Source organism: Enterobacter sp. MEB024, assembly GCF_030209635.1.
GTDB classification, from domain to species: Bacteria; Pseudomonadota; Gammaproteobacteria; order Enterobacterales; family Enterobacteriaceae; genus Enterobacter; species Enterobacter ludwigii.
The window spans coordinates 114,380-229,722 of sequence record NZ_JARVRQ010000003.1; the positions used below are offsets into that span (position 1 = coordinate 114,380).

The window sequence follows — 115,343 nt, forward strand, 5'->3', positions numbered from 1 at the left end:
TTGACTTCTTCGGCTGGGACGGCGGCTTTATGGTGATGATTGGCGGTAGCGTGCTGGCGGTGCTGCTGTTGATTGTGGTGATGATTGGTGAAAAACGTCATCACGCCGAAATGCAGGCGCGTCGTCAATAAGGAGAAGGCTGATGAAATTAACTTACGTAGCAACGGGCCTACTGCTGGCGGGCCTGATGACAGGCTCAGCGCTGGCTAACGAGAAAATGGTTATCGCCCATCGCGGCGCAAGCGGCTATCTGCCAGAGCACACGCTCCCGGCAAAAGCGATGGCCTATGCGCAGGGGGCTGATTATCTCGAGCAGGATCTGGTGATGACCCGTGACGACCAGCTGGTCGTCCTTCATGACCACTATCTTGACCGCGTGACGGACGTGGCTGAGCGTTTCCCGGCCCGCGCCCGCAAAGATGGTCGCTACTACGCCATTGACTTTACGCTGGATGAGATTCGTTCGCTGAAGTTTACCGAGGGTTTCGAGGTTGAAAACGGCAAGAAGGTGCAGGTCTATCCGGGACGTTTCCCGATGGGTAAATCTGATTTTCGCATCCATACCTTCGAAGAAGAGATTGAGTTTGTTCAGGGACTGAACCACTCAACCGGGAAAAACATCGGCATCTACCCGGAGATAAAAGCGCCGTGGTTCCACCATCAGGAAGGGAAGGACATTGCCGCGAAGACGCTGGACGTGCTGAAAAAGTACGGCTACACCAGCAAGCGCGACAAAGTCTATCTGCAGTGTTTTGACGCCGCTGAGCTGAAGCGCATCAAAACCGAGCTGGCGCCAAAGAGAGGGATGGATCTCAATCTGGTACAGCTGATTGCCTACACCGCCTGGAATGAAACTCAGGAGAAACAGCCCGACGGCACGTGGGTGAATTACAACTACGACTGGATGTTTAAGTCGGGCGCAATGAAACAGATCGCGCAGTACGCCGACGGTATCGGACCGGATTACCATATGCTGGTGGCGGAAGGCTCAACGCCAGGCCACGTCAAGCTGACGGCAATGGTGAAAGAGGCGCACGCCAGTCATATGCAGGTTCATCCGTATACGGTGCGTGCGGACCAGCTACCGGCTTATGCGACGGACGTAAACCAGCTGTACGACGTGCTGTATAACCAGGCCGGGGTGGACGGGCTGTTCACCGATTTCCCCGATAAAGCCGTGCAGTTTTTGAAGTAAAAGAAAAAGGGCCGTAAGGCCCTTTTTTATTTCGCCCGGAGGGGCGGTTTACATCTCAATCTCTATATCGCCTTTTGCCCGGCAGCAGCAGGGCAAAATTTCACCTTCGTTGATGAAGGCCAGCGGTTCGGTCAGCCAGTCCACTTGTCCGGCGACTAAACGGCAGCGACATGATCCGCAATAGCCTGAGCGGCATTGATACTCCACTTCAACCTGATGCGCCTCAAGCGCAATCAACAGGGAAGGGTGTTCTTCCCGGCACAGCACTTCGGTACCGGAAAGGCTAAGCGTTACGCGGCTCATCAGAGCTGGAAGTCGCTCAGGTCGTCGGTATTAACTTCAGAGTCAATCTGCCCGACCAGATAAGAACTGACTTCCACTTCCTGTGGCGCAACCTGCACGTTATCGGATACCAGCCAGGTGTTGATCCACGGAATTGGGTTAGAGCGGGTTTTGAACGGCAGCTCAAGCCCGACCGCCTGCATACGGATGTTGGTGATGTACTCAACATACTGGCACAGGATGTCTTTGTTCAGGCCAATCATGGAGCCGTCGCGGAACAGGTAGTCTGCCCACTCTTTCTCCTGCTGAGCGGCCAGCACGAACAGGTCATAGCACTCCTGTTTGCACTCTTCGGCAATCTCAGCCATCTCCGGATCGTCTGTACCGCTGCGCAGCAGGTTCAGCATATGCTGGGTGCCGGTCAGGTGCAGGGCTTCGTCACGGGCGATCAGACGGATGATTTTGGCATTACCTTCCATCAGCTTGCGTTCCGCAAAAGCGAAGGAGCAGGCGAAGCTCACGTAGAAGCGGATGGCTTCCAGTGCGTTAACGCTCATCAGGCACAGGTAAAGCTGTTTCTTCAGCGCGCGCAGGCTCACGGTGACGGTTTTGCCGTTCACGGTGTGGGTGCCTTCGCCCAGCAGATGCCAGTAGCTGGTCATCTCGATCAGTTCGTCGTAGTAGTGCGCAATACCTTCAGCACGTTTCTGGATCTGCTCGTTAGTGACGATATCGTCAAACACCACCGCCGGATCGTTAACGATGTTGCGGATAATGTGGGTGTAAGAGCGGGAGTGGATGGTCTCAGAAAACGCCCAGGTTTCCACCCAGGTTTCCAGCTCCGGAATGGAGATCAGCGGCAGCAGCGCCACGTTCGGGCTACGGCCCTGAATGGAGTCCAGCAGCGTCTGGTACTTCAGGTTGCTGATGAAGATATGCTTTTCGTGCTCCGGCAACGCCTGGAAATCGATACGATCGCGAGAGACGTCAACTTCTTCCGGGCGCCAGAAGAAGGAGAGTTGCTTTTCAATCAGCTTTTCGAAGATGTCATATTTTTGCTGATCGTAGCGTGCCACGTTGACCGGTTGCCCGAAGAACATCGGCTCTTTGAGCTGGTCGTTTTTCGTCTGTGAAAAGGTGGTGTATGCCATGAATTGGAGTCCTGTCTTACGAAATAAAGGCGGGGATATCCCCGCCCTTCATTAGATCTTACATGCGCCGCTTTCGCAGCCATCGTCCTGAATTGACGGTGCCATGTCATCCTGAGCGTCTTCCGCACCATCACGGGTGTTGTGATAGTACAGGGTTTTCACACCAAATTTGTAGGCGGTGAGCAGGTCTTTCAACAGTTGCTGCATCGGTACCTTGCCAGACGGGAAGCGCGTCGGGTCGTAGTTGGTGTTAGCAGAAATCGACTGGTCGATAAACTTCTGCATGATCCCCACCAGCTGCAGGTAACCGTCGTTGTTTGGCATTTCCCACAGCAGCTCGTAGTTGTCTTTCAGCAGCTCGTAGTCAGGCACAACCTGACGCAGGATACCGTCTTTCGACGCTTTAATGCTGACGTGGCCGCGCGGTGGTTCAATACCGTTGGTGGCGTTAGAGATCTGCGAGGAGGTCTCAGACGGCATCAGGGCAGACAGCGTGGAGTTACGCAGGCCGTGAGTCTTGATGGATTCACGCAGCGCTTCCCAGTCCAGATGCAGCGGTTCGTTAGAAATCGCATCCAGGTCTTTCTTGTAGGTATCGATCGGCAGAATGCCTTTCGCATAGGTGGTTTCGTTGAACCACGGGCACGCGCCTTGCTCTTTCGCCAGCTCGTTGGAGGCTTTCAGCAGGTAGTACTGAATCGCTTCGAACGTTTCGTGGGTCAGGTTGTTCGCGCTGCCGTCGGAGTAACGCTTACCGTGTTTCGCCAGCCAGTAGGCAAAGTTGATAACGCCGATACCGAGGGTACGACGGCCCATTGCTCCACGTTTTGCCGCCGGGATTGGGTAGTCCTGGTAATCCAGCAGGGCATCCAGCGCACGCACGGCCAGCACCGCCAGCTCTTCCAGCTCTTCCAGGCTCTTGATAGCGCCCAGGTTGAAAGCAGAGAGGGTGCAGAGCGCGATTTCGCCGTTTTCGTCGTTAACATCTTCCAGCGGTTTGGTCGGCAGGGCGATTTCCAGGCACAGGTTAGACTGGCGCACTGGCGCAACCACCGGGTCAAACGGGCTATGGGTGTTGCAGTGGTCAACGTTCTGAATGTAGATACGGCCGGTAGAGGCACGTTCCTGCATCATCAGGGAGAACAGGTCAACCGCCTTAACGCGCTGCTTACGGATGCTGTCGTCTTTTTCGTATTTGGTGTACAGACGCTCAAACTCATCCTGATCGGCGAAGAACGCGTCATACAGGCCCGGAACGTCGGACGGGCTGAACAGGGTGATGTCTTCACCTTTCAGCAGACGGGTGTACATCAGCTTGTTGATCTGTACGCCGTAGTCCATGTGACGAACGCGGTTGCCTTCAACGCCACGGTTGTTTTTCAGTACCAGCAGGCTTTCCACTTCCAGGTGCCACATTGGGTAGAACAGGGTAGCTGCACCACCGCGTACGCCGCCCTGAGAGCAGGATTTTACCGCGGTCTGGAAGTGTTTGTAGAACGGGATACAGCCGGTGTGGAACGCTTCACCGCCGCGAATCGGGCTACCCAGTGCACGGATGCGACCGGCGTTGATGCCGATACCGGCACGCTGGGAGACATATTTCACGATGGCGCTGGAGGTCGCGTTGATGGAATCCAGGCTGTCACCACACTCGATCAGGACGCATGAGCTGAACTGACGGGTTGGGGTTCGCACGCCAGACATGATTGGCGTAGGCAGAGAAATCTTGAACGTGGAAACCGCATCGTAGAAACGCTTCACGTATTCCAGACGGGTGTCACGCGGGTAGTTAGAGAACAGGCAGGCGGCCACCAGAATATAGAGGAACTGGGCGCTTTCGTAGATCTCACCGGTCACACGGTTCTGAACCAGGTATTTGCCTTCGAGCTGCTTCACCGCCGCGTAAGAGAAGTTCATGTCGCGCCAGTGATCGATAAACCCGTTCATCTGCTCGAACTCTTCTTCCGTATAGTCTTCCAGCAGATGCGTGTCGTATTTGCCCAGCTCAACCATTTTCACCACGTGATCGTAAAGCTTTGGCGGCTCAAACTGGCCGTACGCTTTTTTACGCAGGTGGAAAATCGCCAGACGTGCAGCGAGGTACTGATAATCCGGGGCTTCACGGGAGATGAGATCCGCCGCAGCCTTGATGATGGTTTCGTGGATATCAGACGTCTTGATGCCATCGTAGAACTGAATGTGAGAGCGCAGTTCAACCTGGGAGATAGATACGTTATTCAGTCCTTCTGCTGCCCAGTCGAGAACACGATGGATTTTGTCCAGATTGATACGCTCGGTGGTACCGTCGCGCTTAGTCACCAGCAGACTCTGATTCATGTGGGTTTTACCTGTCCGTGAAATAAAAAATATCCCCCGCTTATCCACAGATCCGTCTTGTGACTAACTCTGTGGATAAATACTACATATAGGGGGTTTGCGATAAGAAAAACGCTATATGGTGAGTATTCTAGTATCGAATCTTTTCAGCACAAGGGTTGATTTTGACGTTAAATTGAGGTTGTCAAAGGGTAAAAAAGGCTAAGTCCTCGTACCGTAAGGCCTGGAAGAGATGTCAATAATTAAGAAAAAAAATTCAAAATTTGATCGAGTGCTGATTTCTTCAACGGGAGGTCAGAATTGCGCAACATGATGTCGCGCAATCTTTATAAGAATAATGGATGACGTCAGTCGTTTTTGGCGGTTGTATGCAACATATAGTTAACATCTACACCCGGTGCGAGTTTGAATTTATCGGTCAATGGATTGTAATGCAGACCGGTGATGTGCTGCTCCTTGAGCCACGTCTGATCAACCCAGCTCAGTAATTCAGCAGGCTTGATGAATTTCTTCACGTCGTGCGTGCCTTTTGGCACCATACGCAGCACATACTCCGCCCCGACGACCGCCATCAGCCAGGCTTTTCCGTTTCGGTTGATCGTCGAGAAGAAGACCTGGCCGCCCGGTTTCACCAGTTTTGCACAGGCGTGAACCACGGACTGGGGGTCGGGAACGTGCTCCAGCATTTCCATACAGGTCACCACGTCGTACTGATGGGCATGCTTCGCCGCATGTTCTTCGACGGTTTCCTGCACATATTCCACCTGCACTCCAGATTCCAGCGCATGAAGACGGGCAACCTGCAGCGGTTCAAAGCCCATATCCAGACCGGTGACGGTGGCCCCTTCGCGCGCCATGCTTTCTGCCAGAATGCCGCCGCCGCAGCCGACGTCGAGCACTTTCTTACCGAACAGGCCGCCGGAACGCTCCGCGATATAGCCCAGACGCAGCGGGTTAATGCGGTGCAGAGGTTTAAACTCACCTTCGAGATCCCACCAGCGGGATGCCACCGCTTCGAATTTGGCAATCTCTTCATGGTCAACGTTGTGAGCCACCGGGGATTTTTCGGCATTCATGGGCGCTTTTACTCCTTATTTTGCAAGACTTCGGAGTATATCAGCCCGCGCGGTTGAATAAAGCTTATTGGTTTACCTCAATCACCGCGGCTGTGTTATAATTTGCGACCTTTGAATCCGGGATACAGTAGAGGGATAGCGGTTAGATGAGCGACCTTGCGAGAGAAATTACACCGGTTAACATCGAGGAAGAGCTGAAGAGCTCCTATCTGGACTATGCGATGTCGGTCATTGTTGGCCGTGCGCTGCCGGACGTCCGCGATGGCCTGAAGCCGGTACACCGTCGCGTACTATACGCCATGAACGTATTGGGCAATGACTGGAATAAAGCCTACAAAAAATCTGCCCGTGTCGTTGGTGACGTAATCGGTAAATACCATCCCCATGGTGATTCCGCGGTGTACGACACTATCGTCCGAATGGCGCAGCCATTCTCGCTGCGTTACATGCTGGTAGATGGTCAGGGTAACTTTGGTTCTATCGACGGCGACTCCGCCGCGGCAATGCGTTATACGGAAATCCGTCTGGCGAAAATTGCCCATGAGCTGATGGCTGACCTGGAAAAAGAGACGGTTGATTTCGTTGATAACTATGACGGCACGGAACGCATTCCGGACGTTATGCCAACGAAAATCCCTAACCTGCTGGTGAACGGTTCGTCCGGTATCGCCGTCGGTATGGCAACCAACATTCCACCGCATAACATCACGGAAGTGATCAACGGTTGCCTGGCCTATATTGAGGATGAAGACATCAGCATTGAAGGGCTGATGGAACACATCCCGGGTCCAGACTTCCCGACGGCGGCGATCATCAACGGTCGTCGTGGTATTGAAGAAGCGTACCGCACCGGACGTGGCAAGATTTATATCCGTGCCCGCGCCGAAGTGGAAGCGGACGCCAAAACCGGCCGTGAAACCATCATTGTTCACGAGATCCCGTATCAGGTGAACAAAGCGCGTCTGATTGAAAAAATCGCCGAGCTGGTAAAAGAAAAACGTGTTGAAGGCATCAGCGCGCTGCGTGACGAATCTGATAAAGACGGCATGCGCATCGTGATTGAAATCAAACGCGACGCGGTGGGCGAGGTTGTACTGAACAACCTGTATTCCCAGACTCAGCTCCAGGTCTCCTTCGGTATCAACATGGTTGCATTGCACCATGGTCAGCCGAAGATCATGAACCTGAAAGATATTCTGAGCGCGTTTGTGCGTCACCGCCGTGAAGTGGTGACTCGCCGTACTATTTTCGAACTGCGTAAAGCCCGCGATCGTGCGCATATCCTTGAAGCGCTGGCCGTTGCACTGGCAAACATCGACCCAATCATTGAGTTGATTCGCCGTGCACCAACCCCTGCGGAAGCGAAAGCGTCTCTGATTGCCCGTCCGTGGGATCTGGGCAACGTGGCCGCCATGCTGGAACGCGCTGGCGACGATGCTGCGCGTCCTGAGTGGCTGGAGCCTGAGTTCGGCGTGCGTGACGGTCAGTACTACCTGACTGAACAGCAGGCCCAGGCGATTCTGGATCTGCGTCTGCAGAAATTGACCGGCCTTGAGCACGAAAAACTGCTCGACGAATACAAAGAACTGCTGGAACAGATTGCCGAGCTGCTGCATATCCTGGGTAGCGCAGAGCGCCTGATGGAAGTGATCCGTGAAGAGCTGGAACTGGTCCGCGATCAGTTCGGCGATGAGCGTCGCACCGAAATCACGGCGAACAGCTCTGATATCAACATTGAAGATCTGATCAACCGCGAAGATGTGGTGGTCACCCTGTCTCACCAGGGCTATGTGAAGTATCAGCCGCTGACCGACTACGAAGCACAGCGTCGTGGCGGTAAAGGCAAATCGGCAGCACGTATTAAAGAAGAAGACTTTATTGACCGTCTGCTGGTGGCAAACACCCATGACACGATCCTCTGCTTCTCAAGCCGTGGTCGTCTGTACTGGATGAAGGTCTATCAGCTGCCAGAAGCGAGCCGTGGTGCACGTGGTCGTCCAATCGTGAACCTGCTGCCGCTGGAAGCGAACGAACGTATCACCGCGATTCTGCCGGTACGTGAGTACGAAGAAGGCGTGAACGTCTTTATGGCGACCGCCAGCGGTACCGTGAAGAAAACCGCGCTGACCGAATTCAGCCGTCCACGTTCTGCCGGTATCATCGCGGTGAACCTGAACGACGGTGACGAACTGATTGGCGTTGACCTCACCTCCGGTTCCGATGAAGTGATGCTGTTCTCCGCCGCCGGTAAAGTGGTGCGCTTCAAAGAGAACGCGGTTCGTGCAATGGGCCGTACTGCAACAGGTGTTCGTGGTATCAAACTGGCCGGTGAAGATACCGTCGTTTCCCTGATCGTTCCGCGCGGTGAAGGTGCTATCCTGACCGTCACGCAGAACGGTTACGGTAAACGTACTGCCGAAAGCGAATATCCGACCAAGTCTCGTGGCACGCAGGGCGTTATCTCTATCAAGGTTACCGAGCGCAACGGATCCGTTGTGGGCGCGGTACAGGTAGACGATGCCGACCAGATCATGATGATCACGGATGCCGGTACGCTGGTGCGTACACGCGTATCTGAGATCAGCGTGGTTGGCCGTAATACTCAGGGTGTGATCCTCATCCGTACCGCGGAAGATGAGAACGTCGTGGGTCTGCAGCGTGTAGCTGAGCCTGTGGATGACGAAGAACTCGACTCCATCGACGGTAGCGTCGCAGAAGGTGATGATGAAATCGCACCAGAAGCCGATACCGAAGATGATGCAGCGGATGACGCTGACGAGTAATGTCTCCTGATGCAAAAAGGGCCGGTTTCCGGCCCTTTTCTTTTGCACAAGCAGATAAGTGAACGTTGCGACAAGGCGCGTTTACCGCTACCTTAACCACATTCTTTTTGACCCCGACGGCGGAGCCTCGCCCCTTTGAAATACCTCGTCTCCTTTCGTACCACGCTGAAAGTCTCTCGCTATCTGTTTCGGGCGCTGGCGCTCTTGCTTTGGTTGCTGGTGGCATTATTGTCGGTGTTTTACATCGTTAACGCCCTTCATCAGAAAGAAGCGGAGATCCGCCAGGAGTTTAACTTAAGCTCCGATCAGGCCCAGCGCTATATTCAGCGAACGTCCGACGTGATGAAGGAGCTGAAGTACATTGCCGAGAATCGGCTGACCGCGGAAAACGGCATTCTTGCCATCCGTGGGCGTAATGACAAAACCGAAGTACCGAATTTCGAGCCGCTGTTTCCGGATTCCGATTGCTCTGCGATGGGCAGCACCTGGCGTGGTTCACTGGAGTCGCTCTCCTGGTTTATGCGCTACTGGCGTGACAACTTTTCCGCCGCCTATGATCTGAACCGCGTCTTCCTGATTGGCAGTGAAAATCTCTGCATGGCCGACTTTGGCCTGCGCGATGTGCCCGTTGAGCGCGATGATGCGCTGAAAAGCCTGCACGAACGTATTGTGAAATATCGCAATGCGCCGCAGGACGAGCGCGGGAATAACATCTTCTGGATAAGCCAGGGGCCACGCATGGGCGTGGGCTATTTCTACGCCCTCACGCCGGTCTATCTGGGCAATCGTCTGCAGGCGCTGCTGGGGATTGAACAGACCATTCGCATGGAAAACTTCTTCACGCCGGGCAGTCTGCCGATGGGCGTGACCATTCTGGATGAAAACGGACATACCCTGATCTCACTTGCCGGTCCGGATAATCGACTGAACGTCGATCCGCACTGGATGCAGGAGCGGTCGTGGTTTGGCTATACCTCAGGCTTCCGTGAGCTGGTGCTTAAAAAGAGCTTGCCGCCTTCGTCGCTGAGTATTGTCTATTCGCTGCCCGTGGATATGGTGCTTGAGCGGATCCGCATTCTTATCATGAACGCGATTTTGCTGAACCTGCTGGCCGGGGGGGCGCTGTTTACCCTGGCGCGAATGTATGAGCGCAAAATCTTTATACCCGCCGAAAGCGACGCCCAGCGGCTGGAAGAGCACGAGCAGTTTAACCGCAAGATTGTCGCCTCGGCGCCGGTGGGGATCTGCATCCTGCGCACGCAGGACGGGACCAATATCCTCAGTAACGAGCTGGCGCATAACTACCTGAACATGCTGACGCATGAGGACCGACAGAGGCTGACGCAGATTATCTGTGGCCAGCAGGTGAACTTCGTTGACGTGCTGACCAGCACGCACACGAACCTGCAAATCAGCTTTGTGCACTCCCGCTATCGTAATGAGAACGTGGCAATTTGCGTCCTGGTAGACGTCTCGGCGCGTGTGAAGATGGAAGAGTCCCTGCAGGAGATGGCGCAGGCCGCTGAGCAGGCCAGCCAGTCGAAATCCATGTTCCTTGCCACCGTCAGCCACGAGTTGCGTACCCCGCTGTACGGGATTATCGGTAACCTTGATCTTCTCCAGACCAAAGAGCTGCCGAAAGGGGTCGATCGCCTGGTGACGGCGATGAATAACTCCTCCAGCCTGCTGCTGAAAATCATCAGCGATATTCTCGATTTCTCCAAAATTGAGTCGGAGCAGCTGAAAATTGAGCCGCGGGAGTTTTCTCCGCGCGAGGTGATGAACCACATCAGCGCCAACTATCTGCCGCTGGTGGTGCGTAAACAGCTGGGCCTCTACTGCTTTATTGAGCCGGACGTGCCGCTGACGCTGCATGGCGATCCGATGCGTCTGCAGCAGGTCATTTCTAACCTGCTCAGTAACGCCATTAAATTTACCGATATCGGCTGCATTGTGTTGCATGTGTGCCGGGCAGGGGACTACCTGAGTATTCGCGTGCGTGATACCGGCGTGGGTATCCCGGCGAAGGAAGTGGTGCGTCTGTTTGACCCGTTCTTCCAGGTCGGTACCGGCGTACAGCGTAACTTCCAGGGGACCGGGCTGGGTCTGGCGATCTGTGAGAAGCTCGTGAGCATGATGGACGGCGATATCTCCGTTGATACCGAGCCAGGCATGGGAAGCCAGTTTACTATCCGCATTCCGCTCTATTCTGCCCAGTACCCGGCAAAAGCGGTGGTGGACGGCCTGAGCGATAAGCGCTGCTGGCTGGCAGTACACAATGCCTCACTGAATGATTACCTGACGGCGCTTCTTACCCACAGCGGCGTGCGCGTGTCCCGCTATGAAGGGCAAACGCCGGATGTCGACGATGTGCTGATCACCGACGAGGTGCTGGAACAACCCTGGCAGGGCAGAGGGGTGGTTCACTTCTGCCGTCGCCATATCGGTATTCCGGTCGAACGAGCTCCGGGTGAATGGGTGCACAGCGTGGCAACGCCGCATGAGCTCATGAGCCTGCTGGCACGTATCTACAGCGTGCAGCTGGAAGATAGCGACGGGGCGACGGAGTTGCCGTCACCGGATGCGCTGGCATCGCTGAATGACGATATGATGATTCTGGTGGTGGATGACCATCCGATTAACCGTCGCCTGCTGGCAGACCAGCTGGGTTCGCTTGGTTATCAGTGCAAAACCGCCAATGACGGCGTGGATGCGCTGAACGTGCTGAGTAAAAACCACATTGATATCGTTCTTAGCGACGTCAACATGCCGAATATGGATGGCTACCGTCTGACGCAGCGTATACGCCAGCTTGGCCTGACGTTGCCGGTCGTGGGCGTGACGGCGAATGCGCTGGCGGAAGAGAAACAGCGCTGTCTGGAGTCAGGGATGGACAGTTGTCTGTCGAAACCGGTGACGCTGGACGTCCTGAAACAGACGATTTCCGTGTATGCGGAACGGGTCAGAAAAGCGAGAGTATAAAAAAAGGCCCGTCAGGGCCTTTTTTGTTGTTTCCCTCACACGCCGGGAGGGGGGAGGTAAGGCCATCAGGCCGCACACCCGGTAAACATCAATCCTTATCCGACGCGCTCAGCGTAACGGAGGAGAGATAGTTTAGCAGCGCAATATCGTTATCCACACCCAGTTTCATCATTGCTGATTTCTTCTGGCTACTGATGGTTTTAATACTGCGGTTCAGCTTCTTGGCAATCTCGGTGACCAGGAAACCTTCGGCGAACAGGCGCAGAACTTCGCTCTCTTTCGGAGACAGGCGTTTGTCGCCATAGCCACCGGCGCTGATTTTTTCCAGCAAACGAGAGACGCTTTCAGGCGTGAACTTCTTGCCTTTCTGCAGAGCAGCGAGCGCTTTTGGCAGATCGGTCGGCGCACCCTGTTTCAGCACAATCCCTTCGATATCCAGATCCAGCACGGCGCTGAGAATGGCCGGGTTGTTGTTCATGGTCAGAACAATGATCGAAATGTCCGGGAAGTGACGTTTGATATATTTGATGAGTGTGATCCCATCACCGTATTTGTCCCCAGGCATAGAGAGATCGGTGATGAGCACATGCGCATCAAGCTTTGGGAGGTTATTGATCAGTGCTGTAGAGTCTTCAAATTCACCGACTACATTCACCCACTCGATCTGTTCAAGTGATTTGCGAATACCGAACAGTACAATCGGATGGTCATCGGCAATAATTACGTTCATATTGTTCATGTATAAGGCTACCTTGCTACAGCAAGCTTTTGACGTAGGCGTCAATGTCGCTGATGTATTTTTCAATGCCAGAGGCATCTTTCTCACGAATTAGATGTTCCAGCGTTTCACATAACTGCTTGCCGGGAACCAGATTAAGCATGGCAAACACCCCTTTAAGCCGGTGTGCTGTCTGTGCCAGCGCTGCAAAATCATTCGCAGCGGACTCAGTATACAACCGCTTAACATCATCTGGTACTGTATCAACAAAGAGTGAATAGTATCCGCTGGCGTGAAGCTCGGCATTTTCATTGCCGCCTAACGGTGATTCCGCTATCTCTTCCTGCGCCAGTTGCTCTTCTATTAGTTGTAGTACAGCTTCCTGCATCGCATTGCTTATATTAAAGTTGACGCGCAGCTGGCCTGGGCCGATTTTTCGCACGCCTGGCTCATCATCGCTTAAAAGCAAGCCGGAGGCAGTAAGATTAGACGGATTATCAGTTAAAAACAGATCAAATTCTTGACTTGAGAGTCTTTCATCTGGCGTTATGCAGGCCGCGCCCCAGTTTTCTAACTGACGAACCACAATATTGCGGATCTCATTCGAGGTCACATCCACCATCACGACCACATCATCCAGCAGGCGTTCTTCGTCTTCTTCCTGTGGATTCGCCGCCATTTTAACGTGCAGTGAGTAACGCGTGCCAAGTGATTCGCGGGCCTTGATATTCAGATGGCCACCGAGCTTACGTGCCAGCTGATCGCACAGCCAGAAGGTCAGGGCATTGGCCTTGCCGTAATGATCGCTCTGGGTGTCATTCAGGAACGGGAAATGCAGATTATCGATTTCACTTGTCGTTACGCCTTCCCCGGTATCCAGGATACGGAACGTCAGGCGATCTTCAGCCGACTCGTCGGTACTGACTTCCAGGGTGATCTTGCCGATCTGGGTGGTGGTGACGGCGTACTGAATAATCATCAGCAGAATGCGACGCAGCGCTTCGCGATCGCCGTGACGTTCATCATTCGCCGGTAAATGGTTATTGATCAGCAGCTGCAGCCCTTTGCGCTTAATCACGGGCAGGACCTCAGGCACCACTTCATCGATCAGATTCTGGATAGAGAAGAGGGTCGGCGTTCCTTTCCAGAAATCATTTTCGAGCATATTCGCCAGCTGGATCTCATCTACCATGCGCACCAGCGAGTCGGCCTGGCAGGCAAGCTGATGACTTTCAGATGTATTCAGCGCCGCCGCCTGGGTCGCCAGCATTTTTAACGGCTTCTTGAAGGCATCACCAATATTTTGCATAAAGGCAGCGCGCCCCTGCTGGTTTTTCTCATACAGACGTTGTGCCTGCTTGAGCTTTTTATTCACCAGCACTTCACGATCCTGATCGCGGATGATGAAGATCTGCGTGCGGGAGGCGATCTGGCTGCGGAACTGTCGGATCTCATACAGCTCGTTATTAATGGTGGCCTGAATCACGCCCTGATGTTGATCCGCCATGGCGGTGATGTTCTGCAGATTGAGATGAGGCAGCAGGTGGTCAGCAATTTTATTGCTCATCACCGTACGGTTGGCTTCCTGATCGTGAACCAGCACCCCAAGCGGCAGCACGGAAATAATCTCTTCATTCAGCGCGCGCAACACGCGCAGTTCGTTACTGGTTCCTGCCGGGACCGGGGCGGCATCGCTTTGACGCCCTGACTGGAAGCGGAACGTGCTGTAGCCAAACAGCGCCAGCGCCAGCAGGCCGATATTCAGCAGCAGGGGCAGCAGGATATTTTGCAGCGTATCAAGCAGCAGGGTGCCGAACGGCACTTGCCACACCAGACGCATACCGGTTGAGTTCAGCGAAGAGGCAATTTCGATTTTCGAGCCGTTAAAGGAGATCGATACGCTCTCTGCGGCCTCTTTATCCGATGCGGCACGCATATTCTGAGTGCTGCTGTCCGGCTCCAGACGGAAGCTGTCGAGCGGCATATCCGGTGGAATCAAGTCATTGATGGGCAAATCAAAGGCCACTACCGTCGCCAGATGGCCTGGCTGGTTAAAAGTGGTACGCAGCGTAAAGTAATGGCCATTCTGCCAGGCGAGGCGGCGCAGAGATGAGAAGCTCTCACGTTCATCAAGGGCGTTCGCCTGCTGCAGCATTTCTGCCCGGCGGGAATCGACAATGCTGCCCACAGTCGTCTCTTTGAAACCGGAAGAGAGATCTTTTAGCGGCAGGGTTGAGATCAGGATCATGCTGTTGTCCTGACCGTTCAGATAGTACATCGACCACGGCACCGTCTCGGCACCCCAAAGGGTATCAAGATAGGTTGAGATGCGCTGGGTCATCTCAAGCGTTGCGCTGTCATGAGAGCCGAAGATCAGCGCTTCGGTTTTGCGCTGTGGTTTTTCCAGATAATAGACGTCTTGCTTCAGGCGAGTCTCCTGAAGCCCGTCTCCGGAAGAGGTTGCCGGCGCGGCCGCGATGTTGTCGTAAATCTGCCAGGTTGCATAGCGCCAGGTATCAATGCGCTTGTGGACGGCGTGGGTGATATCAACAACCTGATAGCTCTTGTCCTTCAGCCAGGCGTTAACCGCGCTCTGAACCATAACCCCCATTGTGACTAGCAGCACAACGATCAAAAGAAGAAAGAAACGGGTGATGCTCCCGGGTAAGAGGGAGAATTTGCTCGGAGCGGTAGTTTCAGTCTGACTCATTGATATCTTTAACCCGTAATGGTCGTGCTCTATGGCGATAGGGCAGTATAAAGGGTAATACCTGAATTTCCAGCGTCACGCTCTTTGAACCCGCCACTTTTTCGACTGACAATATCGGAGAACGCCATTGCATGAAACATGTACAAAGCGAGTGAACGTGTACAAATAAAAACCGATACATACCGGTAAATAGCACGAATTAACAAGAAATTGAGATTTGCAGTAATGACGCGGTTCTCGAGGAGAGAGGAAACGAATTTAGTTAATAGTCGTTACAATTTCAGTGCGGTAGCACAAAAAAAACGCATGCTACGTAAAGAAAGGTAAAAAAAAACCGAATGCCAGGCATTCGGTAGAATTAGGGATAAACAGACATTCAAATCTGAATGACGGTAATAAATAAAGTTAATGATGATAGCGAGAGTTATTTTAGAGATAACGGCCGATCTTGTTTTGTCATTCAGTGCTGTAAATATTTTTAATGTAGTTTACTGAATTTAAATGTTTTTTCTTTTCGCTTGATGATAAGTGCTAAATTCTTAAGCTCTCTGTGCTTTGTAAAAGTTCCTTGATATTTACATTTTGAAACATGTTTATCGTGAAATGAAACATTTTCAAAGTTTTCGTATCATATTCCCGTTGGATTATTCTGTAATTTTGCGGAGAATGAAATTGCCGACTGGTTAATGAGGGTTAATCAGTAAGCAGTGGCAATTATAAGGCATATAACAGAGGGTTAATAAAATGAAAGTTAAAGTACTGTCCCTCCTGGTACCAGCTCTGCTGGTGGCAGGCGCAGCAAATGCGGCTGAAATTTATAACAAAGATGGCAACAAATTAGATCTGTACGGCAAAGTTGATGGTCTGCACTATTTCTCTGACGACAAGAGCAATGATGGCGACCAGACTTACATGCGTCTTGGCTTCAAAGGCGAAACCCAGGTTAACGATCAGCTGACCGGTTACGGCCAGTGGGAATACCAGATTCAGGGCAACACCTCTGAAAGCGACAACCAGTCCTGGACGCGTGTAGCGTTCGCGGGTCTGAAATTCGCTGACGCGGGTTCTTTCGATTATGGTCGTAACTACGGTGTGATCTACGACGTAACATCCTGGACTGACGTTTTGCCAGAATTTGGCGGCGACACCTACGGTGCAGACAACTTCCTGCAATCCCGTGCTAACGGCGTAGCAACCTACCGTAACCAGGACTTCTTCGGTCTGGTTGATGGCCTGAACTTTGCTCTGCAGTATCAGGGTAAAAACGGCAGCGTAAGCGGTGAAAACGATTCCGGTCGTAGCACCCTGAAACAGAACGGTGACGGTTACGGCGCGTCTGTGACCTACAACCTGGGCGAAGGCTTCAGCATCGGTGGTGCGATGTCTTCTTCTAAACGTACTGCTGACCAGAACGACACCACTAACCTGGCGCTGAAAGGCGAAGGCGATCGTGCTGAAGTTTACTCTGGTGGCCTGAAATACGACGCCAACAACATCTACCTGGCGGCGCAGTACTCTCAGACCTATAACGCAACCCGTTTCGGTAACTCTCAGAGCAGCAGCGACATTTACGGCTTTGCTAACAAAGCACAGAACTTCGAAGTGGTTGCTCAGTACCAGTTCGACTTCGGTCTGCGTCCATCCGTGGCTTACCTGCAGTCCAAAGGTAAAGACATCGAAGGTTACGGCGATCAGGATCTGCTGAAATATGTTGATGTTGGCGCGACTTACTACTTCAACAAAAACATGTCCACCTACGTTGATTACAAAATCAACCTGGTTGATGAAAATGAATTCACCCGTCAGGCGGGTATCGGTACTGATGATATCGTAGCGCTGGGTCTGGTTTACCAGTTCTAATCGCTTCATCGTGTGACAAAGGGGGCCTTATGGCCCCTTTTTCGTGCCTTTTCGGTTCTTACAATTCACCCTTTTGGTGTACTCTTGCCGCCCTGGCATGAGGATAATAATGAATGGACATGACTTTTTTACGCGCCAGCTTCCTGGCTATACTTTTTTTCCTGACAGCATGTGACTCTTCCACGCCTGTGGCCAAAACGGATGCTCCCGCGGCGACGGTGCTGGAAGGCAAAACGATGGGCACATTCTGGCGTGTCAGCGTGATGAATCTCGATAAGACACGCGCTGACGAACTTCGCAGCAAAATTCAGTCGCAGCTGGACGCCGACGATCAGCTTCTTTCGACCTACAAAAATGACTCTGCGCTGATGCGCTTTAACCTCTCTACCAGCACTTCCCTGTGGCCGGTGAGCGAAGCAATGGCCGATATCGTGACCGAATCAATGCGCGTGGGCTACAAGACCAACGGCGCGATGGACGTGACCGTGGGGCCGCTGGTTAACCTGTGGGGGTTTGGCCCGAACAAGCAGCCTGTCACCACGCCTGACCAGGCGGCGATAGATGACGCCCGCGCCCGGACAGGGTTGCAGCACCTGACGGTGATCAACCAGTACGGGCAACAGTACCTGCAAAAAGATATTCCCGATCTGTTTGTCGATCTGTCGACGGTAGGGGAAGGGTATGCGGCAGATCATCTGGCCGCGCTGATGGCCCAGGAAGGTATTTCGCGTTACCTGGTGTCCGTGGGCGGTGCGTTAGTCAGCCGCGGCATGAATGCCAGCGGTAATCCGTGGCGAGTGGCGATTCAAAAACCGACCGACCAGCAAAACGCCGTACAGGCGATTGTGGATATCAACGGTCACGGTATCAGCACCTCCGGGAGCTACCGTAACTATTATGAGCTCGACGGGAAGCGGATTTCGCATGTCATCGATCCGCAGACCGGCCGCCCAATCGCGCATAATCTGGTCTCGGTGACGGTCATTGCCCCCACCGCGCTGGAAGCCGATGCCTGGGATACCGGGTTAATGGTCCTCGGTCCGGAGAAAGCCAAAGAGGTGGTCCGCCAGGAAGGACTGGCTGTCTATATGATCACCAAAGAGGCTGATGGCTTCAAAACCTGGAGTTCGCCGCAGTTCGACAGCTTCCTGGTGAGTGATAAGAATTAAAAAGCAAGGTTGCGGGTTTTTAATCAGTGGCACTCGGGCACGCTGTATGTATGCTTGTAAGAGGAGCTGATGATGAAAAACCCGACCTTTACTACCGATGACGATCGCTGGCTGGCCGTGCTGGCTCGCGATCCGCGTGCTGACGATCAGTTTGTCTTTGCCGTGCAAACGACGGGGATCGTCTGTCGTCCGTCCTGCCGTGCCCGCCACGCATTACGTAAAAATGTCCGCTTCTACCCCGATGTAGATCGTGCCCTTCAGGCAGGGTTTCGCCCGTGTAAACGCTGTAAGCCGGACAAACGCGATCCGCAGGAACAGACGCTGGCAAAAGTTGAACATGCCTGCCGTCTGCTGGAGCGCGATCCCGCGTTAACGCTGGAAATGCTGGCGCAGCAGGTCGCCATGAGTCCTTTCCACTTCCACCGCTTGTTTAAGTCCGTTACCGGTATGACGCCTAAAGCCTGGCAACAGGCGGCGCGGGTACAACGCCTGCGTACCGCGCTTGCGCAGGGGGACAAAATTACCGATGCCGTGCTGGCCGCCGGGTTTCCTGACAGCAGCAGCTATTATCGTCAAGCCAACGCTGCGCTGGGCATGACGGCGAAGCAGTACCGGAAAGGGGATGTGGCGGTGCGTTATGCGATTGGTGAGTGTTCGTTAGGCCGTTGCCTGGTGGGTGAAAGCGAGCGCGGGATCTGCGCGATTCTGCTGGGTGACGACGATGCGACATTAACCGAGGAGCTTTTGACGCTGTTTCCAAAAGCAGAGCGAGAAACGCTGGAAGGAGAATTCGCCCGGCGTATTGAGCGGGTGATTAGCGCTATCGATGACCATACCGTGCCGCTGGCACTTCCGCTGGATATTCGGGGCACCGCTTTCCAGCAGCGTGTGTGGCAGGCGCTTCGTGACATTCCCCGCGGTGAAACGGCAAGTTATCGCCAGGTGGCGCAGACGATCGGTAGCCCAGGCGCTGTCCGTGCGGTGGCGGGAGCCTGTGCCGCAAATAAACTGGCCGTTATCATCCCCTGCCACCGTGTTGTTCGTCACGACGGTGCGCTTTCAGGCTACCGCTGGGGGACAGAACGAAAGGCGTTGTTACTGAAACGTGAGGCAAAGAACCCGGAGGGATAATGCTCGATCTTTTTGCGGATGCGGAACCCTGGCAGGAGCCCCTTGCGCCCGGCGCGGTGATCCTGCGCCGCTTTGCGCTTTCCCGCGCGGCGGCGCTGCTTGCCGGCATCGATGAGGTGGCGGCGGTCTCGCCGTTTCGACACATGGTGACACCCGGGGGGTACACCATGTCGGTGGCGATGACGAACTGCGGGGAACTGGGCTGGGCGACAAACGCGCAGGGCTATGTATATGCCCCGGGCGATCCTGTAACCGGCCAGCCATGGCCGCCGATGCCTGACGTTTTTCGGGCGCTCTGCCATGACGCCGCCGTTGAAGCGGGCTATGCCGACTTTCGCCCGGATGCCTGTCTGATTAACCGCTACGCCGTGGGGGCAAAGCTCTCGCTGCATCAGGACAAGGATGAACCCGATCTGCGCGCGCCGATCGTCTCGGTATCCTTAGGCCTGCCCGCGGTCTTCCAGTTTGGCGGATTACGCCGTAACGATCCGCTGAAACGGCTCATGCTTGAGCACGGTGATGTGGTGGTTTGGGGCAGGGAATCGCGGCTTTTTTATCACGGCATTCAGCCCCTCAAACCGGGAGTACATCCTCAGACCGGCGAGTTCCGTCTTAACCTGACGTTCCGGCAGGCATCCCGTGGCCAATAAAAATAAGAATTATTCTTGATGTAACCGTCCGGCAGTTTAAACTGCTGGCTGATTTTTATTGCCCGGATTGCCTGCATGCAACTACTTCTCCTCGTCTGGCGTCAGTATCGCTGGCCCTTCATTGCCGTCATGGCGTTAAGCCTCGCCAGCGCCGCGTTAGGTATCGGCCTGATCGCGTTTATTAACGTGCGCTTGATTGAAATGGTCGATACCTCACTCGCCGTCCTGCCGGAGTTTCTTGGCCTGCTACTGCTGTTGATGGCGGTGACGCTCGGCTCGCAGCTGGCGCTGACGGCGCTGGGACACCATTTCGTTTTCCGTCTGCGCAGTGAATTTATCAAGCGTATTCTGGACACGCAGGTAGAACGCGTTGAGCAGCTTGGAAGTGCCTCCCTGCTGGCAGGGCTGACCAGCGACGTGCGCGCCATTACCATTGCCTTCGTTCGTCTGCCGGAGCTGGTGCAGGGCATTATTTTGACCTTTGGTTCGGCGGCGTATCTCGCCTGGCTCTCCACAAAAATGCTGGCGGTCACTGCGCTGTGGATTGTTATCACCATCTGGGGCGGTTTTCTGCTGGTGTCGCGCGTCTATAAACACATGGCGGTGCTGCGTGAAACCGAGGATAAGCTCTATAACGATTACCAGACCGTGCTGGAAGGGCGTAAAGAGCTGACCCTGAATCGCGAGCGTGCCGAGCATATCTTTAACCATCTCTATATTCCCGATGCCCGCGAATACCGGCATCACATCATTCGCGCCGATACCTTCCACCTGAGCGCGGTGAACTGGTCGAACATTATGATGTTGGGCGCCATTGGTCTGGTCTTCTGGATGGCGAACAGTCTGGGATGGGCGGATACCAACGTCGCGGCGACCTATTCACTGACGCTGCTGTTTTTGCGTACACCGCTCCTCTCCGCCGTGGGCGCATTGCCAACGTTGCTGAGCGCTCAGGTGGCGTTTAACAAGCTCAATAAATTCGATCTCGCACCGTTTAAAGCCGAATTCCCACGCCCGCAGGCCTTCCCGAACTGGCAAACCCTGGAGCTGCGTAACGTCATGTTCCGCTATCAGGACAACGCTTTTTCCGTCGGACCGGTAAACCTGACGATTCATCGCGGCGAGCTGCTGTTCCTGATTGGCGGTAACGGTAGCGGGAAATCCACGCTGGCGATGCTGCTCACCGGCTTATATCAGCCGCAATCGGGCGAGATTTTGCTGGATGGTAAAGCGCTGAGCGCGGAGAAACCCGAGGATTATCGCAAGCTCTTCTCGGCGGTCTTCACCGATGTCTGGCTCTTTGATCACCTCCTGGGGCCGGAAGGGCAGCAGGCTAACCCTGCGCTGGTGGAGAAATGGCTTGGGCAACTGCAGATGTCCCATAAGCTTGAGCTTCAGGACGGTAAAATCCTGAACCTGAAACTCTCGAAGGGGCAGAAAAAGCGCGTGGCGCTGCTGCTGGCACTGGCTGAAGAGCGCGACATCATCCTGCTTGATGAATGGGCGGCAGACCAGGACCCGCATTTCCGCCGCGAGTTTTATCAGGTGTTACTGCCGTTGATGAAGGCGATGGGCAAAACTATTTTCGCCATCAGCCATGACGATCACTACTTCATTCATGCCGACCGTCTGCTGGAGATGCGCGACGGCAAGCTCAGCGAGTTGACCGGCGAGGAGCGCGATGCGGCGTCTCGTGATGCGGTAGCACGCACGGCCTGATGTCTCGTCTGACCCTCTCCGACCGGGAGAGGGGATAAAATCGCGGCCGATGTGCCGCTTTTTTATGCATCCCGTCCCGTTGTTTATTCTTATTTACATATCCCCGCGCTATGCTTAATGCCATCTCATTTCATGGATTTATGATTGATGTCGGTATTAAAGAAAAACAGCGCCCGGCAGCGTGACCAGGAACGTGCGCGTCTCATCTGGCTTCTCACGACCGATAAAGCGGTCACTTCTGCGTTACTGGGAAAACTGACCCTGGCTGAGCAATATGATGTCGGCACTTTAGCCGACGATATTGCTGAGGTAGGTGCACTGGTTGCCCATTTGCCTCCGCCCGACCTGGCGGATACCCTCGAAGCACTTCCCTCGGAAGAGCGTCACGCCCTGTGGCGTCTGGTGCAGGATCACGAGCGCGGGCAGGTGCTGCTGGAGGCGTCGGAAAACGTCTGGGATGATCTTATCGATGAGATGAGCGACCGGGATATTCTTGATGCCCTGCAAACGCTGGATATCGACGAGCAGATTTACCTTGTTCAACACCTGCCGCGTAACCTGACCGGCCGACTGCTCGCCTCGTTGCCTGCCGATGAGCGGGCGCGCGTGCGCCAGGTGATGCACTACGATAAACACAGCGTTGGCGCAATTATGGAGTTTGGCGTCATCACGGTGCGCCCGGACGTCACGCTCGGCACGGTGCAGCGCTATTTACGCCGCCTGGGCAGTATGCCCGACAACACCGATAAACTGTTCGTGACCTCGCGGGATAAAACCTTGCTTGGTGAGCTGGAGCTGAAAACGATCCTGCTCAACAGCACTCAGCGGCGGGTGAGCGAGGTCATGGAAAACGAGCCGATGGTCTTCTCGCCGGAGGATGACGCGGAAAAAGCCGCGCGTACCTTCGAACGTGACGACCTCGTGAGTGCGGCGGTCGTGGACTCGGTCGGCAAGCTGATGGGACGTCTGACAATCGATGAGATCGTTGACGTGGTCTACGAAGAGACCGATAACGATCTGCGTGCGCTTGGTGGGATCAGCGCCGAAGATGACGTCCATGCCTCCGTGGGCAAGGCGGTCAAAACCCGCTGGGCCTGGCTTGCCATTAACCTCTGTACCGCGTTTATCGCCTCCCGCGTGATTGATGGCTTCGAACACACCATTTCGCAGCTGGTCGCGTTAGCCTCGCTGATGCCGATTGTGGCCGGGATAGGCGGCAACACCGGCAACCAGACCATCACCATGATTGTTCGCGCGCTGGCGCTGGAGAACATTCAGCCGGGTAACTTTGCCTTCCTGATCTTCAGAGAGATGGGCGTGGCGCTGATTAATGGCCTGGTGTGGGGCGGAATTATGGGCGGCATTACCTGGTGGCTGTACGACGATATGGCATTAGGCGGCGTGATGATGCTGGCGATGGTGCTGAACCTGCTGGTTGCGTCGATGATGGGCGTCATCATCCCGTTGACGATGACAAAACTCGGGCGCGACCCCGCAGTGGGGTCGAGCGTCATGATCACTGCCATCACCGATACGGGCGGCTTCTTTATTTTTCTTGGGCTGGCAACGCTTTTTCTTCTTTAACCCGACGCTTAATTCGGGCGGGAAGGAGTGCCATCACGATAATCCCGCCCAGCACGCCAATGGCCAGGTTACCGGTTGATACCGTGGCTGCAACGGTCACCAGCATCACGACCGTTTCCGCAAGGGGGGCATTTTTCACCGTCGCGGGCTGCAGGCTATGCCAGCTGAAGGTTTTGACGGCGACAATCGCCATAATCCCGGCCAGCACGGCCATCGGGATGCGGGCCATCACTTCACTCAGCGCCGTCACCAGCACCAGAAGCACCAGACCGGCCGCAACAGTGGAAATGCGGCTGCGGCCTTTGCCCATCTCCACGTTGACGATGGTTTGACCAATCATGGCGCAGCCTGCGATACCGCCATACCAGCCGGCCAGAATGTTACCGATGCCCAGACCAATGCTTTCGCGGCGCTTGCCGGACGGGCTCGCCGTCAGCTCATCCACCAATTTTGCCGTCAGCAGCGACTCCAGCAGACCCACAAACGCAATGCTTAATGCGCATGGCCAGATAATGCTCAGCGTATCGGTGTTCAGCGGGACAAGCAGCTGCGTCAGCCCGGGCAGGCCACCGCTCATGGTGCCTTCGTCACCCACGGTCGGCAGGATTTGCCCGGTGGTCACGGTAAACAGGGTTAACACCACAATGGCAATAAGCGGCGCGGGGATACTTTTGATATAGCGGGGCACCCAGAGGACGATCAGCAGCGTCAGCACGAACAGGCCCACAATCAGCGGGCTTCGGCTCCAGAAATGGGGAACCTGGGCGAAGAAGATCAAAATACCGAGCGCGTTAACAAACCCGGTCATCACCGACTGCGGAATAAAGCGCATCAGTCGCGCCATGCCGAGCACGCCGAAGAGGATCTGGATCGCCCCGGCCAGCAGAACGGCCGGCAAAATGTACTGCACGCCATGCTGATGCACCATCGGGCCAATCACCAGCGCCACGGAACCCGCTGCCGCCGTGACCATTGCCGGGCGGCCTCCGAGCACGGACAGGGCAAGACACAGCACCACGGAAGCAATCAGGCTGACTTTAGGATCAACCCCTGCGACGACAGAAAACGAAATCACTTCAGGAATAAGCGCCAGGGCAGTAATCACGCCTGCCAGCGTTTCACGCATCAGCAGCCGGGGAGAGCGTAACACCGAGGCGACATGGCCTTCATGGGGTAAAGAAGAATCGGGTAATGACATAACACTTCGCAGGTTAGGGCAGGCTTCCGTGCGCGCGATCACAAAACGCAACATACTAGCCAGAAAAGCCGCCTTTTGCCAGCCGCATAGGTAATCCCTCACAAACAATCCATCATTAAATTTCACAATTACAATAATTTCTTAACCTTTAAACACCATTTAAAAGTTGTTACCGTTCCCGCGCAGCTTTTTTCACCTGCAATTTCCACGCATCACGCACTTTTACACTAAGGCATAAATTATGAAAAAAATGACTGCCATGCTCTTGTCTCTGGCCGTGGGGCTGAATACCGTCTCAATGGCGGCAAAAGCTGACACGCCAAAAGAGCAGGAAACGGACGTCCTTTTAATTGGTGGCGGTATTATGAGCGCCACGCTGGGAACCTATCTGCAAGAACTGCAGCCAGACTGGTCTATGACCATGGTCGAGCGCCTCGATGGCGTGGCGCAGGAGAGCTCGAACGGCTGGAACAACGCCGGTACGGGCCATTCGGCACTCATGGAACTGAACTACACACCGCAGAAAAAGGACGGTTCCATTAGTATCGAGAAGGCGGTTGAGATCAACGAAGCATTCCAGATTTCTCGCCAGTTCTGGTCTCACCAGGTGAACAGCGGCGTAATGCACGATCCGCACTCCTTCATCAACACCGTGCCGCACATGAGCTTTGTGTGGGGCGAGCAGAACGTTAACTTCCTGCGTGCGCGCTATGCGGCTCTGCAGCAGAGCACGCTGTTCCGCGGCATGAAATACTCCGAAGATCACGCGCAGATTAAAGAGTGGGCTCCGCTGGTCATGGAAGGTCGTGACCCGAACCAGAAAGTCGCCGCGACCCGTACTGAAATTGGTACTGACGTGAACTACGGCGAAATTACCCGCCAGCTGGTAGGTTCCCTGCAGAAAAAAGAGAACTTTAATCTGCAGCTCAGCACCGAAGTGCGTGGTTTCAAGCGCAATGCGGATAACAGCTGGAGCGTGACCGTTGCCGATCTGAAACACAATGAAGAAGAGCACGTCATCAAGGCGAAGTTTGTCTTTATTGGTGCGGGCGGCGCGGCGCTGAAACTGCTGCAGGAAACCGGTATTCCGGAAGCTGACGATTACGCAGGCTTCCCGGTGGGCGGTCAGTTCCTGGTGTCTGAAAACCCGGAAGTGGTGAATCGTCACCTGGCAAAAGTCTACGGTCAGGCTTCCGTTGGTGCGCCACCCATGTCCGTTCCGCACATCGACACCCGCGTGCTTGACGGTAAACGTGTGGTGCTATTCGGGCCATTCGCGACCTTCTCCACGAAGTTCCTGAAAAACGGTTCCCTCTGGGACCTGCTGAGTGCGACCACCACCTCTAACGTTAAGCCAATGATGGACGTCGGTCTGGATAACTTCGATCTGGTGAAATACCTGATTAGCCAGGTGATGCTCTCTGACGATGAACGCTTTGAGGCGCTGAAAGAGTACTATCCGCAGGCGAAGAAAGAAGACTGGCGTTTATGGCAGGCGGGTCAGCGTGTGCAGATCATCAAACGCGATCCGAAAGAGGGCGGTGTACTGCGTCTGGGTACCGAAGTGGTCAGTGACAAAGAAGGCACCGTTGCTGCGCTGCTGGGTGCGTCACCGGGGGCTTCTACCGCTGCGCCAATCATGCTGCATCTGATGGAAAAAGTGTTTAAAGACAAAGTTGCCAGCCCGGAATGGCAGGCAAAACTGAAAACCATTATTCCTTCTTACGGCACTAAGCTGAACGGTAACGTTGACGCGACGGAACAGGAACTGGAATACACCAGCCGCGTTCTGCAGCTGCAATATGTGAAGCCGCAAGCTGCTGCTGACGCAGCACCGAAGGCAGAGCTGAAGCCTCAGGCGGAAAACAAACCGGTCGCGGATATCGCACTCTGATGTGAAAAAGCCGGGTAGCGTTAGCGCTTACCCGGCTTATTAAACCGCACAGTATCATGGCCGGGTCAGGCGTAATCGCCACCCGGCTTATCCTTAACGGACTTCTGCGGTGCCCGTCTCTTCTTCCGCCTTCCACACGCGATATTTCACTTCCACGTTTGCAGGCGTATAAACGACGATTGGCAGCTTGCTGTTATAGCGCAGCAGACTGTTGTCACCCAGATACGCGGTAACAAATTTCTTCTCTTTCTTGCCATCCGGGCAGGCCATCATGGTCGAAACCGGAGACGTCACTTTATCAAAGACGTAATAGTCGTAGCCCCAACCTTCCAGGGTTTTGCTTTCCAGCTGACCGCCCAGACGGTGCTGGTTGCAGTCCACTTCCAGCGTCTGGCCAATTAACAGTTCCACTTTGAAATTCGCTTCATCCTGCTGAGCGGGTAACTGAATGACCTGACGCTTCATCCCTTTTTCCGCTTGCGGATAAGGCGCTACTTTTTCCAGAGGCTGCGCTTTAGGGGTGTCGCTGGCGAAAGCGCTGGTGCTAACGCATGCGGCGGCAATCAGGGCAATGGCAAATTGAGGTGCTTTTTTCACAGTCATTCCTTTATGTCAAACTATCAGGCACAGGTTAACATAATGTTCGTGAATGGTTAGTGTAATTTACTTACATTTTCAATATTGGCAGCGTATAAAACTCTATTCATGCGAAATGAGTGGTTGTTTGTACTGCATTGGAGTCTGGCGGCAGATCGTGTTATTTTAAGCGCCACATAATGTTATTCATCTGTGAAGGGAAGAGAGAGATGGTACGTGCAAAACTGAAAACACCTGAAGGCCGCAAGTTCCTGTTGGCGCTACTGGTTGTGTTTATGATTGCTGCCGCGTGCGTTGGGCGGGCAACCATTGTTGGCGTTATTGAACAGTACAACATTCCTCTCTCTGCCTGGACGACCAGCATGTATGTCCTGCAATCAGCGATGATCTTTGTTTATAGCCTGGTGTTCACCGTGCTGCTTGCCATTCCGCTGGGCATTTTCTTCCTGGGTGGGCGTGATAAACATTAAACGCCTTTCCAGCGATAAAAAAGCCAGCCTGAGCGCTGGCTTTTTTATTGGCTCGTTGTTCTTCCTCAGGTTTTTTAATCCGTCGTATCCTATTCTGTAAGCAGTCAGGCCACTGTTTTCAGAGCAGGAGTTACAGATGCTTTCCAGATTTAAGGTACTCAGCCGGATCCCTCGTGGGGTCTGGGTAGTGGGTGGCGTCAGTATGTTGATGGACATCTCGTCAGAGAGTATTCACAGCCTGCTTCCACTGTTTATGGTGACTACGCTGGGAACGAGCGTGTTGGTTATCGGCCTGATTGAAGGACTCGCGGAGGCTACCGCTCTCTTTATCAAAGTCTTTTCGGGGGCGATTAGCGACTATCTTGGCAAGCGTAAAGGGCTGGCGCTACTCGGGTATGGCCTCGGTGCGCTGAGCAAACCCTTTTTCGCCCTCGCATCCTCTTCGGGGATGGTTTTAGGCGCGCGCCTGATGGATCGTGCGGGGAAGGGGATCCGCGGTGCTCCACGGGATGCGCTGGTCGCAGATATCACCCCGCCGGAACTGCGTGGGGCGGCATATGGCCTGCGTCAGTCTATGGATACCACCGGCGCATTTCTGGGGCCACTACTGGCCGTGGGGTTAATGCTGCTGCTACACAATGATTTTCGCGCGGTTTTCTGGATAGCCCTGATCCCCGGCTTTCTTTCGGTTGCGCTGCTGTATTTCGGCCTGAAGGAGCCGAAAACCCCTGTCGAACATAAACGCACTAATCCCATCAAAAGAGAGAATTTAACGCGGCTGGGAAAATCGTGCTGGTGGGTCATTGGCCTGGGGGCGGTATTCACACTGGCACGTTTTAGCGAGGCTTTTCTTGTCCTCCGTGCGCAACAGTCTGGCGTTCCCCTGGCCTTAATCCCGCTGGTGATGGTGGTGATGAACGTGATCTATTCTTTCTCGGCCTATCCGTTTGGCAAACTCTCTGATGGTATGAGCCATACCCGGCTTCTGCAGTGGGGGCTAGTCGTATTGATTGCCGCTGATGTTGTTCTGGCCCTGAGTACCCACTGGACCGGTATTATTGTCGGCGTTGCGCTCTGGGGCATGCATATGGGGATGACTCAGGGGCTGCTGGCCGCGATGGTGGCCAAAACAGCACCTGCGGATTTGCGCGGTACGGCGTTTGGTCTTTTCAGTCTGGTCAGCGGGGTCGGGTTACTGATGGCCAGCGTGGGTGCCGGCGCTATCTGGGAACTGTGGGGCGCAGAATATACCTTTTATGCCGGCGCGGTGATTTGTTTGCTGACGCTGCTTTATCTGCGTAAAACGCCTGCCGAAGTGCGGTAAGAATACGGTTATTAAAATGCTTTTCTTTTTTTAGTCGTACGAATCTGGGCTGGACAGCATTTATGCTGTCCAGCCCTGTCATCAATTGCAATAAATTCCTGCCTCTGTAATTAGCCCCCCCCGCTATACCGCCACGTTGTTCAATTATCACACCTCTTATCGCGTGAAATCCGGGCATGTATTCCTCTCTGCATTGCTGACGGTGTCTGGCTTGGGGCCACACCAGCTATGCAGGGACAGGGCGCTTTATCCAGAGGAGGTATGCTTTCGTTACGTCAATGCACGTGCACTGAAACATTATTTCACTTTTTTATGCAGGATAATGAACCGGAAAAATTCACCATCTGAGTGTTATCCACTAAAAAAATGATTTGTTGCGATAACAATAGAGATGTTTTGAAGCGAATTAACAGGGAAATGTAGGGGCTGAGTTGATTGTTATTTCTACGATTTGAATTAGGGATATTGATAAATATCAAAAGTGTAATCGTTTACAGTCGTTATTATGCGCGGTTTGAAGTGCTTGTTTCGTTTGTTGAAAAAAGTCCCCGACATGTGCCGGGGTAGTTAATTGTTGTTTCTGTTTTCCCTTAACATAAATTAAAGGTAATTATTGTAATGAACCGCCATTCTATCATTTCTTTATCCGTAATAATTGCGCTTTCATGCGGAAGTGTGAACGCCTTCGCTTCTAATTTCATGACCATGGATGAAAAAGCCACGGCTATTCAGTCGATTCGCAATGAAGCCAATCAGGCCATGGAGGATAAGCAGGCTGCATTAAAGGCTTACAATGCCGACCGTTCACCTGAAAATATGGCCCGTTTAGGGGACATCGAAAACAGCTTACGCACTGCAGGCGATCGTATTAATGCAGTACAGGCAACTGAAACGGCTCCCGATGCGCCGCGACCTGTAACACAAAGAACGCCGCAACTCCTGCAGCAGAAAACGCCACACATTACGGGCACGACTTACCGGAACGCTGTGATTTCAATGCAGCAAGTCACAACAGGGCCAGCCTTACCTGCTGGAACTGCCGTTAACCCCCCTGACGCCACCAAAACGTCTACAGTGGCTGCGCCACAAATCACAGGCACAACTTACCGCGCCGCAGTGGTGTCTATGCAGCAAGCGACAACAGGACCAGCCTTACCCGCTGGCACGGCGGTTACTGCGCCCTCGCTTACTCATACTCCAGCCACCACGAAAGCACCTGATAACGTTACAAGTGTTGCCATAACAAAAGACACGGGCTCGATTAACGTTGCTGTGTCCAGTATGAAGCCGGGGACGCCTGTGAATATCACGGTTAACGGTGTCACCACTACCACCACCGCAGGGGAGATCGCCAAAGTCGATCCGAATGTGCAAATCGCAGTTCCGCATGTAGACGCGTTGATCGTCTCTCAGCGTCAGGGAAGCGATCATAGCCGTAATAACTCACGACATGAGCATGGAACGGGAAACGGCAGCAACAATGCAGCCAACAGCAACAGCGCCCACGGCTTAGGCGGTGGCAATCATATTGGTGGTGGTAGCGCGCAGTCTGGCTCCAGAAACGTGGGTCACTGGTGATAGTCAATCTCTTGATGGGGTGGTTTTTGGGGGTTGTCAGTGGCTGGTGTATGGCTGGAATAGTGGCAAACCTGAAAGAAATCAGGCGACAACATGTCGAATTTGGGAAGTATTTTAAGTGAAACCCTTAAAAAAAGCGTTACTGATGAAAAAGGCTCAGTGGATATTAATCATTCTGGCAGCGGTGACTACTACAGGATGTTGCATTGCTTCTCAACCCGAAACGGATGCATTAAGCACCCGGCCTTTCATGGGGGGGAATGGTAAACGTGTTGCGGCAATGTCAGATTTTCAAATCTGCGAGGCGTTGGGCTATGCACAGGCCCACCACGAAACGAAAGTTTACAACACGCTTTCCGCATTGTTGGAGCAACGCCAACAGGCGGGCACGCTCAGGATCGCTCAGGGTGATTGCACCGCAGCAGCGCTAAACGTCATCAATGAGGAAAAGGCCAAAGTGAAACAGTAACGCATCAGGGGTCCTAAACGGGCCCCTTTTTTTCCAGTGAGTTACATGACACGAAATTCCCTTTGCAGAAATACAAAAACAACCCGGAAGGGTTGGTTTTCAAGAATATGTAGGTCGGAAAAACGCTTCTTGGGGATGTCCTCATGTGGCTTATGAAGACATTACAAACATCGCGGTGTGTTAATCAATGGGGATCAGGGTAGGGTTAGATATGTAGTAGCTCAGACTCGTTTTGGCAGTTTCAATACGCCGAACTAAACCTAATAAGGCAGTAAACGCTCAATCGCGACGTAACAGATTTGGACTTACACTCGTATCCCATCCACACTTACTCGTGGCAGATCAATTACTGTCTTAATGCTTGTTTCGATGCAGTCAATGATGGACGCACGGGGCCCGCAGCGCCAGTCTGCGCTCGCGTAGAAAGAATTAAGCACTGTATTCATATTTTCAATACTTTCAAAGGCTCGAATGAGATAGTAGCAATCAAGATCGTGCAGAGAGTGACCAAACGACACCACATCGATGCCGTGGCGTTGATGAAGGGGAACGCTAATTTCTGCCATGACGTTATGAAAAACTGCTCCGGTGCCTTTGTGTAAATTGTATTGCAGTATCTCGACTGTTTTCATCATCACTGCTCCAGACGTTGGTTTATCGCACTAAGTCGATTGTCCAATGTTATTGTGTTACACAAAGGAAAATTATCAGCTAAAGTCCGCGCCAGTACATTCGATATGAGGGCTTCAAAGAAATTTATTCATTTGTAAGCCACATATCAGACTCTTCAAACATATCCTCCAGCATGCGGTTCAACTTTTCACGATCGCTTTTGCTGGCATCGCTATTGAGTCCGTTAGCCTGCATAGGCTTAACCTTCACTTCAGCATCAGGGAAGATGTTATGCACTCGCTTCGTAAGCTCGGCCAATATAATTTCTCTGGCTCCATCCAGGCCCTGAACATTTCGCTTATCGTAAACCAACTCAACAAACATAAAACCTCCGTAATAACTTCAAGTGGGGGAGGTATTTTTACTGTAAAAATATACAGCGTCAAGCGTGGCGGAGTGTTTTAAGGGGGAGGTGTCGACCGTAGGTGCTGAAACTACAGGTAATGATTCCCATCAGAAATTAAGCAATAAAAAAAACCAGCCATAGGTGGCTGGTTTTAAAGAGTATTTTTGGTCGGCACGAGAGGATTTGAACCTCCGACCCCCGACACCCCATGACGGTGCGCTACCAGGCTGCGCTACGTGCCGACGCATAAAAAGAATACTACTCGATTCCGTTTTGAATGCAAGGGAATCTGTTGCTAACTGGTTTATAATTAATCAGTTAGCGATAAAGCGCTTCTCATCCGTCAGAACCTTCAGCAGCAGGCTCAGCTGCGGTTTTTGGTCTTTCAACCGCTCACCCTGCAGATTATACGTCTGATACTTCCCATTATTGTTCAGCACCAGCGTCAGCGCTGGCGTTGTTACCACCAGCGTGCTCTCTCCGGCAGCCGTCACCCAGTTATGGCGGCGGGTGGCACTGAAGAGATCCTGTCCCTGTGAATACTCGTTTGCTGGCGTGCTGACGTGCAGCAGACGTTGCATCAGGGTCGTCATCACATCTTTATGTTCAGTCAGCATATTGATGCGCTGCGCCGGCGTTCCCGGCCAGTGGATCACCAGCGGAACATGCAGATTTGGACGCGACCACTCCATGCTCTTCGTTTCGTCACCCAACGGGATACCATGACCGGCCGTGACGATCACGACGGTGTTATCCAGCTTGCCAGACTCGCGCAACGCGTCGAGCACGCGGCCAATCTGTGCATCAACATCACCGGCAGCGCGGCTGTAGCGGCGCGCAAAGCCTTTCTGATTCGTGTCCTCAAGGTTGGTGCCGTTTAAGGCAACCCACGAGAACCAGCGGTTATCTTCCTGGGCGTAGCGTTGCAGCCAGCTTATCCACTGACTGGCGGTCTGTTCATCTGTCTGGCTCTGTGCTGCCGGCAGTGAGAAGTCTGACAGCAGCGCCTGGCGATAGAGCGCGCTGTTAAAGCCATCCGAAGAGAATAGCCCTAACTGATAACCCTGCTGATTAAGTCCGGTGATCAGTGCCGCAGGAATACGGGCGGACAGCACGCCGTCCATGTATCCGGCTGAAATGCCGTAGAACAGACCAAAGATACCCGCGTCGGTCGAGTTACCGGAACTCATATGCTGTGTAAACGTCACGTTCTTACTGGCGAAATCAGCCAGAGCAGGCATCTGCTTCTCGTAACGTGAATAATTCAGGCCATCGACGGTGATTAACAGGACGTTTTGCCCGCGGCCCATATCGCGATAGCGTAGTTCGCTCAGCGGATACTGAACGCTGACCGCTTCCGGATTACCCTGTTCGACCAGACGGCGCTGATACTCCTGCGCATCCAGCAGGCCGTGTTTTTCGAGGAAACGGCGAGCCGTCATCGGATAAGAGAGCGGCAGGTTAGCGCGCTGCATGGTAATAGGGCGATAGAAGTTCGCATCCGCCCAGATATACATGATGTGCGAGCTAATAAAGGAGACGAAAAAGAGCGTCGCAACGGGCTTCGCGTAATGGCGGCGCCGGGTCAGGCTGCGCAGTTTTTGCCAGCTCCAGGTGGCAAACAGCATCTCAATAAGCAGGATCACCGGAACGCTGATAAACATCAGCTGCCAGTCACGGGCCGTTTCGTTTTGATCCGGGTTGATCACCAGTTCCCATACGATGGGGTTGAGATGCAGGTGAAAACGGGTAAAGACTTCGCTGTCGATAAGCAGCAGCGTTATCCCCGCCGTCGCGAGGATAGCGGACAAGAAGCGCATGAGCCGCTGCGACATGACGATAAACGTCAGGGGGAACAGGATCAGCAGATAGGTGGCGAAAACCAAAAAGCTAAAGTGACCCACAACGCTCATCCAGGAGTAAATACGCCCGGTTAGCGTTGTCGGCCAGTCTGCGACAAACAGATAACGACAGCCAATGACCGACGCTAACAGAATGTTGAACAGGGCAAACCAGTGTCCCCAGCTGACCATCTGGGAGACTTTTTCACGGTAGCGCTGACGATTCGTCACCATAAACTGTTGTTCGTTTCCCTTAATGGGCCTGGTCGTCGCTGACGGAGGACTGTAACGCCTGGGCGAAAGATTTGGCGATCGCCTGACGCTGAGCCGGAGCAACGCTGGTATTGATAAGGTTGGTGACCATATTTCCCAAAACCATCAGGGAGAGATCGGTCGGCGTTTTATGTTTTTCCAGTACGTTGACCAGCTCACTGAGCAGTTGTTCAACGTGTTCATCACTGTAGCGGGAATGTTGTGGCATAAATCAAAATCAGTTTGTTGATGAAAGGGCAACATATTACCGTAGCGACAGCTTTTTTTCCCCTTTTTTATCTGTTGTTGCACACATGACCTGGTGGTGGTTGAATACCGCCCGGTCTAAAAGGAGAGTTTATCATGAGTCTGGAAATCAACCAGATTGCCTTGCACCAGCTTATCAAGCGTGATGAGCAAACCCTTGAAGTGGTGCTTCGCGATTCGTTACTGGAACCCACGGCGACCGTTGTGGAAATGATGGCGGAGTTGCACCGCGTCTACAGTGCTAAAAATAAAGCCTATGGTCTGTTCAGCGAAGAGAGCGAACTGGCTGATAGTCTTCGTCTGCAGCGTCAGGGCGAAGAGGATTTCCTGGCGTTTAGCCGTGCCGCCACCGGACGTCTGCGTGACGAACTGGCAAAATACCCGTTCGCAGACGGCGGTATCGTCCTGTTCTGTCACTATCGCTACCTGGCAGTAGAGTATCTGCTGGTCACCGTGCTGAACAATTTAAGCAGCATGCGCGTGAATGAGCAGCTGGATATCAGTTCTACCCATTATCTTGATATCAACCATGCGGATATCGTGGCGCGTATCGATTTAACCGAGTGGGAAACGAACCCGGAATCGACCCGCTACCTGACCTTCCTGAAAGGCCGCGTCGGCCGTAAAGTGGCTGATTTCTTTATGGACTTCCTCGGCGCCAGCGAAGGTCTTAACGCCAAAGCGCAGAACAAAGGGCTGCTGCAGGCGGTTGACGACTTTACCGCCGAAGCGCAGCTCGATAAATCTGAGCGTCAGACCGTGCGCCAGCAGGTGTACAGTTACTGCAACGAACAGCTGCAGGCGGGAGAAGAGATTGAGCTGGAGTCGCTGTCAAAAGAGCTGGCGGGCGTCAGTGAAGTCAGCTTCCAGGAATTTACTGCTGATAAAGGCTATGAGCTCGAAGAGAGCTTCCCGGCGGATCGCAGTACGCTGCGACAGCTCACTAAATTTGCCGGTAGCGGCGGTGGGTTGACCATCAACTTTGATGCCATGCTGTTGGGTGAACGCATCTTCTGGGATCCGGCCACCGATACGCTGACCATTAAAGGCACGCCGCCGAACCTGCGCGATCAGCTTCAGCGCCGCACCTCTGGCGGGAAATAACAGGCATAAAAAAAGCCCCGCAGAAGCGGGGCTTTTTTTTCGACGTGTTTGCGATTACGCGCGAACGAAGTCGATGTGAGTGACTTTTGGCTTGAACGCGTGACGCTGAACAGCCTGAACTTTCACTTTTTCTTCTTTACCGCCAACAACGATGGTCAGAACTTCGCTGTAGAATTCAGGTTTGTTCTGCAGGTTCCACACTTTGTCGTGATCCAGTTCGATTGCAACTGGAGCAGCTTCGCCACCGTAAACGATAGCCGGGAACTTGTTAGCGTTACGCAGGCGGCGGCTCGCACCCTTACCCTGCACGTTACGTACTTCTGCTTCGATAGTAAACATTGATTTCTCTCTGTATTTTAAACCCTACTACAGGCGACCCAGCAGCAGGTGAGTGTTCTGCTTCACGGATATGAAGCGGGCGGCATTTTATACTCAAATGCCCCTCACATCAATGAAAAGTCCCCTTAACCGCGCAATTCGTTGGCGCGACGAAAACGGCCTTCGTAATCAAACACCTTTTCCCGAACCTGCCAGAACTGTCCTTTCATACGAGCCACAACAAAATCCGGGTGGCGCAGTAACACCTGCTGGCGCACGATATCGGCCACGGTTATCCAACGCAGCGGTACACCGGGCGTACGGGTGTGCGGGCGAATAAAGAGTTGTTCGAAGGCCATACGCTGGGCAGGCGTATGTACCCTGAAGCGCTCGCTGACGTCTGCGCCGTCTTCATCGTAATAGGTGATTTTCAGCCACTCGCCTTTGTCATCCGCGCCGGGTTGCAGTGCCATACCGGAACAGCGCAGCACCAGCGCATCTTTTAACTTCAGCGCTGCTTTTAGCATGTCATCAGGATCGACCAGAACCGTATCGCATTCGCGACAGCGACGAGCGGCAATATCGTTTTCCGCATTGCACTGCGGGCAGTTTTTAAAGCGGAAACGGAAATCGCACTGTTCCCGATGTCCTTCGTCATCTTCAAACCAGCCCTGACAGCGGCGGCCAAAATGTTCAATCAGCGTGCCGTCTGCGGTGGTTTTACCCCAGAAGGTGTTGGCAAAACCACAGGCAGGGCAAAAGACCTGAACGGGGACGTTGTCGCTTTTGCCTTTTGGCGTGCCGACTTCCGGAGAGTAGAGATCGTGCGGGTTACCGGCGTAATCCAGAATAAGACAGTCGGTTTTCCCGGGCGCCAGGCGCAGGCCGCGCCCCACAATCTGCTGATAAAGACTGACCGATTCGGTCGGACGTAAAATGGCAATCAGATCGACATGCGGGGCATCAAACCCGGTGGTTAACACCGACACGTTCACCAGATAGCGGAATTGTTGCGCTTTGAAGGCGTCGATCAGGCGGTCGCGCTCCGGCCCGGGCGTCTCGCCGGTGATTAAGGCCGCGTCCTCGGCGGGCAGCAGCCCGGTAATTTCTCGCGCATGCTCCACGGTGGCGGCAAAGATCATGACCCCTTTGCGCGTCGTGGCGAACTCTTCTATCTGGCTAATGATATGCGGGGTAATGCGCTTTTGCTTTTTCAGCTCCTGGTTCAACTCCGCTTCGCTGAATAACCCGTTGCTCTGCGCCTGTAACCGGCTGAAATCGTACTGCACCACCGGCATGTCCAGCCGCTCGGGCGGCGTCAGGTAGCCATGCTTGATCATGTAGCGCAAAGGAAGTTCATAGATACAGTCGCTGAACAGCGCTTTCTCATCGCCGCGCACCATACCGTGGTAATGGTAGCGATAGATCCAGCCTTTACCCAGGCGAAACGGGGTCGCCGTCAGGCCAAGCAGGCGAAGATGCGGGTTCACCTCTTTCAGGTGAGTGAGGATTTGCTGATACTGGCTGTCGTCGTCATCGCTGATGCGGTGACACTCGTCGACAATCAGCAGCGAAAATTCACTGCGAAACAGATCAAGGTTGCGGGCCACCGACTGTACGCTGCCAAAGACCACTTTGCCGTGGCTCTCTTTACGCTTTAGCCCGGCAGCGAAAATGTCAGCTTCCAGCCCGAGCGCGCAATACTTGGCATGGTTTTGCGCCACCAGCTCTTTGACGTGGGCCAGCACCAGCACGCGTCCGCGTGCCAGACGCGCCAGTTCGGCGATCACCAGGCTTTTGCCAGCACCGGTCGGAAGCACAATGGCCGCCGGTGCCTGGTGTTTACGAAACCAGGCGAGAGTGGCGTCAACGGCTTCCTGCTGATAAGGACGAAGTGTAAAAGTCATGGGGTCTCGGTTTAGTTATTTCGCATATAGTATGCCACGAAACTTTTTCCCTTGAGTGGCGCAACCAGACCATTATACTGAGCCATTCCAGACTGCTTCTTTTTCGGACCTGTTGTCCGACTTCCAGCACCATTAAGGCTAAAAAGATTTCATGCGACTTGATAAGTTTATCGCTCAGCAACTCGGCGTAAGCCGCGCTATTGCCGGGCGTGAAATTCGCGCCAGCCGCGTTACCGTGGATGGCGACATTGTGAAAGACACTGCGTTCAAACTCCAGCCTGACCATCAGGTTGAATATGACGGCAACCCGCTGACCCAACAGCACGGGCCGCGCTATTTCATGCTCAATAAGCCGGAAGGCTATGTCTGTTCTACGGACGATCCGGATCATCCAACGGTGCTTTATTTCCTCGACGAACCGGTCGCGCACAAGCTGCATGCCGCTGGCCGTCTTGATATCGACACCACCGGGCTGGTGCTGATGACCGACGACGGGCAGTGGTCACACCGTATCACGTCTCCGCGCCATCACTGTGAGAAGACGTATCGGGTGACGCTGGAGTCTCCGGTCGCGGATGACACGGCAGAACAATTTGCCAACGGCGTTCAGTTGCATAATGAAAAAGATCTGACCCGGCCTGCCGTGCTTGAAGTGATCGCGCCTACCGAGGTTCGTCTGACCATCAGTGAAGGGCGCTACCATCAGGTGAAGCGTATGTTTGCCGCGGTGGGTAACCACGTTGTCGGTCTGCATCGTGAACGTATTGGCGCAATTGAACTCGATCCTGAGCTGGCGCCCGGCGAATATCGCCCGTTAACGGAAGAAGAGATCGCCAGCGTTGGTCTGCCTTCGCATTAATTTCAGGAGAACTCTGTGACCACCAGGCCACACTCGTCGTTCAAAATCGTCTTCATTCTTGGCCTGCTGGCCATGCTGATGCCGCTGTCTATTGATATGTATCTGCCTGCGCTGCCGGTTATTTCCGCGCAGTTTGGCGTACCGGCAGGCAGCGCGCAGATGACGCTCAGCACCTATATTCTCGGTTTTGCCCTCGGTCAGCTGTTTTATGGTCCGATGGCGGACAGCTTTGGCCGCAAGCCCGTTATTCTTGGCGGGACCCTGATTTTTGCAGGGGCAGCGGTGGCCTGTGCGCAGGCGCAAACCATCGATCAACTGATTGTCATGCGCTTTTTCCACGGTCTGGCGGCGGCAGCGGCAAGCGTGGTGATCAATGCCCTGATGCGCGATATCTACCCGAAAGAAGAGTTCTCCCGGATGATGTCGTTTGTGATGCTGGTGACGACGATTGCACCGCTGGTGGCCCCTATGGCCGGTGGTGCGGTACTGGTATGGTTCAGCTGGCATGTGATTTTCTGGATCCTGGCGCTTGCCGCGCTGCTGGCCTCGGCAATGATCTTCTTCTTTATTGATGAAACGCTACCCGCGGAGCGCCGACAGAAGTTCCACATCCGAACCACAATGGGGAATTTCGCCTCACTGTTTCGCCATAAGCGCGTGCTGAGCTATATGCTGGCGAGCGGTTTCAGCTTCGCCGGGATGTTCTCATTCCTGAGCGCCGGGCCGTTTGTCTATATCGAACTGAACCATGTTTCTCCGCAGCACTTCGGTTATTACTTTGCGCTCAACATCGTCTTCCTGTTCATTATGACCATCATTAACAGCCGCTTTGTCCGCCGAGTCGGGGCGTTGAACATGTTCCGCGCCGGGCTTTGGATCCAGTTTGTGATGGCTATCTGGCTGGTGCTGAGTGCTTTTACAGGCGTGGGCTTCTGGGCGCTGGTGGTGGGGGTTGCGGCCTTCGTCGGCTGCGTGTCGATGGTTTCCTCCAATGCGATGGCGGTGATCCTCGACGAATTCCCGCATATGGCAGGCACCGCCTCGTCGCTGGCCGGAACATTCCGCTTTGGCATCGGCGCCATCGTCGGGGCGTTATTGTCGATGGCCACGTTTAATACGGCCTGGCCGATGCTGTGGGCGATGGCGTTTTGTGCAACCAGCTCCATTCTTTTCTACCTCTACGCCAGTCGGCCGCGAAAGGTGGCCAGCTAACGCGCAAATAAGGCCCAGTCAGGGCCTTTTTTGTTGACACACATCAACCAAAGCTGCGTTCGTTTACCCTGTGTTTGTTTCTTTTATGTAAAATCTATTTGTGTAAAAAGTCACATCATTGTATTTAAAAAGGTTGAGTTAGATCGCAGAAACGGGTACATATAGCGCCGACGCGAGCCTGAACACCTATAAAAAAGCGCCGAATAGTGCAGGCTGGCGATGATGTGTTACTATAAATGTAAATAAATTGTGAAGTAAATTTTGCTTCCGGGGAACGAACGTGAATACATTACAACTCTCCATAGTCCATCGCTTGCCCCAGAGCTATCGCTGGTCGGCGGGTTTTGCAGGTTCGAAAGTTGAACCGATTCCGCAAAGCGTCGCGGGTTGCGAGAATTGTCTGGTTGCACTTAAGCTGCTGAGCCCGAGCGACGAAAATGCATGGCGAGTCATGGAGCGTCTCAGCGAGGCCCTGACGGATATTGAAGTGGACAGCTCCGTACTGGAGTGTGAAGGTGAACCCTGCCTGTTCGTGAAAAGCCAGGATGAATTTGCCGCGACCTGCCGTCTGAAAAACTTTGGTGTTGCTATTGCTGAGCCTTTCTCGGGGCAGTATCCTTTCTGAGCGCTAGTCTGCGGACAACAGCTGGCGCGTGTAGCTCTGCGTTGGCGCAGCAAATACGCGCTGGCACTCTCCCTGCTCGACCACTTCTCCCTGTCGCAACACAATCACCTGATGGCATAACGCCCGCACAACCTGTAAATCATGGCTGATAAAGATATAGGCCAGCCTGTGCTTTTCCTGCAATCCTTTCAGTAATGCCAGGATTTGAGCCTGAACGGTTCTGTCCAGCGACGACGTTGGTTCATCCAGAATGATCAGCTCCGGTTTGAGGATCAGCGCGCGGGCAATGGCGATACGCTGGCGCTGACCGCCGGAAAATTCAGCCGGGTAGCGGTGCCGGGTATCCGGATCTAAGCCAACTTCTGCCATAACGCGTATCACTTCTTCTTCCCGCTGCCGGACGGTCAATGCCGGCTGATGAACGCGCAGACCCTCTTCGACAATCTGTAAGACGTTCAGCCGTGGGTTAAGCGAGGAGCTTGGATCCTGAAACACAACCTGCATGCGGGGACGAACGGGCAGCATCTGGCGATGGTTCCAGTTGTGCAGTGGCATACCGTCAAAGAGGATCTCACCCTGCGAGGCGATTAAGCGCAGCAGTGCCAGGCCGGTGGTGCTTTTTCCCGAACCGGACTCGCCCACCAGCCCCAGCGATTCGCCCGGACGCAGGGAAAAATGGATATTTTTCAATACCGGATGCTGGTCGACGATGCGCCGCAGAATCCCTTTGCGAACAGGAAACGACACGCCCAGCCCCTCAACGCGCAGCAACGGCGCGCTGTCAGCCGGCAGGGGAACCGGGTCACCCGTGGGCTCGCTATCAAGCAGACGCTGCGTATAGGGGTGCTGAGGCGCTTTCAGCAGGGTGGCTGCGGTGTTCTGCTCGACACAGCGTCCGTTTTGCATCACGGCGACGCTGTCGGCGAGCTTTTTCACAATGCTGAGGTTATGGGTGATAAACAGCAGGCTCATGTTCAGTTCGTCACGCAACTCCCGCAGCAGCCGCAGAATTTGCGCCTGCACCGTCACGTCCAGCGCGGTGGTGGGTTCATCGGCAATCAACAGTTCGGGTCGCGTGAGCAGGGCCATCGCAATCATCACCCGCTGACGTTCGCCGCCGGAAAGCTGATGGGGGAAATCGCTCAGCCGTTTTGCGGCATTGCGAATGCCGGTTCGTTCAAGACAATCCAGGATCTCCCCCCGCGCCGCCTCTTTGCGCATGCCCCGGTGCAGGGACAGCACTTCATAGAGCTGTTTTTCCAGCGTGTGCAGTGGGTTAAGGGAGACCATCGGCTCCTGGAAAATCATGGCAATGTTATTGCCGCGAATTCCGCGCAGGGTTTTTTCATCGGCATGCAGCAGCGAGCGACCGTGAAACAGAATATCGCCTTGCGGATAGCTGACGGGCGGAGACGGAAGCAGGCGCAGGATCGACAGTGCCGATACGCTCTTGCCAGAGCCTGACTCGCCTACCAGCGCCAGCGTTTCGCCGCGCTGGATCTGCAGCGACAACTCCGTGACCACGGTACGCGCCTCACCCTGTTTCGAAAAGGCAATCGACAGGTTATCAATACTGAGAAGGGGCTGCGTCATCTTATACCGCCTTGTTGGGATCAAAAGCATCGCGCACGGCTTCGCCAATAAAAATCAGCAGTGAAAGCAGCACGGCCACGGCAAGAAAGGCGGTGATGCCTAACCACGGTGCCTGCAGGTTGTTCTTGCCCTGCAGCAGTAGCTCGCCGAGCGACGGGGAACCGAGAGGGAGCCCGAAGCCAAGGAAATCAAGCGAGGTGAGGGTAGTGATGGAACTGCACAGAATAAACGGCAGGAAGGTGAGGGTCGCTACCACGGCGTTAGGAAGCATATGGCGGAAAATGATCCCGCGGTCGCTCACCCCCAGCACCTGGGCAGCGCGAATGTAATCGTAATTACGGGTGCGCAGGAATTCCGCCCGCACCACACCTACCAGCGCCATCCAGCCGAAGATGACGGTAATGCCTAACAGCCACCAGAAGTTTGGCTGTACCACGCTTGAAAGCAGAATGATCAGAAACAGCGTCGGCATGCCTGACCAGACTTCAATAAAACGTTGACCCCACAGGTCGATTTTCCCGCCGTAGTAGCCCTGAACGGCACCAGCTACCACGCCCATCACGCTGGAAAAGACGGTCAGCATCAGCCCAAAGAGGATCGAGATCCGCGTGCCATAGAGGATGCGTGCCAGCACATCGCCACCGTTGGCATCCGTTCCCAGCCAGTTTTGCGCGGAAGGCGGGGAAGGGAAGGGGGTGGTGGTCGCAAAGTTAATGCTGTTTGCGCCAAAACGCACCGGCGCCCAGAGTGCCCAGCCGTGCTGTTCAATTTGCTGGCGAAGCCACGGATCCTGATATTCAGCGGGCGTCGCAAACGGGCCACCAAAATCGCTTTCGCTGTATTGGGTGAGAACGGGCACATACCAGCGGTCGTTAAAGTGCACCAGCAGCGGTTTATCGTTGGCAATCAATTCCGAACACATGCTTAAGACAAACAGGACGGCAAAGATCCACAGCGACCAGTAGCCGCGGCGGTTGTGGCGAAAACGGGCCCATCGGGCCTGGTTGACGGGGCTTAAACGCGGCATCAGCGGCCCTCAAAATCAATTCGGGGATCAACCAGCGTATAGCTGATATCGCTGATGATATTCAGCAGCAGGCCAATCAGGGTGAAGATATAAAGTGTGCCAAACATGACCGGATAATCGCGCGACACGGTGGCTTCATATCCCAGCAAGCCCAGTCCGTTGAGAGAGAACATCACCTCTATCAGCAGCGAGCCGGTAAAAAACATACTGATGAACGTGGCAGGAAATCCGGCAATCACCAGCAGCATGGCGTTGCGAAAGACATGTTTCCACATGATCTGCTTTTCGCCGACGCCCTTCGCACGGGCAGTCACAACGTACTGTTTACGGATTTCATCGAGAAAGGCGTTTTTGGTCAACATGGTCAGGGCCGCAAAGCCGCCAATGACGGTCGCAAGCACCGGCAGCGTGATGTGCCAGAAATAATCGGTGATCTTCTTGTACCAGGGCAGGGTGCTGAAATCCGCTGACACCAGCCCCCGCAGCGGAAAGATATCGAAATAGCTGCCACCGGCAAAAAAGACAATCAACAGAACGGCAAACAGAAACGCCGGAATGGCATAGCCGATGATGATAAACGTGCTGCTCCAGACATCGAAGCGGCTGCCGTTGTGAACCGCTTTACGGATCCCCAGGGGAATAGAGACGAGATAAATAATCAACGTTCCCCACAGCCCCAGGGTAATCGACACCGGCAGACTTTGCTTAATCAATGTTAAAACCGACGCGCTGCGAAACAGGCTGTCGCCAAAATCAAAGCGGAGGTAGTCCCAGAGCATGTTGAAATACCGCTCGTGAAGCGGTTTGTCGAAGCCATAACGATGGGTGATCTCGGCGATGACTTCCGGATCCAGGCCACGTCCGCCGCGATAATGGCTTTCACTGATATTTCCGAGGCCGGTGCGGGCATGGCTCGCGCCCATTCCTTCGCCACCGCCGCCAGGCATGCCGCCGCTGTTGCCAAACTCAATGGCTGCAATAGCCTGGTCGACCGGGCCGCCGGGCGCGATTTGCACAATAAAAAAGTTAATCGTGATGATTGCCCAGAGGGTCGGGATAATCAGCAGGAGACGGCGGATCAGATACGCACCCATGATGATTCCTTATCGCCGCTCAGCGGGAAGTCTGGCGGCTTTGTTAACGTCATACCACCAGGTGTCGAAGCCCAGTGAATAGACAGGGCGTACGGCAGGCTCGGAGAACTTGTCCCAGCGCGCAAGCCGGTCTTCGCCCATATACCACATTGGCAGCATGTAGTAATTCCAGGTTAAGACCCTGTCGAGGGCGCGTCCCAGCGGCAGGAGTTTTTCTTTATCACCCTGCGCCGCCACAATTTTCGCAATCAAGGCATCAATCGCCGGGCTTTTCACCCCCGGCGCATTGTAGGAGGAGTCGATATAGCTGGATGCCCAGGAGATTTGCAGATCCGAACTGGGCCACGGCTGCGCGGGCCACAGGGTTTGCATCATGTCGTAATCACGGCTGCGTTTGCGGTTGGTGAGCTGCGCGTTGTCGACCTGGCGAATGTTCATGGTAATCCCCAGCCGTTCAAGATTGTGCTTAAACGGCAGCACCCACTGATCGTTGCTTCCGGACGCAAGCAGCAGCTCAAAGCTTAACGGTTTGCCCGTTCTGGAATCGACGCGTTTTTGATTCTTCAGTGGCCAGCCTGCGTCATCCAGCAGTTTACTGGCTTTAAGCAGGTTGTCGCGATCGTAGCCGTCACCCTTTGACGCCGGAGGCTGAAATACCGTCGTGAACACCTCCGGTGGCAGTTCTGCTTTCAGCGGTGCCAGCAGGACAAGTTCGTCCGCTTTTGGGTAATCGCGAGCGGCATATTCAGTGTTCTGGAAATAGCTATTTGCCCGGCTGTAAGCGCCGTAAAATAGCGCTTTGTTCATCCATTCAAAATCAAAGGCCAGGGTAATGGCTTCCCGCACCCGGCGGTCAGTAAATACCGGACGCTGGATATTAAACGCCAGCCAGCGCGTATCCTGAGCGGACGCATTTTTATGCTCGTCTTTAACGATATACCCGTTAGCGAAGTTTTTGCCGATATACCGTGTCGCCCAGTTTTTAGCGCTGCTCTCCACGCGCATATCGAACGCACCGGCTTTGAAGGCTTCAAATGCCACGTTATCGTCAAGGTAATAATCGTAGCGAAGGATATCAAAATTCCAGCGGCCCCGGTTTACCGGCAGGTTTGCCGCCCAGTAGTCTTTGACCCGGGAATAGACAACATACTGCCCCATGCGCCAGTCGGTGATGCGGTAAGGGCCACCCGCCAGCGGGGGTGTGGAGAGCGGGTCGCTAAGTTTGTGATCTTTCCAGAACGATTCAGGCATCACGGGCAGGGAGAACAGGCTGAGCATGTTCTCTTTATTCGGCTCACTCAGCTCAATACACACCGTGAGCGGGGCAATGGCTTTGACCGTAACGCCTTTATAGACAATGCGGAACTGGGGAACGCCCTCAGTCATAAATTTGTGAAATGTGAAGGCAATGTCGCTGGCTTTGACCGGCGTCCCATCGTGAAAACGCGCCCGTGGGTTAATCGAAATTTCCGCCCACGCGAAGTTATCCGCGTAACGCACGTTGTCCGCAATCAGCGGGTAGTAACTGCCGGGTTCATCATCAGACGTAACAAACAGCGTATCGTAGAGCGATTCTGTTCGCGCTGCCGCCACGCCGCGCAGGGCGAAGCGGTTGAAGTTGTCGAACGTCCCCGTGGCGGAGAGGGTCACGTTTCCGCCTTTTGGCGCGGCAGGGTTGACGTAATCAAAGTGCGTAAAATTGACCGCGTACTTTGGCTCACCAATCACGGAGAACGCGATGTTCTCTTTGATGGTTTGCGCCTGGCTGGACAGGCTCGTTAATGCCAACAGCAGCAATATAAAGCGCATAAGCATCTCGCGGCGGCTCCCTTTCGACTGACCGGCTCAGTTAAGCTGAATAATAAGTGACGTCACGGGCAATGTGAAATCATTCAACGTTCAGGCTGCCATTGGCGGAACTGCTCCAGCGGCATCGGGCGGCTAATCCAGTAACCCTGAAGGAAAACAACGCCATGTTCGCGCAGCCAGGCTGCCTGCTCCGGCGTCTCCACCCCTTCGGCGACGGTCGACATATTCAGTCGTCTTGCCAGGGTGAGTACGGCATCAAGCACCGGGGAGGTGACGGTTTCCGTCCCGATCGCGTTGACAAAACCCCGGTCAATTTTGATGTAATCCATGGTGAAACGCTCAAGGTAAATCAGCGCACTGTGGCCGGTACCAAAATCATCAATCGCAATTTCAAAGCCTTCATTGTGCAGCCATTCGAAAAGATTGTTGGCTTCCCGATGGTTAACCATGTCGCGCTCGGTGATTTCCAGCACGATCTGGAAATGATCCGGCGGCATTAAGTCCAGGAAAGTGCGCATATCCTCTTTGAAGCTTTCCGCATGAAGATGCCCCGGCGCAATGTTAATGCCCAGTTTTGCGCCCGGCGGCAGAAGGGTCTGTAATACCGGCGCGTCGCGGATGATGAGGTCAAAAAGATGCAGCGTCAGCGGCACAATCAGCTTCTGCGCTTCGGCGAAGTTGATAAAGGCATCAGGCGGAATTTCCCCCATCGTCGGGTGTTTCCAGCGCATCAGGACTTCGACACCGCGCATTTGCAGCGTCTCTGCATCCACAACAGGCTGATACACCACATAAAACTGGCCACGTTTAATGGCGCTCAGGATCTCTTTGCCTGGGTTAAGACGCGTGGTGAGGATATAGAAATTAAGCGAGCCGGCCGCGATCCCGCAGACCAGTCCAAAGAACACCGCGAACAGGATTTCATCGCTCGTCCACTCTTCGGCGTACAGTTTGATCGTCAGCGGAACCTTTTTTAGGGTCGCGGTACGCGCTGGCGTTTCATGTAAATTCTGTGCCTTCACCAGTGTGGCGGACCTGGTCGACAACGCATTGTCGCCAATGATGATGGCAATGCCCGCGAACTCGTTCTGACGTGCGGTGTAAAGCATATACGGAGTCAGGTTGATGTTTACCGAAGTAAACACGCCGCCGTCCTTCACCAGCGGATTTCGATACCAGATGGCAATCGCGGGTCTGTGCGGCATCATCGGTGTACCCGGCAGTAACGCCATATCAATCTGTTTATCGATGTGCAGCTCGGGTATCAGCTCTTCCATCGGGACGTTCATCGGACCGGTGGCTGAAGAGCAGTACGCCAGTTTATCCCTGACCAGCAAAAAGGCGCGCACGTTAAGGCTAAAGGCCGCGCGAGAGGTCAGCTCAGCATTGACGTCGTGGCAGCTGTTCAGCGTGAGCGGCTGAAGGAGATCGATAGAGCTTTTCAACTCATCGAAGTAGCTTTCCATGTAGATGCTCACGTCGTCAATCAGGGTGTCGAATCTGACTTCCCGCTTGTGGTAGCTCCAGAAAAATTGCAATGAACCCAGGAGCAGGGCTGTGATCAGGCCGGTGATAAGGCTGAGGAAAAGTATCTTGCGATTACTGGAGAAGTAGCGGGTGAACATAGACGTCGTGGTTCCTGGATTGCCGCTGAATGTATTCAGTGTAACGGGCAAAAAAAAACACCGCCGAAGCAGTGCTTTTTTTTATCATATCGCCGGCCAAGGGATAACCAACGATACAATGATTATTTTAACTGCGGGTCAGTACGCGGCGCGCTTCGTTATAGCGCTTCTTCCAGTAAGGTTCGTTCATGCTGGAAATGGTCACACCGCTGCTGGTGGAGGCATGTACAAACTGGTCATTGCCAATGTAGATGCCAACATGTCGACCTGTCGAACCCGCACGGAACAGGACTAAATCCCCGGTGCGCAGTTTAGTGCGTGAAATCGACTTGCCCATCTCCTGCTGTTCGTAAGTTGAACGCGGAAGATCTAACCCAAACTGCTCACGGAAAGTACGCTGTACGAAACCGGAACAATCAATGCCTTTTTTGGTGCTGCCGCCAAGACGATAACGCACGCCTTTCCAGTCAGCATACTGGTCCATAATACGGGACTTCACGTCCAGATTACGTACCATATTTTCAAATTCATCCTGAGAGGCTTGCAGTGACGAGGAATCTTCCATTCCCACAACACGCGTCTCAGGATGCATATTCTTTGCGGTGTTCGATGTACTACATGCAGATAACAGTACCGCCACTGCTATCGCCGGGATCCCCCGTAAGATATATCTCAAAATCGGTTGAGATTTGACCATTTTGTTTATTATCCCTTGAAGTCCTTAACGACAAATATCGTTATAAAAAATGCCAAACGTGACGAGACTAATTATCTGTTCACAATGAGACAATTCTTTCTGATCACATTTGTGGCGTAGCGCACAAATTTATTCACCAGCGAAATAATTATCTCTATGGGGCAAAACGAGTCCGAGATTAACCGATTGCCTGGGGTATTGCGAGCAAAAAAAGCCTTTTTTTTATAAGAAATTGTGATACAGAAAGTAAAAATTGATAATTGTTCAAAAAACGCACGATCAAGGTTAAAAACCGTGCAACACATTCATTTTTATCACGAATATTGTGACGAAATGATGACGGGAGGGGGTGAAAGGGGAGAAAAGTGCATCAAGGATCAAAACGATCCCTGATGCATAGTGTTAATTAAGGTTAATTATTGGTTTCTGATTTGTTGCGTTTTGCCGGGGAGGTAGCGATCGAACACGGCTATTATCTTGTCGCTCAGCGGTGTCATCAGACACCACGGCAGCGCAACCAGCACAGAAGAGAGCGAACCGACTGCAATATCAGTAAACCAGTGAGCGCCAATCATTACCCGTGGGAAGGCAAAAACCACAAAAATAATCAGGGCTATCGCAAAGGCTTTTCGGCCGAAATAGCGGAGCATCACGCCGGAAAAAATAAGCAGCATCATTCCGTGATCGCCCGGGAAACTGGCCTTCGACGCATCTTTCGTTGGAATATGCAGCAGCTCGCTGACGCGATAAATATCGGGGAAGAACAGCGTTGGGCTGGAACGCTTAACCGGAATAATGGCCGTTGCCAGCTGGTTAATTACCACCGCAAGCAGCAACATCATCAAACCAATAATCAGAATACGGCGGCGTCCTGTTTTGTCCTCTTTCAGCCAGAAAGAGAGCATCAGGCCGCCCATCGCCAGCAGCGAGCAGCCGTCAAAGGCGCGGTTATTCGTGATAGCAACCAGCCACAGGAAGGCTTCGCTCTTCACCAGCTCCTGGTTGAAGAAGTGAAAAATGGCAGAATCCAGCGGAAACCAGACACCATGATTCGCCGGGATATACCAGGAGAAAAAGAGCGCCAGACCGGCGACATTAAGCAGTAATATCAGGGGAAGTCGAGTCGTCATAACATTCAGCATAGAGTGAAATCTGGGGCAACGTTAGCCGCCCAAACTTAAACGAAGCTTCAACAGGCTGGACTGCAGGGCATTCCAGTCGGCGTTAACCGCACTAATTAACTCTATTCGGCTATCAGGTGGCGCCACATTTTGCGTTTCGATAAAGAAATCTTCGCCCTGACGGTTGATCCGCACCAGCCCGTCCGGGGTGCGCATGATCCCTTTAACACGATCGACCGGAGCCAGTCTGGCCCATTCGAGTACGCCGATGGTAACGAAAACGGTATCCGCATCGAAAATCCATCCGCAGGCCTGATAGCCCTGGCCGCTGTTAAGGTTACGACGCCAGCGCTGGTGTTCCGGCAGACTCAGGGCAGCCAGACCCTGTTTTTGCGGATGGCTGTGGGCGTGTTCCGCGCTTGCCGGGAGCGCCGCCAGGTTCAGGCGAGGCAGGTCAAGCAGGGCGTTATCAATTTTCCCCTGGGTGGTCTGCACCCGCTGACGGTTGCCACCGAAGTGCTGCCACCATGTCTCCAGCGCGGACTGGCTTTCCGCCGTTGCGCGATCCTCTTTATTGGCGACGATAATATCTGCCGAGGCGAGCTGGTCGCGAAAGTTCTCGTTGGTCACGGCTTTTTCATCCAGCAGCTGACGGGGGTCCAGCAGGCACAGCGTGGCACGCAGATCGATCCACGGCTCGTAGACCGGCGCGGTCAGTAAATCGAGAATTTGCTTCGGATGACCCAGCCCGGTCGGTTCAATCAGCAGACGGTCTGGTTTGCCCTGACGCAGCAGCGTATTCAGCCCGACCTGCATCGGCAGACCATTTACGCAGCACATGCAGCCACCGGGGATCTCTTTGATCATCGCGCCGCTGTCTGCCAGTAATGCGCCATCAATACCCACTTCGCCAAATTCATTGACCAGGACGGCCCATTTTTCTGCCGGATCCTTATTGGCCAGCAGGTGGAGAATTGAGGTGGTTTTACCGCTGCCGAGAAAACCGGTAATGAGGTTGGTTTTGGTCACGTGCGCTCCAGTCGATAATTGTGATGCTATAACAATTATCCATCATCCTGGCGAAAAACGGGCGCAATGAGAAGGGGGAGGGCGAACGGAGGCAATCGCCGTTCGCCTTAAGCGCAATAATCGCTAAATATTTAACGTTTCGATAACAGCCTGACGCGCGCCATGGCGGGCGATGCGCTGATAGGCCTGGCTGATGGCCTCCACGAAAATGCTATTTTGTGCGAGATCGTGACCAAAGATTTCACTCAGCCCCAGCAGGGCGTTGACGCGCTCAGCGTCGCTGCTGGCTGCAACAAGGGTGCGGATTTTATCACTCAGCGGATCGCGCACATCAATCGCGTCGCCACGCTCGTCGGTACCGCTGACGTAGCGGATCCAGCCTGCAACGCCCAGGGCCAGCAGCGGCCACGCGGTTTTACGTTCAAGATGGATGCGGATCCCATCCAGCATGCGTTGCGGCAATTTCTGGCTTCCGTCCATCGCAATTTGCCAGGTCCGGTGCTGCAGTGCCGGATTGGCAAAGCGTTCAAGCAGGCTATCGGCATAAGCCGTGAGGTCGACATCCTTAATACGCAGCGTAGGAGCCTGCTCATTTAGCATTAACCGACGTGCGGCTTCGCGAAAAGCGGTGTCTTCCATACATTCGTTGATGTGCGCATACCCGGCGAGGTAGCCCAGATACGCGAGGAAAGAGTGGCTGCCGTTGAGCATGCGCAATTTCATCTGTTCCCACGGCAGAACGTCCTGCACCATTTGTACACCAGCCACTTCCCATGCCGGGCGTCCGGCAACAAAGTTGTCTTCCACTACCCACTGAATAAACGGTTCGCAGCTGATAGCACAAGGATCTTCTACTCCAAGCTCTTTCGTGATTTCTGCCAGCGACGCCTCGGTCGCGGCGGGAACAATTCGGTCGACCATGGTTCCCGGAAAGCTCACATGTGAATCAATCCACTCTGCCAGCGCCGGGTCGCGTTTCTGGGCCATCCCTAATACCGCGTTTTTCACCACATGGCCGTTATCAGGGATGTTGTCGCAGGAGAGGACGGTAAAAGCGGACAAACCGCGTTCACGGCGGCGGTGGAGCGCCTCGACCAGGATCCCGGGCGCGGAGTGCGGTTCAGACGGGTTCTCCAGATCGTGAACGATCCGGGAGTTGTGCAAATCCAGATTACCGGTGGCGGGATCGATGCAATAACCTTTCTCTGTGATGGTGAGCGACACAATGGCGACCTGAGGTTCACAAAATTTCTCAATGATGGCAGGCAGAGAATCCAGTTTTGCGTTCAGACATTCATGGACGGCACCGACGATAATCGGCTGGTTTCCCTCCGCCCCTTTTTCCAGCACGGTGAAGAGATGATCCTGTGCGCGCAACTGGCTCATCAGCACGTCGCCGCTGAAGAGGCTAATCTCACAAATACCCCAGTCGCCGCCTTTCTCATTCAGCACCCGGTTTGTTAACAAGGCCTGATGCGCCCGGTGAAATGCGCCGAAGCCAAAATGGACGATGCGAGAGCGTAACTGCTTACGATCGTAGCGAGGGAGCTGGACATGGGCAGGAAGCGAGGTGGAGGCAATTGTCTTCATGAAATACACACCTGATTAACCATTAATTAACAACGCCAGTGTAAAGTTATATGACAGCAAATTAAATTGGTGAGCCGTAAATATCCCCGAAGTGTGAGTTTGATCAATCAATGTGTGGCGGTGTGTTGACCCTTTACGGCAAACATGTATGGTAGTCGTCATCGTAGTCATCCATATTGGTATAACAACTTTAGAGGTGAGGCAATGGAACAGACCTGGCGTTGGTACGGGCCGAACGATCCGGTTTCTCTTGATGATGTGCGTCAGGCTGGCGCAACGGGTGTCGTGACGGCGCTGCATCACATTCCTAATGGTCAGGTATGGCCGATTGAAGAAATCAAAAAGCGTCAGGCGCTGCTGGCGGAAAAAGGCCTGACCTGGTCTGTGGTGGAAAGCATCCCGGTTCACGAAGATATCAAAACCCATTCAGGTGATTATCAGACCTGGATTGCCAACTACCAGCAGAGCATTCGTCACCTGGCGGCCTGCGGTATTGATACTGTTTGCTATAACTTCATGCCCATTCTTGACTGGACGCGAACCGATCTTGAGTACACGTTGCCGGACGGCTCAAAAGCGCTGCGTTTCGATCAGATTGCCTTTGCCGCATTTGAGCTGCACATCCTGAAACGTCCTGGTGCAGAAGCCGATTACACGGCTGAAGAGCAGCAGCAGGCGCTCGCGTGGTTTAACGCAGCCAGTGACGCCGAGATTGAAAAGCTGACCCGCAATATTATTGCTGGCCTGCCGGGCGCTGAAGAGGGCTATACGCTGGATCAGTTCCGCGCGCGTCTGGCGGAATACGGGAATATCGATAAAAACCAGCTGCGTGAAAACATGGCGTTTTTCCTGCGCGCTATCGTACCGGTAGCGGAAGAAGCGGGCGTACGCCTGGCTGTGCACCCGGACGATCCTCCGCGTCCTATTCTCGGTTTACCGCGTATCGTGTCCACGATTGAAGATATGCAGTGGCTGAAAGAGACCGTGGACAGTATCTATAACGGATTCACCATGTGTACCGGCTCTTACGGCGTGCGTGCGGATAACGATCTGGTGCAGATGATTGAAACCTTCGGCGATCGTATTCACTTCACGCATCTGCGTGCGACCTGTCGTGAGGATAATCCAAAAACCTTCCATGAAGCAGCGCACCTGGGCGGCGATGTGAATATGGTCGCGGTAGTGGATGCGATTCTGGCGGAAGAGGTACGTCGTAAGCACGCGGGTGACGTTCGTCCTATCCCGTTCCGTCCCGATCATGGTCACCAGATGCTGGACGATCTGCGTAAGAAAACGAACCCAGGTTATTCGGCAATTGGTCGTCTGAAAGGCATGGCGGAAGTGCGGGGCGTTGAGCTGGCGCTGAAGATGACGAAATACCCGGAACTGCTGTAACGTCTGTTGCCCGGTGGCGCTGTGCCACCGGGCGAATATCGCATTAGTCTGCGCGACCCATATAGCGTTTTTCTTCGATATGGATGCGGATTTTCTCGCCCGCGGAGAGGTATTCTGGTACCTGCACCACCAGACCGGTCGTCAGGGTTGCTGGTTTGTTGCGGGCACTTGCGGATGCACCTTTGATGCCCGGAGCCGTTTCCACGATTTCCAGATCCACGGTCTGCGGCAGCTCCAGCGCCAGCAGCACGCCATCCCAGGTCAGAACCTGCATGTCAGGCATCCCGCCTTCAGGAATAAAGAGGAGTTCTTCTTCAATCTGATCTTTGGTGAAGATATACGGGGTGTAATCTTCTTTATCCATGAACACGTATTCGTTGCCATCAATGTAGGAAAAATCAACATAGCGGCGGGTCAGGGTCACGGTATCAACGATATCGTCACCTTTAAAACGTTCTTCCACTTTCAGACCGGTACGCACATCGGCGAAACGCATTTTGTACAGCGTTGCTGCACCACGGGCGCTCGGGGCCTGAATATCGATATCTTTCACAATCAGCAGCTTGCCGTTGTAATTCAGTACCATACCTTTCTTAATTTCGTTCGCTCTTGGCATTGCAGTAATCCTGTTTACGGGTGGTAAAAAATATCGCGCCAAATTACTCGTGCTCGGCCTTTCAGGCAAGCGGAATTCGTGGCTTTTGCTATCAATACACAAAAGGTGTTACTGTGCGCGCAATGCCCGACTACGCGGGCGTTCTTCAGCGAAAGAGAGCCTGTATGGATTGTCGTCCCGATTGTGGCGCGTGTTGTACCGCACCGTCCATTTCAAGCCCCATTCCTGGCATGCCGGACGGCAAACCTGCCAATACCCGCTGTGTGCAGCTTGCTGAAAATAACCTGTGCATGATCTTTGGTTCCCCGCTGCGCCCGAAAGTCTGTTCCGGCCTTCAGCCGTCCGCGGAGATGTGCGGCAGCACGCGCGCGCAGGCGATCACCTACCTTCTTGAGCTGGAAGCGCTCACCGCCCCTTAAACGTCCTTAATTCGCGCCAGACACCCTATCGTCAGCGTACACATCACCAGCGCAATCCAGAATACCGTGTGATAGCTCCAGATCTCGGCCACGATGCCTGCCATCGAGCCTGCAATAATCCAGCCCACGCGAGTGGTATTGGTATAAAGGGTGGTGGCGGAGCCTGCCTGGCCTGGCATCAGGTCCTGGAAATAGAGCATGCCAATCCCGGCGAGTATGCCGATATAAATGGCGTTGAGAAGCTGCAATGCCAGCAAGAGTCCTGGCGTGTGCACCGTCAGCATACCGATATAGAACAGCAGTCCTGCGACAGCCGCGATGCGCATTAAAAAACGCTTTCCGAAACGCTTCGCGTAATAGCCCGCGATCAGCATGGTCGGGATCTCAAGCCCAGCCGCGGTTCCCATCATAATGCCCGCCAGCTTCTCTGGCAGATGCAGCTCATCAATAATAAACAGCGGCATGTTGATAATATAAAGGCTGTTTGTTCCCCACATCAACGTACAGATAACAAACAGGAGCAGCGCATCACGACGGTTACGGCGCGGGGCTTCCAGTACGCCTGAAGCCACTTTGGGCTCTTTGCGCATCGACGGCAGGAAGAACCACACCATGGTGCCGCACACCACAAACGCGACAGCCGCACTCAGGTACATCACCGTAAAGCCAAACCCCATCGCCAGGGCATACGCCAGCGGCGGGCCAATGACCCATGCCAGCGACACCTGGGCACGCAGAATAGAGCTGAACATCACCGCTTCACGACCGGTATGGTCGGCGTGCTCGCGGGCGAGGGCGAACATCTGCGGGTTCGCCGTGGAACCGAAGCTGCTCAGGAACACCCCCACGAACAGCAGGATGAAATAGTTGCGGTTAAAAGCAAACAACACGCAGGCAAACACCCCGAGAAGGCAGCAAAAGACGATCAGACTTTTACGATCGCCTTTTCTGTCGGAACGTCCCGCCAGAAACTGACTCACCAGAATGCCGATGATGGCACTGCCGGTAAAAAAGAAGCCAACCATTGCCGGACGGGCGTGGACTTCATTGGTCAGAAACAGGCTCAGCGTGGGCGTCTGTAACGCCCCGGCAATGCCGGTAAGGAAGGCAACAATCAAAAACGCCGTGGACGTCAAATCAAAGGGTTTTGGCGAGGCGGCGGCAGGGGTGTTATGCATACTTTCAGTATCAGCAAGTCATAAAGAGACGCGGAGTGTACGACGCTTGTCAGAAAATAAACAGGTACTGCGGTCAATTTCGCCACGAAAAATCAAAATGCCATTTCAATTAACAATCGCGGGCTGAACTTAGCTGAAACTGACTTGCTGAACGTCAGCAAGATTCAGCTGAGCGAAGAAGAAATGTGCTGTATCTCTAAATTCTGCATCGCCATTTGTAACTTTTCTTGCAAGGTTAAGCAGAAAGCGCAAGACTTTTTGAAACGTTTCAGCGCTATCTTGTTTTAACAAACGGAGCAGGCTAGCGCATTTTTTCTCATTTAAGCTGAAACGATTCAAGTTCAGCAGGAGAGGAGAACCATGTTCCAGTTATCTGTTCAGGATATCCACCCGGGCGCTCAGGCCGGGAACAAAGAAGAGGCCATTCGCCAGGTTGCCGCTGCCCTTGTGCAGGCGGGTAATGTCGCGGACGGCTACGTTAACGGCATGCTGGCGCGCGAGCAGCAGACCTCCACTTTCCTCGGCAATGGCATTGCCATTCCGCACGGTACAACGGACACCCGCGATCAGGTGCTGAAAACCGGCGTTCAGGTTTATCAGTTCCCTCAGGGTGTGGTGTGGGGCGACGGTCAGGTTGCTTACGTGGCAATCGGTATCGCTGCCAGCAGCGACGAGCACCTGGGCCTGCTGCGTCAGCTGACGCATGTGCTGAGCGATGATTCGGTGGCTGAACAGCTGAAGTCCGCGACGACTGCGGAAGAGCTGCGCGCGTTGCTGATGGGCGAAAAACAGAGTGAAGCGCTGAAACTGGATAATGAAACATTGACCCTGGATGTTGTGGCGAGCGATCTGGTCACGCTGCAGGCGCTGAACGCAGGCCGTCTGAAAGAAGCCGGTGCGGTAGACGCGTCCTTTATCACGCGCGTTATCAATGAGAAGCCGCTGAACCTGGGACAAGGTATCTGGCTGAACGACAGTGCTGAAGGCAACCTGCGCAGCGCTATCGCGGTGAGCCGCGCGGCCAACGCGTTTGACGTTGAGGGCGCGCACGCTGCGATGCTGGTCACCGTCGCGATGACCGATGAACAGCCTGTTTCCGCGCTAAAACGTCTTGGCGATCTGCTGCTGAATGACAAGGCTGAAAAACTGCTGAACGCTGACGCAAGCACGCTGCTGGCGCTGCTGACCAGCGATGATGTGCTGACTGATGACGTGCTGACCGCTGAGTTTGTAGTGCGTAACGAGCACGGCCTGCATGCCCGTCCTGGCACCATGCTGGTGAATACCATTAAACAATTCGAAAGTGAGATTACCGTGACTAACCTTGATGGCACGGGCAAACCGGCCAACGGCCGTAGCCTGATGAAAGTTGTCGCGCTGGGCGTGAAGAAAGGTCACCGTCTGCGCTTTACCGCACAGGGTGCTGATGCTGAACAGGCGCTTAAAGCGATTGGCGACGCCATCGCGGCAGGTCTGGGGGAGGGCGCATAATGAGCAGACGTGTTGCGACTATTACGCTGAACCCGGCATACGACCTGGTGGGGTTTTGCCCGGAGATTGAGCGCGGCGAAGTAAACCTCGTGCGTACCACTGGCCTGCATGCTGCAGGTAAAGGGATTAACGTCGCGAAAGTGCTCAAGGATCTCGGTATCGATGTCACCGTGGGCGGATTCCTCGGTAAAGATAACCAGGATGGTTTCCAGCAGCTGTTCAGCGAACTGGGGATTGCTAATCGTTTTCAGGTTGTTCAGGGCCGTACCCGTATCAACGTCAAGCTGACGGAGAAAGACGGCGAAGTGACCGATCTGAACTTCTCAGGCTTCGAGGTGACTCCGTCAGACTGGGAGCGCTTCGTGAACGACTCTCTGACCTGGCTTGGTCAGTTCGACATGGTCTGCGTCAGCGGCAGCCTGCCGTCCGGCGTGAGCCCGGAAGCGTTCACCGACTGGATGACGCGTCTGCGAAGCCAGTGCCCATGCATTATTTTTGACAGCAGCCGTGACGCGCTGGTCGCCGGCCTGAAAGCCTCGCCGTGGCTGGTGAAGCCGAATCGCCGCGAACTGGAGATCTGGGCTGGCCGTAAGCTGCCAGAATTAAAAGATGTGATTGACGCTGCCCATGCGCTGCGCGAGCAGGGTATCGCTCACGTGGTTATCTCTCTTGGTGCAGAAGGGGCGCTGTGGGTTAACGCTTCTGGCGAATGGATCGCCAAGCCGCCATCGGTTGACGTTGTCAGCACCGTTGGCGCAGGGGATTCAATGGTTGGCGGTCTGATTTATGGCCTGCTGATGCGTGAATCCAGTGAACATACTTTACGTCTTGCCACCGCCGTTGCTGCCCTGGCCGTTAGCCAGAGCAATGTCGGTATTACCGATCGTACCCAGTTAGCCGCGATGATGGCGCGCGTTGACTTAAAACCTTTTAACTAACAGCAGGAGAGGAATAATGAAAACGCTGCTGATCATTGACTCCGGTCTCGGACAGGCTCGCGCCTATATGGCGAAGACCTTGCTGGGAGCGGCGGCGAACAAAGCACATCTTGAGATGACGGATAACCCGGGCGACGCCGAAATGGTGATTGTTCTGGGGGATAAAATTCCCGCTGACAGTGCGCTGAATGGCAAAAAAGTGTGGCTGGGCGACATCAATCGCGCGGTGGCACACCCGGAACTTTTCCTGAGCGAAGCGAAAGGTCATGCGTCTGTTTACAGCGCACCGGTCGCGGCGCCGGTTGCCGCGTCCGGACCAAAACGTATCGTGGCGATCACGGCCTGCCCGACGGGCGTGGCTCATACCTTTATGGCGGCTGAAGCCATTGAAACCGAAGCGAAAAAACGCGGCTGGTGGGTAAAAGTTGAAACACGTGGATCCGTTGGTGCGGGCAACGCAATCACCCCTGAAGAGGTGGCTGAAGCCGATCTGGTGATGGTTGCGGCTGACATCGAAGTGGACCTGGCGAAATTTGCCGGTAAGCCGATGTACCGCACGTCAACGGGCCTGGCGCTGAAAAAGACCGCTCAGGAGTTTGATAAAGCGCTGGTGGAAGCGAAGCCGTATCAGGCAACGGGGTCCACGCAAACTGCGACGGAAGGTAAGAAAGAGTCAGCTGGCGCCTATCGCCATCTGCTGACCGGCGTGTCTTATATGCTGCCGATGGTGGTGGCGGGCGGTCTGTGTATTGCCCTCTCGTTCGCGTTTGGTATTACCGCGTTTAAAGAAGAAGGCACGCTGGCTGCTGCCCTGATGCAGATTGGTGGTGGTTCCGCGTTTGCCCTGATGGTGCCGGTGCTGGCAGGCTTTATCGCCTTCTCCATCGCTGACCGTCCGGGCCTGACGCCGGGTCTTATCGGCGGTATGCTGGCGGTGAGCACCGGTTCTGGCTTTATCGGCGGTATCATTGCCGGTTTCCTGGCGGGTTACGTTGCGAAGCTTATCAGCTCGAAGCTGAAACTGCCGCAGAGTATGGAAGCGCTGAAACCGATCCTGATCATCCCGTTGATTTCCAGCCTGGTGGTGGGTCTGGCGATGATTTACCTCATCGGTAAACCTGTAGCGGGTATCCTGGCGGGTCTGACCCACTGGCTGCAAACCATGGGTACCGCGAATGCGGTACTGCTGGGAGCTATTCTCGGTGGCATGATGTGTACCGACATGGGTGGCCCGGTGAACAAAGCAGCATACGCATTCGGTGTTGGCCTGCTGAGTACCCAGACCTACGCGCCAATGGCAGCGATTATGGCGGCCGGTATGGTGCCACCATTGGCTCTTGGCCTGGCAACCATCATTGCACGTCGTAAATTCGACAAAGCGCAGCAGGAAGGGGGGAAAGCTGCCCTGGTACTTGGCCTGTGCTTTATCACCGAAGGGGCAATTCCGTTCGCGGCGCGTGACCCAATGCGCGTTCTGCCATGCTGTATCGTGGGGGGCGCGGTAACCGGTGCTATCTCCATGGCGGTTGGCGCGAAACTGATGGCACCACATGGCGGTCTGTTCGTGCTGCTGATCCCAGGTGCAATCACGCCAGTGCTGGGTTATCTGCTGGCGATTGTGGCCGGTACGCTGGTGGCAGGTCTCTCTTACGCGGTGCTGAAACGTCCGGAAGCGGAAGGGGTCGCGAAAGCGGCGTAAGCGGTAAAACAATAAAAAAGCCGGGTGCTTATGCGACCCGGCTTTTTTTATGCCGCCTGTTCAGCGGTTTGCTGTGCCTTCAGCCAGGCAATCTCTTCTGCCCAGATGTCCGGATTAATGGTTTCCAGCACCATCGGGATACCGTCGAAACGGGCATCCTGCATAATAAAGCGAAACGCATCGTGGCCGATATTGCCTTCACCGAGGCTGTGATGGCGGTCCACGCGGCTGCCAAACGCGCTTTTCGCATCGTTCAAGTGCATTCCGCGCAGATACTTGAAGCCCACAATGCGTTCAAACTCATCGAAGGTCTTTTTCGTCTCATCAAGCGTTCGCAGATCGTAACCCGCGGCAAAGGCATGGCAGGTATCAATACATACGCCCACGCGGGATTTATCCTCCACGCCGTCAATAATGGCCGCCAGATGTTCGAACTTAAAGCCGAGGTTACTGCCCTGCCCGGCGGTGTTCTCGATGACCGCCGTCACGCCCTGGGTTTTATCCAGCGTGATGTTGATGGATTCGGCAATGCGCGCCAGACAGGCATCTTCGTCAATCTGCATCAGATGACTTCCCGGATGGAAGTTCAACAGCGTCAGCCCAAGCTGCTCGCAGCGCTGCACTTCATCAAGAAACGCCTCGCGGGATTTCTCCAGCGCCTCCTGCACGGGATGGCCAAGGTTAATGAGATAGCTGTCGTGGGGAAGGATTTGACCCGGCCCGTAGTGGTATTTCTCACAGGCGGCTTTGAAATCATCAATCACTTCAGAGGTGAGCGGGGCGGCGCGCCACTGGCGCTGGTTCTTGGTGAACAGGGCGAAAGCGGTCGCCTCAATTTCGGCGGCGCGAATGGCGGCATTCGCAAGGCCACCTGCAGCGCTGACGTGCGCTCCAACATATTTCATAAAGGGACTCCTGTTAACCCGAAATACGTATGATAGCGGGTTAACAGGAGAAGGATGAAGTGGTTTATGCCATCAGGCTATGTACCGCGAGGTTAATCGCACCGCCGCCAACGATCAGCCAGATGAAGAGTACCAGCGCCATCAGCAGCGGTTTTGCACCTGCTTTTTTCAGCGCGCTCACGTGTGTCGTGACCCCGAGCGCCGCCATCGCCATCGCCAGCAGGACGGTATCCAGCGTGACCAGCATATCCACCACGGCTTTCGGCAGCAGGTGGAAGGAGTTAAATACCGCCACCACGATGAAAAGAATCGCAAACCACGGAATGGTGATTTTACTCTTCTGGCTACTGCCTGCCGGCGCAAGTTGTTTTACGCGAGCGGCCAGGATAATCAGGAACGGAGCCAGCATCATGACGCGCAGCATTTTGGCAATGACCGCGGCATTTTCCGCATCCGGATTAATGGCGTGACCCGCCGCCACCACCTGAGCCACTTCATGCATGGTTGAACCAATATAAATGCCGTAGGTCTCGGGGCTAAACCAGTGCGCAACCAGCGGGTACATGGCCGGGTAGAGGAAAATCGCCAGCGTACCGAAAATAACCACGGTCGCGACGGCAACCGTCACTTTGCTGGCTTCTGCCTTAACGACAGGCTCGGTTGCCAGTACCGCGGCAGCCCCGCAGATGCTGCTGCCGGCACCAATCAGCCAGCAGGTTTGTTTATCCAGCCCAAACACTTTCTGGCCAATAAAGCAGGCCAGTAAAAAGGTGCTGGTCAGGGTCAGGACGTCAATAGCGATCCCGCTGACGCCGACATCCGCAATCTGTGAAAAGGTCAGGCGGAAGCCGTAAAGGATAATCCCGAGGCGCAGCAGATGCTGTTTGGCGAAAATAACCCCGCCATCACAGGACTTCCAGATATGGGGGTAAACGGTATTTCCCACCACCATGCCGAGCAATATTGCCAGCGTTAAGGCACTAAAACCTGCCCCGGCGACGGCCGGAATGCTGCCGCCCCATAACGCTACGCCAGTTACCACCGCGCTGAGCGCAAGACCCGGCACGAAGTGCCACAATGTACGTTGATGCTGTAAGGTGTGTTCTGACATAACCTTCTCCTTTATCTGGCTAAAAGGTTACGGCGTTGTGGCTTAAAAATAAAATTGATTATATACTTATAATCAATCTATATAAGTGGTAAGTGACCATGCACATTACGTTGCGTCAGCTGGAAGTTTTTGCCGAAGTGCTGAAAAGCGGGTCGACGACGCAGGCCTCGCAAATGCTGGCGCTGTCCCAGTCCGCGGTCAGCGCGGCCCTGACCGAACTGGAAGGGCAACTGGGGGTTCAGCTTTTCGACAGAGTGGGGAAACGGTTGGTCGTCAATGAACATGGCCGCCTGCTGTACCCGCGCGCGCTGGCATTGCTGGAGCAGGCGACTGAAATCGAACAATTGTTCCGCGAAGAGAACGGAGCCATCCGCGTTTACGCCAGCAGTACGATCGGCAATTATATTCTGCCGGAAGTGATTGCCCGCTATCGCCGGGATTTCCCGACCCTGCCGCTGGAGATGAGCGTTGGCAATAGCCAGGATGTCATCAATGCGGTGATCGATTTCCGCGTGGACATCGGTTTGATTGAAGGGCCGTGTCACAACGTCGATATCATTGCTGAACCCTGGCTGGAAGATGAGCTGGTGGTGTTCGCCTCGCCAGCCTCTTCTTTATTACAGGGTGAAGTGACGCTGGAACGGCTGGCTCAGGCGCAGTGGATCCTCCGGGAACAGGGCTCCGGTACCCGTGAAATTGTCGATTACCTGCTGCTCTCTCACCTGCCGCATTTCCGGCTGAGTATGGAGCTGGGCAACTCGGAAGCCATCAAACACGCGGTTCGTCATGGGCTGGGCATCAGCTGTCTCTCCCGGCGGGTGATTGCTGAACAGCTTGAGGCCGGCACGCTGGTCGAAATACCGCTCCCGTTGCCTAAACTGGTGCGCACGCTGTGGTGCATTCATCATCGTCAGAAACACCTTTCCAGCTCGCTGCAGCGTTTTCTGCGCTATTGCGACATGTAAACCCGCAATGCGGATCCTCTCTCCGTTGGGAGAGGGGAGATGCAGATGCGTGCTTTACTTATAATCCTGGCCGAGTCATGAAGCTCTCTTATAACTGAGCATTTCTGCCGGAAGGAACGCGTATCGTCTGCTACAATCGCGCCTCATTTGTTGAAGGGACAGCATTTTCACATGGTTTCAGAAATTAAAACCACAGAAGCGCCCGCGCTACGTCGCGAACTTAAGGCGCGTCACCTGACGATGATCGCTATCGGCGGTTCAATCGGTACAGGTCTTTTTGTTGCCTCTGGCGCAACAATTTCGGCAGCCGGCCCGGGTGGGGCACTTTTCTCTTATATCCTGATTGGCCTGATGGTGTACTTCCTGATGACCAGTCTGGGCGAACTGGCGGCGTACATGCCGGTATCCGGTTCGTTTTCGACCTACGGTCAAAAATACGTTGAAGAAGGCTTCGGCTTCGCGCTGGGCTGGAACTACTGGTACAACTGGGCCGTTACTATCGCCGTTGACCTGGTCGCCGCACAATTGGTGATGAACTGGTGGTTCCCGGACACGCCAGGCTGGATCTGGAGTGCGTTGTTCCTGGCAGTGATCTTCCTGCTCAACTACATCTCCGTGCGTGGTTTTGGCGAAGCGGAATACTGGTTCTCTTTGATCAAAGTGGCAACCGTCATCATCTTTATCGTCGTCGGTGTGGCGATGATCGTTGGTATTTTCAAAGGCGCTCAACCTGCAGGATGGAGTAACTGGAGCATTGGTGATGCGCCATTTGCGGGTGGATTCTCGGCCATGATTGGCGTGGCGATGATTGTCGGCTTCTCCTTCCAGGGAACCGAGCTGATCGGTATTGCTGCCGGTGAATCCGAGAACCCGGAGAAGAACATTCCACGCGCGGTGCGTCAGGTATTCTGGCGTATCCTGCTGTTCTATGTGTTTGCGATTTTGATTATCAGCCTGATCATTCCTTACACCGATCCAAGCCTGCTGCGCAATGATGTGAAAGACATCAGCGTTAGCCCGTTCACGCTGGTCTTCCAGCATGCCGGTCTGCTCTCCGCCGCGGCGGTGATGAACGCCGTTATCCTGACCGCCGTGCTCTCAGCGGGTAACTCCGGCATGTATGCGTCTACCCGTATGCTCTATACCCTGGCATGCGACGGCAAAGCGCCACGCATCTTTTCTAAGCTGTCCCGTGGCGGCGTACCGCGTAACGCCCTGTATGCCACAACGGTGATTGCCGGTCTGTGCTTCCTGACCTCCATGTTTGGCAACCAGACGGTGTACCTGTGGCTGCTCAATACGTCCGGTATGACGGGCTTTATCGCCTGGCTCGGGATTGCTATCAGCCACTATCGCTTCCGCCGCGGTTACGTTATGCAAGGTCATGACATCAATGACCTGCCGTATCGCTCAGGGTTCTTCCCGCTGGGGCCTATTTTCGCCTTCATTCTGTGCCTGATTATTACGCTGGGACAGAACTATGAAGCGTTCCTTGCGGACCGTATCGACTGGGGTGGTGTAACGGCGACCTACATCGGTATTCCGCTGTTCCTGATAATCTGGTTTGGTTACAAACTGACGAAGGGGACGCGCTTTGTTCGCTACAGTGAAATGGAATTTCCGGGACGCGTAAAACAATAACCGCACTTCCTCTCTTTTAGCCCGCTCGGTTGAGCGGGCTTTTTTATTGGCGATCAGAAGCTGTAGGTCATGCCGACAGTGTAACGGCGGCCATCAAGTACGGTATCGTAAGTCTCGTAATCAATCTGTTTATCCAGCACGTTATACACGCCTGCGGTTACCAGCAGGTTCTTGTTGGCGTTATAACGCAGACCCACATCAACCTGCGTGTAAGACGGTGTGCCCTGTGACATTGAGGTCCGGCTGAGATACTCAGAAGATTTGCCGCGGAAGTTCAGACGGCTCCAGAAGCCCACATCCTGCGTGGCCTGCCAGTCCAGCGTGGTGTTGAACATATGCTTAGGCATTTTATTCAGAGGCTTACCAGAGAACTGACCGCTCTTCTGCTCGGATTCGGTATAGGTGTAGTTAGCCGTCCAGTTAACATCCTGGGTGATTTTCCAGCCGAAAGTGGATTCCACACCGCGCATGTTGGCTTTGTCGACGTTGACCCGGTCGCTGACAAAATCGTAGGCATGACCGCCAATCGTACAGGCAGGGTCGGCACTGCTGTTACAGCGACGTACTTCAGTGATTTTGTTTTTGAAGTCGGTATTGAACAGCGTAACGCCGGCGTTAAGACTGTCATTGTTATCCCAGAGCAGGGCGATCTCTTCGCTCAGGCTCTTCTCCGGCTTGAGGTCCGGGTTACCCACGATCATGCCATCCAGCCGACCGCCGCCCGTTGCTTGACCCCAGTTGGCGGAGGACTGACGCAGATCCGGTGCACGGTAGCCGGCAGAAACGCCCCCTTTTAACGTCCACTGTTCTGCAAGGTGCCACACCCCATAACCGCGAGGCGTCCAGTTGGTGCCATAGTTCTGGTCTTTATCCATACGCAGACCACCGGTCGCCGTGAAGCTATCGGTCATCGCCCACTCATCTTCAGCAAACAGCGCCCAGCTCCAGCGCGTCAGTTTGTTGAGCCCGTCCGCCGCCTCAAGCTGGTTACCGTTGTCACGCAGCTTCTCATAGCGATACTGGCCACCGAGGGTCAGGGTATGGTCGCCGAGGAAGATCTGGTTCTGGTTGTTGAAAGTGGTGTTATACGAACGCATTTTGCGAACCGGGTTATTGGTCTCTTCCTGCTGGATGTAGCTGGTAGTGTTGAAGTCGCTGTAGTAACCGCTGTGGGTAAGGGAATAGGTCGTATGTTCGTAGCGGGTTTCGCTTTTGCTGTTTGGCGTGCAGGTTGTCCCGCGGCAGGTTTCAGTCGCTTTCGACTTGCCCGGCGTGCTGTTTCGGTCCTGAAGTTCGCGGGCAAAATCGAGGTCAAAATCGTTCTGCTCGTCCGGGGTAAAGTTCAGCGTGATCCCGCCGTTACGCATTTTCTGCTCATTGAAACCGTTCAGGATCTGATCTTCCGCGCGACGTGAGAGCAGGCCTGTCACTTTTGCACCGAGCAGTCCGTCAATTAACGGGCCGGAAGCGTAGGCGTTGGTCTGGAAGATATCCCCGGAATCATGGTTCTCCTGGAACGTGGCATCGCCGTGTAACGATCCGGTCCAGGCTTTGGTATTCGAGACTTTTTTGGTAATGATGTTGATTACGCCGCCCATTGCATCTGAGCCATAGAGCGATGACATGGGCCCGCGGATCACTTCGATGCGCTCGATAGACTCCAGCGGCGGTAGCCAGCCTTGCTCAATGCCCGAGTTATCGCTGTTCGGGCGCGTGCTGCGTGTGCTGACGCGCTTGCCATTGACCAGGAACAAGGTGTATTGGGACGCCATGCCGCGAATGCTGATATCGCTGCTGCTTCCGCCGCCCGTGACGACGACGCCCGGGACATCTTTTAGCGCATCGGTCACATCGCGGTAAGCCTTGTCTTCAATCTGCTGCTTTGAAATGACGGAGATAGAGGCTGGGGCATTCTGGATTTTTTGCTCAAAACCCGTGGCGGTCACCACCACGGTATCCGGGTCGGCTGCGTGAGCAAGAGGGGAGAGCATGGCGGCGCTGATGGCAACAGCCAGTAACGTAACGCGTGGTATTGTCATTTGAACATTCCATATCAAAAAGAAAAACACTCCATCGGGTAACCCTGAGAACTGTATGTATTTGTCTTGTAAGAACTCTTTGTGATGGAGAAGAGCCTGGAATTGTACAAAAGAATGTGAAATTGTAAACACAAATGATAATCGAAATCATTTGTGTTTTGGTATTGGTTAGTGAAACTGGCTTTTATTCAAAGGGATAGGGTTTTGAGACCCGGCAGACGGAGCGCCACCGGGCAAGAAGGGAGGAACTTACTTAAACAGATGCGCCGCATGGAAGCGGAGATGATCTTCAATAAATGACGCCATAAAGTAATAGCTGTGGTCATACCCTGGCTGGATACGCAGCGTCAGCGGCCAGTCCTTCTGGCGTGCCGCTTCGGCCAGAACCGCAGGTTGTAGCTGACCGGCGAGGAACTGATCCGCATCGCCCTGATCGATCAGCGTCGGGATGGCGTCCCCCGTGTTGCTGGCCAGCATCAGCGCACAGCCGTCCCACGCCTGCCATTTATCTGTGTCACTGCCCAGATAATGGGTGAAGGCTTTCTGACCCCATGGCACCTGGGTGGGGTTCACAATCGGGGCGAATGCCGACACGCTGGTGTATTTTCCCGGATTTTTAAGCGCCATTATCAACGCGCCGTGTCCACCCATGGAGTGTCCGCTAATGGCGCAGCGGTCGCTTACCTCAAATTCGGCCTGAACCAGCGCAGGCAGTTCGTCACGAATGTAATCATACATGCGGTAATGACGTGCCCAGGGCTGCTCTGTCGCGTTCAGGTAGAATCCGGCGCCTTTGCCCAGATCGTACCCGGCATCATCGGCGACATCATCGCCACGCGGGCTGGTATCAGGCATGACCAGCGCAATCCCCAGTTCAGCCGCAATACGCTGCGCGCCCGCTTTGGTGGTGAAGTTTTCGTCGGTACAGGTTAAACCGGACAGCCAGAACAGCACGGGTGGCTTTACGCCCGTTTCAGTTGGCGGCAAAAAAATGCTGAACGTCATGGCACAGTTCAGTACGCTGGAGTCGTGCCGCCAGCGCTGCTGTCGACCTTCAAAACAACGATGCTCTTCGAGCAGTTCCATGCAGGGCTCCTTAATACGAATTGCTATTCACTCGGCCCATAATACAGAGTTTTCATTTACCTGTGAGTAACTTTCACTTTCGCAGGACGGTAAGATGCGGCATCATAAATTAACTTTTCTTTAACAATTGGAGCGGTCATGGCGCTGCGTATCGCGCTCAGTGGGTTTGTGGTTCTGGTGGTAGCGATGGGGATAGGGCGCTTTGCTTTTACCCCTCAGGTGCCGCTAATGATTGCCGCCGGGCAACTCACGCTCACCAGCGCGGGCCTGGTGGCGGCGATGAACTATCTGGGCTATCTGGTGGGAGCATGGGATGCAATGCGTGCGCACCGCTTCGTTGAAACACGCCTCTGGTTGGGTATTTTTGGTGCAGTTGCGCTGACGCTGCTTTCCGCTGCGGCCGATAACGCCGTGGTACATGGCCTGCTGCGCTTTGTGATTGGCTGCATGAGCGGCTGGTCGATGGTGCTGATTGCCGCCTGGACCAACGAGCGGCTGGGACAACTGGGGAAACCGGGTCTCAGCGCCGCGGTATTTGCCGGGCCAGGTGCTGGTATTGCGCTCAGCGGGCTGCTTGCCGTCTATATCCAGACTAAGGCGCTTTCCGCCGGTGCAGCATGGCAAATCTACGGCGTACTGGCGCTGGTGCTTATCGCGCTGGTGGCCCGGTATCTGCCGCGGGCGGGTCAACTTCACCGGCCGGGCAGCGCACCGGAACCGCTCGTCCTCACGAAGAATTTAAAGCGCCTGGTCTGGAGCTACAGCCTGGCCGGGTTTGGCTATATCCTTCCGGCGACCTTTTTATCGCAAATGGCGGCCGTGCGTTTTCCCGGCAGTCTGTTTGCCCAGTTTGTCTGGCCGATATTTGGTATTGCCGCCGTGGCGGGCATTGCGCTCAGCATCGTTTTACGCCACACCTCAACCTCAAACCGCAGGCTGGCTATCGTATTGTGGTTGCAGGGGGCAGGCGTACTGGCAGCCTGGCTGCTGCCGGGGATTGGCGGGTTACTGACCGGCGGCTTGCTCGTTGGGGGCGGGTTCTTGTGTGCCGTTCAGCTCTCTTTACTTTATGGGCGCGAGCTGGCACCAGATCACACGCGCTACATGGCGGGACTGCTTACTACCGGTTATGCCATCGGTCAGTTGATTGGCCCGGTAACGTCGGCGTTGTCGACGTGGCTCACGCACCGACTGGAGCCTGCGCTGGGGCTGGCGGGCGTCGCGTTGTTCATCGGCGGCGCACTGGTCTGGGATCGTCAGGCCGAAAGGCAACAGCAATTGCAATAATTATCGTCGTGAATACTGGATTATGTGCGCCGCCTCACGCACAATGAGCGCACACTTTTGTCACAACGAGGGCAAAAGACGCCACACCTGCAGGAGAAAAGAATGCCATCACTCAGTAAAGAAGCAGCCCTGGTTCACGAAGCTCTGGTTGCGCGTGGTCTTGAAACGCCACTGCGTCCACCCGTTCAGGAACTGGACAATGAAACCCGTAAGCATCTGATTGCTGGGCATATGACCGAGATCATGCAACTGCTGAATCTCGATCTGAGCGACGACAGTCTGATGGAGACGCCGCACCGTATCGCAAAAATGTACGTTGACGAAATTTTCTCCGGCCTGGATTACGCCAATTTCCCGAAAATCACCGTCATTGAAAACAAGATGAAGGTGGATGAGATGGTAACGGTACGTGATATCACGTTAACCAGTACCTGCGAACACCACTTCGTGACCATCGACGGTAAAGCGACCGTGGCTTATATTCCTAAAGATACGGTGATTGGTCTGTCGAAGATTAACCGCATCGTGCAGTTCTTTGCTCAGCGTCCACAGGTGCAGGAGCGTCTGACGCAGCAGATCCTGACCGCGCTGCAAACGCTGCTGGGCACCAATAACGTGGCAGTATCTATCGACGCCGTTCACTACTGTGTGAAAGCGCGCGGCGTGCGTGATGCCACCAGTGCGACCACCACGACGTCGCTGGGCGGTCTGTTTAAATCCAGCCAGAACACCCGCCAGGAGTTTCTGCGCGCCGTGCGTCACCACAACTAATCTGACAGGGCAGGCTACATGGAGCGAAACGTCACGCTCGATTTTGTTCGAGGCGTCGCCATTCTCGGTATCCTGCTGCTTAACATCAGCGCCTTCGGCTTGCCGAAGGCGGCGTATCTCAATCCTGCGTGGTATGGCGACATCACCCGCAGCGATGCCTGGACGTGGGCCATCCTCGATCTCTTTGCCCAGGTCAAATTCCTCACCCTGTTTGCCCTGCTGTTTGGCGCAGGCCTGCAGCTACTGCTCAGGCGCGGCACGCGCTGGATCCAGTCGCGTCTGACATTGCTGGTGATCCTCGGCTTTATTCACGGGCTGTTCTTCTGGGATGGCGACATTCTTCTCGCCTATGGCTTAGTCGGGCTGATTTGCTGGCGGCTCATTCGCGATGCGCACAGCGTAAAAAGCCTGTTTAACACGGGTGTGATGCTTTACGTCATGGGCCTTGGCGTGCTGTTACTGCTGGGGATAATCTCCGGTGATGCGGCAAACCGTTCATGGATCCCCGATGCCGCCAACCTTCAGTACGAGCAGTACTGGAAGCTGAAAGGAGGCACGGAAGCGATAAGCAACCGTGCGGATATGCTTGGCGATAACCTGCTGGCGCTGGGCGCACAATATGGCTGGCAGCTGGCAGGGATGATGCTGATGGGGGCATCACTGATGCGCACCGGCTGGCTGAAAGGGGAGTTTTCCCTTCGCCACTATCGCCTGACGGGAGCCGGGTTAATTCTTCTCGGCGTGCTGATTAATCTGCCGGCCGTGATCATGCAGTGGCATCTGCACTGGAACTACCGCTGGTGTGCGTTTCTGCTTCAGGTCCCGCGCGAGCTGAGCGCGCCCTTCCAGACGATTGGCTATGCGGCACTCATTTACGGCTTTTGGCCACAAATGTGTCGCGCATGGATTGTCAGTGCCATTGCCTGCGTAGGCCGTATGGCCCTCAGCAATTACATTCTGCAGACGCTGATATGCACCACGCTTTTCTATCGGTTTGGCCTGTTTATGAAATTCGACCGGCTTTCGCTGCTGGCGTTTGTTATCCCGGTCTGGATGGTTAACCTGGCGTTTTCTGTTCTCTGGCTACGTTATTTCCCCCAGGGGCCGCTGGAGTGGGTGTGGCGTCAGTTAACCGCACATGCTTCAGGGGTATCATTGAGAAATACATCCAGATAACGATCTGGATCACAATCATTAACAAAACGGATGTAAACGTTTTCATCTGTGTGAGCTTCTTCACGTAGTCCCCTTTCTCTCGCTGCCAAAATAGCCACCTTGCTAAACACAGGGGGTGTCTGTGAGTTGCTGCAATCCTTTGAAGGATGGTGAATATGATCACCATTCGTGACGTCGCCCGTCAGGCGGGTGTTTCCGTGGCTACCGTCTCACGCGTGCTGAACAACAGCGCGCTGGTCAGCCCTGACACCCGCGAAACCGTAATGAAAGCCGTGACCCAGCTGGGTTATCGCCCTAATGCCAATGCGCAGGCGCTAGCCACGCAGGTCAGCGATACCATTGGCGTGGTGGTGATGGATGTCTCTGATGCCTTTTTCGGTGCTCTGGTTAAAGCGGTAGACGTTGTCGCTCAGCAGCATCAGAAATACGTGCTGATTGGCAACAGCTATCACGAGGCTGAAAAAGAGCGTCATGCGATTGAAGTGCTGATCCGCCAGCGTTGTAACGCACTGATTGTGCACTCAAAAGCCTTAAGCGATGACGAAATTTCCGGGTTTATGGAGCAAATCCCGGGCATGGTGCTGATCAACCGTATTGTGCCAGGGTATGCCCACCGCTGCGTCGGGCTGGATAACGTCAGCGGGGCGATGATGGCCACCAAAATGCTCATCAACAACGGGCATCAGCGGATCGGTTTTTTGGCCTCCAGCCATCATATTGAAGATGATGAGCTGCGGCGCGAAGGCTGGCAAAACGCCCTTAAAGAACAGGGTATTACGCCGTCTGAAAGCTGGGTTGGAACCGGAACGCCGGATATGCAGGGCGGGGAGGCGGCGATGGTGGAGTTACTGGGCCGTAATCTGCAGCTGTCTGCCGTGTTTGCCTATAACGATAACATGGCGGCCGGGGCGCTGACTGCGCTGAAGGATAACGGCATTGCGGTGCCACAGCATTTATCGTTGATTGGTTTTGATGATATTCCCATTGCCCGTTACACCGACCCGCAGCTGACCACCGTGCGTTACCCCATTGCCTCTATGGCCAAACTAGCCACTGAGCTGGCGTTACAGGGGGCGGCAGGGCTGCTGGATCCGGGCGCAACACACTGTTTCATGCCGACTTTAGTGCGTCGACATTCTGTCGCTGCCCGGCAAATTGTGGTTCCGATCACTAACTGATTACATCAGCTGATGTAACCGTTTTCAATCTGTGAGTAAATTCACAGTATCTTAACAAGGCGCTGACTATGATGTCAGCGTTTTAGGGGCTGAAACGCTATGTAACAGTGATTAATCACTTTCACCATAGCCAATGTGCCGCAAACAACGAATAAAACGCATTTCTGGAGCGTTACCGAACACGGAAGATAGAAATTTTATAAGTGAACTTCGGCTGTCAGTAACGTTTCATTAACACCTGCCTGCCGATCGTTATTCACAAGAACTACCCTGCATAAAAAAAACCGGAGATACCATGAATAAGAAGGTGTTGACCCTGTCTGCTGTAATGGCAAGCATGCTTTTTGGTGCAGCAGCGCACGCTGCGGATACCCGTATTGGTGTGACCATCTATAAATACGACGACAACTTCATGTCTGTTGTCCGTAAAGCTATCGAGAAAGATGCTAAAGCAGCGCCAGATGTTCAGCTGCTGATGAATGACTCCCAGAACGACCAGTCCAAACAGAACGACCAGATCGACGTTCTGCTGGCAAAAGGCGTGAAGGCACTGGCCATCAACCTGGTTGACCCAGCTGCGGCAGGCACGGTCATTGAAAAAGCGCGCGGCCAGAATGTGCCGATTGTCTTCTTCAACAAAGAACCTTCCCGTAAAGCGCTGGACAGCTATGACAAAGCGTTTTACGTCGGTACTGACTCCAAAGAGTCCGGCATTATTCAGGGCGATCTGATCGCTAAACACTGGGCGGCGAACCCGAACTGGGACCTGAACAAAGACGGCCAGATCCAGTTCGTGCTGCTGAAAGGCGAACCAGGCCATCCGGATGCTGAAGCCCGTACCACTTACGTTATCAAAGAGCTGAATGATAAGGGCCTGAAAACCCAGCAGCTGGCATTAGATACCGCGATGTGGGATACCGCTCAGGCGAAAGATAAGATGGACGCGTGGCTGTCCGGCCCGAACGCTAACAAAATCGAAGTGGTAATTGCCAACAACGATGCGATGGCTATGGGTGCGGTAGAAGCGCTGAAAGCGCACAACAAATCAGCCATTCCTGTGTTCGGTGTGGATGCACTGCCAGAAGCTCTGGCCCTGGTGAAATCCGGTGCAATGGCCGGGACCGTGCTGAACGATGCCAACAACCAGGCGAAAGCAACCTTCGATCTGGCGAAAAACCTGGCCGATGGCAAAGGTGCGGCAGACGGTACGACCTGGAAAATTGAAAACAAAATCGTTCGCGTACCTTACGTTGGCGTAGACCAGTCCAACCTGGCTGAGTTTATCGGTAAATAAGTTATTTGAATTGTCTTCACTGGGCGCAACTTGTTGCGCCCTTTTATAACGCGATATGCGAGGCCAACAAGGTATAATTATGGTCAGCACAAATACTCAGTCATCTGGTGAATACTTGTTGGAAATGAGCGCTATCAACAAGTCATTTCCCGGGGTTAAGGCACTCGATAATGTTAATTTAAAAGTTCGTCCTCACTCTATTCATGCATTAATGGGGGAGAACGGCGCAGGTAAATCAACATTATTAAAATGTCTTTTTGGGATCTATCAAAAAGATTCTGGCAGCATTCTTTTTCAGGGGAAAGAGATCGATTTCCATTCAGCAAAAGAAGCACTGGAAAACGGTATCTCAATGGTTCACCAGGAATTAAACCTGGTGCTGCAGCGTTCTGTTATGGATAACATGTGGCTGGGCCGTTATCCGACCAAAGGTGTCTTTGTCGATCAGGATAAAATGTATCGCGACACCAAAGCGATTTTCGATGAACTGGATATTGATATCGATCCGCGCGCCCGCGTGGGAACGTTATCCGTATCCCAAATGCAGATGATCGAAATTGCCAAAGCGTTCTCCTATGATGCGAAAATCGTCATCATGGACGAACCGACATCGTCATTAACGGAAAAAGAGGTTAACCACCTTTTTACCATTATTCGTAAGCTCAAAGACCGCGGCTGCGGCATTGTTTATATCTCTCACAAAATGGAAGAGATCTTCCAGCTGTGTGATGAGATTACCATCCTGCGCGACGGCCAGTGGATTGCCACCCAGCCTCTCGAAGGGCTGGATATGGACAAGATCATCGCCATGATGGTGGGGCGCTCTCTGAACCAGCGCTTCCCGGACAAAGAGAACAAGCCGGGTGAAGTGATCCTTGAGGTTCGCAATCTCACCTCGCTGCGTCAGCCGTCTATTCGCGACGTCTCTTTTGACCTGCATAAGGGCGAAATTCTCGGTATCGCAGGTCTGGTTGGGGCAAAACGTACTGATATTGTCGAAACCCTGTTCGGTATTCGTGAGAAAGCCGCGGGCACCATCACGCTGCACGGTAAGAAAATCAATAACCACAGCGCTAACGAAGCCATTAATAATGGTTTTGCGCTGGTCACGGAAGAGCGTCGTTCGACCGGTATTTATGCGTATCTGGATATTAACTTTAACTCGTTAATTTCCAATATTCGCAACTATAAAAACAAAGTCGGGCTGCTGGATAACTCCCGCATGAAGAGCGATACCCAGTGGGTGATTGACTCCATGCGCGTCAAAACGCCAGGTCACCGCACGCAAATTGGTTCGCTGTCAGGCGGTAACCAGCAGAAGGTCATTATTGGCCGTTGGTTATTAACCCAGCCAGAAATCCTGATGCTGGATGAACCGACCCGCGGTATTGACGTCGGCGCGAAGTTTGAGATTTATCAGCTGATTGCCGAGCTGGCGAAAAAGAATAAAGGGATCATTATTATTTCTTCCGAAATGCCGGAATTGTTAGGGATCACAGATCGTATTCTGGTTATGAGCAATGGTCTCGTTGCCGGTATTGTTGACACCAAAACGACAACGCAAAACGAAATTTTGCGTCTTGCGTCTTTGCACCTTTAAGATCAGGGGCTCCTCATGAGTGCGTTAAATAAAAAAAGTTTTCTCACTTACCTGAAAGAAGGCGGTATTTACGTTGTTCTTTTAGTACTGCTGGCTATCATCATTTTCCAGGACCCTACGTTCTTAAGCCTGTTGAACCTCAGTAACATCCTGACCCAGTCCTCCGTGCGTATTATTATCGCGCTGGGCGTGGCGGGACTTATCGTGACGCAGGGGACTGACCTGTCAGCGGGACGTCAGGTTGGCCTCGCGGCGGTTATCGCGGCAACGCTGCTACAGTCGATGGAAAACGCCAACAAGGTGTTCCCGGAAATGGCGACCATGCCCATTTTCGTGGTGATCCTGATTGTCTGTGCGATCGGCGCAGTGATTGGTCTGATTAACGGCATCATTATCGCTTACCTGAACGTGACGCCATTTATCACCACCTTAGGTACGATGATCATCGTTTACGGTATCAACTCCCTGTACTACGACTTCGTGGGGGCGTCGCCAATCTCTGGCTTCGACAGCGGGTTCTCGACCTTTACGCAAGGGTTTATCGCGCTGGGCAGTTTCCGCCTGTCGTACATTACCTTCTACGCCCTGATTGCCGTCGCTTTTGTCTGGATCCTGTGGAACAAAACCCGCTTCGGTAAAAACATCTTCGCTATCGGCGGTAACCCGGAAGCGGCGAAAGTGTCTGGCGTCAACGTTGCCCTGAACCTGCTGATGATCTATGCCCTGTCAGGTGTGTTCTACGCCTTTGGTGGGATGCTGGAAGCGGGCCGTATCGGCTCTGCAACGAACAACCTGGGCTTCATGTACGAACTGGATGCGATCGCAGCCTGTGTGGTCGGCGGCGTCTCCTTTAGCGGCGGCGTGGGTACCGTGTTCGGCGTGGTAACCGGTGTCATCATCTTTACCGTGATCAACTACGGTCTGACCTACATCGGTGTGAACCCGTACTGGCAGTACATCATCAAAGGCGGCATCATCATCTTTGCGGTCGCCCTGGATTCACTCAAATACGCGCGTAAAAAATAATCGCCTCTGGCATTACCTGGCCCGCTCATCGAGCGGGCTTTTTTGTGCTTCACGCCAGACTCGACTCCTCCCGGGTGACAATGCTCTCGAACCAGTCGAGTTCGGAGAGTTTGCAGGCAACCCACTGTTGAGAAAAAGCCTCTCCCAGGCTGTCGGTAAGATACTGACAGCGTGCAAATGTCTCGATCGCCTCCTGCTGAAACAGCGGCAGATCCGGCCCGTCCTGCTGAGGTTCAGGTAAATCCTGCTCGTCAAAATTTTCCAGCCCGTACAGCATTCCGCTCAGAAGCGTTGCCGCCACCAGATACGGGTTTGCATCAGCCCCGGCCAGCCGGTACTCAATACGCCGGTTATGGTCATCAGAGCAGGGAATACGCAGCGCGGCGGAGCGGGTGTTATAGCCCCAGGAGTTAAATAGCGGTTCCGTGAGGTTTTTACGCAGGCGGCGGAATGCGTTAACGCCAGGGGCGAGAATGGCGATGGAGGCGGGCATCAGCGCCAGCTGGCCAGCGATGCAGAGGCGCATCATGCTGTTCAGCGCTTCCACCGGAGACGCGAATACGTTTTCGCCATGAATATCGTTCAGGCTGAAATGGAAGTGCAAACCGCTGCCGGACTGCTGGCTGAACGGTTTGGCCATAAAGTTGGCCTGCAGACCCTGTTTCTCCGCAACGTAGCGGGTCAGGCGTCGCAGGGCCAGCACGTTATCGCAGACTTCAACGACGCGATGGCTATGCTTCAGGTTTAACTCGAACTGGCCAGATTCGGCCTCGGCCACGATCCCGGTCAGGGGGATACGCTGCAGGTGCGCCAGCTGCTCCAGCTCGTCAAACAGCGCCGCGTGTGCCGTTGAGGTATCCATATGAAAGCAGCCCTGATTTTGTGGATCCTGCGTGCCGCGTCCGGTCAGGTAAAACTCAATTTCCGGGGCAATCACCGGGAAGAGCCCGTGCTGATGGAAACGAGCCAGAACGTTTTGCAATATCACCCTTGGCTCAAGCGGGCACGGTTTGCCGTCGCTCTCTTTCATGGTCAGCAGGATCTGCGCGTTATGCTGAGGGTCTTGCGAACAGGGGCGTAGGGAACCGCCGACGGGAACGCAGAGCCGGTCGGGCTCATCATCAAGCGGGGCGGCTATTTTGCCTTTATGGTCCATGGAGTAGACGGAGAGGGGGAAGTAACAGCCTTTTTCCAGATTCAGCATGCTTTCCACCGAGAGCCGCTTGCCGCGCATAATGCCATTGATATCGTTCAGGTAAACGTCAATATGTTTTGTCTGCGGGTAACGTTCCAGGTAATCCGCCACTTCCAGCGAGACGTTGTGCTGCATGGCATCAAGTTTGTCATCAAGCCAGAGGCCAGCGTTGAGCGCCGTCGGGAGTGATAAACCCGGGAAGTTAAAATAGGGGCGGATATTTTTCAGGAAAAACGCATTCATTATTGAGTTCATAGTCATTCTTCAATGAAGCCGTAGCGGCAGTGAACTCAGCTTAAAAGGGGCGGCGTAAAGGCGGGATAAAAAGCGTTACGCCCGGTATAAAGAAAGTATAAAGGCGAGGCTATTTTTTCTCTTTTTTCTGCATATCAAGCAGTTGTTCTGGCGTGACGGCCGGGTAGCCCTGCGCATCTTCCGGCACTTCATGCATCGCCGGAATGGGTACCAGCGGGCCTAAAAAGCGCGGTTCACGTTTGAAGATGTACAGATCGGCCAGAGCGCCAAAACGCGCGCCAAACTCACGTACGCGGACGCTCAGCATATCTTTAGGCGACGGCACGGCGTAGCACTGCGCCTGGATACCCATATGCAGTGCGATAAACAGCGCCCGTTCGCAGTGGAAGCGTTGGGTAATGATGATGAAATCGTTGGTATCGAACACCTTGCGCGTACGCACGATGGAATCCAGAGTACGGAAACCCGCGTAGTCGAGCACGATATCGGCCGGATCGACGCCAGCGGCAATCAGGTCTTTGCGCATGGTGACCGGTTCGTTATAGCTTTGCAGCGCATTATCGCCGCTCAGCAGCAGGTAATTCACTTTGCCGCTGTTATACGCGTTCAGCGCGCCCTGAATGCGGTAACGATAATACTGATTAATTACCCCGGTGCGGTAATACTTGGCGGTACCCAGCACAACGCCGACCTGACGATAGGGCAGGTCCTGCAGGTCGTCAAAGATATACGGAGCCGTTTTCCAGCTCATCCAGCGATCAAGACCCAGCACGATCAACAGCAGTATGCCGACCAGGACAGACAGGCTGTAAAAAGCGCGCTTTAACATGCAGATGGCTCGTACCGAAGGTGAAATTTAACTCAGGCTACTTTACCCGCCTGGTTAGCGCAAGAAACAGCGAATCAACTGAGGGGTTTTTCAGCAAAGCGGCGGGCATTTCTGCCCGCCGGAGGCATTACGCAAGCAAAACACGGTCAATAGTTGAGCAGCCGAGCGCTTTCAGCGTTGCGGCGGTGGCATCCCACTGGATCAACGGCGCGTCGGCTTTCTCTGCCAGAATAGCGCGCTGAATGTCCGGGTAGTCATAGCCATTGAGGCTCAGCAAATTCAGGGCGCCCTGAAGCGGTGGCAGCGTCGGGTTAAAGGCGGCGTTTTCGGCATAGCTGCCGGTGAAGATGCGACCATCACGACACTGCAGCGCCACACCGCTTGGGGAGTGACTGTATGGCGTGTGGCTCTTGTTCGCCGCACGAATCGCGGCTTCGCTCAGCGCATCGCCGGAAAGGGCAAAACCGTGATCCTGTTCATCCATCAGCAGTGTTTTGATGTCCAGATCTTTCGGACCAAACGCGTCAGGCAGGTAATCCCCGAGGGTATGCGGCGCACGGCCTGGCAGATTGATGCGTAACTCCAGCCCGCTGTTCAGCTCGTTCATGAACTGGCGGCAGTGGCCGCAAGGGGTGTAGTTAACGGTAATGGCGCTCAGCGCTTGTTCACCGCGCAGCCAGGCGTGGCTGATGGCGCTTTGTTCCGCGTGAACGGTCTGCTGCATGGTCGCGCCCAGGAACTCCATGTTGCCACCGAAGTACCAGGTTCCACTTACGCCGCGTGCAATCGCACCGACGTTGAAATGAGAGAGATCGGCGCGGGCGCAGGCCGCCGCCAGCGGCAGCAGCGCGAAGGCCAGCGCGTCGTCGTCCAGCCCTGTGGCTTCTTTCAGTGCCGTGACGTGTTCAGCCGTCAGCAGGGCCGGGAAATGCTCATCCGCCAGAATCGGGGCCAGAGCTGATTGCACATTCTCTGCAAGCTGGGCGAAAGCAGCTTGAAAACGTGGATGCATGGCGTTTGCCTCATAAAGGTTAATGGATCGGTAGTTTACGGAGCCGCTGGGGCTTTATATGTGATCCACTTCTCATTATGTATGCAACTTATGAAAACAAAATGAAATTTGCGCGACGCATCGCAAATTTTAACCCATGACCGCCACAATCAGCGGGAAAATAAACGGTGCGAGCAGGGAGGTGATAATCCCGCAGATCACCAGGGCGAGTGAGCTAAACGCCCCTTCCTGATAATCCAGTTCAGCGCAGCGCGCGGTGCCCAGGGCGTGCGACGCGGTACCCATCGCCAGACCTCGTGCTGCTTTGGTGTGGATACGCATCGCATTCAGCAGGGTATGTCCAAAGACCGCGCCGAGGATCCCCACGAATATCACACACATGGCGCTGATGGCCGGAATCCCCCCCAGGCTGCCGCCCACGGCCATCGCAATAGGCGTGGTGACCGACTTAGGCAGAATAGAGGCCGCAATTTGCGGGGACGCGCCCATCAGCAGCGCCACCGAGGTGCCGGTGATCATCGCCACCAGGCTCCCGACAAAACAGATGGTAATGATGGATTTCCAGCGGGCGCGGATCTGGTGCAATTGCTCATATAAAGGAAAGGCGAGTGCCACCACGGCGGGCTGCAGAAGGTCGTTCAAAATTTTGCTGCCGGCAAAGTAGCGTTCATAAGGAATGCCGGTGAGAAGCAGAAACGGGATAATCACCACCATCGCCACCAGCAGCGGATTAAGCAACGGCATTTTGAAACGTGCGGCGAGTTTGCGTGCGGCGAAGAACACTGCCAGCGTTAACGGCAGCGACCACCAGATATTGGCCATCATTGTTTTGTTCCTTTCTGCCCAACCACTTTACGTTCGCCATGCACCAGATGCGAACTCCAGCTTACTACCAGGAAAACCACCAGCGTACTGACCGCGCAGGAGACCACAATGGGTCCGAACTGCGCCTGGAGCAAATCAAAATACTGCATAACCCCGACGCCGATAGGCACGAACAGCAGCGCCATATAGCGAATAAGGACAAAGCAGCCAGGGTTAACCCATTTGGCAGGCAGAATTTGCAATGCCAGCAAAACAAAGAGGATCAACATTCCAATGATACTGCCGGGGATGGTAATGGGAAGCAGGGATGCGATAAAGATTCCGGCATACAGGCAGGCGTAAATCAGGACGAATGCGCGAAGATATTGCCAGATAATGTTCAATGATTTTCTCATGGTGAAAGTCCTTGATGAAACGCATTCATCATACAATTAAACCTAAAAATGTGCCACGGATCACATCATGAATTTTGAGCATACCAGACATTCCGAAATGGAACGTCTGGTATAACCTCACCGGGTTAACCGCCGGGCTTTCCTCATGCCGGGAGAGCGGCTACTATAGCGCGTCTTTTTTCACAGGTACTGCTATGCGTGTTTTACTGGCCCCAATGGAAGGCGTGCTCGACTCCCTCGTGCGCGAGCTTCTGACCGAGGTGAACGACTACGATCTCTGCGTGACGGAGTTTTTGCGCGTGGTCGATATGTTGTTGCCAGTAAAATCATTCTATCGCCTTTGCCCGGAACTGCATCATCAAAGCCGCACCTCTTCCGGTACGCTGGTGCGCATTCAGCTACTGGGTCAGTATCCCGAATGGCTGGCGGAGAACGCGGCCCGTGCCGTAGAGCTTGGTTCCTTTGGGGTTGACCTCAACTGCGGTTGCCCATCAAAACTGGTGAATGGCAGCGGCGGCGGCGCCACCTTGCTGAAAGATCCGGAGCTGATTTACCGTGGCGCAAAAGCCATGCGTGAGGCTGTACCGTCGCATCTGCCGGTGACGGTAAAGGTGCGTCTGGGATGGGACAGCGACGCGCGGCAATTTGAGATTGCCGATGCCGTGCAGCAGGCCGGGGCCACTGAGCTGGTGGTGCATGGCCGCACCAAAGAAGATGGCTATAAAGCCGAACGTATTAACTGGCAGGCGATTGGCGAGATCCGCAAAAGACTCACCATTCCCGTTATTGCCAACGGCGAAATCTGGGATTACGAAAGCGCGCAGGCGTGCCTGAAAGAGACTGGCTGCGATGCGGTGATGATTGGCCGCGGCGCGCTTAACGTACCAAACCTCAGCCGGGTGATTAAATATAACGAACCACGTATGCCGTGGGCTGATGTGGTCACGCTGCTGAAAAAATACAGTCGCCTCGAAAAACAGGGTGATACCGGGTTATATCACGTCGCGCGAATTAAACAGTGGCTCAGTTATTTACGCAAAGAGTACAGTGAAGCGCTGGGGTTATTTCAGGAGATCCGCACGCTGCAGACTTCCGCTGATATTGCACGGGTGATTCAGTCCAGGTAACGGAATGTGCCCGGCGCTGAGCCGGGCAATGAAATCAGAAAATCATCTTGAATACACCGGTCACCACCAGCAGCCCTATCAGAAATATAATTAAAATAACCCACAGTAATATTTTCATTCGCTTCTCCTGCGTCTGTTTGTCGAAAGTAAGTGTAGCAGTGAATTTATAATGAAGATGAATTCACTCATTTAATTCATTCTTATGATGAATAATTTTCTGAGTATGAAAATGTATGACAAATTGCGGGTTGCCACGCGTTACTAAAAAAAAGAGCGACGTCTGGCGTAAGTTGCGCCTTTATTTTTCGCGTGAATGGCGTAATGAAACCTTTATCTCTGAGTATTCCCCTGGTTTTTATTCTGGTGGCCTGCGCGCCGGAACATGCCTCGGTTTCCCCTGTAAATATGCAATCAACAACGGCTGCGGTGAATACTACGCTGAGCCATACCGCGTGGCCGAAAGATGCATGGTGGAAAACGTATAACGATCCTGAACTCAATTCGCTGATTGCGAAGGCGCTGAACGATGCGCCGGATATGCAAATTGCCCGTCAGCGCATCACGCTGGCGGAAGCGCAGGCAAAAGCCACCCTGGCCGCCGGGGGGCCGGAAATTGATTTTGCAGCGGATGCTGAACGGCAAAAAATGTCGGCCGAAGGGTTGATGGGGCCCTTTGCGATAACCGATCCGGCGGCGGGAACCACCGGACCGTGGTACACCAACGGTACTTTTGGTCTGAGCGCGGGCTGGGATCTCGATTTGTGGGGGAAAAATCGTGCACGGGTTGAAGCCCGAATTGGCCGGGTAAACGCGCAAAAAGCGGAGCTTGAGCAAACCCGACAACTGCTTGCCAGCAGCGTCGCACGTCTTTACTGGGCGTGGCAAACCCAGGCCGCGGTGGGGGATTTTCTCACGGAGATTAAACACCAGCAGGACACGATTATTGCAGCCGACCGCGAACTGTATCAGCATGGGATCACCTCTTCCGTAGAGGGCGTCGAAACCGACATCAACGCCAGCAAAACTGACGAGCAACTGGCAGAAGTGAACGGAAAAATGAAAGCCGTTGAGGCGCGTCTGAGCGCCCTGACGAACACCCCCTCAGTGACGCTTACACGCCACGCCTTACCCACGGTAGAAGCCTCGCTCCCGGCCACGCTGGGGTATGAACTGCTGGCACGTCGACCGGATTTGCAGGAGGCTCGCTGGTATATCGAGGCCTCCATGAGTGACGTTGAGGCGGCCAGAGCAGCCTTCTATCCCGATGTGAATCTGATGGCTTTCTTACAGCAGGATGCCCTGCACCTGAGCGATTTGTTCCGCTCTTCTGCGCAGCAGATGGGCGTCACCGCCGGTCTGACGCTGCCCATTTTCGACAGCGGCAGGCTAAACGCCGAGCTGGATATTGCCCAGGCGCAGAACAATCTCTCCGTCGCGCGTTATAACAAAGCGGTGGTGGATGCGGTGAATCAGGTGGCGCGCACGGCCAGCGAAGTCGAAACACTGACCGCCAAAAACCAGCACCAGCAGCGTGTCGAAAAAGAGGCTGCCCGCGTTGTTGCACTGGCTCAGGCCCGCTTTCGCGCCGGCATTATCGCCGGCTCCCGCGTGAGTGAGGCCAGAATACCGGCCCTCAGGGAGCAGCTCACCGGGGTGATGCTCAAAGGCCAGTACGTTGACGCCACGCTGCAGCTGACCTCGGCGCTGGGTGGCGGCTATCATCAGGGCTAAAAAGCGCGATTATCTATACTTACCTCTTTGCAGCTTTTCTGGAGGTGAGTATGACCAAAGTCGCGATTGTTACCGCATCGGATTCCGGGATTGGGAAAACCACGGCCCTGATGCTGGCTGAACGAGGGTTTGATATCGGCGTCACCTGGCATTCCGACGAAAAAGGTGCGCTGGAAACCTGCCGCGAAGTCGAGGCGAAGGGGCGGCGTGCAGAGGCGGTTCAACTTGATTTAAGCACTCTCCCGCAGGGGGCGCAGGCCATTGAAACGTTAATTACGCGCTTTGGTCGGCTGGACGTGCTGGTCAACAATGCCGGGGCGATGACCAAAGCGCCGTTTCTCGACATGCCGTTTGAGGAGTGGCGGGGGATTTTTACCGTTGACGTGGATGGCGCGTTTCTCTGTTCACAGATCGCTGCGCGTCAGATGGTGAAGCAGGGAGAAGGGGGCGAATTGTGAACATTACCTCGGTGCATGAACACACGCCTTTACCGGATGCCAGTGCGTATACGGCGGCCAAGCATGCCCTGGGCGGATTAACCAAATCCATGGCGCTGGAGCTGGTCGAGCATAACATCCTGGTGAATGCCGTTGCGCCAGGTGCCATTGCCACGCCAATGAATGATATGGACGACAGTGAAGTGAAGGCTGGTTCGATGCCCGCGATCCCGCTCGCGCGGCCGGGGCATACCAAAGAGATTGCCAGCCTGGTGGCGTGGCTGTGTGACGGTGACGCCAGCTATGCTACCGGGCAATCATTTATTGTCGACGGCGGTTTTATGCTGGCGAATCCACAATTTAAGCCCGCCGGGTAGAAACTTTTCGCCCTCTCTTTGTGCGAGAGGGCGCCATTGCACTTACTCTTCATCCCGCGTCTTTTCCTGATGCTTCAGCCACATCCGGACAGCAATTACCACCACGACAATCAGGATAACCCATGCCCAGTGCTTCAGATGCTGGTCAACATTATGCAGCCACGGACCAATCACTTCTCCACCCACATAACCGAGCGTGGTAAAGATCAGGGCCCAGGCAATCGCGCCAAGAATGTTCAGCGGCAGGAAAATTTTCGGCGGTAAATGGCTGGCGCCAATCAGTATCGGGCCGATAATCCGAAAGCCGTACATAAAACGGGTGCCAATCACGAACAGGTAAGGGTGACGCTGGATAAGCCGTTGGGCGCGGTGAATTTTCTTGCGGTGCTTTGAAAAGCGCTTCAAAAGCGTAGGGCCAAAGCGCAGTCCCAGAAAGTAGAGCAGCTGATCGCCAATCATCCCGCCGAGTGCGACTGCGGCAACAACGAGTGGGAATTTGAGTAACCCCTGATGCGCGGCCACCCCGCCGAGCAGCGTGATGGTTTCTCCTTCCGCCACGCTGCCAACGACCAGTGCAGCGTATCCATAGTGTTCAATAAGACTGTTGATATCCATTACGTCAATGTCATCTCCCTTATTATGCCTCGGTTAATCATATACCCCATGAATCAATAACGGGGCAATCAACGGAAATTTCCCACTGTACATAAAATAATCTCAGGCCTGCATTATACTTAAGATATAGCTGACGGGCCGACAACAAGGGGGCGTTATGAACCATGTCTGGGGACTTTTCTCCCATCCCGATCGTGAAATGCATGTCATCAAAACGGAGAACGAAACGGTCTCGCATCATTACACGCATCATGTGCTGCTGATGGCAGCGGTGCCTGTAATCTGCGCGTTTATTGGCACAACACAAATCGGCTGGAACTTTGGTGATGGCACCGTGGTTCAGCTTTCCTGGTTTACCGGTCTTTCACTGGCCATTCTCTTTTATGGCCTGATGCTGGCGGGTGTGGCTGTCATGGGGCGTGTCATTCACTGGATGGCGCGTAACTATCCGCAACGTCCATCGCTGGCACACTGTATGGTTTTCGCCGGGTATGTCGCGACGCCGCTGTTCTTAAGCGGTATTGTGGCGCTGTATCCACTGGTCTGGTTGTGCGCGCTGATCGGTACTATTGCCCTCTTTTACACCGGTTATCTGCTGTATCTGGGGGTACCAACCTTCCTCAATATCAATAAAGAAGAGGGCCTGAGCTTCTCCAGTTCAACGCTCGCCATCGGCGTGCTGGTGCTGGAAGCGCTACTGGCTCTGACGGTTATTCTGTGGGGTTATGGATACCGTCTCTTCTAGGCTCACTGCATTGCTGGCGTAAATGCCAGCAATGCAGCATCTGTTCACGATTATCCTCTGGCGACAAAGCCCGGTGACCGCTATGATGCCGAAGCCAGCCTGCGTTTCTCCATCGACACAGGCGGTGTACGTCATAACGTGCGTGAATAATTATCAGAAGTCTCACCATGCTGAAATTCCGAGTCTCTTTACTTAGCCTGGCCCTGTTGCTGGGAGCGTCCGCTGCCGCGCCAGCGATCGCCAAAACGCCCGCCGTGACCACCGCTGCTGCCCAGCCGCAAATCGCTTCCGGCAGTGCGATGATTGTTGATCTCAACACCAATAAGGTGATTTACGCCAGCCATCCGGATCTGGTACGCCCGATCGCCTCGATTACCAAATTAATGACCGCGATGGTGGTGCTTGATGCACATCTGCCGCTGGACGAAAAACTGAAAGTGGATATCAGCCATACGCCGGAGATGAAAGGGATCTACTCCCGCGTGCGACTGAACAGCGAAATCAGCCGTAAAAATATGCTGTTGCTGGCGCTGATGTCTTCTGAAAACCGCGCGGCGGCGAGCCTGGCCCACCACTATCCGGGTGGCTACGACGCATTTATTCGTGCGATGAACGCAAAAGCCAAATCGCTGGGGATGACCAATACCCGTTACGTCGAGCCGACTGGCCTGTCGATTCACAACGTCTCCACGGCCCGCGACCTGACAAAACTGCTGATTGCCAGCAAACAGTACCCGCTGATTGGTCAGCTCAGTACGACCCGTGAAGAGATGGCAACCTTTGCGAACCCGGCCTATTCGCTGCCGTTCCGTAATACTAACCATCTGGTGTACCGGGATAACTGGAATATTCAGTTAACGAAAACCGGGTTTACTAACGCGGCGGGACACTGCCTGGTGATGCGTACCGTATTCAACGGTAAACCGGTGGCGCTGGTGGTGATGGATGCCTTTGGCAAATACACCCACTTCGCGGATGCAAGCCGACTTCGTACCTGGATTGAGACGGGGAAAGTGCAGCCGGTACCGGCCGCGGCGTTGACCTACAAAAAGCAGAAAGCGGAGCAGATGGCAACCGCCCAGAACGACTGAGCCGGATTGCAGATGACTGTGTTTTCGCCCTCTCCCGCGGGAGAGGGCAACAGACCTCGCTGCGCCTTACTCCGGCAGCGTCCAGTCTCCGTCATTGAGTGAGCGCTGCATGATCACCGTATCCCGCCAGTCACCTTTCTTATACCCGACGCTGCGTAACTGACCGACGATTTCGAAGCCGTATTTTTTATGCAACCGTAACGAGCCGGCATTGTTGTTGCCATCCCCCACAACGGCAATCATCTGCCGCCACGGTCCTTGCTCGCAGCGGGCGATCAGCGCATCCATCAGGACGGAGCCAAAACCACGACCGGTAGTACTCGCATCCACGTAAATCGACTCTTCCAGAGTGTAGCGATAGGCATGGCGCGGACGGTAAGGCGTCGCGTAGCAGTAGCCTACGACGATGCCGCGATACAGCGCGACAAGCCACGGTAAGCCATTCTCGGCCACGCTTTTCATTCGCTGACGCATTTCATCAATGGTGGGGGGAACTTCTTCAAAGGATGCGCGCCCGTGAAGCACATGCCAGGCGTAGATAGCGGCGATAGCATGCACATCGTCGGGAAGGGCATCGCGCACTTCCACTTCGGTTTCGGATAAAATATCAACAGCCGACATGATGTGCCTGCTCCTCGTAACAGATGCCGGAGAAACGTTTCTCCGGCGACAGAACGCTACTCTAGTACGATTAAGGCGCGCTTAACAATCTCTCAAATTTGGCTGTGGGAATTAATCAGACGCTTGCGTCACGGGCTGCTCCGCGTCAGGACTCTCTTTCCAGTATTTATTCCGCGTTGTTTTACCAATGCCGGGGTTCATGCTGTTTGTGGGGTCATTCTCGCGATAAAACTGCTTAAGTGCGTCAGGAGCCTTATAAAGATGCCCCACGTTATGTTCCGCAGGATATTGTGCGCCTCGCGTGTGCAGCAGCGCGAGCATCTGCTCTTTCAGCGCGTGCGCATCGACCCCTTTCTTAACGATGTAATCCTGGTGGAAGACGTAGCACATAAAGTGGCCGTAATAGAGCTTGTGGACCAGCTTGCTGTCGATTTCCGGCGGCAGGTGTTCAAACCACTCGGTATCGTTGCGGCGAAGGGCGATATCCAGCGCCAGAATGTCTTCCACCTCGTCTGAATGCACCGCCTGATAACGAATGGCGGCACCCGCAGCGGCGAAACGGTGCAGGAAGGCTTTGCTGCCCTCTTCAGGGGTACAGGCAAAGAAATCGCCTTCGGCAGTTTTGAAGAATTCACTAAGCCAGGTTTGCGCTTCGGCAATTCCGTCCCCGGCCATTTTCAGCAGCAGGTGATGCTCGTACTTATCGCGCCAGGTTTTCATCCGCTCCGGCAGATGTGACGGGAAGACGTTGCCCAGTTTCTGCATAAAGCGGTCGGTAAAGTGGGGTTTAAACAGCGGCACTTTTTCCAGCATCGCGTCGGTACGGCCCTTCATGGTGAAGAAGAACGGCATTTTATCGGTGCCGAGCTTGTCGATCATCAGGAACGTATCTTTGCCGTAGCGTTCCGCGATGTCGTAAATATCACGGTGCATGTACTCGCCCGCCACCGGCAGGTGAGCGAACTCGCCCAGAATATGACGACGGATCTCGGTCAGCACGTCCGGCTGATTGGTGCCGATGTAGAACACCTGCTGTTTTTTCTCGGCCGGGAAGGTGTCGAGGCGCACGGCAAAAACAGCCAGCTTGCCCGCACAGCCCGAAGATTCAAACAGGCGATCAGGGTCGGCGTTGTAACGTGCCGGGGTATCCGCTTCGATATCCCGCACGCGGGTGATGTAATCGTGGTCGTGAGCATGACGACCGTCGTGCTGGACGTCTTCATCTTTCACCCGATCGTCGTCGAGCTTACTCAGGATCTGTTCCGGCGTTACGCCAAGATCAATGCCCAGATGGTTGACCAGGGTCAGCTTGCCATTTTCGTCGATACGGGCAAAAAGTGACATCTCGGTGTAAGCCGGGCCGCGCTGCACCAGCGAACCGCCGGAGTTATTGCAGATCCCGCCGATCACGGAGGCGCCAATACAGGATGAGCCAATGACCGAATGCGGTTCGCGTCCCAGCGGCTTAAGCGCTTTTTCAAGGGAGTAGAGCGTCGTGCCAGGGAACGCGAGCACCTGCTCGCCTTTATCCAGCAGATGCAGTTTGTCGAGACGAAGGGTGCTGATGATCACGATGTCACGATCGTAATCGTTGCCGTTCGGCGTTGAGCCTTCCGTCAGGCCGGTGTTAGCCGCCTGCATGAGAATAATTTTGTCGGCGGCCACGCAGGCGCTCAGGACGCGCCAGAGTTCAAGCAGCGTGCCGGGAAACACCACCGCCAGCGCCTCGCCCTGACCGGAACGAAAGCCCTTACGGTAGCGGGCGGTTTTTGCCGGGTCGGTAAGCAGGTGAGAGGAGCCAACCAGGCGCGACAGTTCGTTAATAAACGTCGTGTTATCGTGAGTTCGAACAGAAGACATCTTCCACTCCTTGTGGTGGGGCAAATTTCTCGCTGTAAAGCATAGCGCGATTAACTGTTAAGCGGTCGAGTATTCACGAGAAAAATCAGAGAATAACCCTGCAACGTTCTGAGGGTTTGTGGCACACTGCGCTTTTCGCACGGTCTGGCCGAGTTCTTCCGGCGGTTATTGATGAGAGAGTAAAACGACATGAAATGGCTATGTTCTGTAGGTGTCGCCGTCAGCCTGGCGCTGCAACCTGCGCTGGCAGAGGATTTGTTTGGCAATCACCCGCTCACGCCTGAAGCCCGGGACGCGTTTGTCACGGAATTGCTCAAGAAAATGACGGTCGATGAGAAAATTGGCCAGTTGCGTCTTATCAGCGTCGGCCCGGATAACCCGAAAGAGGCCATCCGCGAGATGATCAAAGACGGGCAGGTCGGGGCTATTTTTAACACCGTCACCCGCCCGGATATCCGCAAAATGCAGGATCAGGTGATGGAACTCAGCCGCCTGAAAATTCCGCTGTTCTTCGCCTATGACGTGGTGCACGGTCAGCGTACCGTCTTCCCGATTAGCCTTGGTCTGGCATCGTCCTTTAACCTTGATGCGGTGAAAACCGTGGGGCGCGTTTCTGCCTATGAAGCGGCGGATGATGGTCTGAATATGACCTGGGCACCGATGGTGGACGTCTCCCGCGATCCGCGCTGGGGCCGCGGCTCAGAAGGGTTCGGTGAAGATACCTATTTAACAGCCACAATGGGGAAAACCATGGTGGAAGCGATGCAGAGTAAGAGCCCGGCAGATCGCTACGCGGTGATGACCAGCGTCAAACACTTCGCGGCCTATGGCGCCGTTGAAGGGGGTAAAGAGTACAACACCGTGGATATGAGCCCGCAGCGGCTGTTCAACGACTACATGCCACCGTACAAAGCGGGGCTGGATGCCGGCAGCGGCGCGGTGATGGTGGCGCTGAACTCCCTCAACGGCACGCCAGCGACCTCCGATTCGTGGCTGCTGAAAGACGTTCTGCGTGACCAGTGGGGCTTTAAGGGCATCACCGTCTCTGACCACGGCGCCATTAAAGAGCTCATTAAGCACGGTACCGCCTCCGATCCGGAAGATGCGGTACGCGTGGCGCTCAAGTCCGGCATCAACATGAGCATGAGCGACGAGTACTACAGCAAATACCTGCCGGGGCTGGTGAAGAGCGGTAAGGTGACCATGGCGGAGCTGGACGACGCCACGCGCCACGTGCTGAACGTGAAATATGATATGGGGCTGTTTAACGACCCTTACAGCCACCTGGGGCCGAAAGATTCTGACCCGGCGGACACCAACGCGGAAAGCCGTCTGCACCGCAAAGAGGCCCGCGATGTGGCACGCGAAAGCCTGGTGCTGCTGAAAAACCGCCTCGACACGCTGCCGCTGAAGAAATCCGGCACCATTGCCGTGGTGGGACCGCTGGCTGACAGCAAGCGCGACGTGATGGGGAGCTGGTCTGCAGCGGGGGTGGCCGATCAGTCCGTCACGGTGCTGACCGGTATCAAGAACGCCGTGGGTGAGAACGCGAAAGTGGTTTACGCCAAAGGGGCGAACGTCACCAATGATAAAGACATTGTCACCTTCCTCAATCAGTACGAAGAGGCGGTGAAGGTCGATCCGCGTTCGCCGAAAGAGATGATTGATGAAGCGGTGAACACCGCTAAGCAATCTGACGTGGTTGTCGCGGTAGTGGGTGAAGCGCAGGGGATGGCGCATGAGGCCTCCAGCCGTACCGACATCACCATTCCGCAAAGCCAGCGCGATCTGATTGCCGCCCTGAAGGCGACCGGCAAGCCGCTGGTGCTGGTGCTGATGAACGGTCGTCCGCTGGCGCTGGTCAAAGAAGACCAGCAGGCCGACGCGATCCTGGAAACCTGGTTCGCCGGTACCGAAGGCGGTAACGCGATTGCCGACGTGCTGTTTGGCGATTACAACCCGTCAGGCAAGCTGCCAATGTCCTTCCCGCGTTCGGTCGGGCAGATCCCGGTTTACTACAGCCACCTGAATACCGGCCGTCCGTACAACGCCGACAAACCGAATAAGTACACCTCCCGTTACTTCGATGAAGCGAACGGCCCGCTGTATCCGTTTGGTTACGGTCTGAGCTACACCACCTTCAAGGTTTCTGACGTCAAAATGTCTGCGCCGACCCTGAAGCGTGACGGCAAAGTTACCGCAAGCGTCGAGGTGAGCAACACCGGTAAACGCGAAGGGGCAACGGTCATTCAGATGTACGTCCAGGATGTGACCGCCTCCATGAGCCGTCCGGTGAAACAGCTGCGTGGCTTCGAGAAGGTCAACCTGAAGCCGGGCGAAACCAAAACCATCAGCTTCCCCATCGACGTGGATGCGCTGAAGTTCTGGAACCAGCAGATGAAATATGATGCGGAGCCAGGCAAGTTTAACGTCTTTATCGGGGGCGATTCCGCCCGCGTTAATAAAGGCGAGTTCGAGCTGCTCTGACGTTTCCCTCCCTTGCATCCCCCGCTTTGCGGGGGATGCGTCTTACCTTATGTTAAAAAGGCATTTTGACGGTTAATTCCGCCGTTTTAAGCTACGCTTTTCTCTCAAGCCTCTGAAAAAGGCAGCAAAAAAATGAGGACAGTGGAATGACGATTGCAAAGGGGATGTTGGGTTCAGCGGTGTTACTGGCGGCGCTGAGTCTGCCATTACAGGCGGCAGAACCGGTAAAAGTGGGTTCCAAGATAGATACCGAAGGTGCGTTGCTCGGTAACATTATTCTGCAGGTACTGGAAAGCCACGGTGTTAAAACCGTCAATAAAGTCCAGCTGGGAACCACGCCTGTGGTACGCGGCGCGATTACCTCCGGCGAGCTGGATATCTACCCGGAATACACCGGCAACGGCGCGTTCTTCTTCAAAGATGAAAACGATCCGGCGTGGAAAAATGCCAAAGCCGGGTATGAAAAAGTCAAAAAACTCGACGCTGAGCAAAATAAGCTGGTCTGGCTGACGCCGGCGCCGGCCAACAATACCTGGACCATCGCGGTGCGCAAGGACGTGGCGGAGAAAGGAAAGCTGACCTCGCTTGCGGATTTGAGTCGCTACCTGAAAGAGAAGGGTGACTTTAAGCTTGCGGCTTCCGCTGAGTTTATTGAGCGTCCGGATGCGCTGCCGGCGTTTGAAAAAGCCTATGATTTCAAACTGGATCAGGCCCAGTTGCTCTCTCTGGCGGGCGGTGATACCGCGGTGACCATCAAAGCCGCTGCGCAGCAAACGTCGGGCGTTAATGCGGCGATGGCTTACGGCACCGACGGCCCGGTCGCGGCGCTTGGCCTGCAAACCTTAACCGATCCAAAAGGCGTCCAGCCGATTTACGCCCCGGCACCTGTCGTGCGGGAAGCGGTACTTAAAGCGTACCCGGATATTGCTGAATGGCTCAAACCGGTCTTCGAAAAGCTGGATGCAAAAACGCTGCAACAGCTGAATGCCAGCATTGCCGTTGAGGGACTGGATGCCAAAAAAGTGGCCGCCGATTTCCTGAAACAACAAGGGCTTGTGAAGTAACAGGACAGGGCTGTGCCAATAAAATGTCATAACCGCGTACTGCTGCTGTTGGCCTGTGTGGCCATCGCGGCGGTCGCGTTACCGTTTGTGAATGTGGCCCCGAATCGCCTGATGTCGGGGGAGAGTCGCTCGCTCTGGCAGGTCTGGTCATTTACGCCGTGGTTACTGGTGACGGCGCTGGGCGCGTGGGTTGCGTTGTCGCTCTGGCAAGGACGCACGGCTCAGTGGCTGACGCTGCTGCTTTGTGAAGGGCTGTTTATCGCCTTATTCTGGGGAGGCGGGCTTGCAGCAACGCACATGACCTCGGCGGAAAGTCCGCTGGCAAGAACCTCTGTGGGTAGCGGTTTGTGGCTCTGGCTGGCGCTGTGTCTGCTGGCCTGCAGCGATGCTATTCGCCGTCTTATCTCAACATCCGTCTGGCGCTGGATACTCAATGCCCAGATATGGTGTATTCCATTGCTGCTGCTGTTTAGCGGTGAGCTGAATAATCTCTCGCTGTTAAAAGAGTACGCCAACCGTCAGGAGGTGTTTAATGACGCCCTGGCGCAACACCTCACGATCCTCTTCGGCACCCTGATCCCGGCCTTACTGCTCGGCATACCGCTGGGTATGTGGTGCTATCGCCACCCTTCACGTCAGGGTGGGGTGTTTGCCGTACTGAATGTGATTCAGACCATCCCGTCCGTCGCTCTGTTTGGCCTGTTGATTGCTCCGCTGGCCGGGCTGGTGAAGTCGTTCCCGGTGCTGGGAACGATGGGGATCGCCGGAACCGGTTTAACGCCAGCCCTTATCGCGCTGGTGCTCTATGCGCTGCTGCCGCTGGTGCGCGGCGTGGTGGCCGGGCTGAGCCAGGTCGCGCCGGACGTGCTGGAAAGTGCCCATGCAATGGGGATGAGCGCGAGACAATGTTTCTGGAAGATCCAGCTGCCGCTGGCTTTGCCCCTGCTGCTGCGCAGCCTGCGGGTGGTGGCGGTGCAAACCGTTGGTATGGCGGTGATTGCGGCGCTGATTGGCGCGGGCGGCTTTGGCGCGCTGGTTTTCCAGGGGCTGTTGAGTAGCGCCCTGGACCTGGTGTTATTGGGCGTGGTGCCCACGATTGCGCTGGCGGTTGTCATCGACGCGCTGTTTGCCTTATGGCTCGCGCTGCTCAGGAGAAGAGCCAATGATTGAATTTCACGATGTCAGTAAAACCTTTGCGGGTCGTCCGGCGGCAAGCCATCTCAATCTGAATTTTGCCGAGGGCGCATTTTCCGTGCTGATTGGCACATCGGGATCGGGAAAATCCACCACCCTGAAGATGATTAACCGCCTGGTTGAGCATGACAGCGGTCTGATCCGCTTTGCCGGAGAAGAGATCCGCAGCCTGCCTGTGCTGGAACTGCGTCGTCGTATGGGGTATGCCATCCAGTCCATCGGCCTGTTTCCGCACTGGACGGTCGCGCAGAACATCGCCACCGTGCTGCAGCTGGAGAAATGGTCGCGGGCAAAAACTGCCGACCGGGTTGATGAACTGATGTCTCTGCTCGGGTTAGAACCTGCGCTGCGTGACCGCTACCCGCACCAGCTTTCCGGAGGCCAGCAGCAGCGGGTGGGCGTGGCGCGTGCGCTGGCGGCCAATCCGCAGGTGTTACTGATGGATGAACCCTTCGGCGCGCTGGATCCGGTCACGCGCGCCGCACTGCAGGCGGAAATGACCCGCATTCATCGCATTCTGGGGCGAACAATCATTCTTGTGACGCACGATATTGATGAGGCGCTGCGTCTGGCCGACCATCTGGTGCTGATGGACCATGGCGAGGTGGTGCAGCAGGGGACGCCGCTTGAGCTGCTGACCTGGCCGAAAAACGATTTTGTGCGTGAGTTTTTTGGCCGCAGCGAGCTGGGCGTCAGGCTGCTCTCGCTGCGTACGGTCAGCGACTATATGCGTCGACAGGACGCGACGGTGCGTGGCGAGCCTCTGCAGGAACAGATGAGCTTGCGGGATGCGCTTTCGGCGTTTGTTGCCCGTCAGTGTGAAGTGTTGCCCGTTGCGGATGCCCGGGGCGCGCCAAGTGGCACCCTGCATTTTCGCGATCTGCTGGCAGGGGAGGTGACACGTGAAGGCTCTTCGTGATCCGCTGCTCTGGCTGGTCGTGCTCTTTGTCGCTTTGCTGTTGCTGATGCCGCACAGCGCGGCGCTGTTTAGCACACTCTTCCCCGACTTGCCGCGCCCGGTGTATCAGCAGGAGAGTTTTATTAATCTTGCCCTGGCCCATCTCTGGCTGGTGGTGCTCTCAAGTGCCATCGCTATTGTACTGGGCGTGGGGGCGGGCATCGCGGTCACGCGCCCCGCGGGCCGGGAGTTTCGCCCGCTGGTGGAGACCATTGCGGCGATTGGCCAGACGTTTCCGCCGGTGGCGGTGCTGGCGATTGCAGTGCCGGTGATGGGTTTTGGTCAGCAACCGGCCATCATTGCGCTGATTTTATACGGTGTGTTGCCCATTCTGCAGGGTACGCTGGCCGGTATTGCGGCGGTACCTGCGTCGGTACTGAGCGTTGCTGAAGGGATGGGGATGAGTCGCGCAGAGCGGCTGCGCAAAGTTGAACTCCCCCTGGCGGCACCGGTCATCCTTGCGGGGATCCGTACGTCGGTGATCATCAACATCGGGACGGCGACCATTGCGTCGACGGTGGGGGCCAACACCCTGGGAACGCCGATTATCATCGGCTTAAGCGGGTTCAATACGGCCTATATTGTGCAGGGGGCGTTGCTGGTGGCGCTGGCGGCAATCGTCGTCGATCGCGTTTTTGAGCGTCTGGCGCAGTATCTCAGCCGACACCGCCACGAACAATAAACGAATACCCGGCCAGCATCACGCCGCCGATACCGCTTACGGCCATCAGAACAAAAAGGGTAATTACGGCCAGTTTGGTTGCCTTCATCATGTGCTCCTGTTGTTAACGGAACAATTATACGGTGAAGCGCAGCTGTTAATGAACCATTAAATGCCGTTACGGCTCTTCCGGGCCAAGCGAGTAAACCGGGTAGCCATGTTCACGCCATTCCGTCATCAGCTGTTGCTGCGAGGCGGAAGGCACTTCTCCGCACCAGACCAGCAGGGTCTGGCCGTCGAACAATTCAGGGCGAAATTGCGCCAGCGAGTGCACAAGGACGTCAACGCGCCAGCCATTCTGGGTGGCAATCCAGGCCTCCAGCCACAGGCGAGTAGTATCGTGCACGTTCCAGCCGACCACCAGCGCGTCTTTTCCGTGCTTGTTCTTCGCCGAGGCAAGGCAGACGGCAATATAGTTGATCAGGACGCCGTCGAGCATACTCAGCAGCGCCTGCAGGGTGGTCTGCTGACACTGCAGGCGTCGACGGAGCGGGATGAAAAGATGCGTAATCAGCGTTTGCGCAGGATAATCGCGCCCTTGCTCTTTTATCCATGCGCGCAGGCGCTGCAGATTGCCCGCCTGCAGAAGGCGCAGCAACGTTTCCTGTTGTTCGCGCCAAAGAAGCTGCGTGTCAGGATCGTCATGGCTGAGCAGGGATTTCACTTTGCCAACCTGCACACCGTTATCGATCCAGCTTTTGATCTCGCGGATCCGGTCGATATCGGCATCGTTGAAGAGACGATGGCCTCCGTCCGTTCTCTGCGGTTTGAGTAATCCATACCGTCGCTGCCATGCCCGTAGCGTGACGGGATTGATATCACAAAGGAGTGCCACTTCACCGATTGTGTAAAGCGCCATATTCGCCCCCTGGCTTACGCGTCCCCAGCTTAACTGTAGTCCCTGTTTACTGAACCAGGAAGAAATGGTTGTTTTTTGCACGAATAATGCGAAGCAGGCGTTAGGTTCGGCAAAAGGTGTGATGCCGGGCACGAATTGCAGCTTTTTTGCCGCGCTTCAAAGAAAGTTTACCGCCAGCAGTGTATGTTACGCGTTTTGAGGGTGTGCGGTTTTGAGTATGTACGAGTTTAATCTGGTGCTGCTGTTGCTTCAGCAGATGTGCGTGTTTCTTGTCATCGCCTGGTTGATGAGTAAAACGCGTCTGTTCATTCCGCTGATGCAAGTTACCGTACGCCTGCCGCACAAGCTGCTCTGCTACGTGACCTTCTCTATTTTCTGCATTATGGGAACCTATTTTGGTCTCCATATCGAAGACTCCATTGCCAATACGCGAGCCATCGGTGCCGTGATGGGCGGGCTGCTTGGCGGCCCTGTGGTCGGTGGGCTGGTCGGGTTAACCGGTGGCCTGCATCGGTATTCGATGGGTGGCATGACGGCGCTGAGCTGTATGATCTCAACGATCGTCGAAGGGCTGCTCGGCGGCCTGGTTCACAGCTACATGATTAAGCGCGGTCGTCCGGATAAAGTCTTTAGCCCGCTCACCGCCGGGGCGATCACCTTTGTCGCTGAAATGGCGCAAATGGCCATCATCTTGCTGATTGCCCGACCGTTTGACGATGCGCTTCATCTGGTGAGCAATATCGCCGCACCGATGATGGTGACGAATACCGTGGGTGCTGCGCTGTTTATGCGTATTTTGCTCGACAAGCGCGCCATGTTTGAGAAGTACACCTCGGCGTTTTCCGCGACGGCCCTGAAGGTCGCCGCTTCGACGGAGGGGATCCTGCGTCAGGGCTTTAACGAAGAGAACAGCATGAAGGTGGCGCAGGTGCTTTATAAGGAGCTGGATATCGGCGCGGTGGCGATAACCGACCGTGAACGGTTGCTGGCTTTTACCGGCACGGGCGACGATCACCATCTGCCCGGGAAACCGATCTCCTCCGCCTATACGCTGCGCGCCATTGAAACCGGCGAAGTGGTGTATGCCGACGGCAACGAAGTTCCTTACCGCTGTTCGCTGCACCCGCAGTGCAAACTGGGCTCCACGCTGGTCATTCCGCTGCGCGGGGAAAACCAGCGGGTAATGGGCACCATCAAGCTTTATGAAGCGAAAAACCGTCTGTTCAGCTCTATCAACCGTACGCTGGGAGAGGGCATTGCTCAGCTGCTCTCCGCGCAGATCCTCGCCGGGCAGTATGAGCGTCAGAAAGCGTTGCTGACGCAATCCGAAATTAAACTCCTGCACGCTCAGGTGAATCCGCATTTCCTGTTCAATGCGCTTAATACGCTCAAAGCGGTGATCCGCCGTGACAGCGATCAGGCCGCGCAGCTGGTTCAGTTCCTGTCGACGTTTTTCCGCAAAAACCTTAAACGTCCGTCCGAGATTGTGACCCTGGCCGATGAAATAGAACATGTTAATGCCTACCTGCAGATTGAGCAGGCCCGCTTCCAGACTCGTCTGCAGGTGTCATTATCCGTCCCGGATGAGCTGGCGTATCAGCATCTTCCGGCCTTTACCCTGCAGCCTATTGTGGAAAACGCCATTAAACACGGTACGTCACAGCTGTTGGGGATTGGGGAGATCACCATTTCCGCCAGCCGCTTTAACCATCATCTGGTGCTGGATATTGAAGATAACGCCGGGCTTTACGTGCCTTCCACCTCAGGCGGATTAGGGATGAGCCTGGTGGATAAACGCCTGCGCGCGCACTTTGGTGATGACTGTGGCATTACCGTTGCCTGTGAGCCTGACCGATTCACCCGTATTACGTTACGACTGCCGCTGGAGGAAAACGCATGCTAAGAGTGCTGATTGTGGATGATGAGCCGTTAGCACGGGAAAACCTGCGCGTTCTGTTGCAGGAGCAGCCTGACATTGAGATTGTGGGGGAGTGCGCAAACGCCATTGAGGCCATTGGCGCCGTGCACAAACTGCGCCCGGACGTGCTGTTCCTCGACATTCAGATGCCCCGAATTAGCGGCCTGGAGATGGTCGGAATGCTCGACCCGGAGCATCGCCCCTACATTGTGTTTTTGACCGCCTTCGATGAATACGCCGTCAAAGCCTTTGAGGAGCACGCATTCGATTATTTACTGAAACCGATTGAAGAGAAGCGTCTTGAAAAGACCCTCAGCCGTTTGCGCCAGGAGCGCACCGTGCAGGATGTCACGCTGTTGCCGGAAAACCAGCAGCCGCTGAAGTTTATCCCCTGCACCGGCCACAGTCGGATTTACCTTCTGCAGATGGACGATGTGGCGTTTGTCAGCAGCCGTTTGAGCGGCGTATTTGTTACCAGCGCGGAGGGGAACGAAGGCTTTACCGAGCTGACGCTGCGGACGCTGGAGAGCCGAACGCCGCTCGTTCGTTGCCATCGCCAGTATCTGGTGAACATGGCGCACCTGAAAGAGATCCGGCTGGAAGACAATGGACAGGCAGAGCTGGTGCTGCGTGCCGGGCAAACCGTCCCCGTCAGTCGCCGCTACCTTAAGAGTTTGAAAGAGGCGATCGGCCTGTAAAACTGGTACACTGCGCCCATTGCATCATCGACAGTTAAGTTAAAGGCACCCATGCTCAGTAATGATATTCTCCGTAGCCTGCGCTACACCCTGAAAGCAAACAATAACGATATGGTGCGCATTCTTGCGCTTGCTGGCATGGAGTCCACCTCTGCCGGTTTCGACACCTGGATGACAAAAGAGGATGAAGAGGGGTTTGTTCGCTGCCCTGACATTATCCTGTCTGGCTTCCTGAACGGCCTCATCTACGACAAGCGCGGGAAAGATGACTCAGCACCAGAACTGGCGCTTGAGCGTCGGGTGAATAACAACACGGTGCTGAAAAAGCTGCGTATCGCGTTTTCACTGAAAACAGACGACATTCTGGCGATTATGACAGAGCAGAAGCACCGCGTGTCGATGCCGGAGATCACCGCCATGATGCGTGCGCCGGACCATAAGAACTACCGCGAGTGCGGCGACCAGTTTTTGCGTTATTTTTTACGCGGACTGACTCACCGGGTGCATCACGCTAAGCCGTGAGTGGTACCAGGGCGTGAAGGATGAAGAGGCAAAAAAAAGCCGGAGATTATCTCCGGCTTTTTTATTATTTCACCTGCTGACCTGGTTTGGCGCCTTCATCAGGGCTTAACAGGAAGATATCTTTCCCGCCAGGACCTGCCGCCATCACCATGCCTTCCGAGATGCCGAAGCGCATTTTGCGCGGTGCCAGGTTGGCGACCATCACGGTCTGACGGCCAATCAGCACCTGCGGATCAGGATAGGCAGAACGGATACCGGAGAAGACGTTACGCTTCTCACCGCCCAGATCCAGCGTCAGGCGCAGCAGTTTGTCCGAGCCTTCGACAAATTCCGCGTTTTCAATCAGTGCGACACGCAGATCGACCTTGGCGAAATCATCAAAGGTAATGGTCTCCTGAATCGGATCGTCTGCCAGCGGGCCAGTCACCGGCGCAGCGGCAGCCTTCACCTCTTCTTTAGACGCTTCCACCAGGGATTCTACCTGCTTCATCTCGATGCGGTTGTACAGCGCCTTGAAGGTATTCACCTTGTGGCTGAGCAGCGGCTGCTGGATAGCATCCCAGGTCAGCTCGGTGTTGAGGAACGCTTCAGCGCGGGAGGCCAGCTGTGGCAGTACCGGCTTCAGCCAGGTCATCAGCACGCGGAACATGTTCAGGCCCATGGTGCAGATCGCCTGCAGGTCGGCGTCGCGGCCTTCCTGTTTCGCGACAACCCACGGTGCCTGCTCGTCAACGTAGCGGTTAGCCACGTCAGCCAGCGCCATGATTTCACGAATCGCTTTACCGAACTCACGGCTTTCCCAGGCTTCGCCAACCGCCGCGGCGGCGTCGGTGAAGGTTTTGTACAGCTCTGGATCGGCCAGTTCGGCAGACAGCACGCCGTCGAAACGCTTGGCGATAAAGCCCGCATTACGGGAAGCCAGGTTCACGACTTTGTTGACGATGTCGGCGTTCACGCGCTGCACGAAATCTTCCAGGTTCAGGTCGATATCGTCGATGCGGGAAGAGAGCTTCGCCGTGTAGTAATAACGCAGGCTGTCCGCGTCGAAGTGGTTCAGCCAGGTGCTGGCTTTGATGAACGTACCGCGAGATTTGGACATCTTCGCGCCGTTGACCGTCACATAGCCGTGTACAAACAGGTTGGTTGGTTTACGGAAGTTACTGCCTTCAAGCATCGCCGGCCAGAACAGGCTGTGGAAGTAAACAATGTCTTTGCCGATAAAGTGATACAGCTCGGCGTCGGAGTCTTTCTTCCAGTATTCGTCAAAGCTGACGGTGTCGCCGCGCTTGTCGCACAGGTTCTTGAAGGAGCCCATGTACCCGATTGGCGCATCCAGCCAGACGTAGAAGTATTTACCCGGTGCGTTCGGAATTTCGAAACCGAAGTACGGTGCATCGCGGGAGATATCCCACTGCTGCAGACCGGATTCGAACCACTCCTGCATTTTATTCGCGACCTGCTCCTGCAGCGCGCCGCTGCGGGTCCACGCCTGCAGCATTTCGCTGAAGGACGGCAGGTCGAAGAAGAAGTGCTCGGAATCACGCATTACCGGTGTGGCACCCGAAACAACAGATTTCGGATCGATAAGCTCAGTCGGGCTGTAGGTTGCGCCGCATACTTCGCAGTTATCGCCATACTGATCCGGTGATTTACATTTCGGGCAGGTACCTTTGACAAAGCGGTCCGGCAGGAACATGCCTTTTTCCGGATCGTACAGCTGAGAGATGGTGCGGTTTTTAATAAAACCGTTCTCTTTCAGGCGAGAGTAGATCAGCTCCGACAGCTCACGGTTTTCGTCGCTGTGTGTGGAGTGATAGTTGTCATAGCTGATGTCAAAGCCCGCAAAATCGGTCTGATGCTCCTGACTCATTTCGGCAATCATCTGCTCTGGGGAGATCCCCAACTGCTGCGCTTTCAGCATGATCGGCGTGCCGTGGGCATCGTCCGCACAGATGAAGTTAACCTCGTGGCCGCGCATTCGCTGGTAACGGACCCAGACATCAGCCTGGATATGCTCCAGCATGTGGCCGAGGTGGATTGAGCCGTTGGCGTACGGCAGTGCGCACGTTACCAGAATTTTCTTCGCGACTTGAGTCATAGTAGGCATTACTTCTTTTAACTGTGAAAAGGGTTTTTGATATTACCAAAAGGGGCATTATTAAGTAAGCACAAACCACGGCCTTTCAGGTAAACTTGTTCATCTAAGGTCTTATTCACAAGAACAAAGGAGTCGGGATGAGTTCTCAATCCCAGGCCAAATCACCGGAAGCCTTAAGAGCAATGGTCGCCGGGACGCTGGCTAACTTTCAGCATCCAACCCTGAAGCACAATCTCACCACGCTGAAAGCGTTACACCATGTCGCATGGCTGGACGATACGCTGCACATCGAGCTGCAGATGCCCTTCGTCTGGACCAGCGCGTTTGACGCGCTGAAAGAGCAAACCAGCTCTGAGCTGTTGCGCATTACCGGCGCGAAAGCCATTGACTGGAAGCTGACCCACAGCATCGCCACCCTCAAGCGTGTGAAAAACCACCCGGGCGTTAACGGCGTGAAAAACATCATTGCCGTCAGTTCAGGCAAGGGTGGGGTGGGTAAATCCTCCACGGCGGTAAACCTGGCGCTCGCGCTGGCAGCCGAAGGGGCGAAGGTCGGTATTCTGGACGCCGATATTTACGGACCGTCTGTGCCTAACATGCTGGGTGCGGAAAACCAGCGCCCAACCTCGCCGGATGGCACGCACATGGCGCCGATCATGGCCCACGGTCTGGCAACCAACTCCATTGGTTATCTGGTGACAGACGATAACGCCATGGTGTGGCGTGGTCCGATGGCCAGCAAAGCGCTGATGCAGATGCTGCAGGAGACAATGTGGCCCGATCTGGATTATCTGGTGCTGGATATGCCGCCGGGCACCGGTGACATTCAGCTGACGCTGGCGCAAAACATTCCGGTCACGGGAGCGGTCGTGGTGACCACCCCGCAGGACATTGCGCTGATCGACGCCAAAAAAGGCATCGTGATGTTCGAGAAAGTGGACGTGCCGGTGCTGGGTATTGTCGAGAACATGAGTATGCATATCTGCAGCAATTGCGGACACCATGAGCCTATCTTTGGCACCGGTGGGGCAGAAAAACTGGCTGCGCAGTATCACACCCAATTGCTTGGGCAGATGCCGCTGCACATCTCGCTGCGTGAAGATCTGGACAGCGGGAAGCCGACGGTCGTCAGCCGTCCGGACAGTGAATTTGCAGAGATGTATCGACAGCTGGCGGGGCGCGTTGCGGCGCAGCTTTACTGGCAGGGCGAAGTCATCCCGAGTGAAATTGCGTTTCGCGCGGTGTGAGTGCTTTAGTCTGAATTGCCGGGCGGCGTTTGCGCCTGACCCGGCCTACGGAAATAACGTGTTGTAGGCCGGCTCAGCGAAGCGTCACCCGCGTTTAACGCTGTACGTAATGCATTAAAAAGTACTCACCTTCCGGCGAGTCACCCTTCGCTTCAATATGCCAGCCATGGCGCTGGTAAAAGGCAACAGCCCGGTCATTCTTTACCAGACACTTCAGCGAACCCGTACTGGTGAACGCGTTTTGCACCTGTTCAAGGAGCAAATGACCGACGCCCAGACCTTGATACTGCGGATCGACAAACAGATTGTGCAGGAAATTGTCGTTCGTCCACACCGAAGCAAAACCCAGTCGATGCCCGTCCTGAACGGCCACCCAAATCACTTCGTCGCGGGTTGCCGCGTCAAAGTCTTCAAGCTGCCACTCGGAACCGTCCAGCCATGGCCAGGCCTCGCGCCGCGCGTGGAGATAGAGTGTTCGCAAAAAGGGGCGATCGCTCTCCTGCCAGGGCCGGATTAAAATGTCATTAGCGGTGATAGAAGATATCTCCATTGTAGGCTTTGTAGATTTTGCCATCTGCATCGCCAATCAGGACGTAGTTCTCGCCCATATAGGTCCAGTGGGTACCCGCATCCGGGGCCGGCAGGTTACGCAGCTGGTACTGTTTAATGGTGTACTCAGGCGTTTGATACTGCGCCGGTGCGGTGTCGCCAATCTTGAATTTGGTGAAATCAGCGATGAACTCTTGTTCCTCATAGGCTTTAATGCCTGATGGCGCAGCGGCGGTTTGCGGGGCAGAAAACGCGGAACCCGCCAGAGACAGTAATACACCCAGAAGCAGCAATTTACGCTTAGCCATTTTTTCTCCAGTGATATCGTTACAGATACTTTTCGTCTGCGGGTTCATGGAACGCGAGGCAGACGGTCCATTTTAAGTACCAAAGCATGGTGTGTTTGAAAAAAAAATGTAACAAAAGTGGACGGTTTTGTGTAGTCGTAATGACGCGTGCAGTATCACTACGGTCAATATCTCACGAATTTGATATTTCCAATATTTATTATTCCATTAATCAATTCTGAAAATACCTTCTCACTTCGCAAATGGACTGTTCAACGCATGCTTTCCCACGTAAGAACATTTAATATCGCCTCCGTATGACATCAATCTCTTTCCATTTTTTTCAAAAGAATGGGAACGATTTTGCTTTTTTATCGCCAGGAAGGGAAACGTTGTCTGTTTTTTGTAATACGTCTGCTAAAACAATAACCCGTTGAAAATTTTAATGTAAATGAATTTATTTTTTATCTGTTTAACAACAAACACAACAATAAAAGAACTTTTTATATAAATGAAAAATACAACGCTATTTTCACTTTTATTTCTTTCAGTCGGCCAGTTAACTGGTTGCGTATTTTCGCCAGGTCAGGATCTCAGCATTACCGGGAAAAAAGTCATGACTGACGGAGAAACAAATTATCAGCTCGATCAACACGTGGAAATTTATCCCCTGACCCCGGCGCTCATTGAAAGATTGCGACCGCCTGTCCTCAAATCTCAGGCAAATCCTACTCTGGATGAGCAGGTTAAAAACTGGGAATACCGCATAGGCACCGGCGACATCCTGACGGTCACCGTCTGGGATCATCCGGAATTAACCACGCCCGCAGGGCAGTATCGTACCGCGAGTGACGCGGGTAACTGGGTGAATGCGGATGGAACGCTCTTCTACCCCTACGTCGGAAAACTGCATGTTGCAGGCAAAACGGTCGCGCAGGTGCGTGAAGCAATCACCGCGCAACTGGAGAAGGTTATTGAGAGCCCGCAGGTGGATGTCAGCGTGGCGTCTTTCCGCTCACAAAAAGCCTATGTGACAGGAGAGGTGGCAAAATCAGGCCAGCAACCGATAACCAATATCCCGTTGACGGTAATGGACGCGGTCAACGCCGCAGGTGGGCTTTCAGCGGATGCCGACTGGCGTAACGTGGTCCTCACGCATAATGGCCAGGACGCGCGCCTTTCGCTCTATGCGCTGATGCAGCACGGTGATTTAAGCCAGAATAAGCTGCTGTATCCGGGCGATATCCTCTTTGTTCCGCGTAACGATGCCTTAAAAGTGTTCGTGATGGGCGAGGTGGTGAAGCAGAGCACGCTGAAGATGGATCGTAGCGGAATGACCCTGGCGGAAGCCCTGGGGAATGCAGGCGGGCTGGATCAGAATATGGCCGATGCAACCGGGATTTTTGTTATTCGTTCGGTAGCGAAAAAAGGGGCGACGGACAAAATTGCCAATATCTATCAGCTCAATGCGAAGGATGCCTCCGCGATGGTACTGGGGACGGAATTCCAGCTGGAACCGTATGACATTGTCTACGTCACCACCGCGCCGTTGTCACGCTGGAATCGCGTGATCACACAGCTGGTACCCACCATCAGCGGTGTCCATAACCTGACCGAAACCGTCCGCTTCATCCGTTCATGGCCGCAATAATGTTCAACTCAATCTTAGTGGTTTGCACCGGCAATATTTGCCGTTCGCCGATGGGGGAGCGGCTGTTGCGACAACAGCTGCCCGGCAGACTTGTGACATCGGCTGGGATTTACGGATTTGAAGGACGCCCGGCGGATGCAACTGCACGGGAGGTGGCCCGGTGTTACGGCGTTTCGCTGGAGGGGCACGTGGCACGCAAGATGACGCGCAGCATGTTGCAAACTTCCGATTTAATTCTGGTGATGGAGCCGGAGCACCTGCGTTTTATTGCCGCTGTGTCGCCCGAATGTCGCGGAAAATCGCTGCTGTTTGGCCAATGGCTGGAAAACAGGGACATTCCCGATCCTTACCGCAAAAGTCGTGAAGCGTTTGAATATGTTTTCGGGCAGCTGGTAAAAGCCAGTCAGGAATGGGCTCGTCGTGTGGGTCAAAAAGGAATGAAGCGTTAATGTCTTCTCATACATCAGACAAATACGGTGCTGCCGCACCGCACAGTAATGAAATCGATCTTATGCAGCTACTTGCTGAGATGATTGATCACCGCATGCTAATCGGGCTGGTCACGCTCCTGTTTACGGTGTGCGCGGGGCTCTACGCGTTTAGCGCCACGCCGGTCTACCAGGCGGATGCCCTGGTACAAATAGAAGCAAAGCAGGACAACTCGTTGCTTAAAAGCTTAAGCCAGTTTGGGTCTGACCTTTCACCCGACGCTGAACCTGAACTGTTGCTGCTTAAATCGCGCATGATCCTGGGGGGAACCGTTGATAATCTGGGGCTGACATATCAGGTAACACAGCGCGTTCTCCCGGTTGTGGGGCGCCTCTGGGAACGTCTACGCGGCAGCAAACCGGGCAACATGACGATAGGTGAGCTTACCCTGCCCCAGCAGGAGGGGAAACCGCAAGCGGTTGTCCTGACCGTGCTGGGGCAGGGCCGGTATCGTCTGGAAGGGGAGACGCTTAAGGCTGACGGTAGGGTTGGCAAACGGCTGGTGAAAGACGGGATCACGCTTCTGGTGACCTCGCTCAGCGCGGAGCCGGGGACCCAATTTACCCTTCAAGCCTTTACCAGGCTTGAGGCAATTAACGCGCTGCAGAAGAGACTTTTTGTCGCGGAATCCGGTAAACAGAGCGGTATGATCACCCTGACGCTGACGGGTGAAGACCCGGACAGGATAGCGGTGGTGCTCAATACGATTGCAGAAAATTATCTCAGCCAGAATATTGCGCGCCAGGAGGCACAGGATTCCCGAAGTCTGGCGTTTTTGCAGGAGCAGTTACCTAAGGTCCGTCACGAACTGGATGAGGCCGAAGCACGACTGAATGCCTATCGGGCGCAGCGCGATTCCGTCGACTTATCCCTTGAGGCGAAGTCCGTACTGGATCAGGTCGTTAACGTGGAAAATCAGCTCAACGAACTGACCTTTCGTGAGGCAGAGGTTTCTCAGCTTTTCAAAAAGGATCACCCGACCTATCGCGCATTACGGGAGAAGCGACAAACGCTCGAAGAGGGACGCGCGCGCCTGAACAGCCGGGTTTCATCTATGCCTTCTACCCAGCAGGAAGTGTTGCGCCTGAGCCGTGATGTCGAGTCCGGGCGTACCATTTACCTGCAGCTGCTGACACGCCAACAGGAACTGAACATTTCACGCTCCAGCGCCATCGGCAACGTGCGGATCATTGATACCGCGGTTACGCAACCTGAGCCAATAAAGCCCCGTAAAGCGCTTATTATTCTGCCTGGCGTGCTGCTAGGGCTGATGGTCTCCATGGGGTGGGTGTTGGTTCGTACTGCCTGTCGGCGAGGGATCACCTCGTCAGAGCAAATAGAAGAGCAGGGGATGCCGGTTCTGGCGACGCTGCCGCGCTCGGTCTGGCTGTGGAAAAAAACGCATTTGCGCCGAAAGCACTTTTTGGCGCCCCACGGGAAACACAAAACTTCGGATATCCCCTTCCTGCCCACAGACCGGCCAGCGGATATGTTTGTTGAAGCGATGCGCGGACTGCGTACCAGCCTGCACTTCACGATGATGGACGCCTCAAACCAGATCGTGGTGATTACGGGCCCCACGCAGAATTGCGGCAAAACGCTGGTCAGCACGTCACTGGCATCAATAGCGGCTCAGGCCGGAAAGCGGGTGCTCTTTATCGATGCGGATATGCGTAAAGGCTATGTGCATAATCTCTTTAAGCTGAACAACCATCACGGATTATCCGCTGTCCTTGAGGGAAATGTGGCGTGGCAGGAGGCGATCCAGCGCGTTGATAAGGCGGGCTTTGATGTTCTGACCTGTGGTCCCCAGCCGTTACGTCCCGTGGAGCTGCTCATGGGAGAACGCTTCCAGGAGGTGATGTCGGGGATGAACGCACACTATGACGTTGTTATCGTTGATACACCGCCGGTGCTGGCCGTGACCGATGCGGTGCTGATTGCCAGAGTGGCCGCAACCACGTTACTGGTTGCCCGCTTTGGTAAAACCAACGTGAAAGAGACGGAAAACTGTGTAAAGCGTCTGCAGCAGATGGGTGTGCAGGTGAACGGTGCCATTCTCAATGATATCGTGAAATCTGCGGCGCTGTATTACAGCGCGGGGTATAGCCATTTCGACTACGGCTATACCCCGAAGGAAAAGCGGCGTGAGGGTTAGTGCTTCACCAGCGTGGCGAAGTAATACACCAGGGGAATGGCGAGGATCCAAAGACCGACGGGGATATCGCGCCATTTCCCGGCTATCGCTTTGATAACGATATAAAACAGCAGCCCGCCCGCAATACCGGTCCCGAAACTGTTGGCAATCAGCGTAATCATCACCATCATCAACACCGGCAAGCCGTCGGTGAAGTTCGCCAGATCAACCTTACGTAAACCGCTAAACATATTCAGCCCGATGAGGATCAGGGCGGGCGCCGTGGCTTCTTTCGGGATCATCAGCGCCACAGGGGTAAACAGCAGCATCAGCAGGAACATTACCGCCGCGGCCAGCGCGGTCATGCCGGTTTTGCCGCCGGCTTCCGCGGCTGCGGACGATTCAATCAGCGCCGTGGCGGCAGGAATGCCTACCCACGGGCCAATCGCGGCGGCAATGGAGTCCACCATAAACGGGCGGTTAATGTTTGGCATATTGCCTTCTTCATCCAGCAGCCCTGCTTCCCCGCCCACCGCCAGCGTTGTTCCCATGGTGGAGAAAAACTCGGAGGCGAAGAAGACAAACAGGAATGGCAGAAAGGCAATATTCAGCGCGCCCAGCATATCGACATGCCCAAGGACGGGAGCGATGGAGTGGGGCACATCGATAAAACTGGCGGGTAATTTCGTGACGCCCATCGGAATACCCACGAGGGTCGCGAGCAGGATAGCCCACAGGATCGCACCCGGAATACGACGAGCCTGCAGGCCGATAGCCAGGAACAGGCCGAGCAACGCCACCAGCGCACTGGGTGATAAAAAATCTCCCAGCATCAGTGCGTTCGTTTTGGCATTCGCCAGCACCAGCCCGGCGTTGCGGAAACCGAGTACGGCGACAAACAGCCCGATGGAGGCTGTCAGCCCCAGCTTGATGGACTGCGGCACCGAGCGGGTCACCACTTCACGCAGGCCAAACCGGGTCAGCAGAAAGAATAAAATCCCCGACCAGCAGGCGATACCCAGACCAATTTGCCAGCCAATGCCTTCACTGCCCGCAAGCGTCACCCCGACCAGCACCGAGCCACCAATTCCTGGCCCGACGATAAACGGCAGGTTGGCGTAAAACGCCATCAGCAGCGTCCCGGCAACGAAGACCAGAATGGTGCCCGTGGTCGCGGCGCCTTTATCCATTCCTCCCACGGCCAGCAGCCCCGGGATCACCACCAGCAAATAGGCGGCGGCGAGAAAACCGGTGATACCCGCCAGGCACTCGGTGCGCACGGTGCTCCCGCGTGCACGGAGTGCAAAACGACGTTCAAGCCAGCGCCCTGGTGCTGGCGAATTAACGGTATTGTCGGCCATTATCCGACTCTCCTTCGGTATTATTGTGTGTTGTCCGGGGTTTCCCGGTAAGAAATCAGCGGATCGACAATCTGGCGCGTGCTGCCATCGGTCAGTCCAAGATCGGTCAAATGTGGCCCGGCATTACAGGCAAGGCAGGTTCCTTCGATGGCCTTAAAGACCCGATACGGCGGTTCCCAGTCGGCAATCAGACTGCTGCGATCGCGCAGCGTCCTGAACTGCAGCGCCAGCTCGGCAGGTGGCAGTTCCGACAGCATGCCCGCAATCGGCATGGCAACGTGGGCAATCACGTCACCCTGTTGCGCCAGCGCCATGCCACCACCGCTGTTGATAAGCGTATTGGCAGCCAGCGCCATATCGTTCGGATCGCGGCCCATAACCACCAGGTTGTGAGAGTCGTGCGAGTAGCTGGTGGCAATCGCCCCACGCAGTTCCCCCCAGCCTTCAAGCAGGGCAATTTGCGGTTTTGCTGCATGACGGGCATGGCGATGCTGAACCCAGATCAGGCTAAAACCGTCCGGGATCTGCACGCACCCGTTGCGCACCTGCACATCTGTTTCACCCCAGCGGGTAAAGCGCGCGCCGCAGATGTGGCGCAAGCGAGCCACGCCATGGTTCGCGTTGCCAATGCGCATGCAAAAATCATCAGCGGTCAGGGCAGACAACCGTACGGTATCACGCGGCAACGTAAGAGGCGTATCAGCAACAGGTTCGAGCGTTGCCCCGTCCCGGGCAATCAGCTTTCCGGCGACGTAGACCTGGCGCGCCGTCAGTTTATCCAGCGAGTCAAACACCACCAGATCCGCGCGACGCCCGGCGGCAATCAGCCCCAGGTCGTTACGCTGCAGGCGAATGGCCGCATTGAGCGTTGCAAAACGCAGTGCGTCGGTGGCCGCTAATCCATGTTCAATCAGCAGGTTCAGCAGCGCGATGATCCCGCCTTTTTCCATGAGGATGTCTGGCGGAACATCATCGGTACAAACCGTGATGTGAGACGAAAGATGGGGGAGCGTTTTCAGGGCGCTGACAATATCGGGCAGCAGATAAGGGTGCGAACCGCGGATCTCCAGCGTCAGCCCGGCACGCAGTTTTTCCAGCGCATCGTCAGCCGACGTTAACTCATGGTCAGAAGTCACGCCTGCTGCCAGATAAGCCTGTAAATCCGCACCGCTGAGACCGCGGGCATGGCCTTCAATCAGCTTTCCGCTGTCGAGCCCGGCCTGCATAATTTCAAGCATACGCTGGCTGCCATTAAGCACCCCATGCATGTCCATCACTTCAGCCACACCGCGCACTTCCGGCCAGCCAAGCAGGGTGTTCATCTCGTCTCCGGCAAAATCCGCCCCGGACATTTCCAGGCCGGGCGTTGAGGGCACGCTTGAAGGCGCGGCGACCATCACCTGCAGCGGCAGATTGCGGCTGGCCTCAATGGCAAAACGGACGCCGTCAATGCCCAGCACGTTGGCCAGTTCATGCGGATCCCAGAAGACCGCCGTGGTGCCCTGTGCAAGTACAATCTCCGCGTAGCGGGCGGGCATAAGATGGGAGCTTTCAAGGTGGACGTGGGTATCCATCAGCCCTGGCGACAGAAACTGGTTGTTCAGCGCGTGAGTCTCATGTGCGTCGTTGCGGCTGCCGCGCGGATGGACGCTGGCAATCAGTGAGCCCACGATACCGACATCCGCTTCGCGGATCTCACCGGTGACCATATCCACAATACGGGTATCGGTGAGGAGCAGGTCAAAGGGCATTTCGCCTCGTGCAGCCTGAACGGCGCGGCGTCGGGTTTCAGCAGTCATGCAATTAACAGTTCCAGCATCAAAATAATGACGCTACTCTATGCACACGGCAAACGTTTGCCCAGCTGATAAAACTTATGGCCCGATAACCCCGGGTTATTCTGTGACGCGTGTAATGGATAATCATGACGGAACCCTGGCAGCGCTTGCCCGCGCTCTCTCTTCGACAGCTACAGTATTTTGTCACTCTGGCGCAGCTGCGTCATTTTACTGATACCGCCAGCAAACTGGCTATCAGCCAGCCGGCCCTCAGCAGTGCGTTGCGGCAAATCGAGACGGTGCTTGGGGGCAAACTGGTTAACCGGACCGCCTCGGCCGTGACGTTGACGGAGCTTGGCAATGCCATCCTGCCGCACGCGCAGCGGGTGCTCAGCGTGGCGCAGCTTGCGTTTGACGACATGCAGCACATTGTTCAGGCGGGCGGCGAAGGAACGGTGCGTATCGGGCTGATCCCTTCCGTGAGTTCGCTGCTGTTCCCCTTGTTGCCCCGGACGCTCGCGCAGGCTTTTCCCCGCCTCAGGGTGGAATTTCACGATCAAACCAACGATGCGCTGGTGGCCCAGCTGCTGAAAGGGCAGATTGATTTCGGCATTGGTGCGCTCGATAACTCTGTTCCCGACCAGCTGAACGTGTTTCCCTTACAGGATGACCCGTTTGTCGCGGTCATTCACAGCGACGATCCGCTGGCCGCGTCGGCGCACCTGCCCTGGAAGCAACTGGCAGGGCGGGATATCGCCGTGTTCTCAAAAGGTAATATTCAGCGTCTGGTTGCGGCGCTCGCGGAAAGCCACCGTTTGTCGTTGCCGACACGCTATCAGGTGGACTACATCGAAACTTTGTATGGTCTGGTGCGCTCGAAACTCGCCGTGGCGATTTTACCGCAGCTCTATACCACGCACCTCCAGGACCCGCAGCTCAGGGTGGTACATCTTCAACAACCGGCCCTGGCCCGCACGGTGGCGTTAATGCGTGCCCCGCAGCCGCTTCCTCCGCTTATCGAATCCTGCTTTACGCTGATGGCCGACACGTTGCGAACGAAATGACCCGACACTTCTTTACAGCGTGATGACGCATTGCTCGCTAAGATGACCGTCGATTCATCAAGAGGTCACAATGGAAAACCGCACATTCAGTCGACTGCGCCGCTGGGCGCGGGAAGGGATCATCTTCTTTCTGCTCGCGCTGGCCGTAATGTGGGGCGTGGATCAATACCGCAAGCCCACACTCCCCGCCAGCTTTAGCGCTGCACCGATGCACAGCATCGACGGAAAGATCCACGATATAACGGCACTCAGCCAGGAACGCCCGCTGCTGATATACGTATGGGCAACCTGGTGCAGCATCTGCCGGTTTACGACGCCCTCGGTCAATACGCTGGCAGAACAGGGTGGCAACGTCGTGAGTATCGCCATGCGTTCCGGCGACGATGCAAAGCTGGCGCGCTGGGTCGACAAGAAACAGCTGGTCATGCCGGTGGTCAACGATACTAACGGTGCGCTGTCACAGGCGTGGCAGGTGAGCGTAACACCGACGCTGGTGATCGTGTCGAAGGGGAAAGTGGTCAGTACTACTACGGGGTGGACAAGTTACTGGGGAATGAAGCTCAGACTGTGGTGGGCAGGGCTGTAAAGAGAGCCCCTCTTCCGGCGGAAGAGGGGCTGGATATTACTTCGCCAGAACTTCCTGTGCGGTACGCTCAACCAGCGACAGCAGGACTTTAATGTCCTCCAGGGTCACGGTTGGGTTCAGCAGAGTCAGTTTCAGGCAGGTGACGCCGTTATGCTCGGTCACGCCGACGTTAGCACGGCCGGATTCCAGCAGCGCATCACCAATTTTCTGGTTCAGCAGGGCGATACCCGCGTCGTCCATCTGTACCTGTCCACGGAAGCGGAACAGTACGCTTGCCAGCTGCGGTTGCATAACCAGTTCCAGAGCAGGCTGCTCTTTCACGTAAGCCGCAACCTGCTGTGCCAGCGTAACACCGTGATCGATGATCGCCGCGTATTGTTCCTGACCCAGCGCTTCCAGGCTCATCCACAGCTTCAGCGCGTCGAAACGACGGGTCGTCTGCAGAGATTTCGACACCAGGTTCGGCACGCCAGCTTCTTCATCGAACTCAGAGTTCAGATAGGCCGCCTGATAGCGCATCAGCTCATAGTGGCGCGCTTCTTTGAGCAGGAACGCACCGCAGCTGATGGTCTGGAAGAACTGCTTGTGGAAGTCCAGAGTAACGGAATCCACCAGCTCGATACCGTCCAGGTAGTGACGATACTGCTCAGACATCAGCAGTGCGCCGCCCCAGGCCGCATCAACGTGTACCCAGATATTCTGTTTCGCCGCCAGTTCAGCAATGGCACGCAGCGGATCGATTGCACCTGCATCGGTAGTACCGGCAGTGGCAACAATCGCCAGGATCTGCTCGCCGTTAGCATTGCACTGCTCAATTTTCGCTGCCAGATCGTTGAGATCCATGCGCGAAAATTCATCCGTTTTCACCTGCACGACGGACTGGTAGCCCAGACCCATCAGCGCCATGTTCTTCTGCACGGAAAAGTGTGCGTTTTCAGAGCACAGCACGCGGATTTTACGCAGATCGCCAACCAGGCCGTCCTGCTGAACGGAATGACCCTGACGCGCGAAGAACGCATCACGGGCCAGCATCAGACCCATCAGGTTGCTCTGCGTGCCGCCGCTGGTGAACACACCGGCGTCGCCAGCCTGATAACCCACGCGGGTACGCAGCCATTCGATCAGCTTGATCTCAATGATGGTTGCGGACGGGCTTTGATCCCAGGAGTCCATGCTCTGGTTAGTGGCGTTAATCAGCACTTCCGCTGCCTGGCTAACCACCAGGCTTGGGCAGTGCAGGTGCGCCACACACTGCGGGTGATGAACGGACAGGCTGTCTTTCAGGAAGAACTCCACGGCGCGTTCAATCGCCGCTTCGTTGCCCAGCCCTTTCGGGTTGAAATCCAGCTTTATACGGTCGCGCAGTTCCGCGACCGTTTTGCCCTGATACATCTCAGGCTGTTTCAGCCACTGCATCACAGCCTGAGTGCTTTGTTCAATCGCCTGCTGGTAAGCTTCAATGCTCTGCGCAGAGGAGAACAAAATTGGGTTTGAATCTGACATCGTGTTCAACAACTCCGGTTACGCCGGGCGAACGCCCGCAGCAAGCAGTGCCTGCTCGAATTTATCCAGGAAGACTTTCAGCTCATCATCGCTGATCAGCAGGGAAGGCAGCAGACGCAGAACAATACCGTTGCGACCACCGCGCTCCAGAATCAGGCCGGCTTCGAAGCACTTCTTCTGAATCAGTGCAGACAGCTCGCCATCACCCGGGTAGCAACCCATGTGGTCTGCCGCTTCGTGTGGTTTAACGATCTCAATCCCGATCATCATGCCCAGGCCGCGAACGTGACCGATAACCGGATAGCGTTTCGCCATCTCGTTCAGCTGGCCTTTCAGCCATTCGCCCTGTGCGGCCACTTTGCCCGCGATGTTCTGGTCTTTCAGGATTTTCAGCGTTGTCAGACCGGTTGCCATTGCCAGCTGGTTGCCGCGGAAGGTACCGGTGTGGTGGCCTGGTGCCCACGCATCGAACTGTTTCTTGATGCCGAGTACCGCCAGTGGCAGACCGCCGCCAACCGCTTTAGACATCACGATGATGTCTGGCTCAATGCCCGCGTGTTCGAAGGCGAAGAATTTACCGGTACGGGCAAAGCCAGCCTGAACTTCGTCGAGGATCAGCAGAATGCCGTGTTCCTGAGTCACTTTACGGATGCGCTGCAGCCACTCAACCGGAGCCGGGTTCACGCCGCCTTCACCCTGAACGGCTTCAAGGATCACTGCCGCAGGTTTACGCACGCCGCTTTCAACGTCGTTGATCAGGTTTTCGAAATAGTAGGTCAGCGCTTTCACACCCGCCTCACCGCCGATACCCAGTGGGCAACGGTACTGGTGTGGGTAAGGCATGAACTGCACTTCTGGCATCATACCGTTAACCGCTTCTTTCGGAGACAGGTTGCCGGTAACGGCCAGTGCGCCGTGAGTCATACCGTGGTAACCACCAGAGAAGCTGATGATACCGCTACGACCGGTCACTTTTTTCGCCAGTTTCAGCGCCGCTTCAACGGCGTCAGCACCGGATGGACCGGTGAACTGCAGGCAGTACTCTTTGCCCTGACCAGGCAGCAGAGAGAGCAGATATTCTGAGAACGCGTCTTTCAGAGGCGTAGTCAGATCCAGAGTATGTAACGGCAAGCCGCTGGTAATGACATTTTGGATGCTTTTCAGCACATCAGGATGGTTATGTCCAAGCGCAAGGGTGCCTGCGCCTGCTAAACAGTCAAGGTATTCTTTATTGTCTGCATCGGTGATCCACACGCCTTCTGCTTTAGTGATTGCTAAAGGCAGTTTGCGCGGATAACTCCTGACGTTAGATTCAAACTCGGCCTGACGGGCCAGATAGGTTTCGTTGCTTTTGTGGGCATCTACGGTGTCAATACG

At 54.8% G+C, this 115,343-nt stretch carries 98 protein-coding genes, 1 tRNA gene and 1 pseudogene (2 of these 100 running past the window's edge); 52 read left to right on the forward strand and 48 right to left on the reverse strand.

Annotated elements, in window-relative coordinates:
* Positions 1–131 carry the final stretch of a glycerol-3-phosphate transporter gene (glpT, locus tag QRN24_RS06805; protein ID WP_020883160.1) on the forward strand. It extends 1,222 nt beyond the left edge of the window, so only the last 131 of its 1,353 coding nucleotides appear in the window; its start codon lies beyond the left edge, outside the window; the stop codon is at positions 129–131.
* Between the two features lie 11 nt (positions 132–142).
* Positions 143–1,195: a glycerophosphodiester phosphodiesterase gene (gene glpQ, locus QRN24_RS06810; protein WP_284942528.1), complete on the forward strand. Its 1,053-nt coding sequence runs from the start codon at positions 143–145 to the stop codon at positions 1,193–1,195.
* A gap of 48 nt (positions 1,196–1,243) precedes the next feature.
* On the opposite strand, the gene yfaE is transcribed toward glpQ, so the two are convergent.
* The 4 genes from yfaE to ubiG all read right to left on the reverse strand — a co-directional run bounded on the left by yfaE (position 1,244) and on the right by ubiG (position 6,041).
* A complete protein-coding gene (gene yfaE, locus QRN24_RS06815; protein ID WP_014170967.1) occupies positions 1,244–1,498 on the reverse strand; it encodes a class I ribonucleotide reductase maintenance protein YfaE in 255 nt (84 codons plus the stop codon).
* Complete coding sequence (gene nrdB, locus QRN24_RS06820; protein WP_014170966.1) at positions 1,498–2,628, reverse strand: class Ia ribonucleoside-diphosphate reductase subunit beta; 1,131 nt, start codon at positions 2,626–2,628, stop codon at positions 1,498–1,500. Before nrdB ends, yfaE begins: the two co-directional genes overlap by 1 nt.
* A 51-nt stretch (positions 2,629–2,679) precedes the next feature.
* Positions 2,680–4,965 carry a class 1a ribonucleoside-diphosphate reductase subunit alpha gene (nrdA, locus tag QRN24_RS06825; protein WP_020883162.1) on the reverse strand — a complete coding sequence of 762 codons (2,286 nt, stop codon included), beginning with the start codon at positions 4,963–4,965 and terminating at the stop codon, positions 2,680–2,682.
* Between the two features lie 347 nt (positions 4,966–5,312).
* Positions 5,313–6,041 (reverse strand): bifunctional 2-polyprenyl-6-hydroxyphenol methylase/3-demethylubiquinol 3-O-methyltransferase UbiG, encoded by a 729-nt coding sequence (ubiG, locus tag QRN24_RS06830; RefSeq protein WP_014170964.1) that lies wholly within the window; start codon positions 6,039–6,041, stop codon positions 5,313–5,315.
* Positions 6,042–6,187: 146 nt separating this feature from the next.
* On the opposite strand from ubiG, the gene gyrA reads away from it, so the two are divergent.
* Together gyrA and rcsC are read left to right on the forward strand one after the other, a co-directional pair.
* Positions 6,188–8,824 carry a DNA topoisomerase (ATP-hydrolyzing) subunit A gene (gyrA, locus tag QRN24_RS06835; protein ID WP_014170963.1) on the forward strand — a complete coding sequence of 879 codons (2,637 nt, stop codon included), beginning with the start codon at positions 6,188–6,190 and terminating at the stop codon, positions 8,822–8,824.
* Between the two features lie 135 nt (positions 8,825–8,959).
* On the forward strand, positions 8,960–11,806 hold the full coding sequence (gene rcsC, locus QRN24_RS06840) for a two-component system sensor histidine kinase RcsC (RefSeq protein ID WP_014170962.1): 2,847 nt from the start codon (positions 8,960–8,962) through the stop codon (positions 11,804–11,806).
* An 88-nt stretch (positions 11,807–11,894) separates the two neighbouring features.
* Here the strand turns inward: rcsC and rcsB are convergent, their stop codons facing one another.
* Together rcsB and rcsD are read right to left on the reverse strand one after the other, a co-directional pair.
* The gene (gene rcsB / locus QRN24_RS06845) at positions 11,895–12,545 is read right to left on the reverse strand and encodes a response regulator transcription factor RcsB (RefSeq protein ID WP_006176468.1); all 651 of its coding nucleotides are present in this window, start codon (positions 12,543–12,545) and stop codon (positions 11,895–11,897) included.
* A gap of 16 nt (positions 12,546–12,561) precedes the next feature.
* Positions 12,562–15,234: a phosphotransferase RcsD gene (gene rcsD, locus QRN24_RS06850; protein WP_020883163.1), complete on the reverse strand. Its 2,673-nt coding sequence runs from the start codon at positions 15,232–15,234 to the stop codon at positions 12,562–12,564.
* Between the two features lie 744 nt (positions 15,235–15,978).
* Between rcsD and QRN24_RS06855 the strand changes: the two genes are divergently transcribed.
* From QRN24_RS06855 to mgtE, 6 genes are all read left to right on the forward strand, one after another.
* A complete protein-coding gene (locus tag QRN24_RS06855) occupies positions 15,979–17,094 on the forward strand; it encodes a porin OmpC (protein ID WP_014170959.1) in 1,116 nt (371 codons plus the stop codon).
* Between the two features lie 113 nt (positions 17,095–17,207).
* Positions 17,208–18,263, forward strand: coding sequence for an FAD:protein FMN transferase ApbE (gene apbE, locus QRN24_RS06860; protein ID WP_014170957.1), 1,056 nt, complete (start codon positions 17,208–17,210; stop codon positions 18,261–18,263).
* A gap of 72 nt (positions 18,264–18,335) precedes the next feature.
* Positions 18,336–19,394: a bifunctional DNA-binding transcriptional regulator/O6-methylguanine-DNA methyltransferase Ada gene (gene ada / locus QRN24_RS06865; RefSeq protein ID WP_284942529.1), complete on the forward strand. Its 1,059-nt coding sequence runs from the start codon at positions 18,336–18,338 to the stop codon at positions 19,392–19,394.
* Positions 19,394–20,044, forward strand: coding sequence for a DNA oxidative demethylase AlkB (gene alkB / locus QRN24_RS06870; protein WP_020883168.1), 651 nt, complete (start codon positions 19,394–19,396; stop codon positions 20,042–20,044). Before ada ends, alkB begins: the two co-directional genes overlap by 1 nt.
* A 75-nt stretch (positions 20,045–20,119) precedes the next feature.
* Entirely contained in the window at positions 20,120–21,763 is a 1,644-nt protein-coding gene (locus tag QRN24_RS06875; RefSeq protein WP_014170954.1) for a multidrug ABC transporter permease/ATP-binding protein, read from the forward strand.
* Positions 21,764–21,910: 147 nt separating this feature from the next.
* The gene (gene mgtE / locus QRN24_RS06880; protein ID WP_020883169.1) at positions 21,911–23,347 is read left to right on the forward strand and encodes a magnesium transporter; all 1,437 of its coding nucleotides are present in this window, start codon (positions 21,911–21,913) and stop codon (positions 23,345–23,347) included.
* Here the strand turns inward: mgtE and QRN24_RS06885 are convergent.
* A complete protein-coding gene (locus QRN24_RS06885) occupies positions 23,310–24,599 on the reverse strand; it encodes a SulP family inorganic anion transporter (protein WP_047742943.1) in 1,290 nt (429 codons plus the stop codon). The genes mgtE and QRN24_RS06885 overlap by 38 nt on opposite strands.
* Before the next feature lie 187 nt (positions 24,600–24,786).
* Between QRN24_RS06885 and mqo the strand changes: the two genes are divergently transcribed.
* Positions 24,787–26,439, forward strand: a complete 1,653-nt coding sequence (mqo, locus tag QRN24_RS06890; protein ID WP_138014043.1) for a malate dehydrogenase (quinone) — start codon at positions 24,787–24,789, stop codon at positions 26,437–26,439.
* A gap of 93 nt (positions 26,440–26,532) precedes the next feature.
* On the opposite strand, the gene eco is transcribed toward mqo, so the two are convergent.
* Positions 26,533–27,036 (reverse strand): serine protease inhibitor ecotin, encoded by a 504-nt coding sequence (gene eco, locus QRN24_RS06895; protein ID WP_040018015.1) that lies wholly within the window; start codon positions 27,034–27,036, stop codon positions 26,533–26,535.
* Positions 27,037–27,245: 209 nt separating this feature from the next.
* On the opposite strand from eco, the gene QRN24_RS06900 reads away from it, so the two are divergent.
* The 4 genes from QRN24_RS06900 to QRN24_RS06915 all read left to right on the forward strand — a co-directional run bounded on the left by QRN24_RS06900 (position 27,246) and on the right by QRN24_RS06915 (position 30,877).
* Positions 27,246–27,506, forward strand: coding sequence for a DUF2534 family protein (locus tag QRN24_RS06900; protein WP_010433451.1), 261 nt, complete (start codon positions 27,246–27,248; stop codon positions 27,504–27,506).
* 136 nt (positions 27,507–27,642) lie between these two features.
* Positions 27,643–28,830 carry an MFS transporter gene (locus QRN24_RS06905; RefSeq protein WP_063214738.1) on the forward strand — a complete coding sequence of 396 codons (1,188 nt, stop codon included), beginning with the start codon at positions 27,643–27,645 and terminating at the stop codon, positions 28,828–28,830.
* Between the two features lie 618 nt (positions 28,831–29,448).
* Positions 29,449–30,408: a RodZ family helix-turn-helix domain-containing protein gene (locus tag QRN24_RS06910; protein ID WP_284942530.1), complete on the forward strand. Its 960-nt coding sequence runs from the start codon at positions 29,449–29,451 to the stop codon at positions 30,406–30,408.
* A 118-nt stretch (positions 30,409–30,526) separates the two neighbouring features.
* Entirely contained in the window at positions 30,527–30,877 is a 351-nt protein-coding gene (locus QRN24_RS06915) for a hypothetical protein (protein WP_025203612.1), read from the forward strand.
* 305 nt (positions 30,878–31,182) lie between these two features.
* Here QRN24_RS06915 and QRN24_RS06920 read toward each other — a convergent pair whose 3' ends face one another.
* From QRN24_RS06920 to QRN24_RS06940, 5 genes are all read right to left on the reverse strand, one after another.
* Positions 31,183–31,509, reverse strand: coding sequence for an NIPSNAP family protein (locus QRN24_RS06920; protein ID WP_284942634.1), 327 nt, complete (start codon positions 31,507–31,509; stop codon positions 31,183–31,185).
* A gap of 124 nt (positions 31,510–31,633) precedes the next feature.
* A complete protein-coding gene (locus QRN24_RS06925) occupies positions 31,634–31,873 on the reverse strand; it encodes a DinI family protein (RefSeq protein WP_014170944.1) in 240 nt (79 codons plus the stop codon).
* Positions 31,874–32,060: 187 nt separating this feature from the next.
* Positions 32,061–32,137, reverse strand: a tRNA-Pro gene (locus QRN24_RS06930).
* Positions 32,138–32,209: 72 nt separating this feature from the next.
* Complete coding sequence (gene yejM / locus QRN24_RS06935; protein WP_284942532.1) at positions 32,210–33,970, reverse strand: LPS biosynthesis-modulating metalloenzyme YejM; 1,761 nt, start codon at positions 33,968–33,970, stop codon at positions 32,210–32,212.
* 19 nt (positions 33,971–33,989) lie between these two features.
* Complete coding sequence (locus tag QRN24_RS06940; protein WP_001135586.1) at positions 33,990–34,217, reverse strand: YejL family protein; 228 nt, start codon at positions 34,215–34,217, stop codon at positions 33,990–33,992.
* A gap of 134 nt (positions 34,218–34,351) precedes the next feature.
* Here QRN24_RS06940 and yejK point away from each other — a divergent pair, with 134 nt between their 5' ends.
* Entirely contained in the window at positions 34,352–35,359 is a 1,008-nt protein-coding gene (yejK, locus tag QRN24_RS06945) for a nucleoid-associated protein YejK (RefSeq protein ID WP_014170942.1), read from the forward strand.
* A 54-nt stretch (positions 35,360–35,413) separates the two neighbouring features.
* On the opposite strand, the gene rplY is transcribed toward yejK, so the two are convergent.
* Positions 35,414–35,698, reverse strand: a complete 285-nt coding sequence (gene rplY / locus QRN24_RS06950) for a 50S ribosomal protein L25 (protein ID WP_014170941.1) — start codon at positions 35,696–35,698, stop codon at positions 35,414–35,416.
* Positions 35,699–35,823: 125 nt separating this feature from the next.
* Positions 35,824–37,584 carry a DNA repair helicase RadD gene (gene radD, locus QRN24_RS06955; RefSeq protein WP_078774625.1) on the reverse strand — a complete coding sequence of 587 codons (1,761 nt, stop codon included), beginning with the start codon at positions 37,582–37,584 and terminating at the stop codon, positions 35,824–35,826.
* A 151-nt stretch (positions 37,585–37,735) separates the two neighbouring features.
* Between radD and rsuA the strand changes: the two genes are divergently transcribed.
* From rsuA to QRN24_RS06970, 3 genes are all read left to right on the forward strand, one after another.
* Positions 37,736–38,443 carry a 16S rRNA pseudouridine(516) synthase RsuA gene (gene rsuA, locus QRN24_RS06960; RefSeq protein ID WP_014170938.1) on the forward strand — a complete coding sequence of 236 codons (708 nt, stop codon included), beginning with the start codon at positions 37,736–37,738 and terminating at the stop codon, positions 38,441–38,443.
* 15 nt (positions 38,444–38,458) lie between these two features.
* Positions 38,459–39,655 carry a Bcr/CflA family multidrug efflux MFS transporter gene (locus QRN24_RS06965; protein WP_014170937.1) on the forward strand — a complete coding sequence of 399 codons (1,197 nt, stop codon included), beginning with the start codon at positions 38,459–38,461 and terminating at the stop codon, positions 39,653–39,655.
* Between the two features lie 280 nt (positions 39,656–39,935).
* A complete protein-coding gene (locus QRN24_RS06970; protein WP_014170936.1) occupies positions 39,936–40,280 on the forward strand; it encodes a YejG family protein in 345 nt (114 codons plus the stop codon).
* Positions 40,281–40,283: 3 nt separating this feature from the next.
* On the opposite strand, the gene yejF is transcribed toward QRN24_RS06970, so the two are convergent.
* The 9 genes from yejF to QRN24_RS07015 form a co-directional block, all read right to left on the reverse strand.
* Positions 40,284–41,873 carry a microcin C ABC transporter ATP-binding protein YejF gene (yejF, locus tag QRN24_RS06975; RefSeq protein ID WP_284942533.1) on the reverse strand — a complete coding sequence of 530 codons (1,590 nt, stop codon included), beginning with the start codon at positions 41,871–41,873 and terminating at the stop codon, positions 40,284–40,286.
* A 1-nt stretch (position 41,874) separates the two neighbouring features.
* Positions 41,875–42,900 (reverse strand): ABC transporter permease, encoded by a 1,026-nt coding sequence (locus QRN24_RS06980; protein ID WP_014170934.1) that lies wholly within the window; start codon positions 42,898–42,900, stop codon positions 41,875–41,877.
* A complete protein-coding gene (locus QRN24_RS06985) occupies positions 42,900–43,994 on the reverse strand; it encodes a microcin C ABC transporter permease YejB (protein ID WP_014170933.1) in 1,095 nt (364 codons plus the stop codon). Before QRN24_RS06985 ends, QRN24_RS06980 begins: the two co-directional genes overlap by 1 nt.
* A 9-nt stretch (positions 43,995–44,003) precedes the next feature.
* A complete protein-coding gene (locus QRN24_RS06990) occupies positions 44,004–45,809 on the reverse strand; it encodes an extracellular solute-binding protein (protein WP_284942534.1) in 1,806 nt (601 codons plus the stop codon).
* Positions 45,810–45,886: 77 nt separating this feature from the next.
* Entirely contained in the window at positions 45,887–47,428 is a 1,542-nt protein-coding gene (pdeN, locus tag QRN24_RS06995; RefSeq protein ID WP_284942535.1) for a cyclic di-3',5'-guanosine monophosphate phosphodiesterase PdeN, read from the reverse strand.
* 127 nt (positions 47,429–47,555) lie between these two features.
* Positions 47,556–48,125 (reverse strand): bifunctional murein DD-endopeptidase/murein LD-carboxypeptidase, encoded by a 570-nt coding sequence (mepS, locus tag QRN24_RS07000; protein ID WP_014170930.1) that lies wholly within the window; start codon positions 48,123–48,125, stop codon positions 47,556–47,558.
* Positions 48,126–48,541: 416 nt separating this feature from the next.
* Positions 48,542–49,255, reverse strand: a complete 714-nt coding sequence (locus QRN24_RS07005; protein WP_025203633.1) for a phosphatase PAP2 family protein — start codon at positions 49,253–49,255, stop codon at positions 48,542–48,544.
* Between the two features lie 33 nt (positions 49,256–49,288).
* Positions 49,289–50,275, reverse strand: coding sequence for a CobW family GTP-binding protein (locus QRN24_RS07010; RefSeq protein WP_284942537.1), 987 nt, complete (start codon positions 50,273–50,275; stop codon positions 49,289–49,291).
* A 123-nt stretch (positions 50,276–50,398) separates the two neighbouring features.
* A complete protein-coding gene (locus QRN24_RS07015; RefSeq protein ID WP_050737112.1) occupies positions 50,399–51,865 on the reverse strand; it encodes a mannitol dehydrogenase family protein in 1,467 nt (488 codons plus the stop codon).
* A gap of 204 nt (positions 51,866–52,069) precedes the next feature.
* Between QRN24_RS07015 and uxuA the strand changes: the two genes are divergently transcribed.
* Positions 52,070–53,260, forward strand: coding sequence for a mannonate dehydratase (uxuA, locus tag QRN24_RS07020; RefSeq protein ID WP_032678583.1), 1,191 nt, complete (start codon positions 52,070–52,072; stop codon positions 53,258–53,260).
* A 43-nt stretch (positions 53,261–53,303) separates the two neighbouring features.
* Here uxuA and yeiP read toward each other — a convergent pair whose 3' ends face one another.
* On the reverse strand, positions 53,304–53,876 hold the full coding sequence (gene yeiP / locus QRN24_RS07025; RefSeq protein ID WP_008500940.1) for an elongation factor P-like protein YeiP: 573 nt from the start codon (positions 53,874–53,876) through the stop codon (positions 53,304–53,306).
* A 164-nt stretch (positions 53,877–54,040) separates the two neighbouring features.
* Between yeiP and QRN24_RS07030 the strand changes: the two genes are divergently transcribed.
* Positions 54,041–54,295 (forward strand): YkgJ family cysteine cluster protein, encoded by a 255-nt coding sequence (locus QRN24_RS07030; protein WP_025203636.1) that lies wholly within the window; start codon positions 54,041–54,043, stop codon positions 54,293–54,295.
* Here the strand turns inward: QRN24_RS07030 and setB are convergent.
* Positions 54,292–55,473 (reverse strand): sugar efflux transporter SetB, encoded by a 1,182-nt coding sequence (gene setB / locus QRN24_RS07035; RefSeq protein WP_014170922.1) that lies wholly within the window; start codon positions 55,471–55,473, stop codon positions 54,292–54,294. The two genes, QRN24_RS07030 and setB, sit on opposite strands and share 4 nt — an antisense overlap.
* Before the next feature lie 360 nt (positions 55,474–55,833).
* Here setB and fruB point away from each other — a divergent pair, with 360 nt between their 5' ends.
* From fruB to fruA, 3 genes are read left to right on the forward strand one after another with little or no spacing between them, the layout of a single operon-like run.
* Positions 55,834–56,964, forward strand: a complete 1,131-nt coding sequence (fruB, locus tag QRN24_RS07040) for a fused PTS fructose transporter subunit IIA/HPr protein (protein ID WP_014170920.1) — start codon at positions 55,834–55,836, stop codon at positions 56,962–56,964.
* On the forward strand, positions 56,964–57,902 hold the full coding sequence (gene fruK, locus QRN24_RS07045; RefSeq protein WP_014170919.1) for a 1-phosphofructokinase: 939 nt from the start codon (positions 56,964–56,966) through the stop codon (positions 57,900–57,902). The genes fruB and fruK overlap by 1 nt, the downstream gene beginning before the upstream one ends.
* Before the next feature lie 16 nt (positions 57,903–57,918).
* Complete coding sequence (gene fruA, locus QRN24_RS07050; RefSeq protein WP_025203638.1) at positions 57,919–59,601, forward strand: PTS fructose transporter subunit IIBC; 1,683 nt, start codon at positions 57,919–57,921, stop codon at positions 59,599–59,601.
* A gap of 47 nt (positions 59,602–59,648) precedes the next feature.
* Here the strand turns inward: fruA and nfo are convergent, their stop codons facing one another.
* Positions 59,649–60,506, reverse strand: coding sequence for a deoxyribonuclease IV (nfo, locus tag QRN24_RS07055; protein WP_014170917.1), 858 nt, complete (start codon positions 60,504–60,506; stop codon positions 59,649–59,651).
* Positions 60,507–60,570: 64 nt separating this feature from the next.
* On the reverse strand, positions 60,571–61,617 hold the full coding sequence (locus tag QRN24_RS07060) for a YeiH family protein (RefSeq protein ID WP_138014034.1): 1,047 nt from the start codon (positions 61,615–61,617) through the stop codon (positions 60,571–60,573).
* Between the two features lie 98 nt (positions 61,618–61,715).
* Here QRN24_RS07060 and yieE point away from each other — a divergent pair, with 98 nt between their 5' ends.
* Positions 61,716–62,582: a DNA-binding transcriptional regulator YeiE gene (yieE, locus tag QRN24_RS07065; RefSeq protein WP_284942538.1), complete on the forward strand. Its 867-nt coding sequence runs from the start codon at positions 61,716–61,718 to the stop codon at positions 62,580–62,582.
* A gap of 171 nt (positions 62,583–62,753) precedes the next feature.
* Positions 62,754–64,223, forward strand: coding sequence for an amino acid permease (locus QRN24_RS07070; RefSeq protein ID WP_020883191.1), 1,470 nt, complete (start codon positions 62,754–62,756; stop codon positions 64,221–64,223).
* Positions 64,224–64,276: 53 nt separating this feature from the next.
* On the opposite strand, the gene QRN24_RS07075 is transcribed toward QRN24_RS07070, so the two are convergent.
* Together QRN24_RS07075 and fghA are read right to left on the reverse strand one after the other, a co-directional pair.
* Complete coding sequence (locus QRN24_RS07075) at positions 64,277–66,262, reverse strand: ligand-gated channel protein (protein WP_181240589.1); 1,986 nt, start codon at positions 66,260–66,262, stop codon at positions 64,277–64,279.
* Positions 66,263–66,511: 249 nt separating this feature from the next.
* Positions 66,512–67,348 carry an S-formylglutathione hydrolase gene (fghA, locus tag QRN24_RS07080; protein ID WP_044868058.1) on the reverse strand — a complete coding sequence of 279 codons (837 nt, stop codon included), beginning with the start codon at positions 67,346–67,348 and terminating at the stop codon, positions 66,512–66,514.
* A 138-nt stretch (positions 67,349–67,486) separates the two neighbouring features.
* Here fghA and QRN24_RS07085 point away from each other — a divergent pair, with 138 nt between their 5' ends.
* The 7 genes from QRN24_RS07085 to mglC all read left to right on the forward strand — a co-directional run bounded on the left by QRN24_RS07085 (position 67,487) and on the right by mglC (position 75,680).
* Positions 67,487–68,635 carry a YbfB/YjiJ family MFS transporter gene (locus tag QRN24_RS07085; protein WP_284942539.1) on the forward strand — a complete coding sequence of 383 codons (1,149 nt, stop codon included), beginning with the start codon at positions 67,487–67,489 and terminating at the stop codon, positions 68,633–68,635.
* Positions 68,636–68,737: 102 nt separating this feature from the next.
* A complete protein-coding gene (gene folE, locus QRN24_RS07090; RefSeq protein WP_020883194.1) occupies positions 68,738–69,406 on the forward strand; it encodes a GTP cyclohydrolase I FolE in 669 nt (222 codons plus the stop codon).
* A gap of 18 nt (positions 69,407–69,424) precedes the next feature.
* A complete protein-coding gene (gene yeiB, locus QRN24_RS07095) occupies positions 69,425–70,582 on the forward strand; it encodes a DUF418 domain-containing protein YeiB (RefSeq protein ID WP_059306320.1) in 1,158 nt (385 codons plus the stop codon).
* A gap of 155 nt (positions 70,583–70,737) precedes the next feature.
* Positions 70,738–71,760: an HTH-type transcriptional regulator GalS gene (gene galS, locus QRN24_RS07100; protein WP_020883196.1), complete on the forward strand. Its 1,023-nt coding sequence runs from the start codon at positions 70,738–70,740 to the stop codon at positions 71,758–71,760.
* A 295-nt stretch (positions 71,761–72,055) separates the two neighbouring features.
* Positions 72,056–73,054 carry a galactose/glucose ABC transporter substrate-binding protein MglB gene (gene mglB / locus QRN24_RS07105; protein ID WP_014170907.1) on the forward strand — a complete coding sequence of 333 codons (999 nt, stop codon included), beginning with the start codon at positions 72,056–72,058 and terminating at the stop codon, positions 73,052–73,054.
* Positions 73,055–73,133: 79 nt separating this feature from the next.
* Entirely contained in the window at positions 73,134–74,654 is a 1,521-nt protein-coding gene (gene mglA / locus QRN24_RS07110) for a galactose/methyl galactoside ABC transporter ATP-binding protein MglA (protein WP_020883197.1), read from the forward strand.
* Positions 74,655–74,669: 15 nt separating this feature from the next.
* Positions 74,670–75,680 carry a galactose/methyl galactoside ABC transporter permease MglC gene (mglC, locus tag QRN24_RS07115; protein WP_014170905.1) on the forward strand — a complete coding sequence of 337 codons (1,011 nt, stop codon included), beginning with the start codon at positions 74,670–74,672 and terminating at the stop codon, positions 75,678–75,680.
* 49 nt (positions 75,681–75,729) lie between these two features.
* Here the strand turns inward: mglC and QRN24_RS07120 are convergent, their stop codons facing one another.
* The 5 genes from QRN24_RS07120 to QRN24_RS07140 form a co-directional block, all read right to left on the reverse strand.
* Positions 75,730–77,118 carry a glutamine synthetase family protein gene (locus tag QRN24_RS07120; protein ID WP_126487976.1) on the reverse strand — a complete coding sequence of 463 codons (1,389 nt, stop codon included), beginning with the start codon at positions 77,116–77,118 and terminating at the stop codon, positions 75,730–75,732.
* Positions 77,119–77,239: 121 nt separating this feature from the next.
* Positions 77,240–77,959 (reverse strand): outer membrane permeability protein SanA, encoded by a 720-nt coding sequence (gene sanA / locus QRN24_RS07125; RefSeq protein WP_014170903.1) that lies wholly within the window; start codon positions 77,957–77,959, stop codon positions 77,240–77,242.
* Between the two features lie 127 nt (positions 77,960–78,086).
* Entirely contained in the window at positions 78,087–78,971 is an 885-nt protein-coding gene (gene cdd / locus QRN24_RS07130; protein ID WP_020883200.1) for a cytidine deaminase, read from the reverse strand.
* Positions 78,972–79,100: 129 nt separating this feature from the next.
* Positions 79,101–79,796: a CidB/LrgB family autolysis modulator gene (locus QRN24_RS07135; protein WP_014170901.1), complete on the reverse strand. Its 696-nt coding sequence runs from the start codon at positions 79,794–79,796 to the stop codon at positions 79,101–79,103.
* The gene (locus QRN24_RS07140) at positions 79,793–80,191 is read right to left on the reverse strand and encodes a CidA/LrgA family protein (protein ID WP_063214759.1); all 399 of its coding nucleotides are present in this window, start codon (positions 80,189–80,191) and stop codon (positions 79,793–79,795) included. Before QRN24_RS07140 ends, QRN24_RS07135 begins: the two co-directional genes overlap by 4 nt.
* Positions 80,192–80,385: 194 nt before the next feature.
* Between QRN24_RS07140 and dusC the strand changes: the two genes are divergently transcribed.
* Positions 80,386–81,318 (forward strand): tRNA dihydrouridine(16) synthase DusC, encoded by a 933-nt coding sequence (dusC, locus tag QRN24_RS07145; RefSeq protein WP_025203644.1) that lies wholly within the window; start codon positions 80,386–80,388, stop codon positions 81,316–81,318.
* 34 nt (positions 81,319–81,352) lie between these two features.
* Here the strand turns inward: dusC and yohP are convergent, their stop codons facing one another.
* Positions 81,353–81,436, reverse strand: coding sequence for a small membrane protein YohP (yohP, locus tag QRN24_RS22815; RefSeq protein ID WP_015572324.1), 84 nt, complete (start codon positions 81,434–81,436; stop codon positions 81,353–81,355).
* A 203-nt stretch (positions 81,437–81,639) separates the two neighbouring features.
* Here yohP and mdtQ point away from each other — a divergent pair, with 203 nt between their 5' ends.
* Both mdtQ and QRN24_RS07155 read left to right on the forward strand, forming a co-directional pair.
* A complete protein-coding gene (gene mdtQ / locus QRN24_RS07150; protein ID WP_251884718.1) occupies positions 81,640–83,049 on the forward strand; it encodes a multidrug resistance outer membrane protein MdtQ in 1,410 nt (469 codons plus the stop codon).
* A gap of 50 nt (positions 83,050–83,099) precedes the next feature.
* Positions 83,100–83,863 (forward strand): annotated as a pseudogene (locus tag QRN24_RS07155) (SDR family oxidoreductase).
* Between the two features lie 42 nt (positions 83,864–83,905).
* On the opposite strand, the gene QRN24_RS07160 reads toward QRN24_RS07155, so the two are convergent.
* Positions 83,906–84,478 carry a DedA family protein gene (locus tag QRN24_RS07160; RefSeq protein ID WP_138614376.1) on the reverse strand — a complete coding sequence of 191 codons (573 nt, stop codon included), beginning with the start codon at positions 84,476–84,478 and terminating at the stop codon, positions 83,906–83,908.
* A gap of 157 nt (positions 84,479–84,635) precedes the next feature.
* On the opposite strand from QRN24_RS07160, the gene QRN24_RS07165 reads away from it, so the two are divergent.
* Both QRN24_RS07165 and pbpG read left to right on the forward strand, forming a co-directional pair.
* A complete protein-coding gene (locus tag QRN24_RS07165; RefSeq protein ID WP_014170891.1) occupies positions 84,636–85,223 on the forward strand; it encodes a Yip1 family protein in 588 nt (195 codons plus the stop codon).
* A 167-nt stretch (positions 85,224–85,390) separates the two neighbouring features.
* A complete protein-coding gene (gene pbpG, locus QRN24_RS07170) occupies positions 85,391–86,314 on the forward strand; it encodes a D-alanyl-D-alanine endopeptidase (RefSeq protein WP_014170890.1) in 924 nt (307 codons plus the stop codon).
* A 66-nt stretch (positions 86,315–86,380) separates the two neighbouring features.
* Here the strand turns inward: pbpG and QRN24_RS07175 are convergent, their stop codons facing one another.
* Positions 86,381–86,935, reverse strand: a complete 555-nt coding sequence (locus QRN24_RS07175; protein WP_020883208.1) for a GNAT family N-acetyltransferase — start codon at positions 86,933–86,935, stop codon at positions 86,381–86,383.
* A gap of 111 nt (positions 86,936–87,046) precedes the next feature.
* Entirely contained in the window at positions 87,047–88,795 is a 1,749-nt protein-coding gene (dld, locus tag QRN24_RS07180; protein WP_284942541.1) for a D-lactate dehydrogenase, read from the reverse strand.
* A 189-nt stretch (positions 88,796–88,984) separates the two neighbouring features.
* On the opposite strand from dld, the gene bglX reads away from it, so the two are divergent.
* The 5 genes from bglX (at position 88,985) to QRN24_RS07205 (ending at position 95,180) form a co-directional block, all read left to right on the forward strand.
* Complete coding sequence (gene bglX, locus QRN24_RS07185; RefSeq protein WP_284942542.1) at positions 88,985–91,282, forward strand: beta-glucosidase BglX; 2,298 nt, start codon at positions 88,985–88,987, stop codon at positions 91,280–91,282.
* Between the two features lie 146 nt (positions 91,283–91,428).
* On the forward strand, positions 91,429–92,346 hold the full coding sequence (gene osmF / locus QRN24_RS07190; RefSeq protein WP_014170886.1) for a glycine betaine ABC transporter substrate-binding protein OsmF: 918 nt from the start codon (positions 91,429–91,431) through the stop codon (positions 92,344–92,346).
* A gap of 12 nt (positions 92,347–92,358) precedes the next feature.
* Positions 92,359–93,516, forward strand: a complete 1,158-nt coding sequence (locus QRN24_RS07195; RefSeq protein WP_025203650.1) for an ABC transporter permease — start codon at positions 92,359–92,361, stop codon at positions 93,514–93,516.
* Positions 93,509–94,459, forward strand: coding sequence for an ABC transporter ATP-binding protein (locus QRN24_RS07200; protein WP_032678565.1), 951 nt, complete (start codon positions 93,509–93,511; stop codon positions 94,457–94,459). Before QRN24_RS07195 ends, QRN24_RS07200 begins: the two co-directional genes overlap by 8 nt.
* Complete coding sequence (locus tag QRN24_RS07205) at positions 94,443–95,180, forward strand: ABC transporter permease (RefSeq protein ID WP_063924745.1); 738 nt, start codon at positions 94,443–94,445, stop codon at positions 95,178–95,180. The genes QRN24_RS07200 and QRN24_RS07205 overlap by 17 nt, the downstream gene beginning before the upstream one ends.
* Here QRN24_RS07205 and QRN24_RS07210 read toward each other — a convergent pair.
* Both QRN24_RS07210 and mlrA read right to left on the reverse strand, forming a co-directional pair.
* On the reverse strand, positions 95,155–95,268 hold the full coding sequence (locus tag QRN24_RS07210; RefSeq protein WP_010433613.1) for a protein YohO: 114 nt from the start codon (positions 95,266–95,268) through the stop codon (positions 95,155–95,157). The two genes, QRN24_RS07205 and QRN24_RS07210, sit on opposite strands and share 26 nt — an antisense overlap.
* A gap of 69 nt (positions 95,269–95,337) precedes the next feature.
* Positions 95,338–96,078, reverse strand: a complete 741-nt coding sequence (gene mlrA / locus QRN24_RS07215; protein ID WP_020883214.1) for an HTH-type transcriptional regulator MlrA — start codon at positions 96,076–96,078, stop codon at positions 95,338–95,340.
* Between the two features lie 217 nt (positions 96,079–96,295).
* Between mlrA and QRN24_RS07220 the strand changes: the two genes are divergently transcribed.
* The 3 genes from QRN24_RS07220 to QRN24_RS07230 are packed head-to-tail and all read left to right on the forward strand — an operon-like array spanning position 96,296 to position 99,216.
* Positions 96,296–97,981 carry a sensor histidine kinase gene (locus QRN24_RS07220; protein ID WP_025203652.1) on the forward strand — a complete coding sequence of 562 codons (1,686 nt, stop codon included), beginning with the start codon at positions 96,296–96,298 and terminating at the stop codon, positions 97,979–97,981.
* On the forward strand, positions 97,975–98,694 hold the full coding sequence (btsR, locus tag QRN24_RS07225) for a two-component system response regulator BtsR (protein ID WP_020883216.1): 720 nt from the start codon (positions 97,975–97,977) through the stop codon (positions 98,692–98,694). Before QRN24_RS07220 ends, btsR begins: the two co-directional genes overlap by 7 nt.
* Positions 98,695–98,745: 51 nt before the next feature.
* A complete protein-coding gene (locus QRN24_RS07230) occupies positions 98,746–99,216 on the forward strand; it encodes a YehS family protein (protein WP_014170878.1) in 471 nt (156 codons plus the stop codon).
* 64 nt (positions 99,217–99,280) lie between these two features.
* On the opposite strand, the gene metG is transcribed toward QRN24_RS07230, so the two are convergent.
* Complete coding sequence (gene metG / locus QRN24_RS07235; RefSeq protein ID WP_050737095.1) at positions 99,281–101,314, reverse strand: methionine--tRNA ligase; 2,034 nt, start codon at positions 101,312–101,314, stop codon at positions 99,281–99,283.
* A gap of 137 nt (positions 101,315–101,451) precedes the next feature.
* Between metG and apbC the strand changes: the two genes are divergently transcribed.
* Positions 101,452–102,561: an iron-sulfur cluster carrier protein ApbC gene (gene apbC / locus QRN24_RS07240; RefSeq protein ID WP_020883218.1), complete on the forward strand. Its 1,110-nt coding sequence runs from the start codon at positions 101,452–101,454 to the stop codon at positions 102,559–102,561.
* 94 nt (positions 102,562–102,655) lie between these two features.
* Here apbC and QRN24_RS07245 read toward each other — a convergent pair whose 3' ends face one another.
* Positions 102,656–103,111, reverse strand: a complete 456-nt coding sequence (locus tag QRN24_RS07245) for a GNAT family N-acetyltransferase (protein WP_014170875.1) — start codon at positions 103,109–103,111, stop codon at positions 102,656–102,658.
* A complete protein-coding gene (locus QRN24_RS07250; protein WP_008500887.1) occupies positions 103,086–103,418 on the reverse strand; it encodes an RcnB family protein in 333 nt (110 codons plus the stop codon). Before QRN24_RS07250 ends, QRN24_RS07245 begins: the two co-directional genes overlap by 26 nt.
* Before the next feature lie 490 nt (positions 103,419–103,908).
* Between QRN24_RS07250 and QRN24_RS07255 the strand changes: the two genes are divergently transcribed.
* From QRN24_RS07255 to QRN24_RS07265, 3 genes are read left to right on the forward strand one after another with little or no spacing between them, the layout of a single operon-like run.
* Positions 103,909–105,048, forward strand: a complete 1,140-nt coding sequence (locus tag QRN24_RS07255; protein ID WP_284942544.1) for a polysaccharide export protein — start codon at positions 103,909–103,911, stop codon at positions 105,046–105,048.
* A complete protein-coding gene (locus QRN24_RS07260) occupies positions 105,048–105,497 on the forward strand; it encodes an arsenate reductase/protein-tyrosine-phosphatase family protein (RefSeq protein ID WP_020883220.1) in 450 nt (149 codons plus the stop codon). Before QRN24_RS07255 ends, QRN24_RS07260 begins: the two co-directional genes overlap by 1 nt.
* Positions 105,497–107,695 (forward strand): polysaccharide biosynthesis tyrosine autokinase, encoded by a 2,199-nt coding sequence (locus QRN24_RS07265; protein ID WP_279261472.1) that lies wholly within the window; start codon positions 105,497–105,499, stop codon positions 107,693–107,695. Before QRN24_RS07260 ends, QRN24_RS07265 begins: the two co-directional genes overlap by 1 nt.
* On the opposite strand, the gene QRN24_RS07270 is transcribed toward QRN24_RS07265, so the two are convergent.
* Together QRN24_RS07270 and QRN24_RS07275 are read right to left on the reverse strand one after the other, a co-directional pair.
* Positions 107,692–109,035 carry an NCS2 family permease gene (locus QRN24_RS07270; RefSeq protein WP_284942545.1) on the reverse strand — a complete coding sequence of 448 codons (1,344 nt, stop codon included), beginning with the start codon at positions 109,033–109,035 and terminating at the stop codon, positions 107,692–107,694. The two genes, QRN24_RS07265 and QRN24_RS07270, sit on opposite strands and share 4 nt — an antisense overlap.
* Positions 109,036–109,055: 20 nt before the next feature.
* Positions 109,056–110,834 carry an adenine deaminase gene (locus tag QRN24_RS07275; protein WP_047355762.1) on the reverse strand — a complete coding sequence of 593 codons (1,779 nt, stop codon included), beginning with the start codon at positions 110,832–110,834 and terminating at the stop codon, positions 109,056–109,058.
* Positions 110,835–110,956: 122 nt separating this feature from the next.
* Here QRN24_RS07275 and QRN24_RS07280 point away from each other — a divergent pair, with 122 nt between their 5' ends.
* Both QRN24_RS07280 and QRN24_RS07285 read left to right on the forward strand, forming a co-directional pair.
* The gene (locus tag QRN24_RS07280; RefSeq protein WP_160890458.1) at positions 110,957–111,877 is read left to right on the forward strand and encodes a LysR family transcriptional regulator; all 921 of its coding nucleotides are present in this window, start codon (positions 110,957–110,959) and stop codon (positions 111,875–111,877) included.
* Between the two features lie 70 nt (positions 111,878–111,947).
* Positions 111,948–112,463, forward strand: a complete 516-nt coding sequence (locus QRN24_RS07285) for a protein disulfide oxidoreductase (RefSeq protein ID WP_284942546.1) — start codon at positions 111,948–111,950, stop codon at positions 112,461–112,463.
* A 36-nt stretch (positions 112,464–112,499) separates the two neighbouring features.
* Here the strand turns inward: QRN24_RS07285 and QRN24_RS07290 are convergent, their stop codons facing one another.
* Complete coding sequence (locus tag QRN24_RS07290) at positions 112,500–113,966, reverse strand: pyridoxal phosphate-dependent decarboxylase family protein (protein ID WP_025203662.1); 1,467 nt, start codon at positions 113,964–113,966, stop codon at positions 112,500–112,502.
* A gap of 18 nt (positions 113,967–113,984) precedes the next feature.
* On the reverse strand, positions 113,985–115,343 hold the 3' portion of the coding sequence (locus QRN24_RS07295; RefSeq protein WP_014170865.1) for a diaminobutyrate--2-oxoglutarate transaminase. The gene runs 18 nt beyond the window's last position; only the last 1,359 of its 1,377 coding nucleotides appear in the window; the start codon falls outside the window, past its right edge; the stop codon is at positions 113,985–113,987.

Coding starts and splice junctions, on each gene's coding strand:
- glpQ (WP_284942528.1), top strand. CDS start 143: ATGAAATTAACTTACGTAGCAACGGGCCTACTGCTGGCGGGCCTGATG.
- yfaE (WP_014170967.1), bottom strand. CDS start 1,498: ATGAGCCGCGTAACGCTTAGCCTTTCCGGTACCGAAGTGCTGTGCCGG.
- nrdB (WP_014170966.1), bottom strand. CDS start 2,628: ATGGCATACACCACCTTTTCACAGACGAAAAACGACCAGCTCAAAGAG.
- nrdA (WP_020883162.1), bottom strand. CDS start 4,965: ATGAATCAGAGTCTGCTGGTGACTAAGCGCGACGGTACCACCGAGCGT.
- ubiG (WP_014170964.1), bottom strand. CDS start 6,041: ATGAATGCCGAAAAATCCCCGGTGGCTCACAACGTTGACCATGAAGAG.
- gyrA (WP_014170963.1), top strand. CDS start 6,188: ATGAGCGACCTTGCGAGAGAAATTACACCGGTTAACATCGAGGAAGAG.
- rcsB (WP_006176468.1), bottom strand. CDS start 12,545: ATGAACAATATGAACGTAATTATTGCCGATGACCATCCGATTGTACTG.
- rcsD (WP_020883163.1), bottom strand. CDS start 15,234: ATGAGTCAGACTGAAACTACCGCTCCGAGCAAATTCTCCCTCTTACCC.
- QRN24_RS06855 (WP_014170959.1), top strand. CDS start 15,979: ATGAAAGTTAAAGTACTGTCCCTCCTGGTACCAGCTCTGCTGGTGGCA.
- apbE (WP_014170957.1), top strand. CDS start 17,208: ATGGACATGACTTTTTTACGCGCCAGCTTCCTGGCTATACTTTTTTTC.
- ada (WP_284942529.1), top strand. CDS start 18,336: ATGAAAAACCCGACCTTTACTACCGATGACGATCGCTGGCTGGCCGTG.
- alkB (WP_020883168.1), top strand. CDS start 19,394: ATGCTCGATCTTTTTGCGGATGCGGAACCCTGGCAGGAGCCCCTTGCG.
- QRN24_RS06875 (WP_014170954.1), top strand. CDS start 20,120: ATGCAACTACTTCTCCTCGTCTGGCGTCAGTATCGCTGGCCCTTCATT.
- mgtE (WP_020883169.1), top strand. CDS start 21,911: ATGTCGGTATTAAAGAAAAACAGCGCCCGGCAGCGTGACCAGGAACGT.
- QRN24_RS06885 (WP_047742943.1), bottom strand. CDS start 24,599: ATGTTGCGTTTTGTGATCGCGCGCACGGAAGCCTGCCCTAACCTGCGA.
- mqo (WP_138014043.1), top strand. CDS start 24,787: ATGAAAAAAATGACTGCCATGCTCTTGTCTCTGGCCGTGGGGCTGAAT.
- QRN24_RS06900 (WP_010433451.1), top strand. CDS start 27,246: ATGGTACGTGCAAAACTGAAAACACCTGAAGGCCGCAAGTTCCTGTTG.
- QRN24_RS06905 (WP_063214738.1), top strand. CDS start 27,643: ATGCTTTCCAGATTTAAGGTACTCAGCCGGATCCCTCGTGGGGTCTGG.
- QRN24_RS06910 (WP_284942530.1), top strand. CDS start 29,449: ATGAACCGCCATTCTATCATTTCTTTATCCGTAATAATTGCGCTTTCA.
- QRN24_RS06920 (WP_284942634.1), bottom strand. CDS start 31,509: ATGAAAACAGTCGAGATACTGCAATACAATTTACACAAAGGCACCGGA.
- QRN24_RS06925 (WP_014170944.1), bottom strand. CDS start 31,873: ATGTTTGTTGAGTTGGTTTACGATAAGCGAAATGTTCAGGGCCTGGAT.
- yejM (WP_284942532.1), bottom strand. CDS start 33,970: ATGGTGACGAATCGTCAGCGCTACCGTGAAAAAGTCTCCCAGATGGTC.
- QRN24_RS06940 (WP_001135586.1), bottom strand. CDS start 34,217: ATGCCACAACATTCCCGCTACAGTGATGAACACGTTGAACAACTGCTC.
- yejK (WP_014170942.1), top strand. CDS start 34,352: ATGAGTCTGGAAATCAACCAGATTGCCTTGCACCAGCTTATCAAGCGT.
- rplY (WP_014170941.1), bottom strand. CDS start 35,698: ATGTTTACTATCGAAGCAGAAGTACGTAACGTGCAGGGTAAGGGTGCG.
- radD (WP_078774625.1), bottom strand. CDS start 37,584: ATGACTTTTACACTTCGTCCTTATCAGCAGGAAGCCGTTGACGCCACT.
- rsuA (WP_014170938.1), top strand. CDS start 37,736: ATGCGACTTGATAAGTTTATCGCTCAGCAACTCGGCGTAAGCCGCGCT.
- yejF (WP_284942533.1), bottom strand. CDS start 41,873: ATGACGCAGCCCCTTCTCAGTATTGATAACCTGTCGATTGCCTTTTCG.
- QRN24_RS06980 (WP_014170934.1), bottom strand. CDS start 42,900: ATGCCGCGTTTAAGCCCCGTCAACCAGGCCCGATGGGCCCGTTTTCGC.
- QRN24_RS06985 (WP_014170933.1), bottom strand. CDS start 43,994: ATGGGTGCGTATCTGATCCGCCGTCTCCTGCTGATTATCCCGACCCTC.
- QRN24_RS06990 (WP_284942534.1), bottom strand. CDS start 45,809: ATGCTTATGCGCTTTATATTGCTGCTGTTGGCATTAACGAGCCTGTCC.
- pdeN (WP_284942535.1), bottom strand. CDS start 47,428: ATGTTCACCCGCTACTTCTCCAGTAATCGCAAGATACTTTTCCTCAGC.
- mepS (WP_014170930.1), bottom strand. CDS start 48,125: ATGGTCAAATCTCAACCGATTTTGAGATATATCTTACGGGGGATCCCG.
- QRN24_RS07005 (WP_025203633.1), bottom strand. CDS start 49,255: ATGACGACTCGACTTCCCCTGATATTACTGCTTAATGTCGCCGGTCTG.
- QRN24_RS07015 (WP_050737112.1), bottom strand. CDS start 51,865: ATGAAGACAATTGCCTCCACCTCGCTTCCTGCCCATGTCCAGCTCCCT.
- uxuA (WP_032678583.1), top strand. CDS start 52,070: ATGGAACAGACCTGGCGTTGGTACGGGCCGAACGATCCGGTTTCTCTT.
- yeiP (WP_008500940.1), bottom strand. CDS start 53,876: ATGCCAAGAGCGAACGAAATTAAGAAAGGTATGGTACTGAATTACAAC.
- QRN24_RS07030 (WP_025203636.1), top strand. CDS start 54,041: ATGGATTGTCGTCCCGATTGTGGCGCGTGTTGTACCGCACCGTCCATT.
- setB (WP_014170922.1), bottom strand. CDS start 55,473: ATGCATAACACCCCTGCCGCCGCCTCGCCAAAACCCTTTGATTTGACG.
- fruB (WP_014170920.1), top strand. CDS start 55,834: ATGTTCCAGTTATCTGTTCAGGATATCCACCCGGGCGCTCAGGCCGGG.
- fruK (WP_014170919.1), top strand. CDS start 56,964: ATGAGCAGACGTGTTGCGACTATTACGCTGAACCCGGCATACGACCTG.
- fruA (WP_025203638.1), top strand. CDS start 57,919: ATGAAAACGCTGCTGATCATTGACTCCGGTCTCGGACAGGCTCGCGCC.
- nfo (WP_014170917.1), bottom strand. CDS start 60,506: ATGAAATATGTTGGAGCGCACGTCAGCGCTGCAGGTGGCCTTGCGAAT.
- QRN24_RS07060 (WP_138014034.1), bottom strand. CDS start 61,617: ATGTCAGAACACACCTTACAGCATCAACGTACATTGTGGCACTTCGTG.
- yieE (WP_284942538.1), top strand. CDS start 61,716: ATGCACATTACGTTGCGTCAGCTGGAAGTTTTTGCCGAAGTGCTGAAA.
- QRN24_RS07070 (WP_020883191.1), top strand. CDS start 62,754: ATGGTTTCAGAAATTAAAACCACAGAAGCGCCCGCGCTACGTCGCGAA.
- QRN24_RS07075 (WP_181240589.1), bottom strand. CDS start 66,262: ATGACAATACCACGCGTTACGTTACTGGCTGTTGCCATCAGCGCCGCC.
- fghA (WP_044868058.1), bottom strand. CDS start 67,348: ATGGAACTGCTCGAAGAGCATCGTTGTTTTGAAGGTCGACAGCAGCGC.
- QRN24_RS07085 (WP_284942539.1), top strand. CDS start 67,487: ATGGCGCTGCGTATCGCGCTCAGTGGGTTTGTGGTTCTGGTGGTAGCG.
- folE (WP_020883194.1), top strand. CDS start 68,738: ATGCCATCACTCAGTAAAGAAGCAGCCCTGGTTCACGAAGCTCTGGTT.
- yeiB (WP_059306320.1), top strand. CDS start 69,425: ATGGAGCGAAACGTCACGCTCGATTTTGTTCGAGGCGTCGCCATTCTC.
- galS (WP_020883196.1), top strand. CDS start 70,738: ATGATCACCATTCGTGACGTCGCCCGTCAGGCGGGTGTTTCCGTGGCT.
- mglB (WP_014170907.1), top strand. CDS start 72,056: ATGAATAAGAAGGTGTTGACCCTGTCTGCTGTAATGGCAAGCATGCTT.
- mglA (WP_020883197.1), top strand. CDS start 73,134: ATGGTCAGCACAAATACTCAGTCATCTGGTGAATACTTGTTGGAAATG.
- mglC (WP_014170905.1), top strand. CDS start 74,670: ATGAGTGCGTTAAATAAAAAAAGTTTTCTCACTTACCTGAAAGAAGGC.
- QRN24_RS07120 (WP_126487976.1), bottom strand. CDS start 77,118: ATGAATGCGTTTTTCCTGAAAAATATCCGCCCCTATTTTAACTTCCCG.
- sanA (WP_014170903.1), bottom strand. CDS start 77,959: ATGTTAAAGCGCGCTTTTTACAGCCTGTCTGTCCTGGTCGGCATACTG.
- cdd (WP_020883200.1), bottom strand. CDS start 78,971: ATGCATCCACGTTTTCAAGCTGCTTTCGCCCAGCTTGCAGAGAATGTG.
- QRN24_RS07135 (WP_014170901.1), bottom strand. CDS start 79,796: ATGATGGCCAATATCTGGTGGTCGCTGCCGTTAACGCTGGCAGTGTTC.
- QRN24_RS07140 (WP_063214759.1), bottom strand. CDS start 80,191: ATGAGAAAATCATTGAACATTATCTGGCAATATCTTCGCGCATTCGTC.
- dusC (WP_025203644.1), top strand. CDS start 80,386: ATGCGTGTTTTACTGGCCCCAATGGAAGGCGTGCTCGACTCCCTCGTG.
- yohP (WP_015572324.1), bottom strand. CDS start 81,436: ATGAAAATATTACTGTGGGTTATTTTAATTATATTTCTGATAGGGCTG.
- mdtQ (WP_251884718.1), top strand. CDS start 81,640: ATGAAACCTTTATCTCTGAGTATTCCCCTGGTTTTTATTCTGGTGGCC.
- QRN24_RS07160 (WP_138614376.1), bottom strand. CDS start 84,478: ATGGATATCAACAGTCTTATTGAACACTATGGATACGCTGCACTGGTC.
- QRN24_RS07165 (WP_014170891.1), top strand. CDS start 84,636: ATGAACCATGTCTGGGGACTTTTCTCCCATCCCGATCGTGAAATGCAT.
- pbpG (WP_014170890.1), top strand. CDS start 85,391: ATGCTGAAATTCCGAGTCTCTTTACTTAGCCTGGCCCTGTTGCTGGGA.
- QRN24_RS07175 (WP_020883208.1), bottom strand. CDS start 86,935: ATGTCGGCTGTTGATATTTTATCCGAAACCGAAGTGGAAGTGCGCGAT.
- dld (WP_284942541.1), bottom strand. CDS start 88,795: ATGTCTTCTGTTCGAACTCACGATAACACGACGTTTATTAACGAACTG.
- bglX (WP_284942542.1), top strand. CDS start 88,985: ATGAAATGGCTATGTTCTGTAGGTGTCGCCGTCAGCCTGGCGCTGCAA.
- osmF (WP_014170886.1), top strand. CDS start 91,429: ATGACGATTGCAAAGGGGATGTTGGGTTCAGCGGTGTTACTGGCGGCG.
- QRN24_RS07200 (WP_032678565.1), top strand. CDS start 93,509: ATGATTGAATTTCACGATGTCAGTAAAACCTTTGCGGGTCGTCCGGCG.
- QRN24_RS07210 (WP_010433613.1), bottom strand. CDS start 95,268: ATGAAGGCAACCAAACTGGCCGTAATTACCCTTTTTGTTCTGATGGCC.
- mlrA (WP_020883214.1), bottom strand. CDS start 96,078: ATGGCGCTTTACACAATCGGTGAAGTGGCACTCCTTTGTGATATCAAT.
- QRN24_RS07220 (WP_025203652.1), top strand. CDS start 96,296: ATGTACGAGTTTAATCTGGTGCTGCTGTTGCTTCAGCAGATGTGCGTG.
- btsR (WP_020883216.1), top strand. CDS start 97,975: ATGCTAAGAGTGCTGATTGTGGATGATGAGCCGTTAGCACGGGAAAAC.
- QRN24_RS07230 (WP_014170878.1), top strand. CDS start 98,746: ATGCTCAGTAATGATATTCTCCGTAGCCTGCGCTACACCCTGAAAGCA.
- metG (WP_050737095.1), bottom strand. CDS start 101,314: ATGACTCAAGTCGCGAAGAAAATTCTGGTAACGTGCGCACTGCCGTAC.
- apbC (WP_020883218.1), top strand. CDS start 101,452: ATGAGTTCTCAATCCCAGGCCAAATCACCGGAAGCCTTAAGAGCAATG.
- QRN24_RS07245 (WP_014170875.1), bottom strand. CDS start 103,111: ATGGAGATATCTTCTATCACCGCTAATGACATTTTAATCCGGCCCTGG.
- QRN24_RS07250 (WP_008500887.1), bottom strand. CDS start 103,418: ATGGCTAAGCGTAAATTGCTGCTTCTGGGTGTATTACTGTCTCTGGCG.
- QRN24_RS07255 (WP_284942544.1), top strand. CDS start 103,909: ATGAAAAATACAACGCTATTTTCACTTTTATTTCTTTCAGTCGGCCAG.
- QRN24_RS07260 (WP_020883220.1), top strand. CDS start 105,048: ATGTTCAACTCAATCTTAGTGGTTTGCACCGGCAATATTTGCCGTTCG.
- QRN24_RS07265 (WP_279261472.1), top strand. CDS start 105,497: ATGTCTTCTCATACATCAGACAAATACGGTGCTGCCGCACCGCACAGT.
- QRN24_RS07270 (WP_284942545.1), bottom strand. CDS start 109,035: ATGGCCGACAATACCGTTAATTCGCCAGCACCAGGGCGCTGGCTTGAA.
- QRN24_RS07275 (WP_047355762.1), bottom strand. CDS start 110,834: ATGACTGCTGAAACCCGACGCCGCGCCGTTCAGGCTGCACGAGGCGAA.
- QRN24_RS07285 (WP_284942546.1), top strand. CDS start 111,948: ATGGAAAACCGCACATTCAGTCGACTGCGCCGCTGGGCGCGGGAAGGG.
- QRN24_RS07290 (WP_025203662.1), bottom strand. CDS start 113,966: ATGTCAGATTCAAACCCAATTTTGTTCTCCTCTGCGCAGAGCATTGAA.